108 protein-coding genes, 2 tRNA genes and 1 pseudogene (1 of these 111 cut by a window edge) are annotated in these 112,865 nt (G+C 62.6%); 37 read left to right on the top strand and 74 right to left on the bottom strand.

Annotated elements, in window-relative coordinates:
* The 9 genes from HMPREF2736_RS09175 to HMPREF2736_RS09135 all read right to left on the bottom strand — a co-directional run.
* A protein-coding gene (locus HMPREF2736_RS09175) for a glycosyltransferase family 4 protein (protein WP_070829452.1) crosses the window boundary here: on the bottom strand, window positions 1–335 show its 5' end (the start). Its footprint begins 1,021 nt before the window's first position; the window shows 335 of its 1,356 coding nt (coding positions 1–335); it begins with the start codon at window positions 333–335; its stop codon lies off the left edge, out of view.
* Between the two features lie 116 nt (window positions 336–451).
* Window positions 452–1,378, bottom strand: coding sequence for a Ppx/GppA phosphatase family protein (locus HMPREF2736_RS09170; protein WP_070829451.1), 927 nt, complete (start codon window positions 1,376–1,378; stop codon window positions 452–454).
* Window positions 1,375–1,932: a DUF501 domain-containing protein gene (locus tag HMPREF2736_RS09165; RefSeq protein ID WP_070829450.1), complete on the bottom strand. Its 558-nt coding sequence runs from the start codon at window positions 1,930–1,932 to the stop codon at window positions 1,375–1,377. Before HMPREF2736_RS09165 ends, HMPREF2736_RS09170 begins: the two co-directional genes overlap by 4 nt.
* 162 nt (window positions 1,933–2,094) lie before the next feature.
* Window positions 2,095–2,724 carry a septum formation initiator family protein gene (locus HMPREF2736_RS09160; RefSeq protein WP_070829449.1) on the bottom strand — a complete coding sequence of 210 codons (630 nt, stop codon included), beginning with the start codon at window positions 2,722–2,724 and terminating at the stop codon, window positions 2,095–2,097.
* 259 nt (window positions 2,725–2,983) lie between these two features.
* Window positions 2,984–3,820, bottom strand: coding sequence for a type IV toxin-antitoxin system AbiEi family antitoxin domain-containing protein (locus tag HMPREF2736_RS09155; RefSeq protein ID WP_070829448.1), 837 nt, complete (start codon window positions 3,818–3,820; stop codon window positions 2,984–2,986).
* 607 nt (window positions 3,821–4,427) lie between these two features.
* Window positions 4,428–4,958: a hypothetical protein gene (locus tag HMPREF2736_RS09150; RefSeq protein ID WP_070829447.1), complete on the bottom strand. Its 531-nt coding sequence runs from the start codon at window positions 4,956–4,958 to the stop codon at window positions 4,428–4,430.
* Window positions 4,955–5,740, bottom strand: a complete 786-nt coding sequence (locus tag HMPREF2736_RS09145; protein WP_141761626.1) for a hypothetical protein — start codon at window positions 5,738–5,740, stop codon at window positions 4,955–4,957. The genes HMPREF2736_RS09150 and HMPREF2736_RS09145 overlap by 4 nt, the downstream gene beginning before the upstream one ends.
* A 200-nt stretch (window positions 5,741–5,940) precedes the next feature.
* Window positions 5,941–7,218: a phosphopyruvate hydratase gene (gene eno / locus HMPREF2736_RS09140; protein WP_070829445.1), complete on the bottom strand. Its 1,278-nt coding sequence runs from the start codon at window positions 7,216–7,218 to the stop codon at window positions 5,941–5,943.
* 75 nt (window positions 7,219–7,293) lie between these two features.
* Window positions 7,294–8,097 (bottom strand): lytic transglycosylase domain-containing protein, encoded by an 804-nt coding sequence (locus tag HMPREF2736_RS09135; RefSeq protein ID WP_070829444.1) that lies wholly within the window; start codon window positions 8,095–8,097, stop codon window positions 7,294–7,296.
* A gap of 147 nt (window positions 8,098–8,244) precedes the next feature.
* Here HMPREF2736_RS09135 and HMPREF2736_RS09130 point away from each other — a divergent pair, with 147 nt between their 5' ends.
* Entirely contained in the window at window positions 8,245–8,667 is a 423-nt protein-coding gene (locus tag HMPREF2736_RS09130; RefSeq protein ID WP_070829443.1) for a hypothetical protein, read from the top strand.
* Here the strand turns inward: HMPREF2736_RS09130 and HMPREF2736_RS09125 are convergent.
* Window positions 8,657–9,253 carry a MazG nucleotide pyrophosphohydrolase domain-containing protein gene (locus tag HMPREF2736_RS09125; RefSeq protein ID WP_070829442.1) on the bottom strand — a complete coding sequence of 199 codons (597 nt, stop codon included), beginning with the start codon at window positions 9,251–9,253 and terminating at the stop codon, window positions 8,657–8,659. The two genes, HMPREF2736_RS09130 and HMPREF2736_RS09125, sit on opposite strands and share 11 nt — an antisense overlap.
* Before the next feature lie 33 nt (window positions 9,254–9,286).
* Here HMPREF2736_RS09125 and HMPREF2736_RS09120 point away from each other — a divergent pair, with 33 nt between their 5' ends.
* Window positions 9,287–9,949 carry an 8-oxoguanine DNA glycosylase OGG fold protein gene (locus HMPREF2736_RS09120; RefSeq protein WP_070829470.1) on the top strand — a complete coding sequence of 221 codons (663 nt, stop codon included), beginning with the start codon at window positions 9,287–9,289 and terminating at the stop codon, window positions 9,947–9,949.
* A 159-nt stretch (window positions 9,950–10,108) separates the two neighbouring features.
* Here the strand turns inward: HMPREF2736_RS09120 and HMPREF2736_RS09115 are convergent, their stop codons facing one another.
* The 4 genes from HMPREF2736_RS09115 to dnaG all read right to left on the bottom strand — a co-directional run bounded on the left by HMPREF2736_RS09115 (window position 10,109) and on the right by dnaG (window position 17,440).
* Window positions 10,109–12,067, bottom strand: a complete 1,959-nt coding sequence (locus HMPREF2736_RS09115) for an ATP-dependent nuclease (protein ID WP_070829441.1) — start codon at window positions 12,065–12,067, stop codon at window positions 10,109–10,111.
* A 1,097-nt stretch (window positions 12,068–13,164) separates the two neighbouring features.
* Window positions 13,165–13,650, bottom strand: coding sequence for a DUF4411 family protein (locus HMPREF2736_RS09110; protein WP_070829440.1), 486 nt, complete (start codon window positions 13,648–13,650; stop codon window positions 13,165–13,167).
* Between the two features lie 3 nt (window positions 13,651–13,653).
* On the bottom strand, window positions 13,654–14,802 hold the full coding sequence (locus HMPREF2736_RS09105; protein ID WP_070829439.1) for an ImmA/IrrE family metallo-endopeptidase: 1,149 nt from the start codon (window positions 14,800–14,802) through the stop codon (window positions 13,654–13,656).
* Between the two features lie 652 nt (window positions 14,803–15,454).
* Window positions 15,455–17,440, bottom strand: coding sequence for a DNA primase (gene dnaG / locus HMPREF2736_RS09100; RefSeq protein WP_070829438.1), 1,986 nt, complete (start codon window positions 17,438–17,440; stop codon window positions 15,455–15,457).
* 35 nt (window positions 17,441–17,475) lie between these two features.
* On the opposite strand from dnaG, the gene HMPREF2736_RS09095 reads away from it, so the two are divergent.
* The 6 genes from HMPREF2736_RS09095 (at window position 17,476) to HMPREF2736_RS09070 (ending at window position 22,813) form a co-directional block, all read left to right on the top strand.
* A complete protein-coding gene (locus tag HMPREF2736_RS09095; RefSeq protein WP_070829437.1) occupies window positions 17,476–17,892 on the top strand; it encodes a guanyl-specific ribonuclease in 417 nt (138 codons plus the stop codon).
* Entirely contained in the window at window positions 17,892–18,140 is a 249-nt protein-coding gene (locus HMPREF2736_RS09090; RefSeq protein ID WP_070453521.1) for a hypothetical protein, read from the top strand. The genes HMPREF2736_RS09095 and HMPREF2736_RS09090 overlap by 1 nt, the downstream gene beginning before the upstream one ends.
* Window positions 18,141–18,257: 117 nt before the next feature.
* Window positions 18,258–19,130, top strand: coding sequence for a hypothetical protein (locus tag HMPREF2736_RS09085; RefSeq protein WP_141750613.1), 873 nt, complete (start codon window positions 18,258–18,260; stop codon window positions 19,128–19,130).
* A gap of 764 nt (window positions 19,131–19,894) precedes the next feature.
* Window positions 19,895–21,619: a carbon starvation CstA family protein gene (locus HMPREF2736_RS09080; protein WP_070829436.1), complete on the top strand. Its 1,725-nt coding sequence runs from the start codon at window positions 19,895–19,897 to the stop codon at window positions 21,617–21,619.
* The gene (locus HMPREF2736_RS09075) at window positions 21,603–21,860 is read left to right on the top strand and encodes a cory-CC-star protein (RefSeq protein WP_070421363.1); all 258 of its coding nucleotides are present in this window, start codon (window positions 21,603–21,605) and stop codon (window positions 21,858–21,860) included. The genes HMPREF2736_RS09080 and HMPREF2736_RS09075 overlap by 17 nt, the downstream gene beginning before the upstream one ends.
* Window positions 21,851–22,813, top strand: coding sequence for an ArsA family ATPase (locus HMPREF2736_RS09070; protein ID WP_070829435.1), 963 nt, complete (start codon window positions 21,851–21,853; stop codon window positions 22,811–22,813). The genes HMPREF2736_RS09075 and HMPREF2736_RS09070 overlap by 10 nt, the downstream gene beginning before the upstream one ends.
* Before the next feature lie 244 nt (window positions 22,814–23,057).
* On the opposite strand, the gene HMPREF2736_RS09065 is transcribed toward HMPREF2736_RS09070, so the two are convergent.
* Window positions 23,058–24,380: a deoxyguanosinetriphosphate triphosphohydrolase gene (locus HMPREF2736_RS09065; RefSeq protein WP_070829434.1), complete on the bottom strand. Its 1,323-nt coding sequence runs from the start codon at window positions 24,378–24,380 to the stop codon at window positions 23,058–23,060.
* A gap of 19 nt (window positions 24,381–24,399) precedes the next feature.
* Here HMPREF2736_RS09065 and HMPREF2736_RS09060 point away from each other — a divergent pair, with 19 nt between their 5' ends.
* Window positions 24,400–26,397, top strand: coding sequence for a TPM domain-containing protein (locus HMPREF2736_RS09060; protein ID WP_070829433.1), 1,998 nt, complete (start codon window positions 24,400–24,402; stop codon window positions 26,395–26,397).
* A 45-nt stretch (window positions 26,398–26,442) separates the two neighbouring features.
* Here HMPREF2736_RS09060 and HMPREF2736_RS09055 read toward each other — a convergent pair whose 3' ends face one another.
* Genes HMPREF2736_RS09055 through HMPREF2736_RS09045 form a run of 3 tightly spaced genes read right to left on the bottom strand, consistent with a single transcriptional unit; the run spans window position 26,443 to window position 28,768 of the window.
* Complete coding sequence (locus HMPREF2736_RS09055; protein ID WP_070829432.1) at window positions 26,443–26,883, bottom strand: hypothetical protein; 441 nt, start codon at window positions 26,881–26,883, stop codon at window positions 26,443–26,445.
* Window positions 26,880–27,386, bottom strand: a complete 507-nt coding sequence (locus tag HMPREF2736_RS09050; protein WP_070613970.1) for a hypothetical protein — start codon at window positions 27,384–27,386, stop codon at window positions 26,880–26,882. The genes HMPREF2736_RS09055 and HMPREF2736_RS09050 overlap by 4 nt, the downstream gene beginning before the upstream one ends.
* Window positions 27,386–28,768, bottom strand: coding sequence for a glycine--tRNA ligase (locus tag HMPREF2736_RS09045; RefSeq protein ID WP_070421399.1), 1,383 nt, complete (start codon window positions 28,766–28,768; stop codon window positions 27,386–27,388). The genes HMPREF2736_RS09050 and HMPREF2736_RS09045 overlap by 1 nt, the downstream gene beginning before the upstream one ends.
* Window positions 28,769–28,932: 164 nt before the next feature.
* On the opposite strand from HMPREF2736_RS09045, the gene HMPREF2736_RS09040 reads away from it, so the two are divergent.
* Both HMPREF2736_RS09040 and HMPREF2736_RS09035 read left to right on the top strand, forming a co-directional pair.
* Window positions 28,933–29,286: an ArsR/SmtB family transcription factor gene (locus HMPREF2736_RS09040; RefSeq protein WP_070453541.1), complete on the top strand. Its 354-nt coding sequence runs from the start codon at window positions 28,933–28,935 to the stop codon at window positions 29,284–29,286.
* 125 nt (window positions 29,287–29,411) lie between these two features.
* The gene (locus HMPREF2736_RS09035; protein WP_246822131.1) at window positions 29,412–29,792 is read left to right on the top strand and encodes a Fur family transcriptional regulator; all 381 of its coding nucleotides are present in this window, start codon (window positions 29,412–29,414) and stop codon (window positions 29,790–29,792) included.
* Here the strand turns inward: HMPREF2736_RS09035 and HMPREF2736_RS09030 are convergent.
* From HMPREF2736_RS09030 to era, 3 genes are read right to left on the bottom strand one after another with little or no spacing between them, the layout of a single operon-like run.
* Window positions 29,789–30,514: an isoprenyl transferase gene (locus tag HMPREF2736_RS09030; RefSeq protein ID WP_070569577.1), complete on the bottom strand. Its 726-nt coding sequence runs from the start codon at window positions 30,512–30,514 to the stop codon at window positions 29,789–29,791. The genes HMPREF2736_RS09035 and HMPREF2736_RS09030 overlap by 4 nt on opposite strands.
* Before the next feature lie 9 nt (window positions 30,515–30,523).
* Window positions 30,524–31,240, bottom strand: coding sequence for a DNA repair protein RecO (gene recO / locus HMPREF2736_RS09025; protein ID WP_070829430.1), 717 nt, complete (start codon window positions 31,238–31,240; stop codon window positions 30,524–30,526).
* Window positions 31,230–32,192, bottom strand: coding sequence for a GTPase Era (gene era / locus HMPREF2736_RS09020; RefSeq protein WP_210399455.1), 963 nt, complete (start codon window positions 32,190–32,192; stop codon window positions 31,230–31,232). Before era ends, recO begins: the two co-directional genes overlap by 11 nt.
* A 107-nt stretch (window positions 32,193–32,299) precedes the next feature.
* Between era and HMPREF2736_RS09015 the strand changes: the two genes are divergently transcribed.
* Window positions 32,300–33,337, top strand: a complete 1,038-nt coding sequence (locus tag HMPREF2736_RS09015) for an HNH endonuclease signature motif containing protein (protein ID WP_141761625.1) — start codon at window positions 32,300–32,302, stop codon at window positions 33,335–33,337.
* Between the two features lie 72 nt (window positions 33,338–33,409).
* On the opposite strand, the gene pdxY is transcribed toward HMPREF2736_RS09015, so the two are convergent.
* The 11 genes from pdxY to HMPREF2736_RS08960 all read right to left on the bottom strand — a co-directional run bounded on the left by pdxY (window position 33,410) and on the right by HMPREF2736_RS08960 (window position 44,868).
* Window positions 33,410–34,261: a pyridoxal kinase PdxY gene (gene pdxY, locus HMPREF2736_RS09010; protein ID WP_070613979.1), complete on the bottom strand. Its 852-nt coding sequence runs from the start codon at window positions 34,259–34,261 to the stop codon at window positions 33,410–33,412.
* A 9-nt stretch (window positions 34,262–34,270) separates the two neighbouring features.
* On the bottom strand, window positions 34,271–35,335 hold the full coding sequence (locus tag HMPREF2736_RS09005) for a 2,3-butanediol dehydrogenase (RefSeq protein ID WP_070829427.1): 1,065 nt from the start codon (window positions 35,333–35,335) through the stop codon (window positions 34,271–34,273).
* Between the two features lie 30 nt (window positions 35,336–35,365).
* On the bottom strand, window positions 35,366–36,679 hold the full coding sequence (locus HMPREF2736_RS09000; protein ID WP_070453566.1) for a hemolysin family protein: 1,314 nt from the start codon (window positions 36,677–36,679) through the stop codon (window positions 35,366–35,368).
* On the bottom strand, window positions 36,676–37,242 hold the full coding sequence (ybeY, locus tag HMPREF2736_RS08995; RefSeq protein ID WP_070484913.1) for an rRNA maturation RNase YbeY: 567 nt from the start codon (window positions 37,240–37,242) through the stop codon (window positions 36,676–36,678). The genes HMPREF2736_RS09000 and ybeY overlap by 4 nt, the downstream gene beginning before the upstream one ends.
* Window positions 37,239–38,261, bottom strand: coding sequence for a PhoH family protein (locus HMPREF2736_RS08990; RefSeq protein WP_070829426.1), 1,023 nt, complete (start codon window positions 38,259–38,261; stop codon window positions 37,239–37,241). The genes ybeY and HMPREF2736_RS08990 overlap by 4 nt, the downstream gene beginning before the upstream one ends.
* 11 nt (window positions 38,262–38,272) lie before the next feature.
* On the bottom strand, window positions 38,273–38,968 hold the full coding sequence (locus HMPREF2736_RS08985) for a 16S rRNA (uracil(1498)-N(3))-methyltransferase (protein ID WP_070829425.1): 696 nt from the start codon (window positions 38,966–38,968) through the stop codon (window positions 38,273–38,275).
* A complete protein-coding gene (dnaJ, locus tag HMPREF2736_RS08980) occupies window positions 38,965–40,098 on the bottom strand; it encodes a molecular chaperone DnaJ (protein ID WP_070829424.1) in 1,134 nt (377 codons plus the stop codon). Before dnaJ ends, HMPREF2736_RS08985 begins: the two co-directional genes overlap by 4 nt.
* 10 nt (window positions 40,099–40,108) lie before the next feature.
* Window positions 40,109–41,125: a heat-inducible transcriptional repressor HrcA gene (gene hrcA / locus HMPREF2736_RS08975; protein ID WP_070829469.1), complete on the bottom strand. Its 1,017-nt coding sequence runs from the start codon at window positions 41,123–41,125 to the stop codon at window positions 40,109–40,111.
* Window positions 41,126–41,132: 7 nt separating this feature from the next.
* Window positions 41,133–42,251 (bottom strand): radical SAM family heme chaperone HemW, encoded by a 1,119-nt coding sequence (hemW, locus tag HMPREF2736_RS08970; RefSeq protein WP_210399456.1) that lies wholly within the window; start codon window positions 42,249–42,251, stop codon window positions 41,133–41,135.
* 24 nt (window positions 42,252–42,275) lie between these two features.
* Window positions 42,276–42,944, bottom strand: a complete 669-nt coding sequence (locus HMPREF2736_RS08965; protein ID WP_070829423.1) for a hypothetical protein — start codon at window positions 42,942–42,944, stop codon at window positions 42,276–42,278.
* 85 nt (window positions 42,945–43,029) lie between these two features.
* A complete protein-coding gene (locus tag HMPREF2736_RS08960; RefSeq protein WP_083323044.1) occupies window positions 43,030–44,868 on the bottom strand; it encodes an AMP-dependent synthetase/ligase in 1,839 nt (612 codons plus the stop codon).
* On the opposite strand from HMPREF2736_RS08960, the gene malQ reads away from it, so the two are divergent.
* Entirely contained in the window at window positions 44,867–46,999 is a 2,133-nt protein-coding gene (gene malQ, locus HMPREF2736_RS08955) for a 4-alpha-glucanotransferase (protein ID WP_371326418.1), read from the top strand. The genes HMPREF2736_RS08960 and malQ overlap by 2 nt on opposite strands.
* Here the strand turns inward: malQ and HMPREF2736_RS08950 are convergent.
* Genes HMPREF2736_RS08950 through HMPREF2736_RS08935 form a run of 4 tightly spaced genes read right to left on the bottom strand, consistent with a single transcriptional unit; the run spans window position 46,996 to window position 50,842 of the window.
* Entirely contained in the window at window positions 46,996–47,268 is a 273-nt protein-coding gene (locus tag HMPREF2736_RS08950) for a hypothetical protein (protein ID WP_070421342.1), read from the bottom strand. The two genes, malQ and HMPREF2736_RS08950, sit on opposite strands and share 4 nt — an antisense overlap.
* Entirely contained in the window at window positions 47,269–48,285 is a 1,017-nt protein-coding gene (locus HMPREF2736_RS08945) for a trypsin-like serine protease (protein WP_070829421.1), read from the bottom strand. It abuts the gene before it with no gap.
* Between the two features lie 30 nt (window positions 48,286–48,315).
* On the bottom strand, window positions 48,316–50,277 hold the full coding sequence (locus tag HMPREF2736_RS08940) for a M3 family metallopeptidase (protein ID WP_070829420.1): 1,962 nt from the start codon (window positions 50,275–50,277) through the stop codon (window positions 48,316–48,318).
* 10 nt (window positions 50,278–50,287) lie between these two features.
* A complete protein-coding gene (locus tag HMPREF2736_RS08935) occupies window positions 50,288–50,842 on the bottom strand; it encodes a hypothetical protein (RefSeq protein WP_070613993.1) in 555 nt (184 codons plus the stop codon).
* Window positions 50,843–50,914: 72 nt separating this feature from the next.
* Here HMPREF2736_RS08935 and HMPREF2736_RS08930 point away from each other — a divergent pair, with 72 nt between their 5' ends.
* Entirely contained in the window at window positions 50,915–52,807 is a 1,893-nt protein-coding gene (locus HMPREF2736_RS08930) for an ABC transporter ATP-binding protein (RefSeq protein ID WP_070829419.1), read from the top strand.
* Here the strand turns inward: HMPREF2736_RS08930 and HMPREF2736_RS08925 are convergent.
* Both HMPREF2736_RS08925 and HMPREF2736_RS12025 read right to left on the bottom strand, forming a co-directional pair.
* Window positions 52,804–53,199, bottom strand: a complete 396-nt coding sequence (locus HMPREF2736_RS08925; protein ID WP_353887091.1) for a type II toxin-antitoxin system VapC family toxin — start codon at window positions 53,197–53,199, stop codon at window positions 52,804–52,806. The two genes, HMPREF2736_RS08930 and HMPREF2736_RS08925, sit on opposite strands and share 4 nt — an antisense overlap.
* On the bottom strand, window positions 53,192–53,446 hold the full coding sequence (locus tag HMPREF2736_RS12025) for a type II toxin-antitoxin system Phd/YefM family antitoxin (protein ID WP_083323043.1): 255 nt from the start codon (window positions 53,444–53,446) through the stop codon (window positions 53,192–53,194). Before HMPREF2736_RS12025 ends, HMPREF2736_RS08925 begins: the two co-directional genes overlap by 8 nt.
* Before the next feature lie 73 nt (window positions 53,447–53,519).
* On the opposite strand from HMPREF2736_RS12025, the gene HMPREF2736_RS08920 reads away from it, so the two are divergent.
* From HMPREF2736_RS08920 to HMPREF2736_RS08875, 10 genes are all read left to right on the top strand, one after another.
* Window positions 53,520–54,641: a MalY/PatB family protein gene (locus HMPREF2736_RS08920; protein ID WP_070829418.1), complete on the top strand. Its 1,122-nt coding sequence runs from the start codon at window positions 53,520–53,522 to the stop codon at window positions 54,639–54,641.
* A gap of 87 nt (window positions 54,642–54,728) precedes the next feature.
* Window positions 54,729–56,159: a branched-chain amino acid transport system II carrier protein gene (gene brnQ, locus HMPREF2736_RS08915; protein ID WP_070829417.1), complete on the top strand. Its 1,431-nt coding sequence runs from the start codon at window positions 54,729–54,731 to the stop codon at window positions 56,157–56,159.
* A 58-nt stretch (window positions 56,160–56,217) separates the two neighbouring features.
* The gene (locus tag HMPREF2736_RS08910; protein WP_070829416.1) at window positions 56,218–57,204 is read left to right on the top strand and encodes an LLM class flavin-dependent oxidoreductase; all 987 of its coding nucleotides are present in this window, start codon (window positions 56,218–56,220) and stop codon (window positions 57,202–57,204) included.
* Between the two features lie 69 nt (window positions 57,205–57,273).
* On the top strand, window positions 57,274–58,053 hold the full coding sequence (locus HMPREF2736_RS08905; protein ID WP_070829415.1) for a GntR family transcriptional regulator: 780 nt from the start codon (window positions 57,274–57,276) through the stop codon (window positions 58,051–58,053).
* A 9-nt stretch (window positions 58,054–58,062) separates the two neighbouring features.
* Window positions 58,063–59,484 (top strand): ABC transporter substrate-binding protein, encoded by a 1,422-nt coding sequence (locus HMPREF2736_RS08900; RefSeq protein WP_083323042.1) that lies wholly within the window; start codon window positions 58,063–58,065, stop codon window positions 59,482–59,484.
* Complete coding sequence (locus HMPREF2736_RS08895) at window positions 59,481–60,404, top strand: ABC transporter permease (RefSeq protein ID WP_070829414.1); 924 nt, start codon at window positions 59,481–59,483, stop codon at window positions 60,402–60,404. The genes HMPREF2736_RS08900 and HMPREF2736_RS08895 overlap by 4 nt, the downstream gene beginning before the upstream one ends.
* Window positions 60,401–61,180, top strand: a complete 780-nt coding sequence (locus tag HMPREF2736_RS08890) for an ABC transporter permease (RefSeq protein WP_070829413.1) — start codon at window positions 60,401–60,403, stop codon at window positions 61,178–61,180. Before HMPREF2736_RS08895 ends, HMPREF2736_RS08890 begins: the two co-directional genes overlap by 4 nt.
* On the top strand, window positions 61,167–62,498 hold the full coding sequence (locus HMPREF2736_RS08885; protein WP_070829412.1) for an ATP-binding cassette domain-containing protein: 1,332 nt from the start codon (window positions 61,167–61,169) through the stop codon (window positions 62,496–62,498). The genes HMPREF2736_RS08890 and HMPREF2736_RS08885 overlap by 14 nt, the downstream gene beginning before the upstream one ends.
* 6 nt (window positions 62,499–62,504) lie before the next feature.
* Entirely contained in the window at window positions 62,505–63,410 is a 906-nt protein-coding gene (locus tag HMPREF2736_RS08880; RefSeq protein WP_070829411.1) for a ribokinase, read from the top strand.
* Window positions 63,411–63,431: 21 nt separating this feature from the next.
* Window positions 63,432–65,360 carry a BCCT family transporter gene (locus HMPREF2736_RS08875; RefSeq protein ID WP_083323054.1) on the top strand — a complete coding sequence of 643 codons (1,929 nt, stop codon included), beginning with the start codon at window positions 63,432–63,434 and terminating at the stop codon, window positions 65,358–65,360.
* Here HMPREF2736_RS08875 and HMPREF2736_RS08870 read toward each other — a convergent pair whose 3' ends face one another.
* Window positions 65,361–66,539: an alpha/beta fold hydrolase gene (locus HMPREF2736_RS08870; protein WP_246822130.1), complete on the bottom strand. Its 1,179-nt coding sequence runs from the start codon at window positions 66,537–66,539 to the stop codon at window positions 65,361–65,363. It lies immediately after the preceding gene.
* Between the two features lie 58 nt (window positions 66,540–66,597).
* Here HMPREF2736_RS08870 and HMPREF2736_RS08865 point away from each other — a divergent pair, with 58 nt between their 5' ends.
* Window positions 66,598–67,554 carry a hypothetical protein gene (locus HMPREF2736_RS08865; protein ID WP_141761192.1) on the top strand — a complete coding sequence of 319 codons (957 nt, stop codon included), beginning with the start codon at window positions 66,598–66,600 and terminating at the stop codon, window positions 67,552–67,554.
* Window positions 67,555–67,654: 100 nt separating this feature from the next.
* On the opposite strand, the gene lepA is transcribed toward HMPREF2736_RS08865, so the two are convergent.
* On the bottom strand, window positions 67,655–69,511 hold the full coding sequence (lepA, locus tag HMPREF2736_RS08860) for a translation elongation factor 4 (protein WP_070829408.1): 1,857 nt from the start codon (window positions 69,509–69,511) through the stop codon (window positions 67,655–67,657).
* A gap of 44 nt (window positions 69,512–69,555) precedes the next feature.
* Here lepA and HMPREF2736_RS08855 point away from each other — a divergent pair, with 44 nt between their 5' ends.
* From HMPREF2736_RS08855 to HMPREF2736_RS08840, 4 genes are all read left to right on the top strand, one after another.
* On the top strand, window positions 69,556–70,431 hold the full coding sequence (locus HMPREF2736_RS08855) for a CPBP family intramembrane glutamic endopeptidase (RefSeq protein WP_083279297.1): 876 nt from the start codon (window positions 69,556–69,558) through the stop codon (window positions 70,429–70,431).
* Between the two features lie 33 nt (window positions 70,432–70,464).
* On the top strand, window positions 70,465–70,959 hold the full coding sequence (locus tag HMPREF2736_RS08850; protein ID WP_070453629.1) for a type II toxin-antitoxin system PemK/MazF family toxin: 495 nt from the start codon (window positions 70,465–70,467) through the stop codon (window positions 70,957–70,959).
* A 194-nt stretch (window positions 70,960–71,153) separates the two neighbouring features.
* Window positions 71,154–71,417: a 30S ribosomal protein S20 gene (gene rpsT / locus HMPREF2736_RS08845; protein WP_070421324.1), complete on the top strand. Its 264-nt coding sequence runs from the start codon at window positions 71,154–71,156 to the stop codon at window positions 71,415–71,417.
* Window positions 71,418–71,513: 96 nt separating this feature from the next.
* Window positions 71,514–72,539, top strand: a complete 1,026-nt coding sequence (locus HMPREF2736_RS08840; protein WP_101733395.1) for a CE1 family esterase — start codon at window positions 71,514–71,516, stop codon at window positions 72,537–72,539.
* Between the two features lie 23 nt (window positions 72,540–72,562).
* Here HMPREF2736_RS08840 and HMPREF2736_RS08835 read toward each other — a convergent pair whose 3' ends face one another.
* From HMPREF2736_RS08835 to HMPREF2736_RS08780, 12 genes are all read right to left on the bottom strand, one after another.
* On the bottom strand, window positions 72,563–73,207 hold the full coding sequence (locus HMPREF2736_RS08835) for a LysE family translocator (protein ID WP_070421323.1): 645 nt from the start codon (window positions 73,205–73,207) through the stop codon (window positions 72,563–72,565).
* Window positions 73,204–74,139, bottom strand: a complete 936-nt coding sequence (gene holA, locus HMPREF2736_RS08830) for a DNA polymerase III subunit delta (RefSeq protein ID WP_070614020.1) — start codon at window positions 74,137–74,139, stop codon at window positions 73,204–73,206. The genes HMPREF2736_RS08835 and holA overlap by 4 nt, the downstream gene beginning before the upstream one ends.
* A gap of 1 nt (window position 74,140) precedes the next feature.
* The gene (locus HMPREF2736_RS08825) at window positions 74,141–75,778 is read right to left on the bottom strand and encodes a ComEC/Rec2 family competence protein (RefSeq protein ID WP_070829407.1); all 1,638 of its coding nucleotides are present in this window, start codon (window positions 75,776–75,778) and stop codon (window positions 74,141–74,143) included.
* 17 nt (window positions 75,779–75,795) lie between these two features.
* Complete coding sequence (locus tag HMPREF2736_RS08820; RefSeq protein WP_070453729.1) at window positions 75,796–76,461, bottom strand: ComEA family DNA-binding protein; 666 nt, start codon at window positions 76,459–76,461, stop codon at window positions 75,796–75,798.
* A gap of 91 nt (window positions 76,462–76,552) precedes the next feature.
* Window positions 76,553–77,350, bottom strand: coding sequence for a DegV family protein (locus HMPREF2736_RS08815; protein ID WP_070421319.1), 798 nt, complete (start codon window positions 77,348–77,350; stop codon window positions 76,553–76,555).
* The gene (locus tag HMPREF2736_RS08810) at window positions 77,350–77,982 is read right to left on the bottom strand and encodes a histidine phosphatase family protein (RefSeq protein WP_070829406.1); all 633 of its coding nucleotides are present in this window, start codon (window positions 77,980–77,982) and stop codon (window positions 77,350–77,352) included. Before HMPREF2736_RS08810 ends, HMPREF2736_RS08815 begins: the two co-directional genes overlap by 1 nt.
* Before the next feature lie 5 nt (window positions 77,983–77,987).
* A complete protein-coding gene (gene rsfS, locus HMPREF2736_RS08805; protein WP_070614028.1) occupies window positions 77,988–78,461 on the bottom strand; it encodes a ribosome silencing factor in 474 nt (157 codons plus the stop codon).
* An 86-nt stretch (window positions 78,462–78,547) separates the two neighbouring features.
* Entirely contained in the window at window positions 78,548–79,171 is a 624-nt protein-coding gene (gene nadD, locus HMPREF2736_RS08800; RefSeq protein ID WP_070421316.1) for a nicotinate-nucleotide adenylyltransferase, read from the bottom strand.
* Between the two features lie 7 nt (window positions 79,172–79,178).
* Window positions 79,179–79,553: a hypothetical protein gene (locus HMPREF2736_RS08795; RefSeq protein ID WP_070829405.1), complete on the bottom strand. Its 375-nt coding sequence runs from the start codon at window positions 79,551–79,553 to the stop codon at window positions 79,179–79,181.
* Window positions 79,553–80,491 (bottom strand): cutinase family protein, encoded by a 939-nt coding sequence (locus HMPREF2736_RS08790; protein ID WP_083279295.1) that lies wholly within the window; start codon window positions 80,489–80,491, stop codon window positions 79,553–79,555. Before HMPREF2736_RS08790 ends, HMPREF2736_RS08795 begins: the two co-directional genes overlap by 1 nt.
* A gap of 9 nt (window positions 80,492–80,500) precedes the next feature.
* Window positions 80,501–81,787 carry a glutamate-5-semialdehyde dehydrogenase gene (locus tag HMPREF2736_RS08785; RefSeq protein WP_070829404.1) on the bottom strand — a complete coding sequence of 429 codons (1,287 nt, stop codon included), beginning with the start codon at window positions 81,785–81,787 and terminating at the stop codon, window positions 80,501–80,503.
* Between the two features lie 28 nt (window positions 81,788–81,815).
* Window positions 81,816–82,736, bottom strand: a complete 921-nt coding sequence (locus tag HMPREF2736_RS08780) for a D-isomer specific 2-hydroxyacid dehydrogenase family protein (RefSeq protein ID WP_070829403.1) — start codon at window positions 82,734–82,736, stop codon at window positions 81,816–81,818.
* Window positions 82,737–82,919: 183 nt separating this feature from the next.
* Here HMPREF2736_RS08780 and HMPREF2736_RS08775 point away from each other — a divergent pair, with 183 nt between their 5' ends.
* On the top strand, window positions 82,920–83,408 hold the full coding sequence (locus HMPREF2736_RS08775; protein ID WP_070772070.1) for a helix-turn-helix domain-containing protein: 489 nt from the start codon (window positions 82,920–82,922) through the stop codon (window positions 83,406–83,408).
* A 3-nt stretch (window positions 83,409–83,411) separates the two neighbouring features.
* Here HMPREF2736_RS08775 and proB read toward each other — a convergent pair whose 3' ends face one another.
* From proB to ndk, 7 genes are all read right to left on the bottom strand, one after another.
* Window positions 83,412–84,527: a glutamate 5-kinase gene (proB, locus tag HMPREF2736_RS08770; protein WP_070829402.1), complete on the bottom strand. Its 1,116-nt coding sequence runs from the start codon at window positions 84,525–84,527 to the stop codon at window positions 83,412–83,414.
* 2 nt (window positions 84,528–84,529) lie between these two features.
* Window positions 84,530–86,035 carry a GTPase ObgE gene (gene obgE / locus HMPREF2736_RS08765; RefSeq protein WP_070453657.1) on the bottom strand — a complete coding sequence of 502 codons (1,506 nt, stop codon included), beginning with the start codon at window positions 86,033–86,035 and terminating at the stop codon, window positions 84,530–84,532.
* A gap of 97 nt (window positions 86,036–86,132) precedes the next feature.
* Window positions 86,133–86,462 carry a 50S ribosomal protein L27 gene (gene rpmA, locus HMPREF2736_RS08760; RefSeq protein ID WP_070421309.1) on the bottom strand — a complete coding sequence of 110 codons (330 nt, stop codon included), beginning with the start codon at window positions 86,460–86,462 and terminating at the stop codon, window positions 86,133–86,135.
* A 21-nt stretch (window positions 86,463–86,483) separates the two neighbouring features.
* Complete coding sequence (gene rplU / locus HMPREF2736_RS08755) at window positions 86,484–86,789, bottom strand: 50S ribosomal protein L21 (protein ID WP_070421308.1); 306 nt, start codon at window positions 86,787–86,789, stop codon at window positions 86,484–86,486.
* A gap of 169 nt (window positions 86,790–86,958) precedes the next feature.
* Window positions 86,959–89,766, bottom strand: a complete 2,808-nt coding sequence (locus HMPREF2736_RS08750; protein WP_083323040.1) for a translation initiation factor IF-2 N-terminal domain-containing protein — start codon at window positions 89,764–89,766, stop codon at window positions 86,959–86,961.
* A 182-nt stretch (window positions 89,767–89,948) separates the two neighbouring features.
* The gene (locus HMPREF2736_RS08745; RefSeq protein WP_070421307.1) at window positions 89,949–90,515 is read right to left on the bottom strand and encodes a TetR/AcrR family transcriptional regulator; all 567 of its coding nucleotides are present in this window, start codon (window positions 90,513–90,515) and stop codon (window positions 89,949–89,951) included.
* A 144-nt stretch (window positions 90,516–90,659) separates the two neighbouring features.
* Complete coding sequence (ndk, locus tag HMPREF2736_RS08740; RefSeq protein WP_070421306.1) at window positions 90,660–91,070, bottom strand: nucleoside-diphosphate kinase; 411 nt, start codon at window positions 91,068–91,070, stop codon at window positions 90,660–90,662.
* Window positions 91,071–91,134: 64 nt separating this feature from the next.
* Here ndk and HMPREF2736_RS08735 point away from each other — a divergent pair, with 64 nt between their 5' ends.
* Window positions 91,135–92,559 carry an AMP-binding protein gene (locus HMPREF2736_RS08735; RefSeq protein WP_070829401.1) on the top strand — a complete coding sequence of 475 codons (1,425 nt, stop codon included), beginning with the start codon at window positions 91,135–91,137 and terminating at the stop codon, window positions 92,557–92,559.
* Here the strand turns inward: HMPREF2736_RS08735 and HMPREF2736_RS08730 are convergent.
* The 6 genes from HMPREF2736_RS08730 to HMPREF2736_RS08705 all read right to left on the bottom strand — a co-directional run bounded on the left by HMPREF2736_RS08730 (window position 92,537) and on the right by HMPREF2736_RS08705 (window position 99,837).
* On the bottom strand, window positions 92,537–92,968 hold the full coding sequence (locus HMPREF2736_RS08730; RefSeq protein WP_070484884.1) for a DUF4233 domain-containing protein: 432 nt from the start codon (window positions 92,966–92,968) through the stop codon (window positions 92,537–92,539). The two genes, HMPREF2736_RS08735 and HMPREF2736_RS08730, sit on opposite strands and share 23 nt — an antisense overlap.
* Window positions 92,969–93,101: 133 nt before the next feature.
* On the bottom strand, window positions 93,102–93,947 hold the full coding sequence (locus HMPREF2736_RS08725; protein ID WP_070829400.1) for an ATP-grasp domain-containing protein: 846 nt from the start codon (window positions 93,945–93,947) through the stop codon (window positions 93,102–93,104).
* Complete coding sequence (locus HMPREF2736_RS08720) at window positions 93,944–94,519, bottom strand: hypothetical protein (RefSeq protein ID WP_070421301.1); 576 nt, start codon at window positions 94,517–94,519, stop codon at window positions 93,944–93,946. The genes HMPREF2736_RS08725 and HMPREF2736_RS08720 overlap by 4 nt, the downstream gene beginning before the upstream one ends.
* Window positions 94,516–96,141, bottom strand: coding sequence for a bifunctional folylpolyglutamate synthase/dihydrofolate synthase (locus tag HMPREF2736_RS08715; RefSeq protein WP_070829399.1), 1,626 nt, complete (start codon window positions 96,139–96,141; stop codon window positions 94,516–94,518). Before HMPREF2736_RS08715 ends, HMPREF2736_RS08720 begins: the two co-directional genes overlap by 4 nt.
* A complete protein-coding gene (locus HMPREF2736_RS08710) occupies window positions 96,141–98,843 on the bottom strand; it encodes a valine--tRNA ligase (protein ID WP_070829398.1) in 2,703 nt (900 codons plus the stop codon). Before HMPREF2736_RS08710 ends, HMPREF2736_RS08715 begins: the two co-directional genes overlap by 1 nt.
* Window positions 98,844–98,865: 22 nt before the next feature.
* The gene (locus tag HMPREF2736_RS08705) at window positions 98,866–99,837 is read right to left on the bottom strand and encodes a malate dehydrogenase (protein WP_070829397.1); all 972 of its coding nucleotides are present in this window, start codon (window positions 99,835–99,837) and stop codon (window positions 98,866–98,868) included.
* A gap of 160 nt (window positions 99,838–99,997) precedes the next feature.
* Between HMPREF2736_RS08705 and HMPREF2736_RS08700 the strand changes: the two genes are divergently transcribed.
* Window positions 99,998–100,723: a TetR/AcrR family transcriptional regulator gene (locus tag HMPREF2736_RS08700; protein WP_168167630.1), complete on the top strand. Its 726-nt coding sequence runs from the start codon at window positions 99,998–100,000 to the stop codon at window positions 100,721–100,723.
* An 11-nt stretch (window positions 100,724–100,734) separates the two neighbouring features.
* Here HMPREF2736_RS08700 and clpX read toward each other — a convergent pair whose 3' ends face one another.
* On the bottom strand, window positions 100,735–102,009 hold the full coding sequence (gene clpX / locus HMPREF2736_RS08695; RefSeq protein WP_070421296.1) for an ATP-dependent Clp protease ATP-binding subunit ClpX: 1,275 nt from the start codon (window positions 102,007–102,009) through the stop codon (window positions 100,735–100,737).
* A 207-nt stretch (window positions 102,010–102,216) separates the two neighbouring features.
* Here clpX and HMPREF2736_RS08690 point away from each other — a divergent pair, with 207 nt between their 5' ends.
* Entirely contained in the window at window positions 102,217–102,861 is a 645-nt protein-coding gene (locus HMPREF2736_RS08690) for a hypothetical protein (RefSeq protein ID WP_070421295.1), read from the top strand.
* A 70-nt stretch (window positions 102,862–102,931) separates the two neighbouring features.
* On the opposite strand, the gene HMPREF2736_RS08685 is transcribed toward HMPREF2736_RS08690, so the two are convergent.
* From HMPREF2736_RS08685 to HMPREF2736_RS08655, 8 genes and pseudogenes are all read right to left on the bottom strand, one after another.
* On the bottom strand, window positions 102,932–103,552 hold the full coding sequence (locus HMPREF2736_RS08685) for an ATP-dependent Clp protease proteolytic subunit (RefSeq protein ID WP_070421294.1): 621 nt from the start codon (window positions 103,550–103,552) through the stop codon (window positions 102,932–102,934).
* A gap of 30 nt (window positions 103,553–103,582) precedes the next feature.
* A complete protein-coding gene (locus HMPREF2736_RS08680; protein WP_070421293.1) occupies window positions 103,583–104,176 on the bottom strand; it encodes an ATP-dependent Clp protease proteolytic subunit in 594 nt (197 codons plus the stop codon).
* 186 nt (window positions 104,177–104,362) lie between these two features.
* Window positions 104,363–105,715 (bottom strand): trigger factor, encoded by a 1,353-nt coding sequence (tig, locus tag HMPREF2736_RS08675; protein WP_070614056.1) that lies wholly within the window; start codon window positions 105,713–105,715, stop codon window positions 104,363–104,365.
* A gap of 80 nt (window positions 105,716–105,795) precedes the next feature.
* A tRNA-Pro gene (locus HMPREF2736_RS08670) sits at window positions 105,796–105,869 on the bottom strand.
* A gap of 134 nt (window positions 105,870–106,003) precedes the next feature.
* Window positions 106,004–106,546, bottom strand: a complete 543-nt coding sequence (locus tag HMPREF2736_RS08665; protein WP_070829395.1) for an S-adenosylmethionine synthetase N-terminal domain-containing protein — start codon at window positions 106,544–106,546, stop codon at window positions 106,004–106,006.
* Between the two features lie 112 nt (window positions 106,547–106,658).
* Window positions 106,659–107,231 (bottom strand): annotated as a pseudogene (locus HMPREF2736_RS08660) (P27 family phage terminase small subunit).
* A 265-nt stretch (window positions 107,232–107,496) separates the two neighbouring features.
* The gene (locus tag HMPREF2736_RS12020) at window positions 107,497–108,264 is read right to left on the bottom strand and encodes an endonuclease/exonuclease/phosphatase family protein (protein WP_168167629.1); all 768 of its coding nucleotides are present in this window, start codon (window positions 108,262–108,264) and stop codon (window positions 107,497–107,499) included.
* 286 nt (window positions 108,265–108,550) lie between these two features.
* Window positions 108,551–108,625 (bottom strand) — tRNA-Gly (locus tag HMPREF2736_RS08655).
* An 89-nt stretch (window positions 108,626–108,714) separates the two neighbouring features.
* Here HMPREF2736_RS08655 and HMPREF2736_RS08650 point away from each other — a divergent pair.
* From HMPREF2736_RS08650 to HMPREF2736_RS08635, 4 genes are read left to right on the top strand one after another with little or no spacing between them, the layout of a single operon-like run.
* Window positions 108,715–109,509 (top strand): hypothetical protein, encoded by a 795-nt coding sequence (locus HMPREF2736_RS08650; protein ID WP_070772054.1) that lies wholly within the window; start codon window positions 108,715–108,717, stop codon window positions 109,507–109,509.
* Window positions 109,510–109,561: 52 nt separating this feature from the next.
* Window positions 109,562–110,338 (top strand): electron transfer flavoprotein subunit beta/FixA family protein, encoded by a 777-nt coding sequence (locus tag HMPREF2736_RS08645; protein WP_070484873.1) that lies wholly within the window; start codon window positions 109,562–109,564, stop codon window positions 110,336–110,338.
* Window positions 110,339–110,347: 9 nt separating this feature from the next.
* Window positions 110,348–111,280 (top strand): electron transfer flavoprotein subunit alpha/FixB family protein, encoded by a 933-nt coding sequence (locus tag HMPREF2736_RS08640; protein WP_070829394.1) that lies wholly within the window; start codon window positions 110,348–110,350, stop codon window positions 111,278–111,280.
* Complete coding sequence (locus HMPREF2736_RS08635) at window positions 111,280–112,719, top strand: cytochrome b/b6 domain-containing protein (protein ID WP_083323038.1); 1,440 nt, start codon at window positions 111,280–111,282, stop codon at window positions 112,717–112,719. The genes HMPREF2736_RS08640 and HMPREF2736_RS08635 overlap by 1 nt, the downstream gene beginning before the upstream one ends.
* Window positions 112,720–112,865: the final 146 nt, after the last annotated feature.

Genomic DNA, 112,865 nt, shown 5'->3' with positions numbered 1-112,865 from the left:
CGGAGCGTACGCAACATCGAGAGCGAGACAAACCCCTGGTTCGCTGCTTTTGCGGTGAGGCCCGAATCACCTGTGAGATAGGTAGTGCGGTAAATACGCTCACCTGCTGGACCCCACTCCACCGGGTGCATCCGCCGAATCCGAAGTGCCAGCCGTTTGCCAATAGAGGCAAATCGCTTAGACAGCGTCACCTCACGGTTGTAATGCGGCGGAGGAGCAACCACACTCACCGAATGTCCGTTTTCATGAAGTACCTGTGTAAGCCATGTCCAACGACGTTGTGGAACGCCGTTTTCGGGTGCCCAGTAATGGGATAAGACCAAGATACGGGCCAAAATGCTCTCCTCCTCTCACGGCACTCCCACAGGCTCAAGACCAATATCGGTGCTGAGGCAGCGTTGCCGACAGTTTAGTTCAATTCCGAAAAATGGCACATTGAGTGTCCGGTCATTCACAGACCGGTGACAATCCCGTCCAGTATGTCTTTCTCACTGATGACAATTCGGCTCGCGTCGGCTTCGTGTTCGAAGAAGTCAATCAGTTTTTCAACAACGGCCGAGCCTGCTGCAATGACGTCGGCACGCCCTGGGTGTACGACCGGATTGGTCCGGCGTTTCTCTGCAGTTTTGTTACGAAGGTCTTCTGTGACCTCGCGGATACAGTCGAAGGAAATCTCCGACATGTGGATCCGTTTCGGATCATAGGAATCGAGATTCTGAGCCAGTGCAGAAAGCGTCGTGAACGTACCGGCACATCCGACGAAGGTACGCGCCTGTGCGAACGGCACCACCTTCGCCGCTTCGGCAATTCGTTTAGCGATGTACTCGCGGGCATCAGCGGTTTCTTCTGCGGTGGGTGGATCCGACCTCATAAACCGCTCGGTGATGCGCACGCAACCCATCTGGGTGGACACAGCGTGAAGTTGGTCTGCGGTCTGCATGACAAATTCGGTCGATCCGCCGCCGAGGTCAATGACGCAGAACGGCCCGCGTTCCGGGTCAAGGTCTGCCGTGGCGCCAGCAAACGACAGCGCTGCTTCCTCCTGACCAGAGATCACTTCGGCTTCTGCGCCAGGCTGGATCTTGCCGAGGAGTTCTCGGGTCATGGCGAAGAAATCCTCGCGGTTGCTCGCGTCGCGCGTGGCAGAGGTGGCCACCATGCGCACGCGGGTGACGTTCTCGCGCTGCATCTCCTCGACATAGTCCGCGAGTGCTACGCGGGTGCGTTCGATGGCTTCTGGCGCGAACTTGCCGGTCTCGTCGACACCTTGGCCGAGGCGCACGATGGTGTTGCGGCGGCATACTTCGCCGGTTTCGGTGTCGTGGATAAGCAAGCGGATGGAGTTTGTGCCGCAGTCCACGGCGGCGACGCGGGTCACTCCAGATCCTCCCCTGCTTCAGCGAGAGTGATGCCGAGATCCTCAAGCGTCGGCCATTCCTCCGGGATCGCGGTGCCACGCAGATTGCCGTGATCTGCGGCGAGGGCGACAGCCTCGGTACCGAAGCGGACACGCTCGGGTCCTTCTGCGAGCGCGTAAGCGATGAGCACGTGGAGGCATTTCACTCGCTCCGGCATACCACCACCGGAAAAATCCGTGCCCAGATCTTCGATAGCGTTGCGCTCTGCGAGGAAGTGCTCGTGGGCGGCAAGGTAGTCGCGTCGCAAAGCATCGCCCTCAGCGGTATCAGCGTTGAGGCGGGCTTCCATCCACTTCATCACCTGCGCCACCTCGAGGCGTGACGCTTCGGCGGTGAGGCGTGGATCGGTGAGGTAGTAGAGGGTGGGGAACGGGGTGCCGTCGTCAAGTTTTGGCGCCGTTTTCACCACAGCCGGCTGATTGTCCGGAGTGGTGTAGGCAATCGCGAGGACACCGCGTGGGGTGCGGCCGAGTTGCTCGGCAACGATAGACAACTGTGCATCGGTTGGAGTCATGCCGCTATTGTTCCACGACCGCCGAACAAATTTTCCGTGCGATAGGGGTTCAGTGCGCTACAGTTGCGTTTAACGTGGCTAGCAGCCGCGAGGGAGTGCCTTCAATCGAGTCGTATCGCACTCCCAAACGGTTCCACACCAACCGTCGCTGCTAGCCACGTCTTACTGTTCAGCGGGCGCCTCGACGGCTGGTTGTTCTGCGTCTGCTGGGGCGTCGGGTTGTGGCGCTTCTTGCTCGGGCGACTCAACCTCTGGAGCCTCAGGGGCTTCGGACACCTCGGCTGCGGGCGCCTCTACTTCGGGGATGTCGCGGAGCGAATCCCACAGCACCTCGGACCACTCGCGGTCGTCCGGGATCTTGTCGGCAGCAGTGGTGATGTTGCCGGGAGCCGACATGCGCGGGTCGAGGATGCGCCAGACGGTCTCTCCTTCTTCCACCACACCGAGGCGCCGACGAGCCTCTTGGCGCATGAAGGCATCGTCTTCATACATGGCGATGTCGCTTTCAAGCGCCTGCTTGCGTGCCTCCAAGCGTTCGATGGACTCCTGGGCCCGCGCAATCTCGGCGCGGCCCTCGTAGTAGTTCCGTAGCGGCGCGGCAATGGCCAGCAGTACCAGCAGCACAACGCCGATGAGGATGGCCACGCTCGCCATATCCTGCTTCGGAAACACGCGCGCCCGCCTCGTGCGGGAGCGTTGTTTGCGCTCGCGGGCGCGCTCGGCACGCTCCGCGTCGCGGCTGGCGACGGGCACCGTGTGCGACTTGCGGGGACGTGGCGGGCGCTTCTTCATAGGTAATCAGTCTAGATGCGCTTGAGGATTTCGCGGACTGCGGCGCGGCCAGCGGAGCGGTCACGCGGTCGTCGATATGCTTGCTGCAGCGCTCGGGACGCGGCCTCGACGGTGAGGCTGGGGAGCATGATGAACTTCGCGCATCGGGATCCCACCGGGCTGCGGAGAGTTCTCCAGCAAGCGCTGGGTTGAGCACTTCCGATGCAAACGCAGTCGTCTGAGCGAAATCGTGGTACTTCACGGGTAGACCGTCTCGCTTTTACTTGTCGCCATTGCCCACCTGCCTTGCGATCTCTTGCATTTGCTTGCGAAGCGGCTCCATTTGTTCCTCGATTCGCGCGTTGATGGTCGCCAAGCTCTCCTCAAGACCCTTAAATACGCTCGGGTCAATTGATGCGCGTTCAACGGCGTGTCCAATGAGCGCGAGCCGATTGCGCCACTCCGCGCTGTCTTCCTTAGAGGACGCTTCAGCGCTTAGCTCGGCGACCAATTGTTTGCCGGACTTCGCCTCGTAGTAGCGGGCTGAAGGAGCGAGCTTGCTCGCGAGGTCGTCGATACGCACGCCCTCCTTCCGGAGAGTATCCGCGACAAGGTCTGCTAGGTACCCACGCTCAATCTTAGCCTCGGCCAAATCACCAACGGTGCGCGCGACACTGGTCACCGGCAACCCGTCTACTGACACGATGTCATCCTCAGGAAGATCACGACGAGTGCGGATGCGGACTCCTTGCTGCCGTGTTTGCTTCGTACCCTCCGTGGAGAAGGTCAGCTTCGGTGGGACGAGGCGGCCGATCCCGTGGATGAGAGCAGCCGACTCGTGCGAGACCACCACGGGCTGCTCGTCCTCCCAGCGCTCATCGATGAACTTCTTTGGCTCGAGAGATAACCACGCCGCACGAATCTCATCGTGGGGGCCACCCTGATGGGACGGCAGCAGGTAGACGCCATGCCGCGCTCGGTCAAGATCACCGCGCTCCACGAGGCGGGACAGCTGCAGGCGTTCAATCCCTTCCCGTCCCGCCTGGCCGGTGGTGACGATGCCCCACTGGTCCGAGGCGACCATCTCTAAGGTCGCTAACACGTCTGCACGCTTCACCGTCCCCTCCTTTTGCGTTTGTATCAGTGATTGCGGACGATTGTATCAACTAGAACGATACAATCGTCAGCCGATTGTGATATAAACGTAGATTCTGAAGATAAAGAAGTGGCCTCGCACCGAAGACGGGCGGGGCCGAAGCGATATCTGGCTCAAACACCACGCTCCTGCGGGATCCACTCATGGTTTTGAACAATTTGGTGCACAACTTCGGACCACGTTTGCCTGTTCTTCTCAGGAGCTTTTGGCCTCACCTCTGCGTGAGCTCTACGCAAATCCTCATCTTTCTCTTGATTCTCGTCAGCCTCGATAAAAATTACACCAACTCCAACTCCTGGAGTTGACCTAACCACGCCTACCGTAAAAGCGATAGCAGAATAAACATTTCGATCATAAAGCGTGGTTTCATTCCGGCCGATGTCATCGAGAATTGATTTCGCGTGTGTGGACAGTCCTTCATAAGCTTGTCGACGCAGCGCTCCGGGAGTTGGCACCCAACTTTCGCGTACAGGATCCCAAGTACACATCTCCTTGATTGGTTTTATCTTTCTGTATAACGTCTCCTCATTTGGAATGGCAACATCATTCCAGCACCACGACCCCACGGCTACCTCACCGGATAAACAGCCCGCCAGTTCGGGTTTACCTCGTTTACAAGAGCTGCCATCTCGAGGTTGATCCGTTTCGCATAGGTAATAATTTTCTGGCGTTCAGACTCGGCGGAAACTCGACTACCTGACTTTGTGACACCCCAGACATATTCGGGGCCGTTTTCCCCCACTTCAACCTCAAGCGTTTGCTTGCCAGCAGACCAGTGCAATAGTGCCAACTTCCCCTCTTCCGTAGCCATGATTGATGGAACAGGAGAATCTGGGGTAGAGACCATTTTCATAAACTTCATGACTTCCTGGAAGGTGAGGGCTGAGAGCCCACGCTCCGCACCAACTTTTCTAATCTCGCGGGTCGCGAATGTTTCCGAGCGCTCATCCTCCCTCCCCCAAAGGCGCTTTTCCCGATTCCCGCTTGATGTATTTATCACCAAAAAGATCTTTCCCCTGGGGGCTCTCCGATGTACAGAGCCTTTTTCAACGTCCCACAGAAAATCGCTTTTAAGGGGCAACTCAGGCAACGTGTTCATCGATCCCAATCCTCTCTCCAAGTGGGGTCAGTGTATCGATCGAAAAGAGACAATACTTTCGTATGAGCTTCATCGAACGAGTTCTCAACTGTTTCTTCACGCACCGCCCGCGACACTTCAAACCCCAAGCGAGGCTTCTGACCCGGCTCCGCGTCAACCATTACGGTGGATGTCATTGGAACGCTCTCGGAGGCAGACTGATGGATCCTTACCCCGAGGTAGTCATCAACGTGTTCCTTTCCGTCAACATACCCTCCCCATTGGGCCAATACGCCCGTAGATAAACGAACCGGGGATTCTTCGATACTGTTTAAATAAATGCAGTGAACTGCCTTCGGGAAGATGTCGCCACCCGAGTCGACCACGGATCTATTTAGAGTTTCAAATATTTCAAGAATCTGCGACCTCAACGAGTCAAAACCAGGATACGGGGCACCATCCCCCGTTTCCCGATTATGGAAATTCCAGCCTAGACAAATCTGGTTTGCCTGCACTTCAAGTACTGTCTGCGAGTCCGAGAGGATGGTACGTGGTATCGGCCAATCAGCACCCCCAGCTTCGTAGAAGACCTGATCCGCCCCGCTCGGCTCGGCAGAAACTTTCATGGGCTCGACGGGATAAGGCGCAACCTCTCTCCGGTCAGTAAATTCGGAGCTAATTTTGGTGAAGAACTGCTCTAGCTGCCACCCTTGGATTGGTAACAATGATTCGAAGTCGATCCCTAATCGCACCCAAACAACCGGCGGATTTTTGAATCGTAGACTGTGGCTTTGTGGCTCCATACCCATAGATCATAGTTGAACTAGCTTCGTTACTCCCCACAGATCTAGATATGGATAGCGAAACAGCCCTAAAAAATTGGGTCAGAGTATGCAGGACGGCTGTTCGATGTGCCCCTTCAAAGGAGGGGCCAAACATATCGCTCTGAGAGAAGCCCCGCACCGAAGACGGAGCGGGGCCGGCCGTAGCGGTGAGCTACTGCCTACTTCTTAAAGCGCGGGAAGGCGTCGCGGCCGGCGTACACGGCGGCGTCGCCAAGCACCTGCTCAATGCGCAGCAGCTGGTTGTACTTCGCCACACGCTCGGAACGAGCCGGGGCACCAGTCTTGATCTGGCCGCAGGACAGGGCGACGGCCAGGTCGGCGATGGTGGTGTCCTCGGTCTCGCCGGAACGGTGCGACATCATGGTGCGGAAACCGTTGCGGTGCGCCAGCTCGACAGCGTCGAAGGTCTCGGTGAGGGTACCGATCTGGTTCACCTTCACCAGCAGGGCGTTCGCGGCACCCTTCTCAATGCCCTCGGCGAGGCGCTTCGGGTTGGTGACAAAGAGGTCGTCGCCGACGATCTGGACCTTGTCGCCAAGCTTCTCGGTCAGGGCGACGTAGCCGTCCCAGTCATTCTCATCCAGCGGGTCCTCGATAGAGACGATCGGGTACTGCTCCACCAGATCCGCGTAGACCTGGATCATCTCCTCGGCGGAGTGCTGGCCGCCCTCGAAGTTGTAGGTGCCGTTTTCAAAGAATTCGGAGGAGGCGACATCGAGTGCGAGCGCGATGTCGCTACCAAGCTTGTAGCCCGCCTTCTCAATGGCCTCCACGATCAGGTCGAGGGCGGCCTTGGTGGATTCGACGGACGGGGCGAACCCGCCCTCGTCGCCAAGACCCGTGGACAGGCCCTTGGACTTAATCACGGACTTCAGCGCGTGGTAGACCTCAGTGCCCATACGCAGCGCCTCGGCGAAGGTCTCCGCGCCGATCGGGGCGATCATGAACTCCTGGACGTCCACGCCAGAGTCGGCGTGTGCGCCACCATTGAGGATGTTCATCATCGGCACCGGAAGGGTGTGCGCGTTCGGGCCGCCGATGTAGCGGAACAGCGGCAACTCGGCAGCCTCAGCGGCGGCCTTCGCCACAGCCATGGACACACCCAGCATAGCGTTCGCGCCCAAGTTCTTCTTGTTGTCGGTGCCGTCGAGCTCGATCATCGTGTTGTCGATCAGGCGCTGATCGTCCGCCTCAAACGCGATCAGGGCATCCGCGATGGTCTCATTGACGTTCTCAACAGCCTTGAGAACACCCTTGCCGTCGTAGCGGTCGTCGCCATCGCGAAGCTCGTGAGCCTCATGCTCACCCGTCGACGCACCCGACGGCACCGCAGCCTGGCCATGCGAGCCATCAGACAGCAGCGCTTCCACCTCCACGGTCGGGTTACCGCGCGAATCCAGAATCTCGCGAGCAAAGATGTGCATGATGTCAGCCATGAGTTCTCCTTAACGTGGATAGTGGCGTGGAAAATGACTTGGCGAAAAATTCCGTCCACAAGTCTAGCCGTTGCCCTACCGGTGGGCAGGCTGGTTCATGGCATAGTTGGCCGCCGCGTCGCGTACACGGGCGAAATAGTCGCTGGACTGGTTATACGCGTAGATAGCCTGGGTCCACCCCTCCTCGGTAGACAGGTCGCGGGGTGTGCCGCCGGAATTGCACAGGAGGTTCGCAGCACCTAAGGCGGCGTCGTCGATCTGCTGAGGGTTCGGAGTGCCGTCGCCGTTGGCGTCGCGACCAAAGCGCGCCCATGACTCCGGAATGAACTGCATCGGCCCGACTGCGCGGTCGAACTCCGTGTCGCCGTCCAGCTGACCGTGGTCGGTGTCCGGAACCTTGGCAAAGCCGTCCCCGTTGAGCTGCGGGCCGATGATGGGCGGTTGCGGGTAGCCGTTCTCGTCCAGTTTGGAGTAATCGAAGCGGCCGCCGTAGGTGCCGTGGCGGGTCTCCACCCAGCCGATGCCGGCGAGCGTGTTCCAGGTCAGGTTGCAGTGAGGCCAGGCTTCCTCGGCGATCAGCGCGGCGTTGGCGTAGGCTCGCACGGCCTGGCCGGACATGTTGGTGGCCTCGCCGATGCTTTGCGACCAGTCAAAGAGTTGGTCGGAGGTTCTGCCCGGCGCGTGGACGTTAATACGCGGGGGCGCCTCCGCGGCCGCAGGTGGGACCGTAAGCGGGGCTTTTTGCATGGGTTCGCGGGTGTCGAAGTTGAAGGCAGACAGCAGCCACGCGATAAGCGCGACGACAAGAATAACGGCCATGGCCGCGCCAAGAATGCCCACGCAGCCACAGCCGCGAGCAATGCGTCGCGGTGTGATCATGGGCGCAAAGTGTACCGGGCGCGGTTACCGCGCCGTGCGGGGGTTGGGCGATGCCGGAAGTAACAATTTTCCCACAAATCACAATAATCACAGCTGTAACAGTTATGATGCTTGACGACCTATCAAACTTCCCCGAAAGGACACCCCATGCGCCGCATCACCGCAGCACTCGCAGCAGGCCTCATCGCCGTCACCGGCTTCGCAGGCACCGCAACCCCCGCCGAGGCACAAACCCTCGAACTCGTCCGCCTGCTCAACGGCAACATCGCCAACACCAACTGCGACAGCCTCCGCACCGGCCTGACCGCCACCCGCATGGTGAACAAAGACACCACCCGCAGCCAGCTCGTCATCAACCTCAACACCGTCGTTGGCAACGACGCAGCCCTGCGCCTCGTCTCCGCAAGCACCGTCGGTGCGGTGGCGGACCGTGCGCTTGAGTGCGGCATCGTCAAGCCTGACCCGGTCACCCCACTCGACCAACTCTTCGCCGGCTCCTCCCAGATGTCCTCCAAGGCAGGCCTGCCGGACATCCGCACCCTCATCCCGGCACTGCCGGCTATTCGCTAGCCTTCCCCTCAACCCACAGACGGTCCTGCGTCACCTTATCCACAGGCCCGTCTGACCCGTCGAACAAATACGGCGCACGGCGGCGCATCTTATCGACGAACGCCCCCGCCACATCCCCAAACCCAAAGGCACCCCGCTCATCGGCAATCTCCGCATGGAACAACACCTGCAGGAGCACATCCGACAACTCGTTCTTGAGTTCCGCGTCGGGCGCCTTTGCGCGAATCGCATCCGCGACCTCACCAGCCTCCTCCGCCAAAAACGGCAGGAGGCTTTCGTGCGTCATCTCCTGCTCCCACTCACCCCGGCGACGCGCCTCACGCATCGTCTCCACAGCCTGCAACACAGGATCCTCGAGGGAAGGGACTTTGATCAGGGCGGTGGCGTCGTCGTCAAGCAAACGCTCCGCGAACCTGGGATCCGTAGTCACAATCCAACGCCCGTCGCCGTCTACGACATCCAACGCCCACCGCACTGACACCGGCACCTCCGGCGAAAACTCCACACGACCACGAATCTGGCCAGCGAGGTTGAGCGGGATCATGTCGGGCCAACGGGCATCCAGAAGCAACACGGTCGCAGTCATGAAGGGAAGTCTAAGGCCTCTATGATGGAGCGCATGACTCAGATCGCCGAAGCACTCGAAGCCATCAAACCCAGCGCCCAAGACGCACTGCAAGACTCCGTTACCTTCTCCCCCATCCGCTGGAAAACCGGCTGGCCCCACCACCTCCGCCGCGTCCCGCCCTTCCGCGACGACGCCACCGCCTCCATCACCCGCGCCGAAGTTTTCTCCTTCGCGTCGGATGTCCGCTCCTCCGACTTCGCGCGCGAGCAGATCATCGACTTCCTCGGCGCCTGCTTTGCCTACATCGCCGGCCAATCCAACCAGGTCATGCAAATGCAGGCGTTTCTGCGCAACAAGGGCAACGCTTCCAAGCTGCTCGGCGCGATCCGCAAGCTTGGCGGGCTGTCGCCTATCGACGCCTACGCCTCCCTGATCGCAACCGGCCTGGCACCGAAGTACGCGTCCGCCGTGGCGTACTTCCTGGCGGGTGAGCAGGACGCTGCTGGTGCTGCCGACGGTGCTGCTGCGCCGGCGATCATTTGCTCCAACCGCGCGCGCCTGGCCGGCCTGGCGAAGGACGCCGACTGGACCGCCGACGAATACAAGGAGTACCTCGACGCATTGACCGCTGCTCGGGACGCTTACGACTCTTCGCTGCCACTGGACGCGGTTGAGTGGGCGTTGCGGGAGTTTGCTCGTCGCGAGGCAAAGTAGCGCTGAGTATTTGGGGGCTGGGGCTCGCGGGGCTTTTACGGGGCTTCTACGGGGCTTGCCTGTCGGAGCCCACGCAGGGGGTATATATGCCGCCCGGCGAGCTTAGGGGCAAACCCGAACTCGCCGGGCTTTGGTATGGCGGCCGGTCTGATACGAAAGCTAACCCTGATCCGCTTGATGGCTATCCACCATCTGGTTCACAGCACGAACGATTCGCAGGAGCACCTCCGGTGCTGTAGACACGTCACATGCTTCTACGATGCGGGCGTGAATACCCGCCTTCTTTATCTGCCGCAGGTTCTTTCCTTTCACTATGTGGTTACTCTCTTCGACAAATTGGTCCCAGTTTTCCAATTCCGCCTCCAAATCATGCCGGAGGATCGCGCATCGATCACCGACATATTCACCGGAACCCCACACATACGACGCAATTTGAGAATCCCCAGTCGTCTTTGCCGCCGTAGAAACGAACTTTTCCACGCCATTCCTCCACGAATCAAGAATTTGGTCGCGCTTTTTCTCGAATTCTTGATTCGACCCGGTTTTGAGTTTCGCGCGTGCCTTCTGACCAGCAACCCCAACATCGCTATCGCCATCACGCACCACATAGCTCGGAACGCCATAGGAATTCAGGATTGAGAAAATCGTAAACAGCGTTTCTGAACCCTCAACATCAATCACGGAAATCCCCGACTCCGGGAGTGTCCTACCGGTTTCTGGGTCTTCCAAAAGTTCCAGAATTGCTTTATCGGTATCTCCTTCAACCAATACGCAGGCCCGTGAGAATAGCCCCTCAATTAGGGCCTTGGAGAAGTACTTGGACAGCTCACCGTCCTTATTTTTCTTCGAATAGTAATCATCCTCCTCTGCGCGAAGCACCGAGGAACCAGTATTTGAAGGCAAAACGCGATAAGTAAACGGCAAGAATGCGGGGTCAACAAAGTAGGGGCTGTGTGTCGCAAACACGAACTGAATACCCGTCGCCGAAGCTGCTCGACGAAAAGCAGATGCCATCATTCGCGCCTGCACGGGGTGCTGATAGACCTCGGGTTCCTCGACGAAAACGATCAAGTTGGGCGCGTAGCCTCCTGGTTCTGTCGAAAGTTCAGCAAGTGCTTGCAGGACAGCGAGGAGCGTTGCCCTCTGAACCCCATGACCGTGGTGCGGCAAGGGCCACTCTGCCCCAAAACGGGACAGTTTAGTTGTCGCGATTGGGTTCGCTTTCGGGGTCCAATCGTCTAATCCAATGTTGATGGACAGTTTTGCGCCTGGCAGGTAATCGCTTAGGTGGTTATTAATCTTTTCGCTTCGCGCCGAAAGTTCACTATCCGTTGAATCTTTCAACCGAGCTTGCAAATCATCAAGTACGTCCTTATGCTCCTCAGACCATTCCGCAATCGCCCCATCAGTAGCGTTCTTCACCACGGCACCAACGAGGAGCTCCATCGCAGACTTTCTATTTGACAGATCAAATTCGCTCGTCAGATCAGGTGCAGCAGGCACAAATACGAAACCTGCATCTTTCGCTAACTTCCCCGTACCGACTGCACCAAAGAAATCGGTCGCGTCCACTTCCTCCCTCGATTGAAGGAGATGCCTGTTGGCCGGATCCATCTCCCATTTATCCATTGCATGCTGGAGTTCTTTTTTATTTACACCTTGAACGTTTCCGCCTAGGAAGTTCGAAAAGTTCGGGTCCGATTCGATTAGCTCGGTTAACCCACTTCGAATTGTCCCGACGTTTGCATCGCGGAACTTCTCAAATCCAGGGAAAACTGTAGGGGAACCCCATAGCTTCGTCTTTTCCGAATCTGATCGCTGTGTACGCTGCAGGGTCATTTCCTCCCCCAACGCGTATTTCCCAAACGCCTGTCGGTCTCCTGCAGTCAGGGAATCAAATGTGACTTTTACGGAGATCTCGGTGGAACGTTCACCATTCGCTTGACAGAAGAAATCGTCAGCAGTCTTGAGATCACCGCTAAACAACCACGCAATTGCATGAAGAATCGAAGATTTTCCACCACCATTCGGTCCGATGAATGTGGTGAGCTTCCCAAACTCGCCCTTGAACTCACGAATCGCTTTGAAGTTTCTAATTTCAACACTCTTGATTTTCACAGGCGCTATTTAACCATTTTTAGATAATCTCCAGCTCGACGAACTACCAGCTCCTGAATGCTCAGTCTTAAGGTTCGCGTGCCGGCTGTTGCGAACGCGTATCTAGTAACACCGTGGTGACTATCCGGTAACACTTGAGCGGGCATCGAGTAACAGTCCGACGGCGGTCGGTCCTGTAGTCGCGCTGACGATTTAGCCTGCAAAACTTCGAACCTCGTTGCTTCCCATCGACGGATAACAAATGACTCCCTTTCCACGCCGAATCGGCCCAAAACAGCCCGCCAAAACGGACTACTTCTCAAACCGATCTGGATTGTCAGCATCAGTAGGGCCAAGTTGTGAGTGCTCTTCGAAATGTAGCCCACTGGCAGCACCATTGAAGCAAACCAACCCGAATCGGCGATCCTGCGGAAGACGGTCTCTACGGCAGCAGAAACGACTTGTTACTCGATCATCACCCGAGTGTTACTGGATACTCACCACGGTGTTACTAAATCCGTGGTCCTAACATGCGAGAGCGGGCAGCCAAGCGCGAACCAGAACCCTCCCTGTCTCCTATTTTGGTAGGGAGCGGTCTTGTCAGCGCTGGCTAGTTCTGGCTTAATGCGAGGGGCAGGGGTGTGAACCCCACTCAGATGTGAGAGGCCGAGCGCGAGAGGTGCGAGTAAACAACTGAGGCCGTTTTCGGGCGACGGCGAGAACCTCATATCTAGCCCCTCACAGCTGGCACGGTCAGATCTAGATCGGACCCCCTCACCTAGATCCACATCTCCTGCCCTCACCGTTTAGGTGATGGTGCCTCTGCCTGTGCGGCCGGTTGGCTCATTCTAGATGCGAGGGACCTCACCCAGTTGTGAAGGGCGGGTGTGAGGGGTCGAATAACCAGCCTGCCCCGTTTTGGCTGATGGCGCAGCCCTCACATCTAAGTCGGGGACACAACCTGCCCTTCACATTTGTCCGGGATCGGGGGGAGTTCCGGGGGTGTGACAGATCGTTCATTGGCGCGAACGACGACCTGGGGAAAGTGACAGATGTTACCCCCTGCTGGAGGTTTGATTTGTCGCAGAATCACGGCCCAGCGAGTTCGGGTTTGAGGCTTAGATCCGAATATCCAGGCGCCGAAGGAACTCGAGCGCACTGATACAGGGCACACCGAACTGTATAGCCACGTCAGGGATCTTTACCTTCTTTATGCTGTTCGGCGCCGACGCCTCATTAGTAACAATGGTCGCGCCGTAGCGATATGCCGACGCCACCAGCCAGGAGTCTGCCACATTGAAGAACTCCGTAGCGGCAGCGTCGCGGTATTTCGGTTGTCTGCCGAACTCCACCCATTCCACGACTTCCTGGTAACAATCGACCTCTTTTTGATCAGGGAAAATTATTTGATCTTGGCGGACATTCTTCTGATACCAGCCATACTCAGGAGCACCCCACGCAGCAAGCTCTTTATCAACCTCATCATGGAAGTGCACACCGTCGGAGAACAACGCAACCTCAAGTTTCTTCCAAAGCGTCGGAAACACAGTATCCGGGTAAAAACTGGCCAAGGTGCCTAGGAAGTTGGTGTCTACCAAATACATCAGCTACACCGCTTTCTGGCTTCGCACCTGGCGTGCATTGACCAGATTCGCGAACGACTCGCTTGAATTGGTTCCTAGGTACCGCGCAGCCTCCCGTTGCGATATCTGACCGTTCACCGCCGCCTGCGTAACCGTGTCAAAGAATCTCCCACCAACCCGGGAACGAACGAGTACGTGGTGCGGCGGCGCCCCCTCACCGGACTTCTCCACTCGCTCTCCAGTGTGCTTCACCAAAGGCAGTACGCGGCGTGCTTCCTCTTGATCAATGAGTCCCAATTCTTCGAGGCGCCAGAGCATGGCTTCCCTACTCAGACCGAAGCGACGGGCGAGTCGTTCGACTTGGTCTTTGGTCGGCATGGTGTCGTCGAAAAGCTTCTGCACTGCAGATGCCGGAGCAATGAGCGCGGACGCAAACTGGTTGCACCACCGCTCCAACTGCACGCCGTCCGTATGATCGGAGACACCCGGTTTTCCGAGCACAACGTGGCCAAGCTCATGTGCGAGGCTGAACAACTGCGCGGTTTTTGCATCCCGAGTGTTGATGAAGACGAGGCAGAAACCATCGTCTTCAATGGTGAATCCACGAAACTCATCGACGCTCAAACGACGCTTCGTTGAACTCTCCACGATCGAATTTCGAGCCACCAACACCCCTGCTTCTTCCATCGCCATCACCAAGGCGCGCACTTTATCCGACCCCGGAAATGGGGCTTCTGCGTCAAAACCGAGATGCTCGCGGATGGACAGCGCGACGTCTTGAGGGTGCTGAGCACTCGAAGCAGAAGCGAAAAAGACCGGAGCTTCGATCCCCTCATCCTTTGCGTAGTCCGAGTACCAAGCCAGACGCTGCTGCGACTTGAGAACAACCTCTTGGAGATCTGGACTCATCGACCCCAACGCAGAATTCCTGACGATCCGGAAATCTGCAACACCAGTGTCCTCTCCGGAAGGCTCCTTAAGCAGCAATCTCCCGAACGGAATCTTCGCCTGGTGAGCCAGCTTCTGCGCCTGACGCAGCGTGGGTTGTGCGTCCCCCTCTAACCAGGAATCGAATTTTGGAAAACGCTTGAGCAACTCATCATCATCCAAACCCGTACGACGAGCGGCCCACTGCAAAACGGAAGGCGTGACCGAAACACGCGGCGTGTTCATCGGCCCACCTCCTTTTCACTCTTTCTGCAAAAACCAAACTCTGCCCAAGACGATACTGCGTAGAGGTTCAGTATGTCACCAAGGGTTGACACGTGACCCAGTTTTAATGTGGCTGGTCGATACTGCCGTTGTACTGGGTGTTTAATGCGGCGCGATGAGTTCGGGTTTGCTCCTAAGCTCACTTTTCGGCCTATTGGTTGAGATACGATGTGCATTAATCGGGTTGGGACTCAAACAGATTGGTGCAGCAGCAATGAACCGTTTCACAGCGACCGTTGAGTACTCATCCGGCTGGTGGGTGGGGCAACTTGAAGAAGACGCTGGCGTCATAGTCCAGGCTCGATCTGTAGAGCAACTTAGAAATGAGTTCCGAGAAGACTCCGACTCTTCCCCGAGCTCACCGCACACCCCGCCACTGCACACATTGAGATTACAGTCGTTGGTGAAGCAGGCGGTGCTGGATCGACCTCCTAGTGGCGCTTCGGGGCGATGCAAAATGTTGCAGGGCCGGGAGCTGCGACCTGCGCGGAGTGTAAAAACCTGCCGGCGAAGGTGCGGGGTTTTACACAAACGAAATAAGTAAAGCGGGGCGTCGGCGGCGGTGCGGGTCGGGGGACAGACCAGCGGCCGACGCAACCGGCAGGGGTGGTGGCTAACGCCCGCGGAAGGCGCGGTCGTTGAGGTCCCTGCGGGCCTGCTCCAACGCAACCAAGTCGGAGAAGAGGGCGTTGTAGGCCTCTTCGTCGTCAGAGGGGCGCATGCGCTGCAGCTGCGCCTTGAGCTGGGCGATCTGCTCGCCGACGCGGGTTTCCTGCAGGCGGGAGAGGACGGAGTCGGCGTATTCGTCGAGGTCGTCGGCGTGGATGGGTTCGACGGCGAGTTCGGAAACAAAGTTGCGCCCGGAAAGGTCGCGCATCTCGCCGGCGACGGCAGCGATCCAGGAGGCACCGCCGTCGGGGGCGGAGTCGGTGGAGCTAGATCCCGCGGGCCCAGCGCCAGCAGCGCCCACGCCGCCAGCGCCCACACCGTCACCCGCGCTGGCGCAGCCGCCGGCGGCGGTGATGGCCTCACGGACCTGCTGGTAAGCATCGTTGGTGAAGGCGTCCGGGTTGATGCCGTCGAAATAGTTGCCGGCCTTCGACGGGTGCTGCAGGGCGATCTTCAAGGCTTCGCGCTGGGGCCACAGCATTGGGTCGTCGGGGCGCGGCGGGATCAGCAACTCCGCCTGGCGGCCGGAGGAGTCAGGACCTGCGGCGGCCTGCCGGGCGGCAAGGGAGACGCGCTGGCGCTTCTCCTTTTTCGGCTTCTTCGCCTCGGCGCGGACCTGTTCCAGGACTTCGTCGGGGTTGGGCCAACCGACCCAGCCGGCGAGACGCCGGGCGTATTCCTGTTGGAGAACTTTGTCGTCGATGGAGGCGACGACGGGGACGGTGCGTCGTAAAGCTTGGACGCGCCCCTCGGCGGAGTCGAGGGAGAAGTTCTTCAGCAGGGACTCGATGACAAACTCGTAGACGGGGATGCGGGAGGCGACGAGGTCTCGAAGCGCGCTGTCGCCCTTCTCCAGACGCAGGTCGCAAGGGTCCATGCCGTCCGGGGCGACGGCGACAAACGACTGGCCGCCGAACTCCGTGTCGGTGTTGTAGGCGCGCATCGCAGCCTTCTGGCCGGCCTCGTCGCCGTCGAAGGTGTAGATCAGTTCGCCGCGGAAGAAATTATCGTCGAGCATCAGGCGGCGGATCAGGCTCATGTGCTCGGAGCCGAACGCGGTACCGCAGGTGGCCACGGCGGTGGTCACGCCGGCGGCATGCATGGCCATGACATCGGTGTAGCCCTCCACCACCACCGTCTGGTGCTGGGTGGCAATGTTGCGCTTCGCCTTATCGATGCCAAAGAGCACCTTCGACTTGTGATACAGCATCGTGTCGGAGGTGTTCATGTACTTGCCCATGGGGTCGTCGTCGAAAAGTTTGCGCGCGCCGAAACCGATCGTGTTCGACGCAGCATCCTTAATCGGCCAAATCAGACGACGGCGAAACTTATCAATTGGCCCGCGCTTGCCCTGGGAGGAAATACCGGCGTCGATGAGTTCCTGGACCTCAAAACCCTTACGCAGCAGGTGCTTCGTCAGCGTGTCCCAACCGTCGGGGGCGTAACCGCACTCGAAATCCATGATCAACTCGCGCGAAAACCCACGGTTGAGCAGGAAATCGCGCGCGACCTTCGCCTCAGGCGTTTCCAACTGCTCGCGGTAAAACTCGTGCGCCGCCTTATTCGCTGCCAGCAGCCGCTGGCGCGTGCCCGGCTTCACATCACGCGCACCCGTAGAACCGCCCTGGTAATTAATGCGGTACCCAATCTGGTCCGCGACCGCCTCCACGGCCTCCGGAAAGGTCAACTGCTCCATCTCCATCAAGAACGAGAACACATCCCCGCCCTTGCCCGTAGAGAAGCAGTGGTAGTACCCGTGAGCAGGGCGAACGTGGAAACTCGGGGTCTTCTCGTCCTTGAACGGACTCAGGCCCTTCAGCGAGTCGTGCCCGGCAGGCTTCAACTGCACATACTCGCCCACAATCTCGTCGAGCGGTGCGCGCTGACGGATAGCCTCAATGTCACTATCCGGAATTCTGCCCCTTGCCATGGCGCTCATCGTAGCGTGTGCAACGATGTGGGCCTATGAAGCGCCCGATTGTCCTGCTGACCTGCCTCGCGTTGAGCAGTTGCGTATCGACGACCCCCTCACCCACCCCGGCACCAACCAGCGCCGTGTCGTCGAGCGCGACCTCCAGCGCGACAGCCTCGGGGCTGCCGGCGTGCGACTCGCTTCCCGACGAAGCCTGGGACACCGTCGACCTCATCGAAGCCGGCGGGCCCTTCCCCTACCCTGCCAACGACGACAAACGCTTCGGCAATTACGAACGCGTCCTCCCCCAGGAGTCCCGCAACTACTACCGCGAGTACACCGTGGACACGCCGGGGCTACGCCACCGCGGGGCGAGGCGCATCGTCACCGGCGGCGACGCTTCCGGCGTCGAGGCCTGGTACTACACCGACGACCACTACGAATCCTTCTGCGAAATGGAGGTCAACTGATGAACCCGATCTTTATCGCCAACCCCGTCCACACGCTTGAGGACCTCGCCCGCGGCATCCTCACCGCCGCCTACGGCCCCAAAGACGCCGCCGACCGTCCCGTGCCCACAAACCTCGACGCGCTCGCCGACCTCCTGCGGGAAACCCAAGTGAAACGGGTGGTGGTGGCTGTCTGGAGGGTGGAGGGGTCGTCGACAAGCAAAATGCGCGCAGTGTTTGAGGACGAAGGGGTCGAATTGGCAGCTTAGGGGCAAACCCGAACTCGGAAATGTCCACTATATTGTGCACGCGAGGGGTTCCCAACGCAGCCGCCAGGCGCGATACTGGCTTGCATGGGGTATGCAGAAATGGCTCACCTTCGGGGGTTGAGAGCAGATTTTGACGAGCAAGCCAACGCGCCCAGCGCGAACCCGCGCTATGTGACGCGGACAACCACCGTCGAGAAAGAATGGTGGCAATCGCTCCCACTGCGCGACCAAATGCTGGTCCGCGGTGCGGGAGTCTCGCGCGACAGTCGCAAAGCGATCCTCCTCGGTCGCTGGGCCGCAGTGCAACACGGCATGTGGATTGGGCCATTCACCGACTGGACCGTCGATGTCGCACTACCGTCCGGAAAACCGCCCGCCAAAAGCAAATGGCCCTATCTGACACGATTCCGCTCAGTGCCCGTGCGTGACGACGAAACCATCACCGCCCACAACATCCGCTACACCGACCGACTCCGTACCTACATCGACCTGTTCCGCTTCGGCACCATCACCGACCAACTCACGGCAACCGATTGGCTCCTGTCGCACTACTCACGCCGCACAGTGCACGATTACATCGACGGGTTCGAAGGTTGCCGGCCCGAGATTCTCAAACGGGCGCACAGAATGGTCGCTGGTGTGACACCGCTGCCCGAGTACCGTTACAGCCTCGCCCGCGCCGTCCTCTCCTCACACCGGATTGACTGTTACCCGGTGTTCCTAAAACCATGGGTCACATCCGGGCCTCTAATTGTCGACTGCGGCGGGATGCGCAACATCGCCATCATCATCGACGACGCCACCGGCTTCGATTCCGACTTCGGTTTCCCCGAAGACACACGCGCCTCCTGGACTTCGCACCACAACTTCCCGACAGTGCGCTGGGACTTCTCAGATCTGTTCTTCAGACCGGACCTTTTCATGAGGGAAGTAGGCCGGGCGCGTAATGCCGTCATATATAAGCACTCGCTGCCAAAGTGGGAGTGGTGAGGCGGTCGCCGGCTGTGTGAGCGCGTTGTGTGGGCGGTGTGTGAGCGCTGTTTGAGCGCGGTGAGGCGACCGCCCTGAGGGGTGAAAGGTGTCCGATTGGCAGCTTAGGGGCAAACCCGAACTCGGATGCGCGGCACGACCACAGTGGACCGCAGTGGAACGCAGTGAAGGCCGGTAGGAATCGCCGTCGGTGCGAGTTCGGGTTTGCCCCTAAGCTCAGTTTTCGCACATGTGCACCCCGGCGGGGGATGTGGCCCGGTGTGGACGCTCCGGGGTGGAGGGGTCGTCGACAAGCAAAATGCGCGCAGTGTTTGAGGATGAAGGGGTCACGCTGGTCGCGTAACCACGCACGCGTCATCTGACGGGTCGAGCCACTCCAACTCTTTGCAATCAACCCCCTCGGCTATAGCAGTCGCAGTTTCCTTCCATGCTGTGAACTCGGCTGCCAGCAGGCTGGGGTCTTCCGAAGTAATCGCTTCTCGAAGGTCACGCGCGCACGCCTCTCGGTCGTCCGGGAAAGCGAGACCATCCACGGAAACGCTCGAGTCATTCGTTCCACGCGATCAAACAAATGCCTTCGCCTTTCGATACAGCTAGAAAAGTTCTACTACGCAAACTTATGCGGTCATCGCGCGGAAGTCGAGGGGTATCAGACATCCCGCTCACGTAAAACAGCGCATAAAAACACCCCAAATGGAAACTTAAAAGTGTGCTGTGTGTCATAATTCGCAAACTGTGAACCACGACACGAATGGAGGACGCCCATGAGCTCGCTCATCCTAGTGCTCGTCGGCCTCGCGATGATGGCCGCCGGCTACCTGCTGTACTCGAAGTTCCTGGGCAAAAAGGTGTACCAACTCTCGGACGCCTACGCCACGCCCGCCCACACCATGGAAGACGGCGTGGACTACGTCCCCACCAACAAATACGTCCTGTGGGGCCACCACTTCACCTCCGTGGCGGGCGCAGCACCGATCATCGGCCCGGCCGTCGCTGTGATTTGGGGTTGGGTACCAGCGTTTCTGTGGGTGACGCTCGGCACGGTGTTCTTTGCGGGGATGCATGACATGGGGGCGCTGTGGGCGTCGCAACGCCACCGCGGACACTCCATTGGCACACTGTCCGGCCGCTACATCGGCGCGCGCGGACGCAACCTGTTCCTCATCGTGATCTTCCTGCTGCTGCTCATGGTCAACACGGCGTTCGCGGTGGTGATCTCTAACCTGCTGATCTCCACCCCAACCGCCGTCATCCCGACCTGGGGCGCGATCCTGGTGGCCCTGCTGATCGGCCAGGCGATCTACCGCTTCAACTGGAACCTGCCGCTGGTGTCGTTCGTGGGCGTCGCCGCGCTCTACGGCCTGATGATTCTCGGCGACCGCATGCCGCTCGCCCTGCCCGAAGTCATGCTGGGCATCCCGGATCGCGGCTGGTGGATCATCTTCCTGTTCCTCTACGCCTTCATCGCCTCGCTGCTGCCGGTGTGGGTGCTGCTGCAGCCGCGTGACTACATCAACGGCCTGCAACTGTTCGTCGGCCTGATCATTCTGTACGGCTCGTTCTTCATCGTCCGCCCGGAAGTTGTCGCCCCGACACTTCGCGACACCGTCCCCGACGGCACCCCCGGCATCTTCCCACTCCTGTTTGTCACCATCGCCTGCGGTGCGATCTCGGGCTTCCATGGCATTGTGTCCTCGGGTACGTCGTCGAAGCAGATCGATAAGGAAACCGACGTGCGCTTCGTCGGCTACTTCGGCGCCGTCGGCGAAGGCCTGCTCGCACTGGGCACCATCGTTGCGACGACCGCCGGATTCAACACCATCACGGATTGGGAAAACGTTTACAACGAATGGAACGCCGGCGGCGTGGACGCCTTCATCCAAGGCGGCGGCGCGCTGATGAACGAAGGCCTGGGCATTCCGCAGTCCCTGTCCGGAACAATCTTGGCGACGATGGCCGTCCTCTTCGCCGCTACCACCATGGACTCCGGTATCCGCCTGCAGCGCTTCGTCGTCACGGAAATCGGCGACCTGATGGGCTTCAAACTTTCCGGCCTTATCGCCACCATCATCGCGGTCGGCTGCGCACTCGGCCTGACGTTCTCCATGGGCATCGACGGCTCCGGCGGCATGCTCATCTGGCCACTGTTCGGCACCACCAACCAACTCATGGCGGGCCTGACCCTGTCCATCGTGGCGATCATGCTGACCAAACTGCGCCGCCCCTCCTGGCCGGTGCTCGTCCCGCTGGTGTTCGTCACCGTCATGTCCCTGTGGGCCGCGGTGCTGCAGGTGCGCACGTTCTACAACTCCGGCAACTGGCTGCTACTCGTCCTCGACGTGATCATCATCTGCTGCGCGATCTGGGTCATCGTCGAAGCGTTCACGGCCATCGCGAAGGCACGCCGCGAGCCCGCAGTGGTCTGGCGTGACGACGAAACCATGCCCGGCGAACACGCTGCCGATGCTGCCGATGCTCGAGCGCTTTAAAGCCTTCGCGGCCGGCCTGGACGAGTTCTACAAGGCACCTTATCGTCGAGAATTTGCCCGCGCCGCCCGCGAAGAAGACGACCTGTTTACGCTGCTCGTCGCCTCCGAAACGCTCGGCATCCCCAACCCCGCCTCCTTTTACACCCTCGAGCTCATGCCATTGCTTTACGACGAATTCCACGCCTGGCACACCCGCATGGGCATGTCCCACTCCCCCTTGGACGGCGTGCGATGCTGCTAGAAACCGCACCCGTGATGTTCTTCGGCGGCAAAGGCGGCGTGGGAAAAACCACCGTGTCGGCCGCCACCGCGGTGCGCCTCGCCGAAACTGGCCGGCGCGTGCTGCTGGTGTCCACCGACCCGGCGCACAACCTCGGCCACATCTGGTCGGTGTCGCTCTCCGACACGCCGACCGAACTCGAACCCGGCTTGAGCGTCGTCGAACTCGACCCCGCCACCACCACCGAACGCCACCTCGCCGAAGTCGAGCAGTCCATGCGGGCAATGATGCCGGAGCGCATGCACCCCGAAATCCGCCGCCACCTGGACCTGTCACGCAACTCCCCAGGCATGCACGAAGCGGCGATGCTGGAACGCGTGGCGGAACTTGTGGACACGCAAGGCGTCGACCACATCATTTTCGACACCGCCCCCTCCGGCCACACCTCCCGCCTGCTCGCCCTGCCCGAGTTGATGGCGGCATACACCGGCGGGCTGATGCAACGGCGCGAACAGTCCGACAAGTTCTCCCGCGCCCTGCGTGGCCTCGGCGGCGCGGACGAGGACCCGGTGCAGCGCCGCAACCAGCAGATCCGTACCACATTGTTGCGCCGCCGCCGCAAGTTTGAGCGCCTGCGCGACATCCTCACCGACCCGGCCGCCTGCACGTTCACCATCGTGCTCACCGCCGAGCGGCTCCCGGTACTCGAGAGCACCGAACTTTACGACGACCTCACCCACCACCACATCCGCGTCTCCGGCCTCGTCGTCAATCGCCGCAGCCCCGCCGGCACTGCTGGGGCTGGCGCTGGCTCGAGCGCTGGCGAGTTCTTGGCCGCCCGGCGCGCCGTGGAAGACGAAGCGCTTGCCCTTCTGGACGCGAAACTGCCCAACGTGCCGCGCGTGGAACTGCCGTGGCTGCCCGGGGAGATCGGCACCCGCGCCGCGCTCGCCGACATCGCCGCGCGCCTGTAGCCTCCCCGAGCCCCGCTCCGAGGAGTGGAAGGTGTCCGATTGGCAGCTTAGGGGCAAACCCGAACTCGCTTCGAAGCCCTTTTTCATCTGGCCAGCTGAGTTCGGGTTTGCTCCTAAGCTCACTTTTCGCCGTATTCCACCTCGGCGCGGTATAGGCTCACTCGCAATATCTGCGAGCGAGAGGAGCCCCAATGTGCCGTCCCGTCCACTGCACAACCTGCGGCAAGACGCAACGGCCGCGGGACTAGTAGAAGCCCTCGAAGGCGCTGGCTTTCTTCGCGGTGCGCTCGAGGCGAGACTCGGTCATGGAGGCGATTTGGTCGATGATCACGCGCTCGCGCTCGGCGTCGGTGTCGGCCGCTTCGAACCAGGCACGGAACATCGTGTCCAGGGTGCCCGGGGCGCCGGCGCGCAGGTACTCGTGGACGCGGTAGATGCGGTCGCGCTGGCGGTCCTGGCGCGCAAGATGGGCGGGCACGTCCATGACGTAGAGCACCGCAACGGTTTTCAGCAGGCGGACTTCGGCCTCGACGCCTGGCGGGACGATGAGGCGGCCGTGCTGGCGGCCCATCACGCCCGAGGCACCCGCAGCGCTCGCAGCGCCCGGGGCTGCAGCAGCGCCCGAGGCACCCGCAGTGCCAGCGCCCGCAGCGTTCCCCTCGAGGGTCGCCTTGGTCACGCCGCCGATGTAGCGCCCCACCAACTGCGACGTCAGCCCCTTCAGACCGACCCAGGAGGACAGAGTGTAGTCGAAGTCGGCGGCGGCTGCGATGGCGGGAAGGGCGCGGAGGCGGTCGGCGGCGTCGACGAGTGAGTCGGCGTCGCCACCAAAGGCGGCGGCGCCCTTCTCAGCGAGGGCGGCGAGTTCGACGAAGTCCCACAGCACCTGCAGGGAGACGCGCCCGGAGACAATGCCGTCTTCGACGTCGTGGACGGAGTAGGCGATGTCGTCGGAAAAGTCCATCACCTGCGCCTCCATCGGCGGCATGTTGTCTGTGTGGCCTTCGCGCGCCCACGCAAGCACCTCAGCATCCTCGTCGTAGGCGGAGTACTTGCGGTTCAGGGTGCCGTCGGGGTTGGTGCGGGTCACGGGGTATTTCACGGCGGCATCTAAGGAGGCGCGGGTGAGGTTGAGGCCGTAAGAGTGGTCGTCGATAAGCACTTTGGGCTCAAGGCGCGACAGGATGCGCAACGTCTGCGCATTGCCCTCGAAGCCGTCGGGCGCGACCTCGTTGAGCGCGACTTCGCCGTTGTGACCGTAGGGCGGGTGGCCGATGTCGTGGGTGAGGCCAGCCATCTCGCAAAGGTCGGGGTTTAAGCCGAGGCCCTCGCCGATGCCGCGCGAAATCTGGGCGACCTCCAGCGAGTGCGTCAGGCGCGTGCGCGGAGTGTCACCGTCGCGCGGGCCAACAACCTGGGTCTTGTCTGCTAATCGACGAAGCGCCGCCGAATGCAACACACGGGCCCGGTCACGCGCAAACGCACCCCGCGAATCCGGCGCGAGCTGCGCCCCCTTCGGACCCTCGGCGGTGCGGCGTTTCGTATCGTCGGCGTTATAGGCGTACACGAAGCGCTACCCTAGTCGCATGACTAGCCGTTACCTTCGCGTCCTCGCCGTCGGCGGCATGCTGTTTCTCGCAGCGCCCGCCTCAGGTTTTGCCGAAACGCCCGCGCTTGCGCAAGGCGTGGCCACGGAAACCACCGTCCAGCCAGGGCTTTTAACCAAGCCTGTGACCGACGACGCCGGCGTGCTCACCGACGGCGAGCGCGCCGAGATTGAACAGGCGATCCAGCAGGTCAGCCAGTCGCAAGGCAAATCGGTGCGTGTGGTGTTCCTGCGTACCTTTGGCGACATCAGCCCGTCCGACTGGGTCGACCAGGCCGTCGCCGCGAACGGTTCCAACACCGCCGTGCTGGTGATTTCCCCCGACGAGCGCGCCTACAACGTCGGCGGTGGCGAAGAATGGACCCAGGCCGAGATCGACCGGATGAACGACGCCGCCTACGCGCAGCTAAGCCAGCACAATTGGTCGCAGGCGGCGCTGAATGCGGTTGAGTCGGTGGGTGGATCGTCGTCAAGCAACGGTGACGGCGTGGGCTGGGTCGCAGGCGGCCTCGGTGTCGCGGCGCTCGCCGGCGGCGGCATGTACGCGGCAACACGCAAGGGCTCGCGCAAGCAGCAGGCGAAGCAGATCGCGTCTGCGAAGGCGCTCGACCCGGCGGATACCGATTCGCTCGGCCGCCTGCCCACCTCGACGCTGGAGGAGGTCGCACGCGACGCGCTCGTGTCCGCCGACGAGTCGATCACCCAGGGCAAGGAAGAGCTGAAACTGGCCACCTCCGAGTTCGGCGCCGAGCGTGTCCGCCCGTTCACCTCCGCCATGAACGAGGCCACCCGCACCCTGCAGCGCGCGTTTTCCACCCACCAAAAACTTTACGACGCCATCCCCGAAACCGAACCCGAAAAACGCGCCATGCTGGTCGACATCATCTCGTCGTCAGGCAAGGCTGAGCAGGCACTTCGCGACAAAACCGCCGAGTTCAACGACATGCGCGGCGTCCTCATGCGCGCCCCCGACGAAGTGGACAAGATCCTCGCCCGCACCGTGGACATCCGCGCGCGCCTCGAGCCCGCCCGCGCCACCCTTGCGCAACTGCGCGAGACACACGCGGCGGAGATGTTGTCGTCGATCGTGGACAACGTCGATGTTGCGCAGGCCTCCCTCGACGAAGCCGAGAAGGCACTTAACGACGCCCGCACCCTCGCCGCCCAGCCCGCCGGCCGCCAAGGCGCGCTGCTGGACACGCTTGCCGCCGCGTCGCACGCCGTGGAGGTCTCCGACACCAACCTCAACGCGATCGAACACGCCGAAGACAACATCCGGGCGGCGAAAACCAATTTGCCAGCGCTTATCGACGAAATCCGCACCGAACTCCGCGACATCGAAACCGTCAAGGGCGCCCGCGAGCAGGGCGCGCGTATCGACGTCGCCTCTTTGGACGCCGTCTCCGCCAAGGCCCAACACATGCTCGACGCAATGGGCACCCGCGCCGACACCGACCCGCTTGCCCTCTACGAGGAACTGGCGAATATGGACGCCGAAATCGACGACGCCCTCGACCGTGCCCGCGGCGTCGCCGGCGACCAAGCCCGCGCGCTGCAACTGTTCGACCAACAAATGCAGGTCTGCACCGCGCAGATCCAGCGCGCTGAGGACCTGATCCGCTCGCGTGGCCGCATCATCGGCTCGCACGCACGTACGTTGCTCGCCGAGGCTAAGCGCCAGCACGCCCAAGCGATCCAGCTGCGTGTGCGCGATACGCGTACAGCTATCGACGCCGCCCGCACCGCCACCGACACCGCACGCCGCGCCGAGCAGGCCGCTAACGACGACATCCGTCGCTACCAAGCGGCCCGCAACCGCGAAACCGCCGACTCCCTGGCCAGGGCGGTGCTGTGGGGCACGCTGCTCTCCGGTGGTGGAGGCGGCGGAGGTAGCTTCGGGGGAGGCGGCGGCTTTGGAGGTGGTGGCGGCGGGGGCTTCTCCGGCGGGCGCCCCTCCAACCGCGGCGGCACGTTCTAGGCCGCGCGACTGGGTTGGTCGCGCGGGTCTGGCGCTGTGCCGGCGCTAGATGCGGGTGCGGCGCGTCGGCGTGTCCACGAAGGTCAACGCCCACGTCATGAAGACAAGATCCTCCATAGGCAGGTCGGCCTCGGCCGCAGCGTCGACATCCGCTTTAATGTCGACGTGGAGGTCACCCGAAGCCTTGCCGCGGGTGATGGCGACGAGGATGCCTGCGGCGTCGCGGATCTCGCGGTGCAGGCCAGAACGGTTCAGGGTGTAGCGGCGCCCGTCGCAATCCGCGGTGTAGCGCGCCACCGTAAACCCAGCCTTGCGCAGAACATACTCCCCGCCCGTATCCGCATCGACGGCCTTAAACCGGCGCGCGCTCCCGGCGGTGATGCGCAGCACCGCGCTCGGGTGTGCCCCACCGACGGTGATGGTGTCGGCGGTGGCGGTGGCGCGGGTGCGGGAGTCGTCGAGAAGCGTGGCGCCCTGCCAAATCACAGCAACGCCACCACAACGATGAACAGCGACAAGAACACCAAAGTGCTGATCAGCGCGGTCGAATTGACCATCTTGCGGGCCTCAAGCACCTCGCGGGTCAACCACGCAAGGCCGGCAACCTGGGTGGGCGGCAGGTCGGTCTCGCCCTCGAACTCGAGGATCGCCTTGCGCACACCGTTATGGTCCTGGGTGAACTGGGCAACCTTCTCGCCGCTCGCATCCTCGACCACCCAGTTCTTGGAGGTCTCCGGGACGAACGCGTAGGCGTGGCCCTCGATGACCAGGTCGATGCGCTTCGCGCGCTTCAAACTGTTCGACGTGCGCACGATCTCCTCGCCGCGGCGCGTCGCCACCGCACCCGATTCGGGGTGCGACACCAACTGCCACTCGTCGCCGCCCACAACGGCGTGGTCGTGCGAGAACACACCCAACACCTCGGGTCCGGCCTCCGCGAGCAACTTCGGCGCGTCGCGGTCCGTGCGATCCCAGCTGACGTAGTGCATTAGCAGCCGATCAGGCGGGCGGCCAGGTAGGCCTCCAGCTCGTCGAGAGGCACGCGCTCCTGCTCCATCGTGTCGCGCTCGCGAACGGTCACAGCGTTGTCCTCGAGGGTGTCAAAGTCGTAGGTCACGCAGAACGGGGTGCCGGTCTCGTCCTGACGACGGTAACGACGACCAATCGCACCCGACGTGTCAAAGTCCACGTTCCAGTACTGGCGCAGCTTGGTGGCCAGCTCCTCGGCGGGGCCGGCGAGTTCCGGCTTCTTCGACAGTGGCAGCACGGCAACCTTCACCGGCGCGAGGCGACGGTCCAGGCGCAGCACGACGCGGGTGTCGGTGCCGCCCTTGGCGTTGGGTGCTTCTTCTTCATCGTAGGCGTCGATAAGAAATGCCATCATGGCGCGGCCCAGGCCAGCGGCCGGCTCGATGCAGTACGGGATCCAACGCTCCTCGTTCTGCTGGTCGTAGTACGACAGGTCCTCGCCGGACGCCTCGGAGTGGGTCTTCAGGTCATAGTCCGTACGGTTGGCCACACCCTCGAGTTCGCCCCACTTGGAGCCGGTGAAGCCGAACGCGTACTCGATGTCCACGGTGCGCTTGGAGTAGTGCGACAGCTTCTCCTGCGGGTGCTCGTACAGGCGCAGGTTCTCCGGGTTGATGCCCAAGTCGACGTACCAGTTGAAGCGGTTTTCAATCCAGTACTCGTGCCACGTCTCGTCCTCGCCTGGCTTGACGAAGAATTCCATCTCCATTTGCTCGAACTCGCGGGTGCGGAAGATGAAGTTGCCCGGGGTGATTTCGTTGCGGAACGACTTACCAATGTTGGCGATGCCGAACGGCGGCTTGAGGCGCGCGGACGTCATCACGTTTTTGAAGTTAACGAAGATGCCCTGCGCGGTCTCCGGGCGCAGGTAGTGCAGGCCTTCCTTGTCGTCGACGGGGCCGAGGTAGGTCTTCATCAGGCCGGAGAATTCCTTCGGCTCGGTCCAGTTGCCAGGCTGGCCGGTCTCCGGGTCGTTGATGTCGGCGAGCCCGTTTGCTGGCGGGTGGCCGTGCTTCTCCTCGTACGCTTCGATCAGGTGGTCGGCGCGGTAGCGCTTGTTGGTGTAGAGCGACTCGACGAGCGGGTCGGTGAACACCTCGACGTGGCCGGAGGCCTCCCACACGCGGGTGGGCAGAATGATGGAGGTGTCGACGCCGACGGTGTCGGGGCGGGAGGTCACCATGTGCTTCCACCACTGGCGCTTGAGATTTTCTTTCAGCTCGACGCCGAGTGGGCCGTAGTCCCACGCGGAGCGTGTTCCGCCGTAAATCTCACCTGCGGGGTACACCAAACCACGGCGTTTGCAGAGGTTGACGACGGTTTCGATCTTGGATGCGGGCATCACAATCTCCTGCGTGTAATACGGTTGCCAAAATACGTCGATCAGTCTAGCCGTTTCACTTTGCGACGACACAGACGACCCTTTGGACATAAGTCCCACCTTTACGCCTGCTTCGAGTAAACTGTGTGACAACTGTGTAGGACTGTCGTCGAAAGGGGCCGCCCATGCGTGACGACCTTCGCTTTTCGCCGGAGGAGTTAGACCACACTGCCGCACTGATCCGAGTGCTGGATTCGGAGATGCGTCTTCGGATTTTGCTGCTGCTGCACGATTCACAGCGCGCGGTCCATGAGTTGGTGGGGATTTTGGGGAAGTCGCAGCCGCTGGTGTCGCAGCATTTGCGGGTGCTTCGCGACGAAGGCCTAGTCGCCGCCAAACGCTGCGGCCGCGAAGTCGCCTACGAACTTGCCAACCCCACCGTGATCCGGATTATCCACGCGCTCGTAGACCATGCCTGCGAGTTCTACGCGCCGGCCGCTGACACAACCCGGCGCACGTCGGTGCCGGGCCAGGACTAGCCCGAATCAGCACTAGGCAAGATCCGGCTAGGCCTCGTCCCAGTCGAGCGCCATCCCGGCTAAGCTGGCCCGGTATGAAACACCGCCCACACAGCACGCGACCCGTCCCGAAGCTTGGCCCGAGGATGACTAAGCAGCGCGCGGCGGTCGTCGATACGCTGCGCGGCTTAGACAAATTCGCCTCCGCACAGACCATCCACGAGATCCTCACCGACAACGGCGAATCCGTGGGGCTGACCACTGTCTACCGCACCCTGCAATCACTCGCGGAGGTCGACGCGGTGGACGTGCTGTACTCCCCCGAGGGCGAAACGCTCTACCGCGACTGCCTCGCCGACCACCACCACCATCACCTACTGTGCTCCAAATGCGGCCGCAGCGAGGAAATCGAAGGCGGCCCGGTGGAAAAATGGGCCGAGGTGATGGCGAAGCACTACGGCTACGAACTCGTCGGCCACGACGCCGAAATCTACGGCGTGTGCCGCGACTGCCAGGCCAAACGCTAGCTATCGAACTTATCTACCGCGCCGCCAAAGCGCCGGTCGCGCTTCGCGTACTCCAGCACCGCATCCCACAAGTCCTGCTTCGTAAAATCCGGGAACAACACGTCCTGGTACACCATCTCCGCGTAGGCCGACTGCCACAGCAGGAAGTTTGAGGTGCGCTGCTCCCCCGACGGGCGCAAGAACAGGTCCACGTCCGGCATGTCGGCGCGATACAGGTAGCGCTGGATGGTTTTTTCGTCGACGTGGCGCACGTTGTCGTCGATAAGCGCCTGCACTGCGTCGGTGAGCTCGGCGCGACCGCCATAATTCACGCACATCGCAAGGGTGAGCCCCGTGTTGTGCTTCGTGAGCTCCTCAGCGACCTCAAGCTCCTCAATCACGCTGCCCCACAGCTTCGGGCGGCGCCCACACCACACCACGCGCACGTTCTTCTCATGCAACTCGTCACGCTGGCGGCGCAACACGTCGCGGGTGAAGTTCATCAAAAAATGCACCTCGGAAGGGCTGCGCTTCCAATTCTCCGTAGAAAACGCGTAGGCGGACAGCCACTCCACCCCACCAAGTTCGATGCAGGCGTCGACGGCGTCCATGAGCTTTTCCTCGCCCACCTTGTGCCCCTCCGTGCGCTTCAAGCCCCGTTGCTGCGCCCAACGGCCGTTGCCGTCCATCACCAGTGCGATGTGTTTCGGGATGAACTTCTTGTCAATCTTCGGTGCGCCCATGGGCGTTAATTATGCCTGCTCCATGATCTTCAGACTCTTCAGCCCGGCCTCAAGGTTGTGCTGCACGTGCGCCACGGTCGCGCGGTGAATCTGCGCAACGCGTATCGACGACACCCCGTACCCACCCCGCAACAACCACATATCGTGCAACGTCTCCGGATCCACGTCCATGGATCCGGTGGGCCGGCAGTTGTTGCACACCGCCCCGCCGACGGTGGCGTTGAACGCCTTGTGTGGGCCCGGGGCCTGGCAGTTCGCGCAGTTAAACAGGCTTAAACCCCAGCCGGCGTGCTCGGTGGCCTTGAGCACGAACGTGTCGAGCACCAGCGTCGGGTGCTGGTCGGTCTGCAGGTTGGTCAGCGCCTCCTGCACGAGCGCGAACAGTTCCGGGTCCCCCTGGTCGTAGGAAAGCTTCTCGGCGACCTCCATGACGGCGCAGGCGGCGGCGTAGCGGTCGAAGTCGTCGATAATGCGGGCGCCGTAGTAGGTGACGGTGTCTGCGCCGGTGATCGTCGATAAGCCTCTGCCCGGATACACCTGCACATCCACATCCACGAACGGCTGCAGGCGCGAGCCGAAGCGGCTTTTCACCTTGCGCACGCCCTTCGCCACCCCGCGCACCAGGCCGTGGTTGCGGGTCAGCAGGACGATGACACGATCCCCCTCACCGAAATCGTAAGTGCGCACCACAAAGGCGCGATCGCGCCACGACGGCCTAGAAGCCAAGTCGGCCCAACGCCTTCGGATCCTGCTGCCAGTTCTTCAGGATTTTCACGCGCACGTCCAAGTAGATGTTCTGGCCAACCAGGTCGATGATCTGCTTGCGCGCACGGTGCACAATGCCGCTTAAGCGCCGCCCGTCCGGGCCTTCGATGATGCGCTTTTGGCCCGGGCGCTCCAGGTAGAGCACCGCGTAGATCATGGTGCGCTCCGGGTTGTTCGGGTCCGGGTACATTTCGTCGATTTGTACGGCGACGGAGTGCGGGAGCTCGTCGCGAAGACCGCGCAGCGCCTCCTCACGGATCAACTCGGCGATACGCGTCTCCACATCCTCATCCGTGGTGTGGCCCTCCGGGTAAAAACGCGGACCTTCCGGCAGATGCTCGATCAGGATGTCCAACAGCGTGTCCGTCTGCACACCCGCGGTTGCGGAGACCGGCACAACCTCACAGTCAGGCCCGAGCAGGTCGTGCAGCTCGAGCAGGCGCTCGCCGACAGTGTCCTTACCGGTCTTGTCCAGTTTGGTCACGATGCCCACGATCGGCGTGTTCGGCTTCGTTTTGCGGATCTCGTCGAGGATGAAGCGATCACCGGGTCCGATCTTCTCGTCCGCCGGCACGGTAAAGCCGATCACGTCGACGTCCGCGAAGGTGTCCTTCACCACGTCGTTGAGCCGCTCGCCCAGCAGCGTGCGCGGGCGGTGAATCCCCGGCGTGTCCACCACAATGACCTGCGCACCGTCACGGTTGATCACGCCGCGGATCGGGTGGCGCGTGGTTTCCGGCTGGTCGGCCATGATGGCGATCTTCTCCCCCACCAGCGCGTTGGTCAGCGTGGATTTGCCGGTGTTCGGCCGCCCGACGAAGCTGACAAAGCCCGACTTGAACCCTTCCGGCGTGTTTGTGAAACCGCCGTGAGCGATCGCGTCTTCTGGCAGGTTGTCCGGGAAATCAATCATGGTGCGCATCCTACCGTTGTGGATAACTTTTTCGGTGGTGTGGGAGTTATCCACAGATTTTTTGTGGGGTCTTGTGGGGGTTGCGGTGGGTTTCTAGCGTCGGGTGCATGGATTTTTTGGAGTTTTGTCAAGCGGGCGTGGGGATGCTCGCCGGGTTCTCGCGGGAGGCCGCAGTTGCCGCTGGCTTATCGACGACACGAGCGCGCGACCTCGCCCGCGTCTTCGACACGTACTATGGCCCGACCAAGTTCACCCGCAAGCAGGCTGATGCGCTGGAGTTGGCGGAGGGGTTGCCGATCGACCAGTTGGTGCTCATCGAGAAGAAGTTGGTTGCGGTGGCGTCGGCTGCTGAGCGGTGGCGCATCCGGTTGGATCTGGTGCGGCATCGTGGTTCGTTTCGCTCGCTGTCGAAGCGCATCAGCAGGCTTATCGACGCCCCCGTGACCGCCCCCAAACCCTCCTGCCGGTTCACCCGCTCGCGTGAGGGCATGCGTACCATGACGCTGACGTACAACGAGCGCGATCTGGCCGACTTGGAGCACACGCTGCGTTCCATGATCGATGAGGATCGGCCGGCTGCGGAGCAGATGGCCGGCTCACTGTTCCGCCTGTTGCGCGAGGGCGGCGGGGTGCCGCGCGCGGCGCTGCGGCCGATGATTTTGGTGCCGATCCAGGCCTACACCCGCATCATGGACGGCTGCGGCGACGACGTCGAACTTGTACTTACCGACGGCACCACGATGACCGGCGCCGAGTTTCTCACCCGTGAGTTCGGCGACGTGCTCGAGGTGGCCGCCTTCCACCCGCAGAAAGGTGCGGTGAACCTGTACCGGACGCAGCGGCTGGCGAATGGGAAGCAGCGGACGATGTCGAAGTTGATGTCGCCAAGGTGTGCCTTTCCCGACTGCCGACATTCCGCTGAAACCACCCAAACCCACCACATGCACGCCTGGAAACACGGCGGGATGACCAACATGAACAACCTGGCGCAACTGTGCGCCTACCACAACGGGGTCAACGACGACGACCGGTGGCGGGCGATCCGTGGGCACATCGACAACCCGAACGGGCGCATCTGCTGGATCGCACCCAACGGGACCGAAGTACCCACCGTCACCGGCGCGATGGAGCTGCTGTTCGACTAATCGATTCACCCGGCCCCGAAAACGCGAAAAACCCGCCCGGGTGAGCGGGTGACGCGGTGTGCCTGAAACCGGTTAGAGGGCTTCGACCTCGAACTGGAGTTGCGGGTTGGCGTAAAACTCCTGGGCCTCGACGAGCTGGAGTTCGTTGGTCTCGGCCTCGAAGGTGAGGCGCAGCATGTCGTAGACCGAGGAGGCGGTCTTTGCCAACGCGTCCTTTGCGTCGTGGCTGCGCACGTAGTGACCGGTGAACAGCGCTGCGGTGACGTCACCGGAGCCGTTGCGCTTAAACGGCAGGCGCGGGGTGCGCACGATCCACTTACCGTTGTCGTCCACGGCGATCATCTCGATCGCATCCTCGGGCGTTTCGGGGCGCTCCACCGAAGTCACCAGCACGGTCGACGGGCCCATCTCACGGGCCGCGTCCACGGCGGCGAGGGTGGAGTCGAGGTCGGTGACGTCGCGCTCGGTGAGGTAGCCCAACTCGAACTGGTTCGGCGTAATGATGTCCGCCGCCGGCACGATCGTCGAGCGGAACAGCGGCGGGATCGTATCCGCCACGAAGCAGCCCGACTTCGCCGAACCCATCACCGGATCGCACGCATAGAGCGCATCCGGGTTTTCAGCCTTGATGTCGCGCACGGTGCTGACGATCACGTCGGCGATTTCCGGGGAGGCCTGGTAGCCGGTGAGGATGGCGTCGATAAGCGGGAACGCATTGCGGTCGCGGATGCCCTTGAGCACCGCCGCAACGTCGGCGGCCGGAATGATCGGCCCCTCCCACGCACCATAACCCGTGTGATTGGAGTAGTTCACCGTGTACACCGGCCACACCTCGTGGCCGATGCGCTGCAAAGGAAAGACCGCCGCCGAGTTGCCAACATGGCCAAACGCGACGGCGGACTGGATCGAGAGAATATTGCTCATAGGAGCATTTTAGAGCTCCGGCGACACCAGAATCTTCACTGCGGTCTCGTTGCGGTTAATCAGGGTGTCAAAGCCCTCGTCGACGACACCGTCGAAGCCGATCTTGCCGGTGATGAACGGCTTCAGATCAATCTTGCCGGACTCCACCAACTTGATGGTCTGCGGGTGATCGTGGGCGTAGCCGATGATGCCGCGGATGGTCAGTTCCTTCATCACCAGTGCGTGGATGTCCAGCTCGGCCTTCTTCGACCAGATGGACTCGACGACCAGGGTGCCCTTGAGCTTCAGGCAGTCGATCAGCTGGTCGAGCACGACGTTGACGGAGGTGCACTCGAATGCGACGTCGACACCCTTGCCGTCGGTGATCTTGTCAACCTCTGCCTTGAGGTCGGTTGCGCTCGGGTCGATCGCGTAGTCTGCGACACCTGCGTCGAGCGCCTTCTGGCGACGCAGCTCGGAGAGCTCGGAGACGATGACGGTCAGGCCGTATGCCTTCGCCACAGCTGCGGTGAGCACACCGATCGGGCCGGCGCCACCAATGAGGGCGACGTCGCCTTCCTTCGCCTCAGACGCAACGAATGCGTGGTGGGCGACGGACAGCGGCTCGATGAGCGCAGCCTCGTCGAGCGGAACATCGTTGGAAATCGGGTGAACCCAGCGACGCTGCACAGCGATCTTCTCGGAGAGGCCGCCGCCGCCACCTGCGAGGCCGATGAAGTTCACGTCCGGGTGGAGGTTGTACGGGCCCGGCTCCTTCGGGTCGACGTCGTCCGGCAGGACGTACGGCTCGACGACAACGTGCTGGCCGACCTCGAGGTCGTCGACACCCTCGCCGAGGGCTGCGACAACACCGGAGAACTCGTGGCCGAGGGTGACCGGCGGCTCCTCACCAGTGATCGGGTGCGGATGGCCAGGCTTCGGGCAGAAGATCGGGCCTTCTAGGTACTCGTGCAGGTCAGTGCCGCAGATGCCGCACCAGGCGACGTCGATGAGCACCTCTCCCTTGCCTGCAACCGGGGCGTCGATTTCCTCGACGCGGATGTCCTTCTGGCCGTAGTAGCGAACTGCTCGCATGGTGGAACTCCTTTCGGTTGGTTACAGGTGCTACGATACCCCGTTTTCGGGTTCCTCGCCGACCGCAACCAGCACGGTGCGGGTCTTGATGCGTCCGCGTCGGTCGCGGCCGCCTTCTGCGGTGTAGCGGATGCCGTCGCGAAGAATGGAGGCGCCGGGAAGGGGCACGCGGCCGAGTTCGTACGACAGCAGGCCGGCGACGGTGTCCACATTGTCGACGACCTCCTCCGAGTACTCCAGCGTGTAGTCGAGGTGGTCGGCGAGGTAGTGCACGAGGTCGTCGAGAGGCAGGCGCGCTTGGACGCGGAAGACGCGCTCGTCGATTTCTTCGATGGGGGCTTCCTCGTCTTCGTCGTATTCGTCGGTGATTTCGCCGACGATTTCTTCAAGCAGGTCTTCCATGGTGAGCAGGCCTGCGACGTTGCCGAACTCGTCGATAACCACCGCGATGTGGGTGTTCTGCTGCTGCATCGCGCGCAACAGCAGGTCGAGCGGCTTGGAGTCCGGGATGAACATCGGTTGGCGCATCAACTCGGTCAGTGGCGTGTTCGGGTCGACGGGCGCGCCGCGGTCGGTGAACATGTCTTTGAGGTAGGCGACGCCGATGATTTCGTCGACGTTTTCGCCGATGACGGGCACGCGGGAGTGGCCGGAGCGCACCATGAGTGCGGTGGCTTGGCGGGCGAGTTTTTCGCCTTCGATCCACACCATTTCGGGTCGCGGCACCATGACTTGGCGGGCGGTGGTGGAGGCGAGGTCGAAGATGTTTTGGATCATGCGGCCTTCGGTGGTTTCCACCACGCCTTTTTCTTGGGCAACTTCGACCATTTCGCGCAGTTCGATTTCGGTGGCGTATGGCCCGTTGCGGAAGTCTTCGCCTGGGTGGAACAGGTTGCCGATCCAGATGAGCAGTTTCGCCACCGGCCCGAGCACGGTGTGGAAGATGTGCAGGCCTTGGGCGGCTTTGAGCGAGATGGTGTACGGGTTGCGTTTGCCGGCGGTGCGTGCGAACACGCCGATGATGGAAAATTGCAGCAGCGTCACGACGATTACCGCCACCGCAATCGCCCACGCATCTGACGCGATGACGTCCATGGCCAGCATCGCCGCTGAGACTGCCGCCATGACATCTAAGACGGTGCGCAGCAGCACGAGGGTGTTGATGTGATTCGCGCGATTATCGACGACGCGCAGCAACGCATCTGCACCCGGCGTCTCATCCTTGACCATGCCTTCCACGCGGGCACGCGAGATGGGTGCCAGGGCGGATTCGACGGAGCCGAGCAGGCCGGAGAGCAGTAGCGCAACGACGGTGATCGTTGCGAAGGTGATGGTCAGTGTCACTCGGCGCCCTTCATCAGCTTGTCTAGCTCGTCGCGGTCAGCCGCGGACGGGAAGGCGTGCGGGCCGGTCGGCTTCGGCTGGTATGCCACCCCGCGGCGGGCCAGGTCGTCGTACCAGTCGGCGAGGATCTCGTTTTGCAGCGCGAACATTTCCCGCTCGTCTTTCGGCTCGATGTGGTCGTAGCCGAGCAGGTGCAGCACGCCGTGGACGGTGAGCAGCGCCATTTCGTGGGCGAGGTCGTGGCCGGCCATCTCTGCCTGTTTGCGGTCGTAGGCCGGGCACAGGATGATGTCGCCGAGCATCGCAGGCCCCGGCATGTCCGCGTCGGGCCGTCCCCCACCCGGGGTGAGTTCGTCCATGGGGAAGCTCATCACGTCGGTGGGGCCTTCGAGGTCCATCCAGCGGACGTGGAGGTCGGCCATGGTGGCTTCGTCGACAAGCGTGATTGTTGCTTCGGTGTCGGGGTGGACGTCCATGGTGCGTAGAGCGTAGGAGGCGACGTCGATAAGCATTTGCTCGTTGACTTCCGCCTCGCCGGACTCGTTTAAGACTTCAATGCTCACTGCGCTGCCTCCGCTTCGCGCTCTGCTTCAATCTTCTGCTGCCGCTTTTCGTAGCGCAGCGCGTTCTGGGCATCGTGGTGGTCGTAGGCGGCCACGATGCGGGAAATCAGGTGGTGGCGCACAACGTCGTCGGCGCGCATCTCCTGGAAGGAAATGTCGGGGATGTCGCTCAGGATGCGACGCGCCACGCGCAGGCCCGAGACGGTGCCGCGCGGCAGGTCCACCTGGGACGTATCGCCCGTAACCACCATCTTTGAACCAAACCCGAGGCGGGTGAGGAACATCTTCATCTGCGCCCCGGTGGTGTTCTGGGCCTCGTCGAGGATGACAAACGCGTCCGACAGGGTGCGCCCGCGCATGTAGGCCAGGGGCGCGACCTCGATGATGCCGGCTTCGATGAGTTTCGGGATGGCCTCTGAGTCCATCATGTCGCGCAGCGAGTCGTACAGCGGGCGCAGGTACGGGTCGATCTTGTCGGAAAGCGTACCGGGCAAAAAGCCGAGTTTCTCGCCGGCTTCCACGGCGGGGCGCGTCAGGATGATGCGTTTGACCTGCTTGTTCTGCAGCGCCTGCACCGCCTTCGCCACCGCAAGGTACGTCTTGCCGGAGCCGGCAGGCCCGATACCGAAGGTGATCGTGTTCTCGTCGATCGCATCCACATAGCGGCGCTGACCGGCAGTCTTCGGGCGGATAACCTTGCCGCGCCGCGCAATGATCTCCTCGCCGAGGATGTCCGCGACCGAGCCGGGGGCTTCCATCTCCATGAGTTTCACCGCCTCCACGACGGTGTCAGGGCGAAGCGGCACCCCGCGTCGCGCCATGGACTCCAGCTCCTCCACCACGCGCAGCGCGTGCGCCACGTGGGCGGCCGTGCCGCGCACCGACAAGGTGGTGCCGCGGGCGTGGAAACTCACGTCCAGATAGCGGTCCAGCAGTTGGAGGTTGTTGTCGTTGATGCCGAGAACGGATTGTGCGTACGCCGAGTCGAGTTCGACCTTGCGCGTCACCATTTCTTCCATGTGCGTTTACCCTACCAGCGGTTTGTCAGCGCGCCGATCGCGCTGAGCGCCGCGAACGCGGCCGTTGCGGTGCGCAGGACTTCGGGGCCGAGTTTCACGGCGTCCGCGCCGAGCAGTTCGAGTTCGTCTTGCCCGATGCCGCCTTCGGGGCCAACGATAAGCCAGATGTCCTCGCCGAAGTCCACCTCACGCAGCGGCACGGTCGCATCCTCGTGGAGCACCAATGCGCCAGCCGGCAGCATTTCCGACAACTGGTTCGTGGTCACCGGCTCGTGGATCTGCGGCACCCACGCGCGGCGCGCCTGCTTCGCGCTCGCCAGCGCTTGCGAGCGCCACTTCTCCACCTGCTTCGCCTGCTTGTTCGCCGGCCAGCGCGCAATCGTGCGGTGCGAAATCCACGGCACGATTCGATCCGCCCCGCCCTGCACGGCGAGGTCGACGGCGAGTTCGGCGCGCTCGCTTTTCGGGATCGCCTGCACGACCGTCACGCGCGGCGTGGGGCGCTCCACGAACTCATGCCTATCGACGACCCCCTCAACCCTTGAGGCATCCACCCGCGTGACGGTGACTTCGGCCTGGTTGCCGGCGCCGTCGAAAAGCATGATGCGCTCCCCCGGCTGGATGCGCTTGACGTGGGCGTGTTTTGCCTCGGGGCCTTCGATGATGCCGGAGGTGGGGTCGTCGCTAAGAAAATAGGGCAGGCTCATCGGCGGAAACGATCACGCATCCGGGAGAAGAAACCATCGCCGTGCTCGCCGCCCTCGGAGTGGACTTTGGGGTCCTCCGGGTGGCCGGCGCGCAGGTCCTCGAGCGCGGCGCGCTCCTCGTTGGACAGTGCAGTAGGCACGGTGACCTCGATATGGGCGATCATGTCGCCGGCGCCCTCCTGGCGCAGGCGCGGCATACCCTCGCCGGAAAGCACGACGCGGTCGTCCGGCTGGGTGCCGGCGGGGACCTCGATGCGGGTCTCGTCGCCAGTGAGGTTCTCCACGGTGAGCTCGGTGCCCAGCGCCGCGTCATACATGGGCACAGTCAGGCGCAGGTGCAAGTCGTTGTTGTCGCGCACGAACACCGGGTGCGGCTCGACGTGCACCTCGACGTAGAGGTCGCCGGCGGGACCGCCGCCGTGGCCGACCTCGCCCTGGTCCGCCATGCGGATGCGCATGCCGTTGTTAATGCCGGCCGGGATGTTGACCACCAGGTCGCGGGAAGCACGCACGCGACCATCGCCAGCACACTGGGCGCACGGGTCGGTGATCACTTCGCCGAAACCGTGGCACTTGGGGCACTCGCGGGTGGTCATCACATTGCCCAGGAAAGACTGCTGCATCTCCTGGACCGCACCCTGGCCCTGGCATACGTCACAGGTAACCGGCTTAGCCCCTGACTTGGAGCCGGAGCCGTGGCACTTGTCGCACAGCACCGCGGTATCCACGGTGACGTCCTGCTTCACGCCCGTGAACGCCTCCGCGAGCGTGATCGAGGTGCGCAGCAGCGCGTCGTTGCCCGGCTGCACGCGCGAGCGCGGCTGGCGAGCACCACCACCGCCGCCGAAGAACGCCTCGAAGATATCGCCGAGGCCACCGCCGCCAAAACCGGCGCCGCCCATGCCGCCGCCGGCCTCCATCGGGTCGCCGCCACGGTCCACGATGGAACGCTTCTGCGGATCCAGCAGCACCTCTTGCGCTGCTGCGATCTCCGCGAACTTCTCGGCGGCCTCCTCGGACGGGTTCACGTCCGGGTGGTATTTGCGTGCGAGCTTGCGGTACGCCCGCTTAATTTCCTGCTCGGTGGCGTCCTTGTCCACGCCGAGGATGCCATAGTAATCGCGAGCCATATCTTCCCTTCTATTCACCCCGCAGTGTGCGGCTGATGTAACGAGCCACGGTGGCAACCTTCTGCATGGTACCGGGGTAGTCCATGTGGGTTGGACCGACTACCCCGAGGCCGCCGAGTGCTGCATCGCCTGCCCCGTACGCTGTTGTAACAATTGAGGCGCTGGATAATTCCTCGTCTTCGTTTTCGCGGCCGATGCGCACGGAGACACGTTCGAGTTCTTGGGCGCCGGCGAGCAGTTTCAGTACGACAACTTGCTGCTCGAGGGCGTCGATGACGTCCTGGAGGCCGCCGGAGGGCACGAGCAGGTTTGAGGAGCCTGCGATGATGAGGCGGTCGGGGGCGGCGTCGACAAGTGTGGTGATGAGCACTTCGGCGGCGCGCGTGGTGGGTTCGGTCAGGTGCGGCGGTGCGCTGACGGCCACGCGTGCGAGCGAGGCGGAGGCGTCGCGCATGTTCTTGCCCACAAGTGCGTCGTTGAGGATGTCGCGCAGGATGCGCACGCCGTCGTCGCCAATTGGCGCGGCGAGATCAACGTTGCGTTGGTCAACGCGGCCGGCGTCGGTGATCAGCACGAGCAGCAGGCGCGTTGGTGTGAGTTCGACAACCTCACAGTGCTTCACGCGCGAGGCGGACAGGTTCGGCAGTTGCACCACTGCGGCTTGGTGGGTCAGTTGAGAGAGCAGTTGCACGGAGCGGCGTAGCACGTCTTCGAGGTCCACCCCGTCTTCGAGGAAGTCCAAAATCGCGTGGCGCTCGGCGGCGGACAGTGGTTTGACGTCGTGGAGCGCATCCACGAACTTGCGGTAGCCGGCCTCGGTGGGGATGCGCCCGGACGAGGCGTGCGTCTGCGAGATGTAGCCCTGCTGCTCGAGCACCGCCATGTCGTTGCGGATCGTGGCCGACGACACCCCCATGTTGTGCCGTTCCACCAGCGCTTTGGAGCCGACGGGTTCTTGGCTGGCGATGTAGTCCGCCACGATCGCCCGCAGCACCTTTTGGCGCCGCTCGTCTGCTGCGCTCATGATCGCCTCCTTACTCGGCTGCCAGGATATCGGTGATGATGCCGTCTGCAAGCAGTCTGCCGGTATCAGTCACGCGCAAGCGCTCTCCCCGCTCTAGGAGCCCCGCGCGCACATGCTTATCGACGACCCCACGCGCCCGATCCCCAACCCACCCGGCCGGAATCCCCTCACGCAGGCGAAGCCCGAGCATGATCGCCTCCATGTGGGCTTCGTCTGCGGTGATGGTTTCGGTGTCCTGGATGGGCAGGGTGTCGTCGTGAAGCAACTGTGCGTAGCGCTCGGGTCGCTTGACGTTAAAGAAGCGCTCGCCGTCGACGAAGCTGTGCGCGCCGGGGCCTGCGCCCCACCAATTCTGGTTGTGCCAGTAGATGAGGTTGTGGCGACACTCGCCGCCGGGTTTGGCCCAGTTGGAGACCTCGTACCAGTCGTATCCGTTGCCCTCCAGCGTTGCGGCGATGATCTCGTAGCGGTCCGCGTAGACGTCCTCTTGCGGTGCGGGCAGTTCGCCGCGGCGGATCTTGCGGGCCATGGCGGTGCCATCTTCCACGATGAGCGAATACGCGCTGACGTGGTCGACGCCGGTTGCAAGGATGGCATCCAGGGTGCGGCGCACATCATCGTCGGTTTCGGTGGGCGTGCCGTAGATCATGTCCAGGTTCACGTGCTCGAACCCGGCCGAAAGTGCCTCGCGGGCGGCGGCGACGGCGCGGCCCGGGGTGTGCTGGCGGTCTAGGACTTTCAACACCGGCGTGGAGGCGGACTGCATGCCAAGCGAGACGCGGGTAAACCCGGCATCCAGCAGGCCCGCGAAGTAGTCGGGGCTGGTGGATTCAGGGTTGGACTCGGTGGTGATCTCCGCGCCCGCCGCGATACCGAAGGTGTTGCGGATGACGCCCAGGATGCGGCCCAGCCCGTCCGCGCCGAGCAGGCTCGGGGTGCCGCCGCCGATGAACACGGTCTGGGCTTCCGGCAGGCCCCGGGCAGCCGCGAGTTCGAGTTCACGCTCGAGGGCGTCGAGGTACTGCGCGTGCGAGGAATCCACCTCGGTGGGCGTGTACGTGTTGAAGTCGCAGTAGCCACAGCGCGTCGCACAAAACGGCACGTGGATGTACACGCCGAAGGAATCCATCACGGAACCCACCACGGATCCCACCTAAGCCCCGCGCAGAGAACGCTTCGCCGCCACCTTCGCCACAATGCGGTCGATGCGGGCGCGCTCCTCCAAAAACTCCGGCGGGTTGGATCCGCGCATCGTGCGCACGAACGCCGGGTGGTCCAAGCAGACGGTTTCAACCCAACCGATCACGGCTTCCTCGACGATCTCGCCGACCCGCGCGTACAGGTGCGGAAGTGACACCACGCCGAGTTCGCGGGCGACCATGTCAGTCTGCTCGAGGGTGAAGGAGACGATCTCCTCCAAGTGCTGCACCACCAGTTCGGTGCGGCCAACGAGCGCGTCGTGCATCGTCTGCACCGAGAACGGCGCTTTCAGTGGGAAGAGGTCTTTGAGGCCGGCGGCGTCGAGAAGTTCAGGCTGCGGGATGCGCTCCTCTGGACGCACCCCCACCGACAGGTAGCCGGCGGCGCGGCCCGAGGTGAGCGCTTGGCGCAGGCCGATTAACTCGGCGACGATGCGGCGTGCGTCCTGGCGGGCGTCGTCGACAATCTCCTCGAACTCTGCCAGGCAATCTTCAGTGAGCTCACCGTCATAGTCCGCAATCGACTCGGCGACGTGCTCGATGTACTCCGCAACCTCGTCGCCGATGTTGTAAATCTCCTGGGTAAGTTCACGGTGACGCAGCACGGCTGCAGTTTTGTGCACGGCGTGAACCCCCTTAAAACGAACTGTGGAAGTGACAAACTGGGATGCTATGCCACACCGTGAGCCGATGAGGGTAGGCGCGCCGTTAACGCTGATACAGCTTGTCGATGTCCTCCTGGAAACGCTGGAACACCACATTGCGCTTCACCTTCATCGTCGGCGTCATCTCGTCGTGCTGCTCCGACAAGTCGCGGTCGAGGATGCGGAACTTCTTAATCGCCTCCGCACGCGAGACGGTGGCGTTTGCCATGTTCACCGCGTCTTGCACCTCGGCGCGCAACGCTGGGTCCTGCGCCAGGTCCGACACCTTCTTGTTCGCTGGAATGTTGTGGTTCGCCTTCCAACGCTTCAGTTCCTCCTCGTCGAGAGTGACCAGCACGCCGACGAACGGTTTACCGTCGCCGACCACCAACGCGTTAGAGATCAGCGGGTGCTGGCGGATGATCTCCTCCATCGGTCCCGGGGAGATGTTCTTGCCGCCGGCGGTGACGATGAGGTCCTTCTTGCGGCCGGTGATGGACACGAAGCCGTCTTCGTCGACCTCGCCAAGATCGCCGGTGTTGAACCAGCCGTCCGTGAGCGCTTCCTCGGTCGCGGCCGGGTTGCGCCAGTACTTGGAGAACACGCCGGGGCCTTTAAATTCGATCTCGCCGTCGTCGTTAATCCGCACCGAATAGCCGTTGACAGGGCGCCCGACGGTGCCGATCTTGTTGCTGTGCGCGTTGTTCACACACGCCGCAGCGCACGTTTCGGTCAGCCCGTAGCCCTCGTAGATCGGCACACCCATGCCGCGGAAGAAGTGCGACAGGTCCGAGCTCATCGCCGACCCGCCGGTGATGCCGTACCAGACGGAACCACCCATGGCCTCCTTGATCTTGGCGTAGACCAGTTTGTCGTAGAGCTTCACCTTCGCCTTTTGCACGCGCGACGGGCCGTCCGGCGTATCCAGCGCCTTGGAGTACTCAATCGCGGCCTTTTCGGCCTCCAAGAAGACACGTTTGCCAATCGCGGAGCCATCCGCGGCCTTGTTGTACGCACCCTCGCGCACCTTTTCAAACACGCGCGGCACGCCAATGACCAGGTTGGGACGTGCGCGCTGCAGCTCCACGGTCAACGTCGAAGTATCCGACCAGTGCGACTGGGTCGCGCCCGAGATCGTCCACGCCAGCGCCACCGCGCGCGCCAGCACGTGCGCCAACGGCAAAAACGTCACCATGCGCTGGCCCGGGAAGGACACGGAGCCGATCTCGTTTTCCAGCAGCGCCCACGCCTGGTACGCCCAGTTGCCGTGAGTGATCTCCACACCTTTGGGGCGACCGGTGGTGCCGGAGGTATACACGATGGATCCGAGGTCGGGGTGGCGGGTGGCGGCAACGCGGTCGTCGATAAGCGACTGCTCCACCTCGCGGCCCTCAAACTTGATCTGCTCCACGGCGGCCGAGTTGAACTCGTAGATGCGCTGCAACTGCGAGGTCGAGTCGGCCATGCGCGGGGTGCCGTCCTCGCCGAGGAGGAACGGGCTCATGAGCATCGTGTGGTCGCGCGTTTCCGTGAACGCGATTTTCGCGCCGGAGTCCTCGAGGATCCACTGGATTTGGTGCATCGAGGACGACGGGTAGATTGGCACGGATGCGGCGCCGGCGGCCCAGATGGCGAAGTCGAGCAGCGCCCACTCGTAGCGCGTGCTGGACAGGATGGCCACGCGGTCGCCGGGCTCGATACCTGCGGCAATCAGCCCCTTGGCCACGTCGTAGACTTCTTGCAGGAACTCCCCTGCCGTGACCGAGATCCATTCGTAGTTGCGGGGCCGCGAGAACAGCACGAGGTGCGGGTGTGTCTCGCACGTCTCGATGAGCCGGTTCAGACACGTGTCGGTGTCTTTGAGGGTGAATCCAAGTTCCGTCGTGTGAGAAGTCGATGGCATGGTGCCCAACATTACCGACGTTTTGGCAGAATGCGGAAGCGTGACCAACGTGGAACTGCTGCACGCCCTCGCCGAGTCCTATGGCTTTGGCACCTCCTATCGCGCGACTGACGGCCGGATGGTGTCGCCGCCGCCGGAGTCGTTTGTGGCGTTGTTGCGGGCATTGGGGCTTTCGCTTGACGACGACCCCACCGACGAGGAACTCCACTTCCACCTCGATGCCCGGCGCGAACACTGGGCGACGCGCCCGTTGCCACCGACGGTGGTGGCCACGGAGGGACACGAGCAGCACTTCAACGTGCACGTGCACGACGGGCATCCGGCGCACTGTTGGATCCGGATGGAGGATGGTTCCTCGCGGGATTGTTACCAGGATGAGAATTGGGCGCCGCCGTTTACGGCTTCAGATGGTGTGGTGTGGGGCGAGGCGACGTTTCATACGCCTGGGGATCTGCCGCCGGGCTGGCACGAGCTGCACTTGGAGTCGGACAATTTTGATGCGGTATGCACGTTGCTCGTGGTGCCCGATTGCTTGTCGACGAACTCACGCGTCGTCCAGCACCCCGTCTGGGGCGTGATGGCGCAGTTGTATTCGGTGCGCTCGGCTGCCTCGTGGGGGTTGGGCGATTTTGGGGATCTGGCGTTGCTCGCGGAGACGGTCGCCGCGCAGGGGGCCGATTATTTGCTGATCAATCCGGTGCACGCCGCCCAGCCGGTGCCGCCGGTGGAGGATTCGCCATATTTGCCCACCTCGCGCCGGTTTATCAACCCGCTCTACATCGCGGTGGAGCAGGTGCCGGAGTTCGAGCTGGTGGACGACAATCTTCGTGCGGCGATCGCCGAGTTGGCCGCGCCGCTGAAGGACCTGAACACTTCGCCAGCGCCGCTGGATCGCAACCGTGTGTTCGCCGCGAAGTTGGCGGCGCTGCGCGAGCTGTTCTGGGCCTCGCAGGCCGATGCCGCGCGCACCCACGACTTTGAGCTGTTCTGTCTGGACGAGGGCGAGGGCCTGCGCGAGTTTGCCACCTGGTGTGCTGCGCAGGCAGCCGAGTCGGAGCACGAAGGTGCCCCGAAGCACGCTGGCGGCGACATCGAGGACCTCGTGCAGTTCTATATGTGGCTGCAGTTCATCGCCGACGAGCAACTGCGCCTGGCCCAGGAGCGTGCGAAGGCGGCCGGGATGTCGATCGGCATCATGACGGACCTTGCGGTGGGCATCCACCCTGGCGGCGCGGACGCGGCAACACTGCGCGAGGTGTTGGTGTCCGATGCGTCGGTGGGAGCTCCCCCGGACCAGTACTCGCAAAAAGGCCAGGACTGGTCGCAGCCGCCGTGGAACCCGCAGCAGCTCGCCGAGGCCGGCTACGGGCCGTGGCGCGACCTGCTGCGCACAGCGCTGCGCCACAGTGGCGGCATCCGCGTCGACCACGTGCTCGGACTGTTCCGCCTGTTTTGGGTGCCACGCGCTGGCACACCCGCTGGCGGGGTGTACATGAACTACGACTTTGAGGCCATGGTGGGCACCCTCGTGTTGGAGGCGCAGCGCGCCGGGGCAGTCGTCGTCGGCGAGGACTTAGGCACGTTCGAGCCGTGGGTGCAGGACTTCCTTCGCGACAAGGGCATTTTGGGCACCTCGGTGCTGTGGTTCGAATCCATCCCGCCGGGCGTGCCGCGCCCCTCGCAGCAGTACCGCCACCTGGCGCTTACGGCTGTGGGCACACACGACCTGCCGCCCACCGCTGGCTACCTCAGGGGTGCACACAACGAATTGCGCCATGAGCTTGGGCTTGTCGACGACCCCGTGGAGCACCTCAACGCCACCGACCGCATCTGGATCGACCAGGTGCTTGGCCTCGCGCGGGAGGAAGGTGCGCTTACCGGCGACGACGAAAAGGCACTGATCACGGGACTGATTCGCTTCGTCGCCTCCACCCCATCGGCGATGACGTGTACGAACCTGGTGGACATGGTTGGCGACGAGCGCATTCAAAACCAGCCCGGCACCAACGGCGAGCAGTACACCAACTGGCGCATGCCGCTTTGCGACGCCACCGGCACCCCCGTGCTCATCGAACACCTACCGGAGATGGAGTTGTTTAAGGCGGTGGCGGAGGCGTCGATACGCACCTAAAGCGCGCCGATCACCGCAGCAACAATGACAAGAGCGATGAGCACCCACATTGCTTGGGTCACCCGCGACTGCGGGTACTTACGCTGCGGCTTGGGCAGCTGTTGATCCTGCTTGCGCAGCTCTTCAGGGTTGGCCATGGTGCCCAAGCCTAGACCGAGCCGGTCGACGACCCAAAGCAGCACATAGGACACCGCCGCGCACGCCGGCAGCGCCAGCACCACAATCAGCGGCACCTGCAACCACGGGCTCAACCCCATTAACCAGCCCATTTAGACCGCTTTCAACGCCATCATCACGATCGGGCTCACCGCGGCAACAACCACCAAAATGCCGATAATGATCCCGATAACTTGCGACGCCGACGGGCCCGACGGCGCCTGCTCCACCGCCTTCTGCCTTGGTGCCACCGTCGGCACACTCGTCGGCGTCGCGGCACCAGACTCAAACGTCGCCTGCGCAGGCGTCCTTCGCGGCACCAAGGTCGGCGTCAACGTGATCGTGCCACCCGGCGGGTTGGTGATCGTCGTGGAGTAGCGCAGCGAATACTGGTACTCCAAAAAGTCGTCGACCTGCTCCTCCCCGTACACCGGGCCACTGTCGAGCGAACTGGCGCGCTGGAACCCAATCAACTGATGGTTATCCTCGCCCGCGACATAGTTCGCGCCCGAGATCACCCCCACCAGGCCGCGGCCCGGGATGTACACCGGCCCACCGGAGTCACCTGGCACCGGCATCTTCGGCGCGTCGAAGTACGTGGTGTTTTCAACCGTGCCGACGAACTTGCCGCACGTCGAGGCATCCGAGCGCCCATGGGTGGAGTATCCGCGGAAGCAGATCGTGTCGGTGCTGCTGATCTTTTCCACCGGCACGACCGTCCCGCCATACGGGTTGCCGCTGACGCGGACGTCTTCGAACCAGTAGATCACCGCCCAGTCGTTGGCGGACGTCTTCGGCGAATACGCCCGCGCGGGGAAGATCAACCCTGCGGGCTCGTCGATTTGTTTGCCGGCGCTATCTGCAAGGTAGACCAGCGCGCCCTGGGGGAAGTACTGCTCGTTTTGCACCACGCAGTGGGCGGCGGTGTAACTGCGGCGGTGCTCGACGTCGTTGAAGCCAAGCGTGCAGGCGGTGAGGCGGTTAGAGCCTAAATTATCGACGAAAATCCGCCCACCCTGCGCCGCATTCAACGCAGGCGAAGCAGGCGCGACTGCAGGAACCACCGACGCCGCAAGCGTCGTGGCAACCACCGCAGCCGCGCACCAATGCTTCACACTGCCGCGGGACATGCCGCCAGCGTAGCGCAGGCCGTTAACCGGCTATGCCGATACGTCGGAGCCCGCCAGGCCGCGACGCTCCAGCAGCGGACGCGTGTCCTTGTCGCGGCCACGGAACGCACGGTAGGCCTCGGCGTAGTCGCGCGAGGACCCCTTGGACAGGATGGTCTCGCGGAACTTCGCGCCGGTGTCGCGGTTGATGCCTTCCTGTTCGACCAACTGGTAGCCGTCGGCATCAAGTGCTTCTGCCCACAGGTAGGAGTAGTAGCCCGCCGAGTAGCCGCCGGCGAAGATGTGGTTGAACCAGGTGGAGCGGTAGCGCGGCTCGAGCCCGTCGATGTCCAGGCCAACCTCGCGCAGGGCTTCTTCCTCGAAGGTTTGGATGTCGGACGGGGTGTCCTCGGTGATCGAGTGCCACGCCAGGTCGATCGCGCTGGCCGCGAGGTACTCGGCGGTGAGGAAGCCCTGGCCGAACTGACGCGAGGCCTTCAGTGCGGCGAGTTGCTCGTCGGAAATGACCTCGCCGGTGTCCACGTGGCGCGCGTAGTTGCGGGCGATCTCCGGGGCGAACGCGTAGTTCTCGTTGATTTGGGAGGGGAACTCCACCCAGTCGCGCGGCACGTTGGTGCCGGAGTTCGACGGGTAGCGCACGTCCGACAGCAGGCCGTGCAGAGCATGGCCGAACTCGTGGAACAGGGTGGTCACTTCGTCGATAGTGAGCAGGTTCGAGGTGATCGACATGACGTTGACCACCACCGGTTTCGTGCCCGCCAGGTGCGACTGGTCCACAAAGGAGCTCATCCAGGCGCCGCCGCGTTTCGACGAACGCGCGTTGTAGTCCGTCAGCAACAACCCAATGCCAGTGCCGTCTTCTTCATTCACCTCCCAGACGTCCACATCGTCGCGGTAACCGTTGAGGTCCTCGCGCTTTTCCACCGTGATGCCGTAGAGGAGGTTGGCGGCGTAGAACACGCCGTCGGTAAGCACCTGCTCGAGCGGGAAGTACTTGCGGATCTCCGCCTCGTCGATGCCCAGTTCCTGCTCGCGACGCTTCGCCTGCCAGTAGGGCCAGTCCGCGCCGTCGAGGTCTTCACCGGCGAGTTCGGAGGCGAGCTTGCGCTCTGCCTCGGCGTTCGCGGCGGCGGCAGGCGCCAGGTCCGCGATCAGTTGGCGGGCGGCGGCCGCGTTGCCTGCGGTCTCCTCGGCGATGACGTAGTCGGCGTGCGAATCAAAGCCGAGTAGCTTCGCGCGCTCGAGGCGCAGCTTCACCGACTCGGCGACGATGTCGGCGTTGGTGTCGCGGCCGCGGGCGCGGGAGGCGTCGAAAAGTTTGTGGCGCGCGCCCGAGTTTTCGAGTTCGGCCTGCAGGGACTGGGTGGTCGGCAGTTCGATCGGCACGACGAAGCGCTCGCCGTCCTGGTAGGCCTCGATCTGTGCCTCGGATAGGCCCGCAAGTTCCTCGCGGGTCAGTTCCACGGCGAGTTTCTTCGTATCTGCCAGCAGGTTGCGGCCGAAAAGTTCGGAGAGTTCCGACAGGCGCTGGTTGATCTCCTGCAGGCGCGTCTTGCCGGCCGCATCCAGGTCGGCGCCGCGGCGTGCAAACCGGCGCTTGAGTTCGTCGTGAAGCCGCTGCGATTCCTCATCCTCCGGCGTCGTGACCTGCTGGATGCGGGAGTAGAGCTCGCTGTTTTGGTAGATCGAGTCCACGTGCGCGGACAACTTCGGCACTATCCGGTCGGCGACGGCGTCGAACTCGTCGGTGGAATCGGTGCCCTGCAGGTTGAAGAACCACGCCATGACACGGTCCAGGTCCGCACCGGCGAGCTCGAAGGCCTCGACGGTGTTCTCCCAGGTTGGGGTGTCTTGGGTGGTGATGTCCGCGATTTCCTGCGCGTGGTTGACCAACGCCTGTTCAAAGGCGGGTTCCACGTGCTCAAGCCGGATTGCGGCGAAGTCCGGCAGGTTGTAGGGCAACGTCGATGGCGCAAGCAAAGGATTTGTCATGCGCGACAGTCTAATAGCTCAAATTGCCCTTGAATGTGACGTTGCCAACAGTGAACTCGGCGTCCCATAGGTTGCCCTGCGCGACCTCGAAGGGGAACTTCGCGTTCGTGGTGGCACCCGGGCCGAGCGGCATATCGATGCCGACGACATCCACCTGGGCCTTCTCCGCATTGGAGATGTAGGAGGCGTCGGTGTAGGAGGAGCCGTCGGTGCTGTAGCGCAGTTCCGGCTTCAGGGCGTCGACAGGCAGTGGCGCGTCGGACGTGTTGGTCACCGCGATAACGACCACGGTGCCCACGCCTGTCGACGACGTCCCCTGCCACTTGTACGACAACTCCATCGCCGGATCCTTGACGGACTTGCCGGTGAGCTCGTCGGTGACCTTCGGGTCGGTTTCCTCAACGTTGAAGGTGGGCTTGTCGTTGACCTTCGATTCGACGGATTCTTCGAGGTTCTGGCTGGTTTCGTCGCCAATCGGGTCTTCTTGTTGGTCCACGCAAGCTGCCAGCGGCATGGTCGTGGCCAGGATGACGGCGGCAAGCCGGGTGCTCGTGCGGATGGACATGTGCGCCTCGTTTTCTGTCGCGTAACTAGTGCTTCGCTGCACACAATACCGCGCAGGTACCCTGTGGAAATTATGCAGTCTTTGATGCGCGTCGTTCGCAGTGCTTCCGCGTTGTGGCCGTTTTATATCGCGGTTGTGGTGGTGTCGTCGATAGTCGCGGGGCTTGGGCTTATCTCCCCGTTCCTCATTCGGGAGGCAACCGACACGATCATTGCGGCGCTTGGCGACGAGCCCGTGCCCAACGCAACCCGCACCGTCGTCTGGCTCGCCATCGCGCTGTTTGTCGCAGAGGCGTCCGCTTCCATGCTGCACAACGTGTCCGGATACCTGGGCGATGTGATGGTGGCGCGCATCCGCCAGATTCTGTCTACGCGCTACTTTGCCAAGTTGCTCGCACTACCGCAGCGTTACTACGACAACCAGGTCACCGGCACGATCATCGCGCGGCTGGACCGCTCGATTGCGAACGTCACGCAGTTCATCCAATCCTTTACCAATAATTTCCTGCCGATGCTGCTGCAGGTCGTGGCCATTTTGGGCATCACGGCCTACTACTACTGGCCGCTGACGGTGCTGCTGGCGCTGCTGTTCCCGCTGTATACGTGGCTGACGGCGTTGACGTCGAAACGCTGGCAGGTTTTCGAGCAGGAAAAGAACGCCAATATCGACGAGGGCAACGGGCGTTTCGCCGAGGTCGTTGGCCAGGTGAAGGTGACCAAGTCCTACGGTGCCGAGGTGCGCGAGTTAGAAAAGTTCGGCCGCCACTACACCAACACGGTGGACATCACACGGCCGCAGTCGCGCTGGTGGCACTCCATGGATACCGCGCGCGGCGTGGCCATGAACCTGATCTTTTTGGGGATTTACCTGATCCTGTTCACGCGCACGCTCGATGGGCATTTCACGGTTGGTGAGATGGTCATGCTCATCCAGATGGTGACCATGGCGCGCCAGCCGGTGACCATGATGAGCTGGATCGTCGATTCCGCGCAGCGCGCCATCGCCGGCTCGCGCGACTACTTCAAGGTGATGGACGAGCCGGTCGAGCCGACCGCGAACCGCCAGCTGGTCGCTGCGACGGAGGCTTCGGGCATGCCGACGCTCGATGCGACGCAGCAGACACCGCTGAGGGTGCGCGAACCGGTCGTCGCATTCGACAACGTCACCTTTGAGTACATGCCGGGTGAGCCGGTGCTGCACGATGTGACGTTTACCGCCCGTGAGGGCGAGAAGATCGCGCTGGTTGGCGAGTCCGGCGGCGGCAAGTCCACGATTGTGAACCTGCTGCTTGGCCTCTACCCCATCACCCACGGCAGGCTTGAGGTGTGCGGCGAGGAGATCTCGCACCTGGACGTGGAGAAGCTGCGCGCCACCACGGGTGTGGTGTTCCAGGAGGCTGCGCTGTTTTCCGGCTCGGTGTTTGAAAACATCGCCTACGGCAAGCCGGACGCGACGATGGAAGAGGTCGTTGCCGTGGCCAAGCGTGCGAACGCGCACGACTTCATCATGAAGTTCACCGATGGTTATGACACGATCATCGGCGAGCGCGGCCTGCGCCTATCCGGTGGTCAGCGCCAGCGTGTGGCGGTGGCGCGCGCGATGCTCAAGGACGCCCCGCTGTTGATCCTCGACGAGGCCACCTCCGCCCTGGACACCAAAGCCGAGCGCGCCGTCCAAGCGGGCCTGGATGAACTTATGCGGGATCGCACGACGATCATGATCGCGCACCGCTTATCGACGATCGCCGGCGTGGACACCATCATCACCCTGCGCGACGGACGTATCGACGAGATCGGCTCGCCGGCAGATCTGGCTGTCTCTGGCGGTATTTATTCAGAGCTGTTGCGCCTGACGGCATCCTCTTCTGCTGCAGATAGGAAGCGGTTGAAGGCATTTGGCTTCGCCGCCGACGGGGGCGATGACGACGAGTACGACGAAGATGAAGACGAGGGCGCAACGGACTAAACCGAAATCACGTTCAAAAGTTCTTCAAGACCTCTAAAGTCCTGCGGATTCCTCGTATACAAATCAAGCCCTTCCGCCACAGCAGTGCTTGCGATCAAGAGATCAAACGCACGCCCTCGTGGCTTTCGCCCGGCACGGATCACTGCCCCATATACAAGGGCATAGGCTTGTGCTGCACGATCGTCGAACGGAATACACTCAACTAGTTCAGCGATTGCACGGGCCTGATTTGATCGGCGGGCACGCTCCAAAGGATCCTGCGCTGCAACAGGGCCGACAGCCAGCTCAGCGAAAGCGATAGACGAGATTGTCCACTGCTCTGGCAGTAGATTTGGATCTATTTCATCGAGATCGAGGAGCACCGATGTATCCAACAAGCCTCTGCTAGTCACGCGGATCAATTCGTTGGTCTACATACTCGTCAATATCGGCCCGGAACTTTTCAAAATCGACTTTCGGAAGCCGCCTGACCGTTGCTAACAAGTCTTCTTTTCGAGCGAATCGTGGCTTTCGTAATGGTCGCAATTCACCCACCGGTTGCGAGTTGCTCGTAATCACAAATGTCTCCCCCTCATCGAGCGCTCGCATGATACGCCCGCTTTCATTTCGCAGCTCTCGCTGGCTGATTGTCTCCGTCATGCACCGACCGTAGCACCACGCGCTACGGCATAAAAGGGTCCGCGAAAGAAAAAATCCCACTACCGTAGGGCGCATGCAATTTCCCAGCCTTGAAACCCTGCAAGCCCGCGGCACGCGTAAGTGGACGCAGTTCGACGCTGACGTGCTGCCGTTGTTCATCGCGGAAAGCGACTTCCCCACCGCCCCGGCGGTAAAGGATGCGATTGCGGATGCGGTGGAGCGCGAGATGTTCGGCTACACCCCGGCGCCACATGCGCACCATTTGGGTGAAGCGGTGGCTGGGTTCTACGAGCACCGCTACGGCTGGCGCCCGGACGCAGCAAAGATCTTTCCGGTTGCGGATGTGGTGCGCGGTGTGATGCTGGCGATCAAGTACTTCACCGAGGGTGATGTGATTGTGCCGGTACCGGCGTATTTCCCCTTCCTGGAAGTGGCTCAGGTTGCGGGCCGCAAGCGTGTGGATGTCTCCAGCGCAGGCGGGCTCGACCTGGATGAGGTGGACGCGGCGTTTGCCAACGGTGCGGGCAGCATCATCGTGACCAACCCGTTCAACCCGGGCGGCTACATCTTTACCGCTGATGAGTTGGATGCCGTCTGCGAGGTCGCGCGCAAGCATGGCGCGCGGGTGATTGTCGACGAAATCCACGCGCCACTCGTCTTCGACGGCGCCCACGTCTGCGCCGCAGCAAACAACCCGGACGTGTGCATCACGGTGACGGCAACGTCGAAGGCATGGAACGTGGCGGGCTTAAAGTGCGCGCAAATGATCTTTACCAACGACGAGGACGTTCGTACGTGGAACGCGATGTCGGGGGTAGCCAAAGACGGTGTGGGCACCCTCGGCATTGTGGCCGCGGAGGCCTGCTACACGCATGGTCGTGAGTTCCTCGACGAAGAGATAGAGCAGCTGCGGGCCAACCGCGACTGGCTGGTGGAGCACCTCCCCAAGGCCGTGCCGGGTATTGCAATTGAGGTGCCGCAGGCGACCTATTTGATGTTCCTGGACTTCTCAAAGACCAAGCTTGTGGATGAAAAACCGGCGGCGTGGCTTCGTCGTCACGCAAAAGTTGCGATGAATGAGGGCGTGGACTTTGGCCCTGGCGGAGAGCACCGTGCGAGGATGAACTTTGCCACCTCCCCGGAGATTCTCCAAGAGGCTGTCAAGCGGATCGGGGACGCAATCAACACCATCTAACGTCCCACCTATTGGAACTTAGTTCCCATCTAGCGGGCGTGTGGTCTATGCTAAGGCAACTGCACACTAGCTAGAGAGGTTCTCCCAATGGGTTCCACAGCGATTTCACGGGCAGACGGCCAGTCAACGAATGGACGCTCCACCAGCGCCATCATCGTGACTGCGCTCGCCCTGTTCTCAATGTTCTTCGGCGCGGGAAACCTCATCTTCCCGCCAATGCTGGCCGTCCAGGCCGGTGACAACTTCTGGCCGGCACTCATCGGCTTTCTCCTCACCGCATCGCTGCTGCCGGTGCTCGCCGTGATCGCGATTGCACTGTCCGGCTCGAACCTGCGCGACCTTGCACAGCGCGCCGGCACCGCCTTCGGCGTGGTCTTCCCGGTCCTGGCATACCTTTCCATCGGCGCGTTCTACGCACTGCCACGTACCGGTGCCGTGTCGTTTGAAACCGCGATCACTCCGCTGTTCGGCTTTGACTCGCTGGTTGCCTCGGGCATCTTCAACGTCGTGTTCTTCGGCATCGCCCTGGCGCTGTCTTGGAACCCGACCACCATCATGGAGAAACTGGGCAAGTTCCTCACCCCGGCGCTGCTCGTACTGCTGATCGTCATGATCTCCGTGTCCGCATTCCGCTGGAGCACCGAGCCGGCCACCCCGCAGGAGCCGTACGACAACGGCCCGCTGACCTCCGGCCTGCTCGAGGGGTACCTGACCATGGACTCCATTGCCGCACTGGCGTTTTCCATCGTGGTGATTTCCACCCTGCGTGGCCGCGGCTTCAAGGAAGGCGCCCCGCTGGTCAGCGGCACCATCTATGCAGGTGTTGGCGCCGGTGCCATGCTTGCGCTGGTGTACGTCGGTCTTGGCGTCATTGGCCGTGTCATGCCGGGCGCATCCAACTTTGACAACGGCGCAGGCTTGCTCGCTGAAGCCTCCAACCTGACCATGGGTGGTGCTGGACAGGCAGTGTTCTCCGCCATCGTGCTGCTCGCCTGCCTGACTACTGCTGTCGGCCTGATCACCGCGACCGCCGAGTACTTCTCGGAGCAGTTCCCGGGTTCCTACCACGTGTGGGCTGTCATCTTCGCTGTCGCTTCCATGATCATGGCAACCCAGGGCCTGGACTTCGTTATGGCGATCGCTGCCCCGGTGATCGGCTTCCTGTACCCGCCGGCGATTACCCTGATTGCCCTGACGCTCATCGAGCCGGCCTTCCGTGCACGTACCCGCTTCAGCTGGGCGTTCTTCGTCCCGCTGTGGGTCGCCGTGGTCTGGTCCGCGATCGAGACCTTCATCTCGCTGGACTGGGCAGCCGATGCGCTGCGCCCGATTGTGCAGTGGGCCCCGTTGGCCGCTGAGGGCCTGGGCTGGGTTGTTCCGGTAGTTGTGGCCTTCATCATCGGTTTGATCGTGGACCTAGCCAAGCCGAAGCCTGCGATGATCCCGGGCACCATGGAGTCCATCGAAGGCGAAGACCTCTCCGCCGAAGGTGACGCTGCACCGGTGCTGCAGTCGTAGTCGCACCTGGCTCTCCTGCGAGGCCCCATTGTTCGCAAAACGCGTACGGTGGGGCCTTATGCGTACGCCACTTTCTCTGATCGATTTTTGCACCCGCTACCCCGACGAGTCCGTCGGCGAGGCGATGAAGCGCTCCGTTACTTTCGCGCAAAAGGCGGAAGGGTTGGGCTACGACCGGATTTGGTACGCGGAGCACCACAACATGTCGAGCATTGTGTCGTCGTCACCCGCAGTGCTCATTAGCCACATCGGCGCGAAGACCGAGCGCATTCGCCTCGGTTCGGGTGGGGTGATGTTGCCGAACCACTCCCCGTACGTCATTGCGGAGCAGTTCGGCATGCTCGAGGAGCTCTACCCCGGCCGCATCGACCTTGGTTTGGGGCGCGCGCCCGGTACTGATCAGCAGACGTTGGGCCGCGCTTTGCGACGAGACCCTGCCGCCGCCGAGCGCTTCCCCGACGATGTTCTCGAGCTACAGGCCTGGCTGTCCAACGAGTCCCCACTGCCGGGCGTGACGGCGATGCCCGGGTTTAACACGAACGTACCGCTGATCATTCTGGGTTCGTCCATGTTCGGCGCATCCCTGGCCGCGAAGCTGGGCCTGCCGTACGCGTTCGCCTCTCACTTCGCGCCGCAGCACTTGGAGCAGGCCACCACCTACTACAAGGAGAATTACCAGCCGTCGGAGCGCCACCCCGAGCCGTACTGCATCGCCGCGGTCAACGTCACGGCTGCCGATTCCGAGCAGGAGGCCGTGGAGGAAACCCGTATCGTGCACCGCAACCGGGTTCGCGCGTTCATGGGGCGGCGCGGAACGATGCTTTCGGACGACCAACTTGACGCCGTGGTCAATTCCCACCAGGGCCGCCAGATCACGGACATGCTGCGCTACACGGCGAAGGGCACCGGCGAGCAGGTTGCGGAATACCTCGAGGCCTTCCAAAAACTGGCCAATGCGGACGAGTTGATGATTTCGCTGCAGTCCGGAAGCCACGATGCAACCCTGCGCAACATGGAAATTTTGGCCGGTTCCTGGGGAAAGTAAAATTCTGGTGAACAGTGGTCTAGGATTTGGCTATACAAATCCGCTTCGACCACGAAAGAACTGACCCTCATGGCTCAATTGCCCACCGGTCCACTACGCCGCCCGCAGCAGCACGAAGAGATCGCCGATTATCTTCGCGACGAGATCTTCGCAGGTCATATCCCTGCGGGTGAGTCACTGCCGAGTGAGGTCGAACTGTGCGAGCAGTTCAACACCTCCCGCGGACCGGTGCGTCAAGCGGTAGCGACGTTGCGCGCGGAGGGCCTGCTCTCCTCGGGCCGTGGGCGTCGCTCCCTGGTGCTGTCGAATACCCGCACTGAGACGTTCGAGGAGATCCTGTCCACCACCTCGTGGCTGTACCGCATGGGTAAGAACCCGGGCGAGGTGGTGAACCGCCGCGGCATCATCGAGGCGGACGAAGACGTCGCCGACAAGATGCACATCGCGCCTGGCACGGACGTCTACGTCCTCGACCGTGTACGCAGCGCCGACGACGAGCCGCTGGTGGCCGAAGTGATGTACTTCGACGCTTCGCTGACTGATGTGATTGAGACGGTGGACACCTCCGAGGATTCCATCCACCGCGAACTCATTCGCGCGGGTGCGGACTTTAACAACCTGTCGCGTTCCTTCACGGTGGAGCGCGCCGACGCGAAGCTGGCCCAGCAGCTCGGCATCGAAGAAGACGACCCGGTTGTTGTGGTGGCGCTGAAGGCGCTGACACACAACGGTGACGTGCTCGAATACGCCGTGCACATCTTCCGCGCGGACAAAGTGTCCTTCGGATTGAACAATGTTCGGGGGCACTCGTCCCCCCTGTGGTTCCAGGTGGAATCCGACATCCACTAATCTCACAGCATGCTTTCAAGGACGCTGGTCGCAGCCACCGTCTCCCTGTCACTTACGTTGGCTGCTTGCACCAATTCCGAGGCCCGCGATGAGGTGGTGGTTGCGGCTTCCGCAGCACCTGCTGGCTTGGACTTCACCACCGTTGGCGGCGCTGCTGCACCCCAGGCTCTCGTGGGCAATGTGTACGAGACGCTGGTGCGTATCGACGACAACGGCCAGCCCATCCCCCACCTCGCCTCCTCGTGGGACCTCGACGGCGACACATTCATCTTCCACCTACGCGACGACGTGACGTTCTCCAACGGCAAAGCGTTTACCGCCGAGGACGCCGCGTTCTCAATCGATTACGTGCAAAACGAGTGGACGAATGGGTTGAAGGCCCAGATGGCTCCGGTCGTCGATACGCACGTGCTCGACGAGCACACCTTGGCCGTCACCATCGAGGGTGACGCGGACGCGTGGCTGTGGTCCATGGCAACGCTGACCGGCGCGATGATGACCCCGGCGAGCATCGAGCGCCTGGCCACCGACCCGCTGGGAACCGGCCCATACACAGTGCAGCGCTTCGACATCGGCGAGAAGATCGTCTTCGAGGCACGCGAGGACTACTGGGACGGCTCCGTCGAGCGCAACGCCGTGATGCGTTACTTCGACGACCCGGTCTCCGCCGTCAACGCGCTGCGCGTGGGTGACGCGGACGTGGTGTGGGCGATGCAAGCCCCGCAATTGATCGAGACGCTGCCCGAGGACATCCGGGTGGAAGTGGGCACCACCAACGGCGAAGTGCTACTGAGCATGAACAACCAACGCGCCCCCTTCGACGACCCCGACATCCGCCGCGCGGTGGCGTACGCGATCGACCGCGACGCGATCAACGAGGTGGTCTACAACGGGCTGGCCACCGACACCGGCGGCGCCCCCGTCCCACCGACCGACCCGTGGTTCACCGGGCACAACTACTACCCCTTCGACCCCGACAAGGCCCGCGAACTGCTCGCCGGGCGCACCCCGGAGGTCACCATCACGGTGCCCAACCTGCCGTACGCGCAGACCGCATCCGAGCTGCTCTTCTCGCAACTTCGCGACGTCGGCTTCAACATCAAACTGGAAACCGTCGAGTTCCCCGCCGTGTGGCTCAGCCAAGTGCACAAGGGCCACGACTACCAGTCCTCACTCATCGCCCACGTGGAGCCGCGCGACGCCGCCCAACTGTTCGGCAACCCGGACTACTACCTGGGCTACGACTCGCCTCAGGCTCAGCAACACTTCGCGGACGGCGACATCAAAGCCGCCATCGACCAAGTCATGGCCGACACGGCGTCGCTGACCCTGGTCAACGCGCCCAATATCGTGCTCTACGCCCCAGGCGTGAGTGGGCCCAACCCCAACGTGGTCACTGACTCGCTACGGCTGAACGAGGTGAAGAAATGATCCGCACCATCAGCAAACACCTGCTGCGCTTTGTGCTGCTGCTCGTCGCCGCCAGCCTGATCATCTTCACGCTGCTGCGCGCAGTACCCGGCGACCCGGCACGCATCGCGCTCGGCGTGGCGGCAACCGAAGCAGACATCGCAGAGCTCAACACCCGCCTCGGGCTCGACCGCCCGTTGCCAGCGCAGTACTTCGACTGGATTTCAGGGCTGATCACCGGCGACTTTGGTGTGTCGTTGTCCTCGGGCAAGGAAATCACCGAGTCCGTCATAGAGCGCGCCGGGGTGTCACTCACGCTGACGTTGCTGGCCATGGCGGTGTCGCTGCTCGTTGCGGTGCCGGCTGGTGTGTACATCGCGGGTCGACGCCGCTCCGTGGGCTCGGCGGTGGTCAGTGGACTGTCGCAGGTGGGCATTATCGTCCCGTCGTTTCTTGTCGGTATTGCGCTGGTGGCGTTGTTCTCCGTGCGACTGGGCTGGTTGCCTGCCAATGGGTGGGGAACGCCTGCGCACGTGGTGCTGCCGGTGGCGGCGCTTTCGCTTGTGCAGGCGTCGATTCTGACCCGCTACATTGCGGCGTCGGTGCGTGAAGAGTTGGGTAAGGATTATGTGCGTACGGGACGGGCGCAGGGGTCGTCGATACGCGCAGTGCTCTACTCGTCTGCCCTGCGCAACGCGGCACTGCCGGTGATCACGGTCGTGGGCGTGCAACTGGCGTCTTTGGTCGTTGGCGCGGTGGTCATCGAGCGCGTGTTCACGATCCCGGGGTTGGGCACAATGCTTCTCGACGCCGTAGGCAACCGCGACCTCACCACCGTTCAAACTGTGATGATGCTGGTCGTGGCCTTCACGCTGGTGGTCAACCTCATTGTGGATCTGACTTACACGGTGGTCGACCCGCGGATTCGGAGGCAAGCATGACAACACAACGCAAAATCGGCGGGCTGATCGTCCTGGCCGTCGCGGCAGTTGCGCTGCTGTCGCTGGTGTGGACGCCGTTCGACCCGCTACAGGCCGACGTTCAGAACCGACTCCAGGGCACTTCGGCAGCGCACTGGATGGGCACCGACCAGTTCGGCCGCGACATCACCTCACGCGTCATGGACGGTGCGCGCCTGACCTTAACGGTGGCCATCGGCGCAGTTGGGCTTTCCGCGTTGGTCGGCGTGCCGCTGGGCATCTGGGCCGGCATGCGCCGCGGTGCGGCCCGATTCGTCATGGCCGGCGCCGACCTTCTGCTCGCCTTCCCCGCACTGCTGTTGGCCATCGTGTTCACCGCCGTGTTCGGTGCGTCGATCTGGATCGTCGTGCTAGCCATCGGCATCGCCGGCATCCCGGGATTCGTCCGCGTCGCCCGCGCCGGCACGCTGCAGGTGATGCAAAACGACTACATTTTGGCCGCGCGCATTGCCAAGGTGTCGGGCCCTGTGATCGCGTGGCGCCACGTCCTGCCGAATATCTGGCCGATCGTGCTCACACAGGTCTCCGTCGCCGTAGCTCTCGCCATTCTCGCCGAGGCTGGCCTGTCCTTCCTCGGCCTCGGCTCCCCCGCACCCTACGCGTCGTGGGGCCGCATGCTGCAGGCCTCGCAGCCGTTCTTGGCCACCTCCCCGCACCTCGCACTGTGGCCGGGCCTGGCCATCGCAGTGACCGTGCTGGGATTTAACCTGCTCGGAGGCACCAATGATCGACGTTAAGCACCTCAGCATCGACGGCATCCTCCACGACATCACCTTCCACATCGCCCCCGGCGAACGCGTGGGCATCATCGGTGAATCCGGCTCCGGCAAGTCCGTCACCGCCTTAAGCATCATGGGGTTGAGTGATCTGCCCGCGACCGGATCCATCACCGTCAACGGCACAGAGATGGTGGGCACCCGCGACCGCGTGCGCCGCCGAGTGCGCGGCAACACCGTCGCCATGGTGTTCCAAGAACCCATGACCGCACTCGACCCGCTGAAGAAGATCGGCCGGATCGTCTCACGCGACCTGCTCCAGGACGTTGGCGTGGACCGCCCCGACGCCTACCCACACGAACTCTCCGGCGGCCAGCGCCAGCGTGTGCTCATCGCGCTCGCGCTATCCCAGAACCCGGACGTGCTCATTTGCGACGAGCCCACCACCGCCCTCGACGCCATCGTCCAGTCCGACATCCTCGACCTGCTCGACCGCCTTGTCCGCGAGCGTGGCATGGGCCTGCTGTTCATCTCCCACGACCTGGCCGTGGTGCGCCGCATGACCGACCGGGTGCTGGTGTTTAAGGACGGGCGCATCGTCGCTGGCGACTCCGACTACGCCAAAGCACTCGCCGCCGCAGCCGAGCCCGGCGCGCCCGCTGCCCCTGTCACGCTCGGCGAGCCGGTCGTCGAACTGGATGGTGTCTCGCTGCAGCGCGGCGCCACCATGGCGGTGGACAACGTCACCCTCACCGTCCGCGAGGGCGAGCGCCTGGCCATCGTGGGCGGCTCAGGCTCCGGCAAGACGTCGCTGCTCCACCTGATTGCGGGGCTGCGCCAGGCCACCTCCGGCACCGTGACGGTCACAGGGGACGTGCAGATGGTGTTCCAGGACCCGTACTCCTCCCTTGACCCACGTATGGAGGTTGGGGCGTCGATTCGTGAGGTAGGCGTCGATAAGCAACGCTCCGACGAAATGCTCAAGCGCGTCGGCCTTGCCGGCGCCGGCCACCGCAAGCCCGCGCAATTCTCCGGCGGGCAGCGCCAACGCATCTCTATTGCGCGCGCCGCAGCCCCTCGACCGAGCATTTTGCTTGCCGACGAACCCGTGTCCGCCCTCGACGCCACCATCCAGGACCAAGTGCTTGACCTGCTTCGCGACACCATAGGCGCCAACACCCTCATCTTCGTCACCCATGACTTAAACGTCGCGCGTGAACTCTGCCCCACCGTCGCCGTGATGCAGTCAGGGCGCATCGTCGAGCAGGGGCCAACCGAGGAGATCTGGGCCAACCCACAGCACCCCTACACCCGAGAACTGCTCGCCGCCGTACTATAGGCACCCATGAGTGCCGCAAAAATCTGCGTGGTCGGTTCCATCAACGCCGACCTCACCGTCAACGTCGAACGACACCCCACCCCAGGCGAAACGCTACTCGGCTCCGGCGGAGGCATCACCGCCGGCGGCAAGGGCGCGAACCAAGCCTGCGCCGCCGCACGCCTCGGCGCCCCCGTCGCACTGGTCGGCGCGGTAGGCACCGACTCGAACGCCATCCCGGCAACTGCACTGCTGCGCGAGGCGGGCGTCGACCTCACCCACGTCGAAGAAGTCACTGAGGTCACCGGTCTTGCCGTGATCACCGTCGCAGCCAACGGCGAAAACACCGTCCAGGTCGTCCCCGGCGCCAACGCACTGGTCGACGCCGACTTTGTCTCCCGCCACGCCGAACCCGTCGAAGCCGCCGAAGTTGTCCTGCTGCAAGGCGAAATCCCGGCCGACGGCTTCGCCCGCGCCGTCGAACTCGCACGCGGACGGGTGGTGATCAACCTCGCCCCCGTCGTCGACGTACCGCGCGAGGCCCTGCTCGCCGCCGACCCACTGATGGCCAACGAGCACGAAGCAGGCCTGATCCTCGACCAGCTTGGCTACGACTCCACCGGCACCCCCGAGGACCTCGCACGCCGCCTGAAGGACGCGGGCTTCGCCTCCGTCGTGCTCACCCTCGGCGCGGCAGGCGCGCTCGTGGTTGAAGGCGACGCGCTGACCCACATCCCCTCCCCACAAGTCGAGGCCGTAGACACCGTCGGTGCCGGCGACTCCTTCGCAGGTGCGTTCTGTGCCCGCATCATCGAGGGCGACACGCTCGTCGAGGCCTCCACCTATGCGTGCCGCGTCGGCGCGTTCTCCGTCACCCGCCCCGGGGCACAACCGTCCTACCCGACCGCCGCCGACACCCTGCCTGGAGCGTAAACCCAAATGAGCCCTCAGATGATGCCGCGACGGTCGTCGTCGACAAGCAATAAACGCCCCATGCGCGTCCAACGCACACAAGGCGTCTACCCCGACGACATGCACCCCGGCCTCGTCCCGGGCATCAGCGTCGAAGAATCACGCCACAACTTCAGCCTGGACAAAGTCGTTTTCGGCGTGACCGCCGCAGCCATCCTTGCCTTCATCATCTGGGGCGTGACCTCCCCAGAACAGGTCGGCTCGAGCGCGTCAAGCGCACTGTCATGGGGCCTTCGCAACTTCGGCTGGCTCTTCAACATCGTGCTCGTCGCCTGCGTCATCATCATGGCAGTGCTGGCGTTCTCTCGCTTCGGCAACATCACACTGGGCAAAGACGACGAAGAACCCGAATACTCGTTCTTCTCCTGGGTCGCCATGATGTTCGCTGCAGGCATCGGCGTAGGCATCTTCTTCTTCGGCCCCTCCGAACCACTGACCATGTACCTCGACCCGCCACCGCTGACCGTCGAGGCCGAAACCGAAGAAGCACTGCACCAAGCAATCGCCCAAGCCAACTTCCACTGGGGCCTCTCCCCGTGGGCGCTCTACGCACTGGTCGGCGGCGCCATGGCCTACTCCTGCTACCGCCGCGGACGACCCACGCTTATGTCGTCGCTGTTTACCCCGGTGTTCAAGCGCTCAGGCCCTTTCGGCACCATCATCGACATCCTGGCGATCGTGGCCACCCTGTTCGGCACCGCGGCCACGCTGGGTATTTCTACCCTGCAGATCGGCGACGGGATCGCCATCATGCGCAGCGGCGACTCCGCCCCCATGGGCGTGCTGCTGACCGTCATGGGCGTGCTCACCATCGGCTTTGTTATCTCCGCCGTCTCTGGTGTGGGCAAAGGCATCCGCATCCTGTCGAATATCAACATCTCGTTGACGTCGGCGGCCATCCTGTTCATCTTCGCCACCGGGCCAACCCTGCTGCTGGTCAACCTGCTGCCGTCAGGCACCCTGGTCTACGCCGACCGCTTCTTCGACATGGCGTCGCGCTCACTGTCCTGGGGTGAAGACACCCTCGACTTCCAGTCCGCCTGGACTGCCTTCTACTGGGCGTGGTGGATCGCCTGGGGGCCGTTCGTCGGCATGTTCATCGCACGAATCTCCCGCGGACGCACCCTGCGCCAATTCGCCGTGGTGACCACCCTCGTCCCCACTGCCGTGCTCATCTGCGCGTTCACCATCTTCGGCGGCACCGCTATCACCTTCTCCCGCGAAGGGCGCGAAGGCTTCGACGGCACCGCCACCCCGCAGCAAGTGCTCTTCAACATGTTCGGCGAAATGCCGCTGGCGGAGATCACCCCGTACATCCTCATCGGCATCCTCGCGGTGTTCTTCATCACCTCCGCAGACTCCGCCTCCACGATCATGGGCTCCATGTCGTCCAAGGGCGACCCCGAGCCGAACAAACTCGTGGTGGTCTTCTGGGGACTGGCCATGATGGGCATCGCTGTGGTCATGCTGCTCTCCGGCGGCGAAGACGCCCTGTCCGGCCTACAATCCCTGACCATCCTATCCGCAATGCCGTTCTCGGTGGTCATCCTGCTGCTGATGTACTCGTTTATCAAGGACCTCTCCACCGACCCCATCGCCATCCGCAATTCCTACGCCCGCAACGCGGTGAAGTCCGCCGTCATCCGAGGCATCGAAGAATACGGCGACGACTTTGAAATCGTGGTCGAGCCCTCCGCAGCAGGCGAAGGCGCAGGTGCCGAGTTCGATTCCACGTCCGACGAATACACCGACTGGTATCGACGCACCGACGAAGAAGGCACCCCCGTCGGCTACGACTACGAAACCGGCGAATGGTCCGACGGCTACCAGGCCGAAGACGAAGACAGCACGAACACCGACAGCGGCACCGCCACCGGCACCGGCACCGCCGCCGAAGACAACCGCGGCTAGCTACTTCCCCGCCATGTCCAGCAGGCGGCCGAGCACCGCCTTGCCGTGGCGGCGCAGCCCGTCGTGCTGGAACTGGTCCGTCTCAAACACCTTCGCACCGATGACATCCGCGGTAGCCAGCGACAGCTCGCGCGGCACATAGATGTCGTCGGTGTACACCGCCGCGTATGCGTCGTGGCCCGAACCGAGCCCGGCGTAGAGGTTGTCCCAGTCGTCCTTTACTGCCAGCGCCTCTGCTGCAGCCTTGAACGGGCGCAGCTCCGGGTCCTCGTCGAATTGGAACGGGAAGATGTGCTCGCCGGTGAGGTAAAACTCTTCGTCGTCAGGGCTAGCGTCCGGCGCAAACCCTGCAAGTTCGCGAGAGACCCGCTCCGCCGCCCAGTTCGTCGCCCCCGGCACCGTGCCGCCGTAGATCGACTCGTGCACCGCCGCATACAGAGGGCCTTTGGCGAAACTCACGCGCTCCCCCACCGACGCCAAAAAGTCCGTGCGCAGCCTGCCGTTCGGGTGAAACGGCGCCTCAAACAACTGCGCCAGCGACGCGAACCCGTCCTCGCGCCCCAACTCAATACCGAGGGTGCGCAGGCGCCGCGCGCTCAGCCGCTCGCCGGTAGGCAGCAGTTCCTCCTCCGCCTCCAGGTGGCGACACACCTCGCGGATCGTCCGCTCAGCCTCCGGGTACTGCTCGTTGAACTGCAGGTGGCGGCGCTTGAGCTTGGCAAAGGTCGCACGGTAGACGCTCTCTACGCCCTCGCTTATCGACGGCAACCCGCCCGTAAACAACGCCCTCCCCACACTCTCCGGGTGCACGGCCAAATAATGCGTCAGGCAGAACCCGCCAAAGGATTGGCCCAGCACATCCCACTGTTTCAGCCCCATCTCCTCACGCAAGGCTTCCGCATCGGCGATGATGTCGCTGGCGCGAAGCTGGGTGAGCACGGTGTCGTCGATAAGCGACGGCGTCGCCGAATCAATCCTGGTCGAGCGCCCCGTCCCCCGCTGGTCCAACATGACCACCTGGTAGCCACGCTCGAGCGCAGTCTCCACCCACTCAAACCGCTCACGCGGCGCCGGAAACCCCGGCCCACCCTGCAGGAACAACAACGCCGGAGCATCCGCCTCGCCGAAGATGCGGGCGAAAACGGAAAAGCCGCCACGGTTCAACACAATTTCACGCATACGGTGATTGTAGGAACCGGGGCGAGGCTTTCCACGTCAAATAGTTATGTACGACGGAATGAACATCGAATTCCCGCCAACCATCGTCAATGCGTCCCAGATGGAACGCGGACAAAACTACCTGCCTGTTAGCAAACAACGCTTCATCCACGAGCGCCACAGCCTGGAACAATGGGCAGTCCAACTCGCGGCACGACACCACCCACACAACCAGAAATACGACGTGCCCGCAGCCGTGCGCGCCGTCGTCCACGCGTACGAACGCCCAGGCAGCGTGGTGTGCGGATTCTCCGCGCTCGCTCTCTACGGATTGCCGTATCTCGTTGAAGGCGCAGACACTACTCTGCGAGCACCCACACCCCAAAAACTCACCGCTTCCGCTATACGTCCCTCCGTCGCACGACTCCACGCCCCACACACAGAAACATGGACCCTCACCCACCGCGGTGTGCCCATCCGCGTTTCTCGACCATTACGTGCAACCGTGCAGGCTCTGCAACAAATTCGACGAGGCGAACACTCGTGGCAGACAGAGCCAATCCCCGGTGTGAGCCCAGAAATGGTCAAGGCTGTACAACTTGTCGACTGCGCCCGTCGACACCTCGGACTACAGGCGGAAGACATTCGCGCCAGCGCCCTTCGGCAAATCAATCAACGGTGGCTGTCTCGGGTGCTCGATCTGTCCCGTTCAACTGCCGATTCGCCGAAAGAAACCGAACTGCGGTTGCTCCTCCAGCCAGTGGTTCGCAACTACGGCCACACGCTCGTAGAGCAGTATCCGCTGACAGTGGGCGGCAAAGCCATTACGACCTTTGATTTTGCCATCCCCGAACTCAAGATCGGGATCATGTTCGACGGCCGACACCACTGGGAGTACGACCAACGACAGTTAGATACGTCCATCAACCTGACATCGATGCTTCATGGTTGGACGGTTCCCCGGGCGGGGTCGAAAACCATGCAGCAATGCGTCGAGGTCGTGGAGAAAACGATCCGGCAGGCGCGTCGGCGCTAGCGCGATGCAAGATGTTACAAGGCCCACGGTAGCGACCTGGGCAAAGTGTAAAACCACGCAGGCGGTACTGCGTGGTTTTACATCAAACTAGGGCGCCGAACTACTCCTCGTCGGTGGACAGCGCCGCCACGAATGCCTCCTGCGGCACGGTGACCGAACCGATGGACTTCATGCGCTTCTTACCGGCCTTCTGCTTCTCCAGCAGCTTGCGCTTACGGGAAATGTCGCCGCCGTAGCACTTCGACAGCACGTCCTTACGCAGGGCACGGATGTTTTCGCGGGCGATGATCTTCGAACCGATCGCCGCCTGGACGGGTACTTCGAACTGCTGGCGTGGGATGAGCTCTTTGAGCTTCTTGGTCATCTTGTTGCCGTACCACTGGGCAGAGTCCTTGTGCACGATGGCGGAGAACGCATCCACGGGTTCGCCTTGGAGCAGGATGTCCACCTTGACCAGGTCGGCCTGCTGCTCGCCGGCTTCTTCGTAGTTGAGCGATGCGTAGCCCTTGGTGCGGGACTTCAGCATGTCGAAGAAGTCGAAGATGATCTCGCCGAGCGGCATGAGGTAGCGCAACTCCACGCGGTCCTCGGAGAGGTACTCCATGTTCTTCATCTGGCCGCGCTTGGACTGGCACAGTTCCATGGTGGAGCCGACGAACTCCTGGGGCACGATGATCGTCATGTTCACGATCGGCTCGTACACCTCGGGGATTTTGCCGCCGGGCCAGTCGGACGGGTTGTGCACCATCTGCTCGGTGCCGTCTTCGGCGATCACGCGGTAGGTGACCGACGGCGCGGTGGAGATCAGGTCCAGGTCGAATTCGCGCTCGAGGCGGGTGCGGGTGATCTCCATGTGCAGCAGGCCCAGAAAGCCGCAGCGGAAACCGAAGCCGAGGGCGACGGAGGTCTCGGGCTCCCAGGTGAGGGAGGCGTCGTTAAGCTGCAGCTTCTCTAGCGATTCGCGCAGGGCCGGGAAGTCTTCCTGGGAGACTGGGAACAGGCCCGAGTACACCATCGGCTTCACTTCCTCGAAGCCTTCCAACGGCTCCGAAGCGCCCTTGGAAGCCCAGGTGACGGTGTCACCGACGCGGGTCTCGCGCACGTCCTTCACGCCGGTGATCACGTAGCCGACCTCGCCCGGGCCAAGCCCCTTGGTCTTCTTCATCGTGGGTGAGACCACGCCGATTTCTAGGATCTCGAGCGTGGTGCCGGTGTTCATCATCTGCACCTTCTGGTTCGGCTCGAGGCGGCCGTCCATCATGCGCACATAGGTGACAACGCCGCGGTAGGTGTCGTAGACGGAGTCGAAAATCAGGGCGCGGGCCGGCGCCTCTGCGCCGTGCTCGGACTCCGGAGCCGGGATCAGCTCAACGACGCGGTCGAGCAGTTCCGGCACGCCCTCGCCCGTCTTGCCGGACACGCGCAGCACGTCTTCCGGTTCGCAGCCGATGATGTTGGCGATCTCGAGTGCGTACTTTTCCGGGTCGGCTGCCGGCAGGTCGATCTTGTTCAGGACCGGGATGATTTCCAGGTCGTTGTCGATGGCCATGTAGAGATTGGCCAGGGTTTGGGCTTCGATGCCTTGGGCTGCGTCGACAAGCAAAATTGCGCCCTCGCACGCGTCGAGGGAGCGGGCAACCTCGTAGGAAAAGTCCACGTGGCCTGGGGTGTCGATCATCTGCAACACCATCTCTTCACCCGCGTGCGCGCCGGTCTTGGGCACCCATGGGAGGCGAACGTTTTGGGCCTTGATGGTGATGCCGCGTTCGCGCTCGATGTCCATGCTGTCGAGGTACTGGTCGCGCATCTCACGCTCGTCCACCACGTTGGACAGCTGCAAAATGCGGTCTGCCAGCGTGGACTTACCATGGTCGATGTGGGCGATAATGCAGAAGTTACGGATGCGGGCGGGGTCCGTGAACGTATTTTCCGCGAAGTTCGTCGATTTGGCAGCCATAATTGCTTCATCTTACGTGTCGCGCGACGCGCTAACGTGTGGGCATGCCAACTGAGTTTCACAGAGCTGGTTTAACGCACCGTTTGCGCAAGCCTGCGTGGTGGCGTCCGCTCGTCGAGTTCGTGGTGCTTGCTGTGTGCATCGCAGCGTTCACGATGGCGATGGCGGTGCCGATCGGCCTTGCCGCTGGGTTCTACGGGCTGGGCGATCTTTTCGACGAAACCTCCTCCGACCCGCTTGCCTCCCTGGTGCAGGTGCTTTTTATTGCTGCCTGGTTGCCTGCGCCGTTTATCGCCGCGCGGGTACTCGGCCGCAAACCTGGTGCGCTCTCCAGCATCGAGGGGCACTTCCGCTGGGGCGTTGCTGGGCGCGCGTTCGTGGTGGTCGGCGCGATCTATGGGGCGCAGGTGCTTCTCGACGCCCTCCTGTTCGGGACCGGCGACCTTTCGCTGAGTCCTCGCGAATGGATGCTGCTCGCCGCCTTTGTGGTTGTCGTCCCGCTGCAGGCCGCGGCCGAGGAGTACGTCTTCCGCGCGAGCCTGCCGCAGATCCTCGGCCAGTGGATCTCACCTGGCTGGATTTGCTACGGGCTGCCCGCCGCCGTGTTCGTGGCGTTGCACTTGTACAACTGGATCGGCCTGCTCGACATCGCCATTTTCGCCCTGTGCGTCGCACTGCTGACCTGGCACACCCGCGGTGTGGAGGCGGCCGTAGTTTTGCACGCGGTGTCCAACACGATTGTGTTTTCCTACGGCACGCTGGGATTGACTGATCCAGGCGAAACAGAAATCACCCTGCCTCAAACGGCCGTCTCCGCGTTGCTCACCATCGGAACGACCGCGCTACTCATGTGGGTGCTGCGCAACGTAGGGAAACATTCGCAGCAAAAAGTGGTTGTTCCATCCCCCGCGAAGGCTTAGAGTGGCCAGTGACCATAAACCGGAGGTGAAACCGTGGCGTTTGAGCGCTTTAAGCGAAAGAGGAAACCCGTCCTCGACCACGGTTTTACGCTGCTTGGTGATCGACTGACATCCCAGATCCAGCAACGCCGTGGTCGTGCCCCGCAAGTCTCGGTGCGCCCCACCGACTCCGTGTGTCGCAGCATCTACTATGCCCCGGACATGGACGGCACCGCCGAACCAGGCGAGGTTGTTTGGGTCACCGTCCCTTCACATCCGCCGCGGCAGCGCTCGATCCTGATCGTGGGCCGCGAGCGCCACGACGTGTTGGGGTTGCTGATCTCCCCCGAGCGGGAACACGAAAACGATGAGCGGTGGTTTGAAATCGGGCCGGGCGATTGGGAATCCTCCGGCCAGCCATGCTGGGTGCGTTTGGATAAGACCCTGGTCGTGCCGGAATCAGACGTGGAACGTCGCGGCACCACCGTCCCGCCACGCCGCTTCCAGCGGGTGGCCAACACGCTGCGCGAACGCTTCAACTGGTCGTAACTCCAACAGTTTGGTTTGTGCAGTTCACACTGTTATTCTTTCGGGGTTGTTCGCATCCGGCGCTCAATAGGGTGTGCGGTGCTACGCGGACAGGACCTTGGGTTCGCGTTTGATACCCAAAGCACTGCACGCAATGCCCTGCCAGATGCCGCGACATGTACATGTTCGATTGAGAAACCAAGAGGTATTTCACGATGGCAAACATCAAGCAGCAGAAGAAGCGCGTTCTCACCAACGAGAAGCGTCGTCAGCGCAACAAGTCCTTCCGTTCCGCTACCCGCACGGAGATCCGTAAGTTCCGTGAGGCTGTGGAGTCCGGCGACAAGGCTGCCGCTGAGGCACAGCTGCGCGTTGCTTCCCGCAAGCTGGATAAGGCTGTGACCAAGGGCGTCTTCCACCGCAACTCTGCGGCGAACAAGAAGTCCAACATGGCTCGCGCCCTGAACAAGATGGACTAATTGCCGTTGTTCACAGGTTGATCCCGCCCAGGTTTATTCGGGGCGGGATTTACTTGTTTCTAACGCCGCGTGCGGCCCGACAAAAGAGGAACTTCCGTGAAAATTAAAAAGCGTGCGGTTGCGGCCGCGCTGACGTTTAGCCTGATGGCATCCCCTGCAATCGCTCCAGAGGCGAAGGCTGCAGACCCGTCCGTTTCGGCATCCGTGGATGCAGCTGAGCTCGTTTCGGCATTGTCGAAACTCCTTCCGATGAATAACCCTCAGGTCAAGCAGGCGCTTGGCGTGTTGACGTTGATCATCGCCGGTATTTTGGTTGCGGTGCCGATGGCGGAAGCGGGGTCGTCGATACGCAATGGCGCCGTGGGCGACAAGGCTCCGGGCAAGCACACGCGCCGCATCGTGGTGGATGGCACCTCGCGCTCCTACGATGTGGTCCTGCCGTCGAACTACTCCGAGGGCGTCGCCTACCCGGTGATTCTTGGTTTTGGTGGCTGGCAGCACACCGCGAGCCAGACGCGTGACTACCAGAAGTTCGAGACCGCAATCGACAACACGATTGTGATCTACGCACAGGGTGTTGACAACGCGTGGGCTGGCGCGCCGTATGCCCGCACGTCGCTGAATGAGGACATCGCCTACACGCGCGCCATTATCGACGACGCCGCGACCCAGTACGGCGCCGACCCGAACCGTGTCGTCGCAGCCGGCCTGTCCAACGGCGGCGGATTTGCGGCCGCACTTGCCTGCCACGCCCCCGACACCGTCAAGGCGGTCGCCTCCGTCGCTGGTGCGTTTTACAACCCGACCGTGACCGGCTGCACCTCCGGCGCGGTGCCGACGCTGATCATGCACGGCACCAACGACAACGTTGTGGGATACAACGGCGGTATCCGGCACGGTGCGTTCTACGAGTCGGTGGATAGCGTCATGCGCACCATGGCCTCGAAGAACAAGTGCTTGGGCACGACCACCCGTTCGCGCTCCGACAACGTGACCACGTTTGAGGCGCAGGGCTGCGACGCGGCCACGCGCGTGGAGCGCATCGAGGGTGGCATCCACACCTGGTTCACCGACCCGAGCGCAACCGCCCACACGGTGCGCTTCCTCCTGCCCTACCTGTAAACGGCGAGCCGTTTACAGGGCGGTTAGAGCGCCAGCGCCCCGCGCACGATCAAGGTCAGGCCGACGATAACGAAGAACGCGCCTGCACCGATGTCGATGTAGGGGCCGGCGCTCAGGAACTTCCGCCGCACCCGCTGGGTAGAGATCACCTGGACGAAGACGGCGAACAGGACGAAGGAGCTCAGCCACAGCGCAAACGTCACGATGAGGGCGGTGCTCAGGCTGGGGCTGGGCGGCAGCAGTGGGGCGATCATGGCGGACAGCGCGATGACGATCTTGGGGTTGGCGAGGTTCGTTGCTAAGCCACGCATGTATGCAGAGCGCACCGTGCCGAGCCGCTGCTCCGCCTCTTCGAGGGTCATTGGTGGGTTGTGCCGATCCGCGAGACCACCACGAACGTTGCTCGCACCCATCGCGATCAGCACTGCACCACCCACCAGTTGGACGTAGGTCAGCGCGTCTGGGAACGCGTTGAGCAGCGCCGCAGCGCCAAAGACGGTGAGCGCGCACCACATGAGCACGCCAGTTTGGATGCCGATGGCGGTTGCCCACCCGTGGCGGCGCGAGCGCGTCGCTGTGCGGGTAATCAGCACCACGTCGGGACCTGGCGCGGCGGCACCGATGACGTTGAGGCCGATGATGACGGCGAGATCTCCCGGCGCGATCATACAAGCTCCGCGATGCGTCGCACGGCGTTTTCCAGGGCGAACTCGGCGTCGCCGCCTTGGCCTTTCACCTCTGCGTCGAGGTCAGCCACGATGATCACCGCTTCGGACACCGCTCGGCCAGACCAGTGGCGCGCCACCTGCATGGTTTTCTTGGCCACGTACGGGTGCATGCCTACGGTGCGTGCGATCTGGTCGGGGTTGCCGCGCACGCCGTAAAGTTTCGCGATGTCGCCGACTTTGTGGGCGAGCGCTGCGGCGATGGTGGCCGGTTTGACGCCCAGTTGAAGCGCCCGGCGCGTCGATGCGAGTGCGCGGTCGGCGCGGCCGGCGACCATTTGGTCGGCGATGTCAAAGCCTGCGACCTCCGCGACGCCAACGTAGTATTCGCGCACTGCGGCGACGGTGATTTCCCCGTCGGTGTCGGCGACAAGCTGGCTAACGGCGGAGGCAAGTTCGCGCAGGTCTGAGCCGACGGATTCCAAGAGTGCAGCAACCACATCGGGGGTAGGGCGCACGCCGTGGGAGCGGAACTCTTCGGTGACCCAGGTGCGCCGTTGGCCGTCGTTAAGCGGATTGGCCTCGTGCACATCGGCGAGTTTTTTGAACTTGGGCACCAGCGATTTCTGCCGCCCACCACCGGTGTGCTGGATGATGATCACGATGCCGGGTGCAGGATCCACGCACGCTTTCAGCAGTACCTCGGTGGGTTCTTTGCCTGCGAGTTCTGCGTGTTTGACCAGTACGACGCGGTCCTCGGCGAACAGTGACGGGCTGGTTGCCATGGCAATTTCGCCTTCGGTGACGTCGCCTGCGCGCAGTGTGGTCACTTCGATGCCGTCGCCAGCGTCGGCAATGATCTTTTTTGTGGCACGCTCGGCGAGGAATTCGTCTTCGCCTAAGACAAGGTGCACGGGGTTGAGCATGACGACCATCTTAAAACTCTCGCCGCGGCAGCACTTGGGTGCCATCCGGGTAGATGGCAACGTTGCCGTCGCGGTTGGGAAAGATCACGGGGATGCCCTGGTCAGTGACCACGGGTCTTCGGTGGGGGCGGCCCTTTTCGAGCACGACAACAAGCTGCGTGCCCGGTGGAATGGGCAGGGCATCTTCTTGCTTTTCGACGACATGAGCACGCAACCTGCCCACATCCACCGGCGTGCCCGCCGGCGCCTGCGACAGGACCACACCGAACCCGCACACAAGCGCCGCCGCCAGAGTGGTCTTCGGGTATCCGGCAAACAGGCCCGCGAGGAACCATCCGTAGACAACCACGACAACGATGGGTGCCGTCTCTACCGTGGCACCGGGAAACCGTGCACCGTTCTCTGCGACCACACGCACCCAATAGGCCATGGGTTCCACCACCCACAGCACAGGTGCAGCCAACCCGCCGTGGATGAGGCTGAGCAACACCGCTGCAAGGCCGAGCACGGTCACCGGCCCGGTCACCGGTGCGACGATGACGTTTGCCACCACAGAGACTAAAGAAGCCCGGCCGGCCATCATGGCGACAATCGGCATCGTCGCTACGTCGGCGGCAACCGCAACGCCAAGTGCACGCACGAGAATGTCGGGCCAGCCCGTGGCAGCAAGGACGCGGTACAACAGCGGAAACAGCGCGACGATGCCCGCGGTCGCCGCTACCGAGAGCGCGAACCCGTAATGCACCGCCAGGTCTGAATCCACCAGCACTAGGCCGATCACCGATAAACACAGCGCGTGGATCGGCTCGGACTGGCGTGACGCCAACACTGCAGTCAACCCCACCAACCCAGACACGGAAGCGCGCAGCACGCTCGGCTCGGGTCCGACCAGCGAGGCATAGAGCAACAGCGCCGCAGCCGACGCCACGATACGGCCCCGCAGCCCCAAGCCCACTGCCGCTGCGGCAATCGCTGCGAACGTGGTCACGATTGCCACGTTCGCACCAGAGACTGCTGACAGGTGCGAGAGGCCAGTATCGATGTAATCCTGCTGTTCCTGGCTGGTTTGCAACGAGACGTCCCCGAGCACCATGCCAGGGATCAGCCCTTGGGCGGACTCCCCGACGGTGGCCTGGACAACGCTGGCAAACGTTTCCCGGGTGTGCTGCGCAAACGCAGCCAACCCCTGCGGCGGGGCGACCACCTCAACTGCCCCGTTGACCGCGATCGGGTTGATCCCGGCCATCTCCGATTCCTTCACCACGCCGCGCACAACCACCTGGGCGCCGGACACGGCAGTGTCCGGCACTTCATCGACAAACACGGGCGTCAGCGTCGGGTTGCCATCTACCTGCACGCGGACGATGAACCCGCCGGTGCTCGTCTGCTTCGGCGCGCCCGATACCCGGCCCACGAACTGACCCGCGGGCTCCCACGCGCGTGCGATGTGCAGTCGCACCCCGGTGGTCACGACGGCGGCCGCACCCATCCCTGCAATGAACACCGCCTGCCCGTAGGCGCGCAGCACCACAGCACCGATAACGGCCACCAGCACCACAACCACCGCGATGCCCACTCCGAGGGTGATCGCCACCGCAGCCGCTGCCCACACCACCAGCGCCGCCGGGACAAGCCTGATCTCCCCCACTTACCCCACGCCCCCGTCTATAAGCCGACCTGGTCGCGCATTGCCGCAAGTTTCGCCGGTCCAATTCCTTTCACGTCCGTCAACGCATCTACCGACGCAAACGGCCCGTTTGCCTCACGGTGCGCCACGATCGCGGCTGCGGTTGACGGGCCGACTCCGGTAATCGTCGTCAATTCCTGCACCGATGCGGAGTTGATCGACACCACCCCACCCGCCGAAGCGGCAGCGCCACCAGCGCCAGCACCGCCACCGGAATCCGTGGCGGCCGGTGGGGCGTGTTGGGAGCGGACGTGGATCTGTTGGCCGTCGACAAGCAATTGCGCATGATTGATCGAGATCAAGTCAGCATCCGGCAATGGCCGGGCCGTCTGCAGCGCATCCGCGACCCGTGCACCCTGGTTCAACGTGATCAGACCCGGGTTTTCCACCTCACCAACAACAGAGACCACCACGGTGCCTGTGACCTCGGTGGGAGAGGCGACCTGTTCCCACGCAACGCCCTCATCATCCACGGGGCCGGATCGGGTCACCGCCCATCCGCCGACGGCGAGCAGCACAGCGCCGGCGGCGGCCGCAGCTTGTTTCACAGGGATGCGCACCCGCGGCTCTGGGTAGCGCACCGTCAGGAGGTCTTCTTCCCCGGTGGGCCGGGTGAGCTCCTTGAGTCGTTCAGTGGCGTTCACACCAAAAACGCTATAAACCCCCGGCGCACTCGCCAAGGGGTCGGAAAAAATCTGTGGATAACCCGCCATCTACGGGCGACGAAAACAACAGTTATCCACAATTACGAGATGAGAACACCACCGACAGGCCGATTGCCCCTTCGCCGGTGTGCATCGCGATCACCTTCACCAGCGGCTCGACCATGACCCGTGAGCCTTCCGGAAGTGTTTCGCGCAGCAGATCCGCGAGTTGCTCGGCGGCGTCCGGCGCGTCCGCGTGCTGCACTGCGGCGAAAACGGGCTCGTCGCACGCGCGCTCTTCTACCAACTCGGTGAGTTTGGCAAACGCCTTCGACTGTGTGCGAGTCTTGCCCGCGAGTTCGAGCTTGCCTTCCCTGATGTGCAGGATCGGCTTGTTTGCCAGCAGCGCAGCCGAGAGCATCGCGGTGCCGGCAGGCAGGCGGCCGGACTTGCGCAAATCGTCGAGTTGGTGCAGGTACAACCACGTTTCGGAGCGCGCAATGGTGGACTTCGCCATCGCTTCGCACTCGTCTAACGTGCCGCCTTCCGCCGCAACAGTCGCGGCTGCCATCGCTGCGGCACCGATCGCCATGCCCGCAGAGTGCGTCTCCACGACACGGACCGTGCCTGGGAACACCGCAGACGCGGCCACCGCAGCCGACCAGGTGGACGAGAACGTCTTGGCAAGGTGGAGGGCGATCACGCCGTCGTCGCCACCACGCTCGAGCTGGCGGGCATAACAGGCGGCGAGTTCTAGCGACGACAACCCGGACGAGGACTCCCCTTCTGCGCCCTCGACGCGGTGCAGGTCAACGACGCAGATGTCGAGTTCCTCCACGACCTCCTGCGGCAACCCCGCGGAGGAATCCACCACGACGCGAACACCCATTAGTTACGGCCTCGGTTCCAGGCTTCGATGTACCACTGGGTCCTGGTGTCGTCGTCAATGCGCGGCATTGCCACCAACCGCGACGTGTTCGCGTTACCGAGCCCCTTGAACAGCGGATACTGGGACACCTCCAAACCGAGCAGCGTCGCGGTCAGCGCGGCGATGGTGCCTCCGTGCGCCACGAGCAGGACAGCAGCATTGTCCCATTCATCATGGTCACGCATGAGTTCCATGACCACTTCGCGGGAACGTTGCGCAACGTCGATGCGGCTTTCGCCCTCTGGCGGCGCCCAGGTGGGGTCGGTGCGCCACAACGCACGAGCCCCGTCGTGGGCGGTGTCCACTTCCTCGTGCGTCTTGCCTTGCCACTGGCCAAGGTGGGTTTCGCGCAGACGCTTATCGACGACTACCTCAAGGCCCAAATCTGCCGCCACCACATCAGCCGTATCCTTCGCACGGATGAGGTCAGATGACACGATCTTGTTAATACCCAAGTGCCGTAGGTCCTCTGCCGCAGCGTGCGCCTGGGCGCGTCCGCGCTCGGACAGTTCAGTATCCAGCTGGCCCTGCATGCGGCGAGTTGCGTTATAGAGCGTCTCGCCGTGACGCAGCAAAATCAGTCGGCGCTGCATGGGTCTTAGTACTCGTCGTCCGCGGCTTCGGGTCCCTCACCTGCCAGAGGAAGGTCCTCGATGGTCTGGGCTTTGCGCAGGTCGGCTTCGTCGCCAAACGCTGCGGGACGCTCGTACGGTTCGAGCCCCTCGACCTCAATGGCCGGGCAGTCTGCGTACAGGCGGTCCAGGCCGTAGAACTCGCGCTCGGCTTCGCGCTGGATATGGACCACGAAGTTGCCGTAGTCAAGCAACACCCAGCGGTTTTCGCGGTTGCCCTCACGGCGCTTCGGCTCAACACCCACGTCGGTCAGGTCGCCTTCGACCTCTTCAACAATGGCGGCAACCTGGCGTTCGTTATCTGCAGAGACGATGACGAACACGTCGGTGATCGCCATGACGTTAGACACGTCGATAACAGCGATATTGGTGCCGAGCTTCTCGTCGGCGGCCTTCGCGGCTACCTTGGCGCGGTCAATGGAGATCTGCGGGGCAGTCAAGTGGCAATCCTTATTCAGGTCATGGACAAATCAACTGGGCCATTGTCCCACGTATGACCGCAACATTTCCAGTTCAGGGGTCGCGCCTAGGGTGCGTAGAGCGAATTCTTCGCGATGTACTGCACCACACCGTCCGGCACCAGGTACCAAACCGGGCGCCCATTGGAGGCGCGCTCGCGGCAATCGGTCGAAGAAATCGCCATGGCGGGGATCTCCACGAGGTGCACGCGTTCCTGGATATCCGCAGGCAGCATGTCTTCGCGCAACTCGTAGCCGGGGCGCGTCACGCCGACGAATTCGGCGAGTTCAAACATTTCTTCCCAGTCGTGCCAGGACATGATCGACGCCAACGCGTCCGCCCCCGTGATAAAGAACAGGGCCTCGTCCGGGAACTGCTTTCGTAGGTCCCGCAGGGTGTCAATCGTGTAGGTGGGTCCCCCACGGTCGATATCCACCCGTGAAACGGAGAAGCGCGGGTTGGACGCGGTGGCCACCACGGTCATCAGATAGCGGTCTTCCGCCGGACTGATGTGCCGGTCGGCCTTCTGCCACGGCTGGCCGGTGGGTACGAAGATGACCTCGTCGAGGTTGAAGCGATCCGCCACCTCACTCGCGGCAACGAGGTGGCCGTGGTGGATCGGGTCGAACGTGCCACCCATCACCCCGATGCGCCGGGCGTTGTCCAGAGATGCCGCGTAGTGCTCAGCCATTGGGTGTTTACCTCAGTCCTGGCAGTGGCTGGATGTTAATCGACTCAATAAACAGCAAAGACATGCCGATGACGCCTGCGACCAGCGCGCCGAGAATACCCAGCACCGTGCCGATAATCACCGGACGATTCGACTCGTCAGCCCACTTTGCCTTGTTGGAGCTGCCCGGCTGGGACACGGTCTCCGTGACACAGATCTGCTCGCCCTTGCTGTTGGTCACCGGGACGGGGTTGCCGCCCACCTCATCAACTTTCCACTGGCACGTTTCCTTGACGGTTTTCGTTTCCTCGGTCTTGCGCACAAACTCTGCGGCCGAGGCAACAGTAGGCGTCGCGCCAGCCAACAACGCGGCAGCGACAGTAGCGGAAATGATGCGGTTCATTAGCGGTAGCGTACCTGATCAACAAATCGGCCGAAAGCATCCGAGACTTGGTTGTCCCAGCGCGATGGCCAACGGAAGTAACGCGCGTGGTTACCACCAGTTGGCTGGGATGCCTGCAGCGTCTGAATGGACAGGTCACACACGGAGTCCTGCGGCAAGCAGTAGTTCACGCGGTTCGGGGTCGCCCCTGCGGTCTTGGTGTTAAACGGCAAGAAGCCAAGCATGCCTCCGGCACCACCTGCTGGCACGCCGACGGTGGACCAATCCCCCGCCGCCGTGTTCGGGTTGCCAAAGTAGACCACACCCGCCAACTGGCCACGGCGTGCCAGTTCGCGCTCGTGCTCAAGCAGAATCATCGCGCCTTGCGAGTAGCCGGACAGGATGTACTTCGGGCGGCAACCACTGCGATGCTCGTAGTCATTGACCATCTGCATCACACCGGTGCGTCCGATCTGGACCGAATCCACGAACTCTGTGGCTACTCGCCTTGCCATCATCCACACCGGGTTGGCGTACTGCAGCGCAAGAGCCAGTGCCTGCAGGATGGTGCTTGGTACGGCAACCGACGGTACGTCGTATTCGGGGAACGTCGCCGGGTAGTAGCGCGGCTCCAGGCCGATGACCTCGACGTCCTTCATCAGCGAGTTACCGCCGTGGGTGGCTGCGTAGCGACGCTCCGCATGCTGCAGGAACGCACGAATCGTCTCACCCTCCCAACCGTTGGAGGTCCACGGCGCAGCCCACGAATACTTCGTGCGGTAAATCTGCGTGTTCTGGCCCGAGCCGCGGGCAGCGATGACGGCGACCGCCGGACAGCGCGTCTGCGCGTCTGCTTCGGGGGTCGGTGCGACGGGGCTCAACGTTGCGGTCACAGCCGTCGCAATAGCCGTGGCAAACAGCGCAAACTTGGCGCGAATGGAGGTCCGGGATTTTAGCACGCCGATAGACTAGCGCACCTGGCCATTACCTTCCAGAATCCACTTCGTGGTGGTCAGCTCCGGTAACGCCATGGGTCCGCGTGCGTGAAGCTTCTGTGTAGAGATGCCGATCTCTGCACCCATGCCGTATTGCTCCCCATCCGTGAATGCGGTCGAGGCGTTGAGGACGACGGCGGCGGAGTCGACGGCGGCAGCAAATCGTCGCAAAGCATCTGCGTCTTGGGCTGCGATCGCATCCGTGTGGCCGCTGGAGTAACGCGCGATGTGCGTGGTCGCACCATCGACGCCGTCAACGATGGCGCTTGCGATGTCCATGCTGAGGTATTCCTCGGCGAAGTCCTCCTCCGTTGCGGGTTCTACGGTGGCACCGAACGCAGCATGCTTATCGACGTCACCATGCACCACCACACCAGCCTCCTGCAGCGTCGCGATGATGGTGTGTTTGTCGGTCTCGGACAGGTGGGCGTCGATAAGCACCGTCTCTGTCGCGTTGCACACGCTGACCCGGCGCGTCTTGCCGTTGAGCAGCATCGCGATCGCCTTGTCCAGATCTGCGGACGCGTCGATGTAGAAGTGACAGTTGCCAGTGCCGGTCTCGATGGTGGGCACGATCGCGCCGGTCACCACCGCGTTGATCAAACGTGCGCTGCCGCGCGGGATGACCACGTCCACCAGCCCGCGGGCGGTGATGAGATCCTGGACAGAATCGTGGCTCTCGCACGGCAGGAGCTGCACCGCCTCACGCGGCAGGTCGTTGCCTGCGAGGACGTCCTGCAGCACTGCGACGAGCGCCTCGTTGGAGTGGCGTGCCGTCTTGGAGCCACGAAGCAGGGCCACGTTGCCCGACTTCAGCGCCAGACCGAACGCATCGACGGTGACGTTCGGGCGTGCCTCGTAAACCATGCCCATCACGCCGAGCGGGACGCGCACCTTCTTCATCTGAATCCCGTTGGGCAGCGTACGTCCGGTAAGCACCTCGCCCACCGGATCCTGCAGGCCCGCAACCTGGCGCAGCCCCCCGGCAATGCCGTCGATGCGTTCCTCGTCGAGCGCCAGCCGGTCCAACACCGACTCCGCCAGCCCGTTCGCGCGACCCTCTTCGATGTCGCGCGCGTTGGCTTGAAGGATTTCACCTGCGCGCTCGGCCAGTGCCTCCGCTGCCGCCAACAGCACCGCATCCTTCGCCGGTGTCGGCAGCGCCGCAATCGTCGGGGCGACTTCTTTGGCACGCTGTGCTTTCTGCAGTACCTCGTCGCGTTCGGCTTGGCGTTGCTGATCAGTCTGTTGGGCAGTCATGCGGCAATCGTAGCCCGCAGACTTCGTGCTAGTACCCCGCCTCGACATCGACCTCGGTTGCCATTGTCTCCCCCGCTTCGAAGAGGCCCCAGTTCTTCAACGCCAGCGCCCCGATGCGGCGTTCCATGTACCGCGGGATATTCGCGGTGTGCGGCGTGATCACACAGTTATCCAGGTCCCACAGCTTGTGGTCCGCCGGCAGCGGCTCCGGCTCCGTCACGTCAAGACCAGCGCCACGGAGCTTGCCGTTGACCAGTGCGTCGGTGAGCGCCTCCGTATCAATCAGCGGACCGCGCCCAACATTGACGACGACCGCCGTGTCCTTCATCTGCTCAATCCGCTGCGCATTCACCATGTGGCGGGTTTCCTCTGTCAACGGGGTGAGCAGCACAAAGTAATCGTGATCGGCCCAGACCTCGTCGGCATCCTTCATGGCAACGGTCCGGTCCGCACCGTCCACCGGGTTGCCCGAGCGGTTCACGGCGGTGATCTCCATACCGAACGGCTCCAAGAAGCGGATCAGGGTTTTACCGATGCCACCAGCACCAATCAGGGCGAGCTTCTTGTTATCGAAGAGGTACTCCTTCTCCTTAAACAGCTGTGCGTTGTTCCACTCGCGATCCACGGCCTTCATACGGTGCTCCACGGCAAGCAGGAGGGCGAGGGTGGATTCGGCCACGGTGTCGTCGTAAAGCCCACCCGCATTAGCAAAGCGCACACCGTTGGCCGCATGTTCAGCCAGGATGCCAGCCTCCAGCAAACCCTCGATGCCGGCGTACTGGATCTGCACGACCTTCACGCTGTCGGGCAGCTCATCTGGGAAATCCTTCGGACCGCCGCCGAACAGTACCAAGTCCGGGTTGTCCTCGAGGGCAACGTACTGGTGCCCCTGCGCCTCCAGCGCGGCGATGGGCTCGTCTTTGGGCTTGGGCAAATACGTGAACTTCATGCCTGCCCAGAGTACGGAAAATCTCCGCGGAGAGCTCCAATGGAAGCAGCACATGTGCAGTGAAAATTGTAGGTAGCTGGAAGACAACAAACTCCCCTGACATTTCCATCAGAAAGCAGTCAACTAAACTTTCAAAATCCTGTACGGTTTTTCATGCCCCCGCCCGCGCTAGAAGGCTTGCCAATGACATCTCCGCTCTCCCCCGCTCTCGTGATCTACTTGATGGACCAGGGACACCGCCAAGTAGATATTGCCCGCGAGTACGGCGTTTCCCGTCAATACATCCACCACCTTGCGAAACAAGGTGGCTACAATCCTCCGACCACAATCGTTCAAGAGAACTTGCCTTGGGACGTCGACCCCGCTTTCGCAAGGAATTCAACCTTTATTGCTTTCCGACTCATTGGCCACAATATGGTCGCGCCCGGAAAGCTGACTGAAGAGTCTCGTGAACGTGCCAACGGACTCTTAAAACGTCTTCGTCAATTCGATGTGGTCGTCGATTACGATCCGTCATATCCACCTGTCATTGGCCTGACCAGCCTGCCAGGTTTCGCCTACCTGCCACGCACTGCAGAAGACGAGAATTTCGTAATGAAGATCAAACCCGGAACCCGCGTCACCCCGCTGGGCGACAAGATCTGGCGGATGCCTGACGAGCCGATTATCTAACCCCTACAACCTGGACGCGTAGTTGCTCAGATAGTCCGCGTGGACGACTGGGCGACGCTGCTGTTCGGGCAACTCGTCGGAGTGGCGACCCAGCATCCCGGCAAGTTCGGCGGCGTCGTACGCCACTTCCCCGCGGCCGATAGCTTCCGAATCCGGCCCGAGGATCTCCACGATGTCGCCCGCGTGGAACTCACCCTCGATCCCGGTGATCCCCACCGCGAGCAGGCTCGTGCCGCCACGGGTCACGGCCTCGACCGCGCCCTCGTCCAGGCGCAGCACTCCCTCCGCGTCTGCTGCATAGAGCGCCCAGAACTTCCACGCCGAAAGTTTCCGGCCCGGGCGCGTATGGAACACGGTGCCCACCTGGCCGTGGTCGAGCGCGGCGTCGATGTTCTCCGTTGCAGTGAGCAGCACCGGCACGCCGCCACGTGCAGCCAGGCGAGCCGCCGACACCTTCGCGGCCATGCCGCCAGTGCCGAAAACGCCACCGTCGCCGGCTTGGACGGCTTCGAGGTCCTTGCCGGTTCGGACTTCGTCGATACGCACTGCCCCGGGTTCGGCCGGATTGCGGTCGTAGAGCGCATCCACGTCGGAGAGCAACACCAGCGCGTCCGCGGCGATCAGCGTAGCGACGATCGCCGACAACCGGTCGTTATCACCAAAGCGCATCTCAGAGGTGGCCACCGTGTCGTTTTCGTTGACGATCGGCACCGCACCCATCTGACGCAGCCGCTCGAGTGTGCGCTGCGCGTTGCGGGCGCGCTCACGCGAACCTGCATCGGACTGGGTGAGCAACACCTGGCCAGTCGTCCGGCCATAGCGGGCGAAGGAGGCACCCCACACCTGAGCCAGGTGGATCTGGCCAACCGAGGCTGCGGCCTGCTTCGTCGCGAGGTCTCGCGGGCGCGTCTTCAACCCGAGCGGGACCATGCCGGCTGCGATTGCACCGGAGGACACGACAACCACGTCGGTACCGCGGGCGATGCGTGCTTCGATGGCGTCGACGATGCGGTCGATTTTTGCTGGGGATACCTGCCCGGTGTCGTCGACAAGCGAACTGGTGCCCAGCTTCACCACAATGCGACGTGCGGACGCGATCTGGCTGCGAAGATCCGACATCCCTATCCCTGCCAGCGCTCGCGATCGGCCTCTTCGCCGGTGCCGTAGTCGTACTCGTCGATCAGGCCACGACGAGCCTGCGATGCACGCTTGCGCTCCGCCGAGGACACACGGTCGGTGCCACCAAGACGCGCGTCCTGGCCACGGCCGGCAAGGGTCGGGTCGCCACCGATCGATGGCTCCCAGTCGAAGGAGATCTCACCAATCGTGACCGTATCGCCCTCTTCCGCGCCGAGCTTGCGCAGCATTTCCTCCACGCCAGCTTTGTTCAGACGGTCAGAGAGGTAGCCGATGGCCTCGTCGTTTTCAAAGTCGGTCTGGCGGATCCAACGCTCAGCCTTCTCACCGGTAACCAGCCAACCCTCCGGGTACATCGGGTCGCGGGTGACCTCGATGCCGCCACGGTTGGAACGACCCACGGCGCGCGGACGGATCACCTCAGCCTCAGCGGTGCGCTCCGGCTTCGGGCGAGCCTTGCGGGCCTTCTTGACGATCTCCCACATCGCCCACTTCAGCTCATCAAGACCTTCGCGGGTGGCGGTCGAAATCATGTAAATCGGCCAGCCGAACTTCTCCTCGATGTCGTCCTTGAGGAACTCCGCGAGCTCCTTGGCCTCCGGCACGTCCATCTTGTTCAGCACCACAATGCGGGGACGCTCGCGCAGATCGCCCAGGCCGGTGTCCATATCCAACGCCTCGGCGTAGGTATCCAATTCGTGCTCCAGCGCCTCGATGTCAGAGATCGGGTCGCGCCCCGGCTCCATCGTGGCCACATCCACGATGTGGGCCAGCACGGCGGTGCGCTCGATGTGACGCAGGAAGTCCAGACCAAGCCCCTTGCCCTGGCTTGCCCCCGGGATCAGCCCGGGCACATCGGCAATGGTGAACGTGTCATGGCCAACGTTGACCACACCCAGGTTCGGCGCGAGCGTGGTGAAGGGGTAGTCCGCAATTTTCGGCTTTGCCGCGGAGAGCACTGCAATTAACGACGACTTCCCCGCCGACGGGAAACCCACCAGGCCCACATCAGCCATGGACTTCAGTTCCAGGATCAGGTCCAGCGCTTGGCCCGGTTCACCCTTGAGCGCGAAGCCCGGTGCCTTGCGCTTGGCGGTAGCCAGCGCAGCATTGCCCAGCCCACCGAAACCGCCTTCTGCGGCGATGAAGCGGGTTCCAGGCACGGTGAGGTCTGCGAGCACCTCGCCCTCTTCGCTGCGCACAACGGTGCCGACCGGCACCTCGAGCACGAGATCCTCGCCGCGTGCACCGTTGCGCCAGTCGCCCGCGCCGTTGCCACCACGCTTCGCCTTCACATGCGGGCGGTATTGGAAGTCCAGCAGAGTGTGGACCTGGGTGGAAACCTCAAGGATGATGTCGCCACCGTGGCCGCCGTTGCCACCGTCCGGTCCGCCGAGGGGTTTGAACTTTTCGCGGTGGACGGACACACAGCCGTGGCCACCATCGCCGGCTTGGAGGTGCAGGGTGGCACGGTCAACGAATTGAGCCATGGTTGTTTTCCGCCTTTCTGTAACACGGACGATGATATGCAAAAAGCGCCGCAAGCCCGAATGCACGGGACCTGCGGCGCCGAAGCGTTACACGCGCTTACGCGGTTGCGGTGTTTTCCTCAACAACGCCTGCTGCCTCAGCCTGCTCGAGGACCTCGGAAGCAACACCCTGGCCGTCAGCCGGGATGATGTTGACAATGCGACGCTTGCGCTTGATGCCGAACTGCACGGAGCCGGAGGCCAGTGCGAACAGCGTGTCGTCGCCACCACGGCCGACGTTGTCGCCCGGGTGGAACTTGGTGCCGCGCTGGCGGACGATGATCTCGCCGGCCTTGACCTGCTGGCCACCGAAGCGCTTCACACCGAGGCGCTTCGACTCAGAGTCACGACCGTTCGAGGAGCTGGATGCACCCTTCTTGGTTGCCATAGTTCAATCTCTCCTAGTTGGTTACTTGATGCCAGTGATCTTGACGGTGGTCAGCGGCTGGCGGTGACCCTGACGGACCTTGTAGCCGGTCTTGTTCTTGTACTTCAGAATCTTGACCTTCTTGCCCTTGCCCTGCTCAACGATCTCCGCAGAGACCTTTGCCTTGGACAGAGCGTCGGCACCGGAGGTGACGTTTGCGCCATCAACGAGAAGGACCGGGGTGAGTTCGACCTTGTCGCCTGCTTCACCCTCAAGCTTCTCGACCTTGACGAGGTCGCCTTCGGCAACCTTGTACTGCTTGCCGCCGGTCTTGACGATCGCGTACATAGAGGGTTACCCCTTATCTCTACTCGCCCAACCTCGGCATGCAACGAGGTCGGAATGGAACAACTTAAGCGTTTTAGGGCCTAACGTGGCCAGCCGTGCCCGCATGCAAAGGCAACGAGGCGGCACGCCCCAAAACAGCGACTGCCAAAGACTACACCGCCCCTACGCGTTACTCCAAACCGCGCCCGCCACCACGTCGGGTAGCACGGCGGCGGCCACGTCGTGCAGCAGGCGCTTGTCGACGAGTCTCCTTCTTCACCGGCTTGTCCTCCGGATCCGCTGCGACGTGCTGACGCACCGGCGCAGAGGTTGCCGACTTGCGGACAACACGACGGCGACCACGACGGTTCGTCTTCGTCGTCACCTGCGCGGTTGCCCCTGCTTCTGCGCTCCTCGATTTACGAGACGCACTGCGCTTCGGGGTCTTTTCTTCCTGCTGTACCTGCTGTTCCTGCTGCGCTTGCGACTCCTGCTCGAAGTCTTCCCGGCGCGGCCTGTGATCGGATCGGGAGTTGCCGCGCGTGCGACGCTTGCGGCGCGGCGAGGCCTCGAACTCCTCAACCGCTTCCTCGTACGTCTGGGTCGGCTTCTCTGGCTGCGCCGGCTTGTCGGACCGCTCGCCGCGCTCCGGGGTGGTGTCGCTGTCACGCTGCTCACCACGCTGCGGGGCGTCGGAGCGGCCGCGGCCACGGCTGCCGCCACGGCGCCCGCGACGGCGGGTCTGGCGCGGCTTCTCTTCGCCAGCCGACTCTTCAGTCGGCTCCTCAGCGGAGCCGTTTGCGGATTTGTCGGAGGAGAAGATGGAGTCGAGCAGTTCGTCCATGTGGTCGTCGTCAAGCGGCTGCTTCTGCTGCGGCTTGCGCTGAGGCTGCTTCGACTCGCGTGACTTGCGAGCAGGGCGCTCGGGCTTCCTCTCCTCGGCCTCGACGGGGTCCTCAGTGAGCACAACACCGCGGCCATCACAGCACTCGCACGGCTTGGAGAACGTCTCCAACAGGCCGGTGCCCAGGCGTTTGCGAGTCAACTGCACCAGGCCCAGCGAGGTCACCTCAGAGACCTGGTGGCGGGTGCGGTCGCGGCCCAGCGCCTCGTTGAGACGGCGCAGCACGAGGTCCTGGTTTTCCGGCAGGATCATGTCGATGAAGTCGATGATGATCATGCCGCCAATGTCACGCAGACGAATCTGACGCACGATCTCCTCAGCCGCCTCGAGGTTGTTCGAGGTGACCGTCTCCTCCAGCGAGCCACCAGAGCCGGTGAACTTGCCGGTGTTGACGTCGATCACCGTCATCGCCTCAGTGCGGTCAATGACCAACGTGCCGCCCGACGGCAGCCACACGGTGCGCGACAGTGCCTTGGAGATCTGTTCGTCGACACGGTATTCCTCGAACGCGTCCTTGCCCTCGTGGGCACCCCGGTCGAACTTCTCCAACCGATCCAGCAGATCCGGCGCAACCGACTGCACGTACGCGTGCACGGTGTTCCAGGGCTTCCGGCCATCCACAATCAGGGAGGTGAAGTCCTCGTTGAACAGGTCGCGCACAACCTTGACCAGCAGGTTCGGCTCTTCGTAGAGGGTCACCGGCTTGGCACCCTTGGAGTTTTTCTCCTCCTCGGCACGTTTTTGGATCGAGGTCCACTGGTTGTGGAGACGGTTCACGTCCGCAGCAATCGCTTCCTCGCTGACGCCCTCTGCGGCGGTGCGGATGATGGCACCGCCCTTGCCCGGCACCACGTCCGCAAGGATCTGCTTGAGGCGCTTGCGCTCCGGGGTAGGCAACTTGCGGGAGATACCTGCGCTGCGCCCACCCGGGACGTAGACGAGGTAGCGGCCCGCGAGCGAAATCTGGGTACTCAACCGTGCACCCTTGTGCCCGATCGGATCCTTAGTCACCTGCACCAGTACTTGGTCGCCGGACTTCAGCGCATGCTCGATGCGGCGCGAACGCCCACCGAGGCCGGCAGACTTCCAATCCACCTCGCTGGCGTAGAGCACACCGTTGCGGCCCTGCCCGATGTCGATGAAGGCAGCTTCCATACTCGGCAGCACGTTTTGCACACGCCCCAGGTAGATGTTGCCAATCATCGAGGCCTGCGCATCGGAGGTGACAAAGTGCTCGACGAGCATGCCGTCTTCAAGCACACCAACCTGCGTGATCCGCCCCTGCCCGTCGTGGCGCTCCCGTTCACGCACGACCATGTGGCGCTCGACCGATTCGCGGCGCGCCAAGAACTCCGCCTGGCTCACAATGCGGGAGCGCTTGCGGTGTTCCTCGCGGCGCTCCGAGCGACGACGGCGCTGCGCCTCCAGACGAGACGACCCCTTGATCGCCACAGGCTCGTCGATCTCGCTGTGCGTATCGACGACACCCTCACCCGAATCCTCTACCTGGCCATCTTCGAGTGGCTCGTCTACCTGCTGCTTCTGTGAGGCGGTGTCCTCGGCCGGCTTCGCCTTGCGGGTGGCGCGGCGGCGTTCCGAACGCGTCGGTGCCTTAAACAGCGGCGCGTGAGTAGCGGGGATGCGATCCTCTTCCGGATCCTCCTGCGGCGCCGGGGTGATCTCGGGCTCGATATCGGTGAGCGGTTCCTCGGCCGGTTCCTCCGCTGGTTCTTCGGCAGGCTCCTCGGCCGGTTCTTCAGCCGTCTGCAGTTCCGCCTCGACCTTTTCTTCGATCTGGTGGATCTCGTTTTCCACGTCCTTGCGCACGCGGTTACGGATCTTCTCATCCGCCTCTTTATCGCGCTCAGGGTCGGATGTGGTGCTGGCACCTGCCGCCAAGGCGTCGAGAAGCATGTCTGCTTCCGCCTTGGTCAGCGTGGACTGCGCAACCTTCACCAGACCTAAGTCTGCGAGTGCGACAACCAAGTCCTTCGATGGGACATCAAGCATTTTCGCCAGGTTGAACACCCTGGTCTTTTCCGACAGCGCCGAGCGGTCAAAATCGGCGAAACGGTTTGATTTATTTTTAGCCAAAGCGGCACGCTCCAGTGTTCCTGCCGTGGCCAACCGTCATGTCCGGGCGCCGGCAAGACTACCGAGCAGCCGCGCGGAACATCGTGTGCCACGGGTATGCAAAAGTTTCTCAGCTCCGAGTCATCCTTGCTCGTCGCCTGAGACTCATTCTTGCACAACTTTCGTGCCACAGATACGCGACGCTACTGCTCGGCGACACGCAGGAGATCAATCACCGCAGAAACCGGGGCGTCGCGGTGGTTTTCGGTCACCGCAGCACCGACGGCTACCTGGACAACACGGGTGGAGTTCAGACCGTCCACACCATGCTGTTCCATCATTTTGGTGACCATGCCCTTGAGCTCCTCAAGACCAGCGGAGGAAAACGCCTGCACTTCGCCCGGCTCGCGTTCGGAATCGACGAAAGCGTAGACCGTCTGGCGTACGCGCTCTGCTTGTGCGCACGAGATGACATTGACAACCGCTTCAGCGAACTGCACAGGGTCCTTCAGGTCGACGCTGCCACCCATGATCTCGTGGAACACCTTACGGCGGGACTCAAAAAGCTGATCCAGGCATGTGACCACGAGCTTTTCGCGCGTGGAATAGTAGTAACCGATCGACCCGACCGGCACTTTTGCTTCGGCGGCCACCTGCCGGTGGGTCACGCCGCGGAGCCCCTCGTTGAGCAGCAATTCAGTTGCTGCGTGAAGAATTGCTGCGCGCTTTTCAATCGCGCGCGCCTGCTCGGACCGTGATGACGTTGCCATCTACCCTCCATCGCATCGTGTAGACATGCGATTTCTTTAAATCCAATAAAAGCCGTAGAAAATCATAGAGTTTCGTTTCGTGGAAACGAAAACGGCACCTGCGCCCCTCACACGGGGCACGGTGCCGGGAAGCGGACTTACCGCTTAGAGGTTCGGGAACCAGATAGCGATCTCGCGCTCAGCGGACTCCGGAGAGTCAGAGCCGTGCACGACGTTCTCACCAACGGTCAGGGCGAAGTCGCCACGAATGGTGCCCGGGGTTGCCTTGGACACCGGGTCGGTGCCGCCAGCGAGCTGACGCCACGCCTCGATGGCGCGCTCGCCCTCGACGATGCCAGCCACCAGCGGAGCGGAGGTGATGAAGTCGACCAGATCGCCGAAGAACGGCTTGTCCTTGTGCTCTGCGTAGTGCTTCTCAGCGGTCTCGCGGTCAGCGGTGCGCAGGTCGAGCTCGACGAGCTTCAGGCCCTTGCGCTCGATGCGGGAAATGATTTCGCCGACGTGGCCGTTTGCCACGCCGTCCGGCTTGATCAGGATCAGAGTACGTTCAGTCATGGCTCGCAATCTTACCCAACCCGACACGTGTTGCACGTCTTGGCTATGCCGTAGTCTTGCCCCCATGTGTCACCGCAGCCCACTTCCGGATATTGATCTACCGGGGACAACCCTGTTCGCGTCTGTCTTTGCGGCGGATGAAGAGGCGCTGCCGGATACCCCCGCAATTACGGAGATCGACACTGGCCGCACAGTCACGTACCCGCAGTTGCGTGCGTTGGCGCTCGGCACTGCGGCCTCGCTCGCCGCGCGCGGCGTGGGCCCGGGCAGCGTCGTCGAGCTGCGCATGCCGAACTCCATCAACTTCGCCGCGGGCCTCCTCGGCGTATCCGCGACTGGCGCACGTGTGTGCGTCATTGGGCATTCGCTTATCGACGACGAAGCGAACCACCTCGCAACCCTCGCCCACACCACCGACCGCGTCACCACCGAGGACATCCGCCCCGGCGAGTTCGAACCCGTCGGAAGCGCTGACGACGTTGCGGTGATTCCGTTTTCCTCCGGCACCACAGGCCTGCCGAAAGGCGTGGAGTTAACCCACGTCGCGATCACCGCCAACGCCACCCAGTTCAACGCAGCACTGGCTGCAAGCGGCATCGGCCAGGGCGGTGGTGTGATCGCCCCCCTGCCCTTTTCACACATCTATGGGCTAAACACACTGCTGTTGTCGTCGCTGACCGCACGCCGACACGTCACCACCGCGGCCCGCTTCAACCTTGCAGAGTTCACCGCTGCCCACCGCGGCCGCGCAATCGATGTGTCCTACATCGCTCCCCCGCTTGCACTCGCGTTGTCCAACCACCCCACCCCTGAAGATTTCGCCACCACCCGTTTTTTGGTGTGCGGCGCGGCATCGCTGGATACGAACCTGGCGCGCAAAGTCGAGCGCCACATCGGCGTTGAAATCCTCCAAGGCTACGGCACGACCGAATCCGCACCCGTGACCCACGTCGGCATCTCCGGCAAGTCCGATCCGGGCACGATCGGGTTCGCCATCCCCAACACCGAGTTCCGCCTCAGCCAGGACAACGAACTCCTCGTGCGCGGGCCTCAACTCATGCGTGGCTACTTGGACAACCCGGCTGCCACCGCAAACGCCATCCGGGACGGTTGGCTGCACACCGGCGACATCGCCCGGATCAACGAGGATGAAACGGTCACCATCATCGACCGCGCCAAGGACGTGTTCAAGTACCACGGGTTCCAAATCGCCCCCGCAGAACTCGAAGCGCTCCTGCTTACCCACCCCGATATCGACGACGTCGCCGTGACAGGCCACCGCCGAACGGTGGACGGGGTGGTTGAGGAGGTGCCACGTGCGTTCGTCGTCACGCAACAAGCGCTGAGCGACAACGCCATCATGGCTTGGGTCGCCGAGCGCGTCACCCCCTACAAAAAGGTGCGAATGGTCACCTTCGTCGATGCGATCCCCCGAAGCGCAGCAGGCAAAATCCTGCGGCGCGAACTTACGTCCCCAGGTGCTGAGTAACCAGGTAACCGTGACGCATGCGCTGAATCATCTCCGAGCGCATTTGAATGATGAAGTACCACACGATGCCGAAGATCACGCCCACAGCGGTCACCGACCAGTGGATGAAGAAACCAAAAATCAGCGGGACCTGCAACGCCAAATCGATCCACAGAGCACCGGGCTTGCGCTGAAACGCAGCCATCACCACATGCGCCAGCCCAATGACGGTGATGTAGACCCAGTTAAACGTGGTCCAGTGCTCACCCTCATCCACCTTGAGGATCACCGTGAGAATGAGCAGCACCGTGATCGCTTCCATGATCAACGTGCCGGAAAGAACACCGCTGAGCCCCGCCATCGGATCCTTCACGGGAGCCTTACCAGGCCCAAGCGGACCCATTTCCTGCTGCGTCTTCTTTCTCGCCATGGTGGTTATCGTAGCCAGACCTAGCTGGCATCCATAACCTGCGCCCGGCGCGGTGCCGCCGCAAGGGAGACAATGAACGGCAACGCGGGACTCGTCGATACGCTCGCGCGGCCAGACGCCCCTGTCCTTTCGGTCAAAGCTGCTCCAGATATTCAACGACTGCTGCTGCGACGTCGATTCCGGTGGTCTGCGTCAGCGACGCAAACTGCGCGTTCGAGTTCACCTCGCCGACCAGGGGTTCTTGCGCGTCAAGGAAGTCCACCGACCCGATATCCAGGCCAAGCGCTGTCATCGCGGCGCGCGCAACGTCGACGTATTCGGCCGGGGGATCCCAGGCTTCCGCACGCCCACCACCTGTGATGTTGGCGCGGAAATCTCCACCTTGGCCAAAGCGCCGCATCGCTGCGACGGGAGTGTCGCCCACCATGTAGATCCGCGCGTCGCGGCCGTGCGAGCCGGCAACATACTCCTCCACAATCACCGGTGAGGGGTACGCGTCTCGCAGCACGTCGATGAGCTCGTCACGACTCTTCACAAGGAACACACCGCTGCCCCACGATCCGACGGCATGTTTCGCCACCGCCGGGAACCCCAGGGAGTGTTCGACGGCGGCGAGAAACTCGCTGCAGGCCCATTCCTCCGCCTCGAGGTTGCGGTACACCAGCGGCGCGGTGATCGTTTTCGGATGCGCGATCCCCGCCCGAGTCAGCGCCGCATGCGTGTACGCCTTGTTGTCGCACAGCGCAATGCTTTGCGACGAATTCACGCACCTGACCCCAAACGCCTCCAACTGCGCAACCGCGGCGACATCCTTATCCATAATGAAGGCCACCTCGGGAAGGGCGTCCAAATGAGTGACGGCGTAGTCGGTGGTGACACGCTCAATCTGGCCACGTGATGCCTCGATGATCCGGTCGAACTGCCACTCAAACTTGTCCCAGTGCAGCCATCGGTTGGTCACCAGCCAGGTCGGTTTCACGCCAATTCCTCCGCAAAGCGCTGCACGATGCGCGTCAACGCAGCCAGCATGTGTTCGCGCGGCCCCTCGTCGAGCGCAGCACTGTTCATCTCCACTTGCACGTATGGGATGTTGGTACGCGCCGCGACGTCGGAGGAGACGCGGTGAAGCCCCATTGCGGGAAAGATTTCGTCGACAAGCACGGGCACACCGCACGCGTTGAACTCGGCGACCACAATGTCGCGCACCCGCCAATCATCGTGGATGTTGCGCCCGCGACCGGTGCCCAGGATCACCTGATCGGGCCGGTCCGGGTTCATCTGGTGCAAGTCGATGCCCGCAACGATCCCGCGCTGCTCGACCTCGCGCACCGCGACGTCCCGGAACGGACTGTGCTCGTCCGAGTTCGGATCCGCCTTATCCGCGTCGGTCTTGATCAACGCTGTAGCACCTGCGTGCTCGTGGAGTTGCTCCGCGAGCCAACGGGTCGCGGGCTCCGCAAGCTTGATCTTGCCGTCGCGCTGCTGCTCCACGGCGTGTGGCGCCGTAACAATCACAGGCGCCGTGCCAGGCAACAGCAGGTGCGCGGTCACTGTACACCCCGCGACGAACGCAGGTAGGTGCGCGCCTGACCTGCGGTGGCAAAGGAGCCGGTGATGAGCACACCGACGCCTTCGGGGCCTTCCTCCTCGGCCAACTCGATGGCGAGTTCGATCGCCGAGGGCAGGTTGTCGTCGACACGCACACGCTCATCGCCGAAGATCTCGTAGGCGATCTCCGCCAACTCGTAAGCGTCCATCGCGCGCGGGTCGGTGTTCTGGGTGATCACTACATCCGCGAGCACCGGCTCGAGCGCTGCCAGCATCGCGCGAGCATCCTTGTCCGCGAAGATGGACACCACGCCGATAACGGACTGGTAGTTGAAGTCGCGCTGCATCGCCTCGGCAAGCGTGGCCGCGCCGTGGGGGTTGTGGGCGGCGTCGATGAGCACCACCGGATCACCCAGCACTCGCTCCACGCGCGCAGGCACCTTCACCTCCGCGAAGCCCTGGCGCACCGAATCCATATCCAACGGGTGCTCGCGGGACACGCCGAAGAAGCTCTCCACCGCAGCCAGCGCCACCGAAGCGTTCTCTGCCTGGTGTGCGCCGGAAAGCGGCAAGAAGATGTCGTCGTAGACTCCGCCAAGGCCCTGCAGCGACAGTTGCTGGCCGCCGACGGCGACGGAGGAGTCGTCGATAGTAAAATCGCGGCCCTGTCGCGCCACCGCAGCGCCGGTTTCCACCGCGCGCTCCAGGATGACCTGCATCGCCTCCGGCTCCTGCTCAGCAACGATGGCGATGTTTTCCGCCGGTCCGTAGCCGTCGCGCTCACGCGCCTTGATGATGCCGGCCTTGTGCGCGGCGATCTCCTCAATCGTCTCGCCGAGGAAACGCTGGTGGTCGATACCGATCGGGGTGATGACGGACACGTCCGCCTCCACCACGTTCGTCGCATCCCAGGTGCCGCCCATGCCGACCTCGACGATCGCAACATCCACGGGTGCGTCCGCAAACGCCGCGTACGCAATGCCGACAAGCAGCTCGAAACGGCTCATCTCCGCCTCGCCGCGCTCGCGGAAGTGCGCGTCCACCATGTCCACGTACGGCTCAATGTCGCGCCAGACATCCACGAAACGGGTCTGGGAAATTTCCTCCCCGTCGATGAGGATGCACTCGGTGACACGCTCCAACTCAGGCGAGGTGAACAACCCCGTGCGACGGTTCAGCGCGCGAAGGATCGACTCCGCCATACGCGCCGTCGACGTCTTGCCGTTCGTGCCCGCCACGTGAATGACGTTGAAGGACTGCTGGGGCGTGCCCAGCAGATCCATCAGCATCGCAATGCGATCCAGCGACGGGTTCGGGTCGTTCGCCGCCGCACGCGCATCCAACTTGGCAACCACCGTGTCAAAGTCCGGGTGGTCCCCCTCCGGCGCCAAGCTGGGCGCGGGCTCGTCGCTGTCCGCATCGGCGGCATCCGCGCCACTTTCGGCCGACATGTCGGCCAGGTTGAGCGTGATGCCGTGATCGGTCATCTCCAGGTGGCCGAAGTCGGTGTCACGGCCGGATTCGAGGTCGGCGATGTCGATGCCCTCGAGGGCGTCGTCGCCAAGCTGTGCTCGAAGTGCCTCGTACGCTGCCCGCGCTTCCGGGTCGAACGACTTATCCGCCATTACTTCAGCGCCTCAAGACGAGCCGTGACGCGCTCAAACTCTTCCTGTGCGACCTTCTGACGCGCCTTGATCTTCTCGACGACCTGCGCCGGCGCATTAGCCAAGAACTGCTCATTGGCGAGCTGCCCGCCAGTGGTGTCGAGCTCCTTCTGCGCCGCCGCAAGCTCCTTTTCCAGGCGCTTGCGCTCCGCAGCGACATCGACGGTGTCGGAAGTATCCAACGCGACGTCCAGGTTGACCTTGCTCAGGCGCATCTCAATGCTTGCCGAGGCCTCAAAGTCATCCTCCGGCGCCGTCACCTTCGCAATCTGGCGCACCATTGCCTCCTGGCCAACCAGATCAGCCGAAGCGAAGTCCAGGCGAGCCGGCACCTTCTGCGACGGCTTCACACCCTGATCAGAGCGGAAGCGACGCAGCTCGGTGATGAGCTTGATCGAATCTTCGATGCGACGGCGAGCGTCCTCATCGGTCGCGGCACCACCGTTGGTGTCGTCTGCAGTCGGCCACGGAGCGATGGTGACAGTCTCGCCGCCGGTGAGCGCCTTCCACAGCACCTCGGTGATAAACGGCATCGTCGGGTGCAGCAGGCGCAGCACAACATCGATCACACGGCCGAGGACCACCTTGGTGTTCTCACCCTGCTCGCTCTCGCCGTCCCGCGGGATCTGGGTCTTGGCGATCTCCAGGTACCAGTCACACAGCTCATCCCACGCGAAGTGGTAGAGCGCCTCGTTAGCCTTGGCAAACTGGTAATCGTCCAGGTAAGCGTCCACCTTGGCGCGGACTTCCTCGGCGCGATCCAGGATCCAACGGTCGGCGTCGGTCAGCGCCTCGCGTGCAGGCAACGCGTCCACGCGCGCGCCGTTCATGAGCGCGAACTTGGTGGCGTTAAACAGCTTGGTGGCAAAGTTACGGGCGGCGGTGGCGTGGTCGTCGCCAATCGGCAGGTCCACACCCGGGTTCGCACCGCAGGCCAGGGCGAAGCGCAGCGCATCTGCACCGTACTGCTCCACCCAATCCATCGGGTCGATGCCGTTGCCCAAGGACTTCGACATCTTGCGGCCCTTCTCGTCGCGCACCAGGCCGTGCAGGTACAGGTGCTCGAACGGGATCTGCGGGCGGCCATCCTTACCCTCCCCCAGGATCTCCGGGGTGGTCGAGCCTGCAAAGGTGCCGAACATCATCATGCGGGCAACCCAGAAGAACAAGATGTCGTAGGCGGTGACCAACACGGTAGTTGGGAAGAACTTCTCCAGATCCGGGGTCTTGTCCGGCCAACCCATCGTGGAAAACGGCCACAGCGCCGACGAGAACCAGGTATCCAACACGTCCGGATCCTGCTCGTAGCCTGCCGGCGGCTCTTCGTCCGGGCCGACGCAAACCACGTCACGCTCGCCGTTGTCGTCCTCCGGGCCGTACCAGATCGGGATGCGGTGGCCCCACCACAACTGGCGCGAAATGGTCCAGTCGTGCATGTTGTCCACCCAGTCGAAGTAGCGCTTCTCCATCGACTCCGGGTGAATCTTCGTGTCGCCTTCGCGCACGGCGTCGCCGGACATCTTGGCCAGCTCATCGACCTTGACAAACCACTGCAGGGACAGGCGCGGCTCGATCGGCTCACCGGAGCGTTCCGAGTGGCCCACAGAGTGGACGTACGGGCGCACTTCCTTGACAATGCGGCCCTGCTCAGCCAGTGCCTCGCGCACAGCCACACGGGCTTCTTCGCGGCTCATGCCGTCAAACTTGGTGCCGGTATCGGTGATGCGGCCCTTTTCGTCCATGACGATCGGCATCTCGAGATCGTGGCGCAGGCCCATCTCGTAGTCGTTCGGGTCGTGCGCCGGGGTGATCTTCACTGCACCGGTGCCCAGTTCCATGTCTACGTAGTCGTCGGCAATGACCTTGATCTGCATGCCTTCGCGCAGCGGGTGTTCGAAGACCTCGCCGATGAGGTGGGAGTAGCGCTCGTCGTCAGGATGGACGGCGATAGCGACGTCACCCAGCATCGTCTCCACACGGGTGGTGGCGACGATCAGGTGCGGCTCGTCGTCGTCAAGCGAGCCGTAGCGGATAGAGACGAACTCGCCCTCGACATCCTTGTACACGACCTCAATGTCGGACACAGCAGTCTCCAGCACCGGCGACCAATTGACCAGGCGGTAATCGCGGTAGACCAGGCCGCGGTCGTAGAGCTGCTTAAAGATGGTCTGGACGGCGCGCGACAGGCCCTCGTCCAGCGTGAAGCGCTCGCGGGACCAGTCGACGGAATCGCCGATCGCACGCATCTGCGAGGTGATCGTGCCGCCGTACTGCTCCTTCCACTCCCACACCCGGTCAATGAACTCTTCGCGGCCGTAGTCGTAGCGGTCCTTGCCTTCTTCGGCCTTGAGCTTCGCCTCAACCTTGGTCTGGGTAGCAATGCCTGCGTGGTCCATGCCCGGCAGCCACAGCACCTCGTAGCCTTGCATGCGCTTGCGGCGCACCAGGGAATCCATCAGCGTGTGGTCAAGAGCATGGCCCATGTGCAGCTGACCCGTCACGTTCGGCGGCGGCAGCACGATGGAGTACGCAGACTTGTCAGAGTGGGCGTCGGCAGTGAAATAGCCTGCCTTGACCCAGCCTTCGTAGAGGTCGCGTTCGTGGTCGCTGGGCTCCCACGACTTCGGCAGCGCGTCAGTGCGGTTCAGATTTTTGTCAGTCACGCGACCTATCTTAACGAGCTCCCTAGAACAGCTTGTCGGCGATCGCCGCCTCGTCCTTCAGGGCGGTGATGTTGGCGCTGATACGCGCCCGCTGATCGTCGCTGAGCTCCAGCTTTTCGACGACCTCCCACGCACCGTTTTCACCCGTCACCGGGAAGCCGAACACAAGCCCTTCGTCCACGCCGTACTGGCCCGTCGACGGCAACGCAGCCGTCGTCCACTTGCCAGCCGTGCCCTGTACCCAGTCGCGCATGTGATCCACCGACGCCGACGCTGCAGACGCCGCCGAGGACTTACCGCGCACCTCGATAATCTCCGCGCCACGCTTGGCCACACGCGGGATGAACTCGTCGGTGTACCAGGCGCGATCCACCTCAACCGGGTTGCCGTCCACCGTGGCGTAGGTGATGTCCGGGAACTGCGTATCCGAGTGATTGCCCCACACTGTCAGGCGCTCAATGGCGCTCGAGGCCACCCCGAGCTGCTGCGAGAGCATCGACAGCGCACGGTTGTGGTCCAAACGCATCAGCGCGTTGAAGCGATCCGCTGGCACATCCGGCGCCGCCTTGTTCGCAATGTAGGCATTCGTGTTCGCCGGGTTGCCGACCACCAGCACGCGGACGTCATCCGCAGCACCGTTGTTGATCGCCTGCCCCTGTCCGATGAAAATCTTGCCGTTTGCAGCCAGCATGTCCGCGCGCGACTCGCCCTTGCCGCGCGGCTTCGCCCCCACCAGGAACGCCGCCTGCGCACCGTCGAATGCCTTGTTTGCGTCGTCGGTCACCGTGATCTTGTTCAGAAGCGGCAGCGCCGAGTCGTTGAGCTCCATTGCCGTGCCCTCAGCCGCACGCACCGCCTCCGGGATCTCCAGCAGCGTCAGGTTCACCGGACGATCGGGGCCGAAGACGTCGCCTGCTGCCACGCGCCACAGCAACGAGTACGCAATGTTGCCTGCTGCGCCGGTAACAACGACGTTTGCGGGGGTCTGGGACATGATGAGGCCTCCTCTTTCTGTTTCTGTTTCCCCTTCAACCTACCCCCACAGGGGGCAACATTGGCCGGTACTGCGCCACTGATCTGCCAAGTGGTGCACGATGAGAGGAAGCAAAGAAGCGTATCGACGACCCCACCACACCGAAAGGGAGCCCACGGACATGGCCGACACCGCCGCACCCGAGACTGCCACCTCCCCTTCCCCCGGTGCTGTCGTCGATGCCGCGATTGTCGCGTTTGCCCACAACGGTTACGACGACGTCAAACTCAACGCGCTTGCACGCACCACGGGCATGAGCAAGCGCATGATCCACTACCACTTTGGTAACAAGCGCGGCTTGTACCTCGCAGCGCTCAAGGTGGCAAGTGCTCGCATCACCCCGCCTCAGGACATCGCCACCCGCTCCTACGCCGCCCCCGTCGAGGGGATGCGCCGCTACATCGACGCCCTCTACCACGCGTTTTTGGACCACCCCGACGGTGTGCGCCTCGTCCTGCGTGAAAACCTCGACCCCGTCGCCGCCGAAGAAGACGCCGCAGCGCTTGTCAGCGAGAACGAAGTACTCCTCCACGTTGAACGTCTGTTGCTCGGAGGCCAAGACGCGGGAGCATTCCGCCCCGGTATCTCCGCTGTCGATCTGCTCACGCTGGTCGCATCGCTGTGTTTCTTCCGCGTGGGCAACAGCCTGACCGCACTGAGCGTCAGCGACGTGGACTTTGCAAGCCGCCGCAACGTCGACGGCATGCGCCGCATGGTCATCGACACCGTGCTGACGTTCCTCACGTCCAACATCCCCTACTCCGGCTACGAGTCCTACCTCGAACCCACCCCCACTGCGGAAGAAGAAACCGCCGACGTCTACAGCGACGACGGCGGCCTAATCTAAGCAGAACTGCGTTACGCGGAGCGCTGCTTTTCTTCCTCGATGAACTTCGGCTCGCCCTCCCCGCGAGCGGCTGCCTCATCCAGCACAACCTCAGCGACGCCGTCACGATCCGGCAACTCGTACATCACCGGAACGAGCAGTTCCTCCATGATCGCACGCAGGCCACGAGCACCGGTCTTGCGCTCCGCCGCCTTGTCCGCGATCACACCGAGCGCCTCGTCGGTCACCGTCAACTCCGCGCCGTCCATCGCGAACAGGCGCTTGTACTGCTTCACCAACGAGTTCTTCGGCTCCGTAAGCACGCGCTTCATCGAGTCGCGATCCAGATCATCGACGTGCGCGATGATCGGCAAACGGCCAATGAACTCGGGGATCAGGCCGAACTTCACCAGATCGCCCGGCTGCACCTGCGCCATCATGTTCGCCTCGTCGCGCTCCGACTTCGAATCGATCTCCGCCCCGAAGCCGATGCCCTTCTTGCCCACGCGCTCCGCGATCACCTTGTCCAGGCCAGCGAACGCGCCGGCCACGATGAACAGGATGTTCGACGTGTCCACCTGGATGAACTCCTGGTTCGGGTGCTTACGTCCACCCTGTGGTGGCACGGACGCAACCGTGCCCTCCAGGATCTTCAGCAGCGCCTGCTGCACACCCTCACCCGAAACGTCGCGGGTAATCGACGGGTTTTCGGACTTGCGGGAAATCTTGTCCACCTCGTCGACGTAAATGATGCCGTGCTGCGCACGATTCACATCGAAGTCTGCCGCCTGCAGTAACTTCAGCAGAATGTTCTCCACGTCCTCGCCGACATAGCCAGCCTCGGTCAGGCTGGTGGCATCCGCGATCGCAAACGGCACATTCAACATGCGCGCCAGCGTCTGCGCGAGATAGGTCTTGCCAGAACCCGTCGGGCCAAGCAGCAAGATGTTGGACTTGGAAATCTCCACTTCCTCGTCCTTCGCACGGGCCGAAAGGTTCGACTCCTCCGCCTTAATGCGCTTGTAGTGGTTGTACACAGCCACAGCAAGCGTGCGCTTGGCCGCATCCTGGCCGATCACATACTCGTCCAGAAACGCAGTGATCTCCGAAGGGCGCGGCAAACGCTCTCCTGATTCCTCCTGGCGTTCTGCGCCGGCGAGCTCCTCTTCGATGATCTCGTTGCACAGCTCGATGCATTCGTCGCAAATGTAGACGCCTCCGCCCGCAATCAGTTTGCGGACCTGCTGCTGGCTTTTGCCGCAGAAAGAGCACTTCAGAAGGCTAGCGCTGTCATGCGTAGTGGCCATATGCGCGTATCTACTCCCGTTCCCTCGCCGAAATCTTCCCCAAGTCTAGTGGGTGCTGAACCCCACACCCTACAACGCACGACGACACATCCCTGTTCCCGTCCCACGCACCCAAAACGCGGTGGGACTAAACTAAGCGCATTGTCCTCGGAACGATCAGCTAGCCTAGACACATTCTTTGATGTGTCTGAAAGGAAATCCGTACCCGTGAAACGCAGCCGCGCACTTGCCACCATCGCCGCAGCGCTCATCGCCGTCCCGGCGCTCTCCGCCTGCGGCGGCTCGGACGACGAGGCACGCATTGCTGAACCGGTGCTGGATTTCCCCCAAACCAGCACAACAGCCACCCCAACCCCGACGACCACCACCTCCGAGGAAGACGACGAGACCACAACCTCCTCGTCCACAACCACGAAGAGCTCCTCGAGCTCCTCGTCGAAGACGTCCACCACGACGAAGTCGTCCACCAAGTCCAGCAGCAGTCGCCGCAGCTCGAGCGGATCCGGCAACTCCGGCGGTTCCGCACGCGAGCCAGAGGTCGCTCCCGCACCGGACGAGCCGGGGGCAGCCTGCGCATGGCCCGCACAAGGCTCGCAGGGCGCCAGCGACGAATACAGCACCTTCTGCGACCGTGAATGGGCCCGCACCGTCACACCAGACGGTCAGGACTACTACTGGGTCGCACGGGGCAACGGTTGGGCGTCTGTAGACCCACAAAACACCGCAGACGGCGTGTGCTGGTCGCGCGGCGATTTCGAGGGCGCACCAGAAGCCATCCGTAACGCAGTGAAGTTCTGCGACGACGCAGCGCCGACCTCCGCCGACGTCGTGGAAACCCCAACCGAACAGTAGGTGGTTGTGGTGCGACGCCGGTGAGGGTGTCGTCGTAAAGCTAAAAAGCGCCCTTACGGGCGCCTTTCTTTTAGCCGTTGAGCTTGCGGTAGTCGAAGACCTGGTCGATGATCCCGTACTCCACAGCTTCCTCAGCGGTGAGGATCTTGTCGCGGTCGGTATCAATACGAACCTGCTCTGGCGTACGGCCCGTGTGGTGCGACAGCGTGTTCTCCATGAGACGACGCATACGGTCGATCTCAGCCGCCTGGATCTCCAGGTCCGACACCTGACCCTGGGTGCCCTGGGTAGCCGGCTGGTGGATCAGCACACGCGAGTTCGGCAGCGCCGCACGCTTACCCGGCGCACCGGCAGCCAGGATGACTGCGGCGGCGGATGCAGCCTGGCCGAGGCACACCGTCTGCACGTCGGGGCGGACGTACTGCATCGTGTCGTAAATCGCCATCAACGCGGTAAACGAACCACCCGGGGAGTTGATGTACATCGTGATGTCACGGTCCGGATCCTGGGACTCCAGGACCAGCAGCTGGGCCATGATGTCGTTCGCCGACGTGTCATCAACCTGGGTGCCAAGGAACACAATGCGCTCCTCGAACAGCTTGCCGTACGGATCAATCTGCTTCGTGCCAAAGCTGGTCTCCTCCAGGAACTGCGGCAGCACGTAGCGGGAGCTGGGCATTTGGAAAGTCATAGTAAAAGTCTCCTCTTCTCGTTGCTTGCCTTAGTCGCCAATCGCGTGCTCGCCAGCCATGGCGGCATTCTCGATGACGTGGTCCACGATGCCGTATTCCTTGGCCTCCATCGCGGTAAACCAACGGTCACGGTCCGAATCCTTCGTGATCTGTTCGAAGGTCTGGCCGGTGTGCTCTGCGATAAGTTCAGCCATCTCACGCTTCGTCGCGGCAAACTGCTCAGCCTGGATCGCAATATCAGCAGCAGTGCCGCCAACACCTGCGGAAGGCTGGTGCATCATGATGCGAGCGTGCGGCAGCGCGTAACGCTTGCCCTTCGTGCCGCCAGACAGCAGGAACTGGCCCATGGAAGCAGCCAGACCCATGCCGTAGGTAGCGATGTCGCACGGGGAGTACTTCATCGTGTCGTAAATCGCCATACCTGCGGTCACCGAACCGCCCGGCGAGTTGATGTAAAGACTGATGTCGCGCGTCGGATCCTCAGCCGACAGCAGCAGAATCTGGGCGCAAAGCTTGTTGGCAATCTCATCATCCACCTGCTGACCCAGGAAAATAATGCGCTCCCGCAGGAGGCGCTCGTACACCGAGTCTCCCAGGTTCATACCTTGAGTCGGGGAAGTCATAACAGATGCTCCTTCGCTAGTTCGTCGTGTAACGCCACCACCCTACTCGCGCACGGGAGGTAGCTAAACCTTGTTCGCTACCGGCGTACGGGCAACTCTTATCGACGACCCCACGCCCCCAAACAAAAAGCGGCCCGAAGCGAAAGTTCGCTCCCGGCCGCCCAAAAACCCTTGGTTTAGAGGGGGTTACTGCTCCTCAGCAGCCTCGTCCTCTTCCTCGATCTCACCGAAGTAATCGTTCGGGTCAACCTTGTTGCCAGCCTCATCCTTCACCGAGGTGCGAGAGATAGCGGCGGCGAGGGCCTTGCCGCGACGCACGTCGGAGAACAGGTTCGCGATCTGGCCGGACTGCTGCAGCTGAGCCACGAACTGGTTCGGGTCCATGCCGTAGGACTGTGCGGTGAACAGGATGTGGTCGGTGAGCTCCTGCTGGGAAACCTCCGGCTGCTCTTCCTCTGCGACAGCGTCGAGGAACAGCTGGGTGCGCACGGACTCTTCAGCCTGCTTGCGGGACTCCTTGTCAAACTCTTCGCGGGTCGTGCCCTGAGCCTCAAGCAGCTGCGCCAGTGCGTTCTCGTCGTGAGCCATCTGGCCGAGCAGCTGGTGGAGCTGGTTGTGCACCTGCTCGTCGACGATCGACTCCGGCAGCGCGAACTCAACCTGGGCGAGGGCAGCCTTGAGGACCTCATCGCGAATGTCAGCAGCCTGCTTCGCCTTCGCGTTCTCCTCAACCTGCTCGCGGGTGGACTCACGCAGCTCGTCGACGGTGTCGAACTCGGACGCCATCTGGACGAACTCGTCGTCAAGATCCGGAAGCTTGCGCTCCTTGGTCTGCTGGACGTGGACCTTGACGGTCGCCTTCTTGCCCTTGTTCTCGCCGTACTGGATCTCGGTTTCGAACTCGTTGTCCTCGCCGGTCTTCATGCCGCGCAGAGCGGTGTCCAGACCCTTCATCAGGTCGTCGGCGCCGACGCGGTAGGTCAGGCCCTCAGCGGAAGCGTCGTCGAGCTTCTCGCCGTCAATGGAAGCCTCAAGGTCGATGACCGCAAAGTCGTCGGTCTTCATCTTGCGCTTGGTGTCCTTGAGCTCACCGAAACGCTCGCGCAGGGAGTCGAGCTCGGCGTCAACAGCCTCGTCGTCAACCTTGAGCTCCGGAACAGTGACCTCAATCTTGGAGAAGTCCGGCACCTCAATCTCCGGACGAACGTCGATCTCAGCGGTGAACTCGACAACGTCGTTGTCCTCGATCTTGGTGACCTCAATCTCCGGCTGGCCCAGCGGGTTCAGGTCGTTCTCTGCCAGAGCCTGCTCGTAGCGGGTCGGCAGCATGTCGTTGACAACCTGCTCCAGGATCGGACCGCGGCCGAAACGAGCGTCGATCAGCTGGCGCGGAGCCTTGCCTCGACGGAAGCCCGGAATGTTGACCTGCTGGGAGATCGCCTTGTATGCCTGGTCGATCTCCTGGCCAAGCTCGTCGAACGGCACGCTGACGTTGAGCTTAACGCGGGTGTCGCTGAGCTTTTCGACGTTAGTCTTCACGGGTTTCTCCTGTACTTGTTTCCATCAACGAGTTTCAGTGCTTATAAGTGGCGGGCCCGTACAAAACGGGCCCGCCTTTGTCGGGGCGACAGGATTTGAACCTGCGACCCCCTGCTCCCAAAGCAGGTGCGCTACCAAACTGCGCCACGCCCCGTAGGCGGCAAAACCGCCACGGTATGAACCGAATCAGTAACCACTCAAGCGGTTCAGGTTGATCATTGTAGCGGGCGTTTATTCCAGGGTCACATCGGGGCATAAGAAAACCGGTTCTGCATGCAGAACCGGTGTTTACCCTGGACTACAGGTGGTCACGGTGGATACAAAGGCTGGGGTGATGATGAGGGTCGTGACCTGGCGGCGAAGCTCTTCCAAATCCGTGTCCTTGGTGTGTTGGATCGAGACGACGACTGCTTCCACGTCGGTGGCGTGGCCGTCATCGTCGTAACGCAAGGAGACTTGGGATTTGCCGTCCGAGCCGATACCCCGGATCACCCCATCCACCCGTGCGGTATCCAGGCGCTTGCAGATGTCGTGCGCGATCACGAGTAGCAGGGGAAGGCGCTCGCGGGTCTCGGCGGTGCCGTAGCCGTAGACGGTGCCCTGGTCGCCAGCACCGGTGAGCACGAACGCAGATTCATTCCCGTCGCGGGCTTCGAGGGAGGTGCTAACGCCTGCGGCGATGATGCGGCCCTTGGTCGCGATGACCTCCACCGCGCACCGCGCCGCCGGGTCAGTGACGAGCAGGTCGTCGAGGATGGTGTCGGCGATGAGGTCGCAGAGCTTGTCCGGGTGACCAATACAGGTCGACTCACCGGTACGAACAGTGGGCATCGGGTGCACTCCAATCAACTGGGAAGTGGATAGGGGCAAGAAATGCCCACCCCGGCATTCACCGGGATGGGCAACAACAAAAGGACGAGTGAAGCGCAGCAGGTCTGTGGGGTTAGCGGGATTTGAGCAGGCACTCCATCAACTCATCCGCAGGGCTGGCTCCTGCGTACTCACGGGTGCTGGTGGCGCAGACAATTTCGTAGATCTCGTACCAGTACACATTCGCCTGCTTAGAAAAGCTCTGGCTCATAGCGACGAACGGGGACGCGATCGTAGCCCCCGTGGTTGGGTGCGTACCGAGCAGGCCGAACTTGGTAATCGCCTCCTCGCACTGGATGTAGCGGGCGAACGCCTGGGCGTAGGCCTCAATCAATCTTCGGGATACGAAGGATGCAACACCGCGTGCGTCGAGCCAGGCCCAGGTTTCCCGGTAGAGCTCCCCAGCCAGCAGCGGCTGACCATCACGCTGTGTCGCGGACAGATAGGCGGAAGGTTCGGGCATAGTTTCCCGTCGAGTACAGCGCCTTCACCCATGTCCACACCGTCCAGGCCGAAAGGGTCCCAGTCGACGGGTTCGAGCAGCCTGGAGGCGGGTTTGCCGGCTTCGAGCTTGTCCTTGAGGGGATCGGGTTTTCGCGCCGGCGCGGACGCGTCTGCCGCCGCGGTTGGTACCGTCCTTGGCCACGAGTCCACCTCCTTCCTGGGTTTAATAGGTCAATCCGGGGTTTGATTCGGGATTTTTGCGCGCGGAGGGCCTAGCCCGCCAGCCCATGGCCTAGGCGCTAGAGATTTCATGCCCCCTACAGGCCTGTAAACCCCGCAGAGCGTCGAAAGGAAGAAAAACTACTCTCAAACTTCCACCGGGAATCTAAGGCTCTCAGAATCGCTTAAAGCGCGTTTTATGATGCGAAAATGATTAGAGGCATCAACTCTAAGCAGTGCTCAAACACTCATTGAACAGCTACTTGAGTTTTGTAAGCGAGGTGATCGGAGTAACCAATCTGCTGCACTTGACAGGAGTGGGCTGTTATTCCTTGTGTTACGAAGATATGGTCGATGGGTGATCTTAAAAGGTTGGGCGCACCAGCTGGCCACGTACCAGTGGGGGTGGTTGAACAGAGCTCTTGCGAATCAATAAGCCTGCCTCTAGTGGCAAGAGGTCCGTGGCGAAGAGTGGCGTTAAAGTCGCCCGCGATTATGAGCGGTTTTTGTATCGAGCTCCCAAACTCAACGACACGATTGATGTCATCTCGCCACTGATTCATAAGTCTAGGCAACGGTGGTGCTGTATGTAGCCCTAGAATCACAGGAAGCCGAGCATCCTCAAACTCGATGGCAACTGTTCCGAATGATGTTACCGGGCCTCGTGTAAAGTGCGCTGCTCCAAGCCTTTTATGTACTACGACTGACGTGGGGGCGATTTGCCCTGTATAAGTGTTCGGAAGACCATCATTACGAGTTTCAAAGAGCTGGCCGTCATAGTTTGACGTTTCTATCGCTTCACGAAGCTCATAGCCGGATGTTTCGGGCAAAACGATGATGTCGGGATCCCATGTACTGACAAGTTGTTGGAAATCGCTGGTGGCCAGCATTGATCCCGTATTAAACGTAACGACCGTCAGGTTCCTCTCTGCAACAGTGGAATGTTGTTGGTCGCTGACCTGATGTGGGATACCATTCGGTGCGAACAAAAATCCTGCTCCCGCGACAATCCACACTAAACAAGAAGTTAGGGCAAGTCTTGGCCATCGCCTCCACCAACCGACACCGGTAGCACATCCGCCAAGGAGTAGTATCACCAGCCCCAGTGCTTGCGGGAAGGCTAACACCTGAGCGAAGGGAAAGTAGACGCTCAACGATCTGGCAACCCCAAACTGTGGGAATAGCCCCACAATACAGGAAAAGCAGCCCAACACAATCCCGCAAACAAACATAGCCTTGCACCAGAGTAATCGCTTAGAACCACTCTGGTGCAAGGCTTCCCAATTGTCGCGACTCATGACATGGAGGGAATGACGGGAATCGAACCCGCGTCTTCAGCTTGGAAGGCTGAGGTATTAGCCACTATACGACATTCCCATGCGTAGAAACGCTGCCTTAACGGCTGCCCGGAACTTTAGCGCAGGTTCACCCGTTGAACCAAACAACAACGAATTTTAGGAGGAGCCATGCTCGGTCTGTTGCTCATCGTCTTTGCTATTGGTGCGTTGATCATGCTGCCCACGATGGGTGGTGGCGGTCGTCGTCAAGTGCAATCGCGCCAGCAGGCACAGATTTCTTTCGACGACGCCTACGCCGATGCCAAGCGATGGACCGACCGCCTCGGTTCCCAGGTGCTGAACCTCTCCGGCAACGACGCCGCCTCCACCCAGGCCATGGCCGACGCCTCCGAGCGTTTCAACGCAGCTAGCGCAGGTCTTGCCGACGCCCGCACGCCCAAGCAGGCCATGCTCGCCCGCGAATCCGCACTCGAGGGCCTGCACTACGTCAACGCCGCGCGCGAAATCATGGGGCTTCCCGCCGGGCCTGCGCTGCCCGAGCTTGAAGGCCAGCGCCAGGCAGGCCGCGTGACCGAACAGCGCAGCGTGCGCCAAGAAGACGGCACCGTTGTTACCGCATCGCCGGTAGCCACCGAGGCCACCCCGCATTACTACCCCGGCGGAGCCGTCGCAGGCCGCCCCGTTCCTGCTGGCTGGTACTCCACCGCCTGGTGGGCCCCAGCGATGATGACCGGCATGTGGGCTGCGTCGTCGATGATGTTCTACTCCACCATGTTCGCCGGCATGTCCGGCGCAGCAGCACCCGAAGCGTTCGAGGCTGGCGGTCTCGGCGACGCTGCTGGCGCCGAGGGCATGGGCGACATGGGAGATATGGGTGACATGGGTGACATGGGCGGCGGCGATTTCGGCGGAGACATGGGTGACTTCGGCGGCGGCTTCGACTTCGGAGGATTCGACTTTTAGGCGTGCGCTAGACTGCGCACGATTGCCTACCCCCTACCTATAAGGAGTAGCCGTGCGCATTGCCGTGCTGCTGAAAGAGGTGCCGGACACCTACAGCGACCGCGAAATGAACCTGGAGACTGGTCTGACCGACCGCTCCGGCGACGTTGTTGCCGACGAAGTTGGCGAACGCGCCGTCGAAGCAGCGCTACGCATCGCGGAAGCACTTGACGACGACACCGTGGTCGAAATCCTCAGCGTCGGCCCCGAAACGTCTGCCGATTCGATCCGCCGCGGCATCGCCATGGGCGCCACCGAGGCCTACATCGTTTCCGACGACGCCCTGACCGGCGCCGACGCCACCCTCACCGCCGAGGTGCTTGCAGCGTTGATTCGCAAGAACGGTTACGACCTCGTCGTTACGGGCAACATGTCCTCCGACGGTGGCACCGGCGTCATCGCCCCCATGATCGCCGAACACCTGAACTGGCCCGTACTGACCAACCTGACGGAACTGACCGTCGACGGCACAAACGTCACCGCCACCCAGGCCTCCGACGGGGCGGTCGTCGAACTGCGCGCCGACCTCCCAGCCGTCGTCGCTGTTGCCGACGAGTTCGCCGACCCCCGCTACCCCAACTTCAAGGGACTCATGGCGGCGAAGAAGAAGGAGCTCAACACACTCACACTCGCCGACCTGGACATCGACGCGGAAGATTTCACCCACCCGCGCGCCATCATGGTCGCCATTGACAAGCGCCCGGCCCGCGAACGCGGCGAAATCATCGACGCCAACTCCACCGCCGCCGCGAAACTCGTCGACTTCCTCGAATCCAAAAACCTCATTTAAGGAGCACCCATGACTGAAATTCTCGTTGTCCCGGACCGCTCCCACGACGGCAGCCTCGACCCCCACGCCGCCGAACTCATCGGCGCGGCCTCCGAAATCGGCACCCCCATCGTTCTTATCGACGACCGCACCCACGCCGACGCCCTCAGCACCCTCGGCGCGGCCACGGTGCTGGTTTCCGACGCCCCACTTGTCGACGCCACCACCACCGCCCTCACCACCCTCAACCCCGCCGCCGTGTTGTTTTCCCACACCGTGCGCGGGCGCGAAACCGCCGGCCGTGTAGCCGTGCGCGCCGACAAGGCGTTGTTGACCGACGCGGTGGCGGTTCGTCGAGACGCGGAAGGCATCGTCACCGACCACCAGAACTTCGGCGGCGCCTACACCGCGACTGCCGCTGCCACCCACTCCGCACCGATCATCACCGTGCGCCCCGGTGCTGTGGAAACCCGCGCCGCTGCCGTCGCAACGCCTGAGGTGCGCGACCTCAACGTCGAAACCTCCGGCGCACGCACCGCCGAGGTCGTCTCCGTCACGCCGGTCGAGCGCACCTCCACCCGCCCCGACCTGCTCACCGCAGACAAGGTCGTTGCCGGTGGCGTCTCGCTCGGCGACGCCGACATGTTCGAAGAACTCGTCGGCGGGCTTGCGGATGCCCTCGGCGCCGCCGTCGGCGCCACCCGCTCCGCCGTCGACGAAGACCAAGTCGCCTACGAAGCCCAAATCGGCCAAACCGGCGTACTGGTCAGCCCGAAGCTCTACATCGGCATCGGCATCTCCGGCGCTGTCCAACACCTGGTGGGCATGCAAACCGCCGACACCATCGTCGCCATCAACAATGACGAGGATGCCCCCATCTTCGACATCGCTGACTTCGGCATCATCGGCGACCTCTTCGACGTCGTCCCACAGATCATCTCCGAGATCGAGGCTCGTAAGTAATGCCCCAACTCCGACGCGGCCTGCCCCGTGTTCCCGGCGGCGAACCATGGCCCCCGCTAATCGACGACCCCACCACCCCGACCACCTGCGCACCCGCTGAGCCTGTCGCGGCGCCTGCCACTGTGTCTGCTTCCTCGCCGACCACCGGTTTGCGCCAGGGCCTACCTCGTACCCCGGGTGGTGAACCCTGGCCACCGGCCACCGCCGTCGCTGCCTTCGCAGGCGCTGCGGGCGCTGCTGCGGCTCCGTCCACAGCGACACCGAGCGAGCCTGGCGCTGCTGCGACTAGCACGGCTGACGCAGCTGATCAGGCCACAGCTCCAGCTGCAACCCCCGCAAACACCGTCGAAGTTCCCCTGCGCCGTGGTCTCCCCCGCGTCGCAGGCGGCGAAGCCTGGCCACCCGCCGGTACTGTCCACGTGCCCGCACCAGCCGAGCCCGAAGCCGCACCAGCTCCAGCACCGACGGCTGCACCAGCGGCCGCAACAACCGCCGACGCCACGCCAACGCCCGAGCCCGATTCGGCTCCGGCAGCACCGGCAGCCGCAGCGCCGGCGCCGGTGGAGGTACCGGCGGGGCGTGGGGTCGTCGATAAGCGATGGCTCATTCCAGCCCTCGTACTGGTCATCGCAGCATTCCTCGGCGCACGCTGGTTCATCGGCACCGACACCGGCGCCGACTTCGTCGCACGTTACGACGGAATGCAGCCACTGCCCGACAACGCCCCCGTCGGCTTCCCCGCCTGGCTCAACTGGGCCCACTTCTTCAACATGTTCCTGATGGCGCTCATCGTCAAGACTGGTCTCGACGTGCGCAGAGAGAAGCGGCCGGCGGGCTACTGGACGTCGAAACGCAACGGCAAAAAGATCTCACTGACCCAATGGCTGCACCAAACCCTTGACATCGCATGGGTCGCACTCGGCGTAGTGTTCTACATCCTACTGTTTGCCACCGGCCAATGGGTCCGCATCGTGCCAACCAGCATCGACGTCATCCCCAACGCCATCTCCGCAGGACTGCAATACCTCGCACTCGACTGGCCCGACGAACACGGCTGGGTCCACTACAACGCGCTGCAAGAACTCGCGTACTTCACCACCGTATTCATTGCCTCCCCACTCGCGATCGCATCCGGCTTCCGCATGAGCTCCATGTGGCCGAAAACGTGGAACGGGGTGCCCGTCGCGTGGGCACGCGCCGTGCACTTCCCCACCATGATCTACTTCCTCATCTTCATGGTCATCCACGTCTTCCTCGTTGCGACGACCGGCCTACGCGCCAACCTCAACGCCATGTTCGCCGCCCAAGACTCCACCTCCTGGACCGGCACCCTCGTGTTCCTCGGCGCCGTAGCCGTCACCGCGCTCGGATGGTTCCTCGCCCGCGGATCCTTCGCCGCACCGCTCGCGAAACTGACCGGCAAAGTGACCAAACGCTAAAAGTCAAGACCCAGCAAAATCTGTGGATAACTTTCCGGCATGAGTCGGTGGGTTATCCACAGATTTTTTGTTGGGTCTTGTCGGTTGTTAGGCGGTTGCTTAGCGTTCATGCCATGGCATTTGTAGACCTTCTCGGCTTCCGGCTT

This window comes from Corynebacterium sp. HMSC036E10, assembly GCF_001836265.1.
In the GTDB taxonomy this organism is placed as follows: Bacteria; Actinomycetota; Actinomycetes; order Mycobacteriales; family Mycobacteriaceae; genus Corynebacterium; species Corynebacterium coyleae.
This window is presented reverse-complemented; position numbering and strand designations above follow the sequence as displayed.

What these genes read in the sequence shown, in the direction of transcription:
- HMPREF2736_RS09165 (WP_070829450.1), bottom strand. Translation starts at nt 1,932, where the DNA reads ATGACTCCAACCGATGCACAGTTGTCTATCGTTGCCGAGCAACTCGGC.
- HMPREF2736_RS09160 (WP_070829449.1), bottom strand. Translation starts at nt 2,724, where the DNA reads ATGAAGAAGCGCCCGCCACGTCCCCGCAAGTCGCACACGGTGCCCGTC.
- HMPREF2736_RS09150 (WP_070829447.1), bottom strand. Translation starts at nt 4,958, where the DNA reads ATGAACACGTTGCCTGAGTTGCCCCTTAAAAGCGATTTTCTGTGGGAC.
- HMPREF2736_RS09145 (WP_141761626.1), bottom strand. Translation starts at nt 5,740, where the DNA reads ATGGAGCCACAAAGCCACAGTCTACGATTCAAAAATCCGCCGGTTGTT.
- eno (WP_070829445.1), bottom strand. Translation starts at nt 7,218, where the DNA reads ATGGCTGACATCATGCACATCTTTGCTCGCGAGATTCTGGATTCGCGC.
- HMPREF2736_RS09135 (WP_070829444.1), bottom strand. Translation starts at nt 8,097, where the DNA reads ATGATCACACCGCGACGCATTGCTCGCGGCTGTGGCTGCGTGGGCATT.
- HMPREF2736_RS09130 (WP_070829443.1), top strand. Translation starts at nt 8,245, where the DNA reads ATGCGCCGCATCACCGCAGCACTCGCAGCAGGCCTCATCGCCGTCACC.
- HMPREF2736_RS09125 (WP_070829442.1), bottom strand. Translation starts at nt 9,253, where the DNA reads ATGACTGCGACCGTGTTGCTTCTGGATGCCCGTTGGCCCGACATGATC.
- HMPREF2736_RS09120 (WP_070829470.1), top strand. Translation starts at nt 9,287, where the DNA reads ATGACTCAGATCGCCGAAGCACTCGAAGCCATCAAACCCAGCGCCCAA.
- HMPREF2736_RS09110 (WP_070829440.1), bottom strand. Translation starts at nt 13,650, where the DNA reads ATGTATTTGGTAGACACCAACTTCCTAGGCACCTTGGCCAGTTTTTAC.
- HMPREF2736_RS09105 (WP_070829439.1), bottom strand. Translation starts at nt 14,802, where the DNA reads ATGAACACGCCGCGTGTTTCGGTCACGCCTTCCGTTTTGCAGTGGGCC.
- dnaG (WP_070829438.1), bottom strand. Translation starts at nt 17,440, where the DNA reads ATGGCAAGGGGCAGAATTCCGGATAGTGACATTGAGGCTATCCGTCAG.
- HMPREF2736_RS09095 (WP_070829437.1), top strand. Translation starts at nt 17,476, where the DNA reads ATGAAGCGCCCGATTGTCCTGCTGACCTGCCTCGCGTTGAGCAGTTGC.
- HMPREF2736_RS09090 (WP_070453521.1), top strand. Translation starts at nt 17,892, where the DNA reads ATGAACCCGATCTTTATCGCCAACCCCGTCCACACGCTTGAGGACCTC.
- HMPREF2736_RS09080 (WP_070829436.1), top strand. Translation starts at nt 19,895, where the DNA reads ATGAGCTCGCTCATCCTAGTGCTCGTCGGCCTCGCGATGATGGCCGCC.
- HMPREF2736_RS09075 (WP_070421363.1), top strand. Translation starts at nt 21,603, where the DNA reads ATGCTCGAGCGCTTTAAAGCCTTCGCGGCCGGCCTGGACGAGTTCTAC.
- HMPREF2736_RS09070 (WP_070829435.1), top strand. Translation starts at nt 21,851, where the DNA reads ATGCTGCTAGAAACCGCACCCGTGATGTTCTTCGGCGGCAAAGGCGGC.
- HMPREF2736_RS09060 (WP_070829433.1), top strand. Translation starts at nt 24,400, where the DNA reads ATGACTAGCCGTTACCTTCGCGTCCTCGCCGTCGGCGGCATGCTGTTT.
- HMPREF2736_RS09050 (WP_070613970.1), bottom strand. Translation starts at nt 27,386, where the DNA reads ATGCACTACGTCAGCTGGGATCGCACGGACCGCGACGCGCCGAAGTTG.
- HMPREF2736_RS09045 (WP_070421399.1), bottom strand. Translation starts at nt 28,768, where the DNA reads ATGCCCGCATCCAAGATCGAAACCGTCGTCAACCTCTGCAAACGCCGT.
- HMPREF2736_RS09040 (WP_070453541.1), top strand. Translation starts at nt 28,933, where the DNA reads ATGCGTGACGACCTTCGCTTTTCGCCGGAGGAGTTAGACCACACTGCC.
- HMPREF2736_RS09035 (WP_246822131.1), top strand. Translation starts at nt 29,412, where the DNA reads ATGACTAAGCAGCGCGCGGCGGTCGTCGATACGCTGCGCGGCTTAGAC.
- HMPREF2736_RS09030 (WP_070569577.1), bottom strand. Translation starts at nt 30,514, where the DNA reads ATGGGCGCACCGAAGATTGACAAGAAGTTCATCCCGAAACACATCGCA.
- era (WP_210399455.1), bottom strand. Translation starts at nt 32,192, where the DNA reads ATGATTGATTTCCCGGACAACCTGCCAGAAGACGCGATCGCTCACGGC.
- HMPREF2736_RS09015 (WP_141761625.1), top strand. Translation starts at nt 32,300, where the DNA reads ATGGATTTTTTGGAGTTTTGTCAAGCGGGCGTGGGGATGCTCGCCGGG.
- pdxY (WP_070613979.1), bottom strand. Translation starts at nt 34,261, where the DNA reads ATGAGCAATATTCTCTCGATCCAGTCCGCCGTCGCGTTTGGCCATGTT.
- HMPREF2736_RS09005 (WP_070829427.1), bottom strand. Translation starts at nt 35,335, where the DNA reads ATGCGAGCAGTTCGCTACTACGGCCAGAAGGACATCCGCGTCGAGGAA.
- HMPREF2736_RS08990 (WP_070829426.1), bottom strand. Translation starts at nt 38,261, where the DNA reads ATGGAAGAAATGGTGACGCGCAAGGTCGAACTCGACTCGGCGTACGCA.
- HMPREF2736_RS08985 (WP_070829425.1), bottom strand. Translation starts at nt 38,968, where the DNA reads ATGAGCCTGCCCTATTTTCTTAGCGACGACCCCACCTCCGGCATCATC.
- dnaJ (WP_070829424.1), bottom strand. Translation starts at nt 40,098, where the DNA reads ATGGCTCGCGATTACTATGGCATCCTCGGCGTGGACAAGGACGCCACC.
- hemW (WP_210399456.1), bottom strand. Translation starts at nt 42,251, where the DNA reads ATGGATTCCTTCGGCGTGTACATCCACGTGCCGTTTTGTGCGACGCGC.
- malQ (WP_371326418.1), top strand. Translation starts at nt 44,867, where the DNA reads ATGGTGCCCAACATTACCGACGTTTTGGCAGAATGCGGAAGCGTGACC.
- HMPREF2736_RS08960 (WP_083323044.1), bottom strand. Translation starts at nt 44,868, where the DNA reads ATGCCATCGACTTCTCACACGACGGAACTTGGATTCACCCTCAAAGAC.
- HMPREF2736_RS08950 (WP_070421342.1), bottom strand. Translation starts at nt 47,268, where the DNA reads ATGGGCTGGTTAATGGGGTTGAGCCCGTGGTTGCAGGTGCCGCTGATT.
- HMPREF2736_RS08945 (WP_070829421.1), bottom strand. Translation starts at nt 48,285, where the DNA reads ATGTCCCGCGGCAGTGTGAAGCATTGGTGCGCGGCTGCGGTGGTTGCC.
- HMPREF2736_RS08940 (WP_070829420.1), bottom strand. Translation starts at nt 50,277, where the DNA reads ATGACAAATCCTTTGCTTGCGCCATCGACGTTGCCCTACAACCTGCCG.
- HMPREF2736_RS08935 (WP_070613993.1), bottom strand. Translation starts at nt 50,842, where the DNA reads ATGTCCATCCGCACGAGCACCCGGCTTGCCGCCGTCATCCTGGCCACG.
- HMPREF2736_RS08930 (WP_070829419.1), top strand. Translation starts at nt 50,915, where the DNA reads ATGCAGTCTTTGATGCGCGTCGTTCGCAGTGCTTCCGCGTTGTGGCCG.
- HMPREF2736_RS12025 (WP_083323043.1), bottom strand. Translation starts at nt 53,446, where the DNA reads ATGACGGAGACAATCAGCCAGCGAGAGCTGCGAAATGAAAGCGGGCGT.
- HMPREF2736_RS08920 (WP_070829418.1), top strand. Translation starts at nt 53,520, where the DNA reads ATGCAATTTCCCAGCCTTGAAACCCTGCAAGCCCGCGGCACGCGTAAG.
- brnQ (WP_070829417.1), top strand. Translation starts at nt 54,729, where the DNA reads ATGGGTTCCACAGCGATTTCACGGGCAGACGGCCAGTCAACGAATGGA.
- HMPREF2736_RS08910 (WP_070829416.1), top strand. Translation starts at nt 56,218, where the DNA reads ATGCGTACGCCACTTTCTCTGATCGATTTTTGCACCCGCTACCCCGAC.
- HMPREF2736_RS08905 (WP_070829415.1), top strand. Translation starts at nt 57,274, where the DNA reads ATGGCTCAATTGCCCACCGGTCCACTACGCCGCCCGCAGCAGCACGAA.
- HMPREF2736_RS08900 (WP_083323042.1), top strand. Translation starts at nt 58,063, where the DNA reads ATGCTTTCAAGGACGCTGGTCGCAGCCACCGTCTCCCTGTCACTTACG.
- HMPREF2736_RS08895 (WP_070829414.1), top strand. Translation starts at nt 59,481, where the DNA reads ATGATCCGCACCATCAGCAAACACCTGCTGCGCTTTGTGCTGCTGCTC.
- HMPREF2736_RS08890 (WP_070829413.1), top strand. Translation starts at nt 60,401, where the DNA reads ATGACAACACAACGCAAAATCGGCGGGCTGATCGTCCTGGCCGTCGCG.
- HMPREF2736_RS08885 (WP_070829412.1), top strand. Translation starts at nt 61,167, where the DNA reads ATGATCGACGTTAAGCACCTCAGCATCGACGGCATCCTCCACGACATC.
- HMPREF2736_RS08880 (WP_070829411.1), top strand. Translation starts at nt 62,505, where the DNA reads ATGAGTGCCGCAAAAATCTGCGTGGTCGGTTCCATCAACGCCGACCTC.
- HMPREF2736_RS08875 (WP_083323054.1), top strand. Translation starts at nt 63,432, where the DNA reads ATGCCGCGACGGTCGTCGTCGACAAGCAATAAACGCCCCATGCGCGTC.
- HMPREF2736_RS08870 (WP_246822130.1), bottom strand. Translation starts at nt 66,539, where the DNA reads ATGCGTGAAATTGTGTTGAACCGTGGCGGCTTTTCCGTTTTCGCCCGC.
- HMPREF2736_RS08865 (WP_141761192.1), top strand. Translation starts at nt 66,598, where the DNA reads ATGAACATCGAATTCCCGCCAACCATCGTCAATGCGTCCCAGATGGAA.
- lepA (WP_070829408.1), bottom strand. Translation starts at nt 69,511, where the DNA reads ATGGCTGCCAAATCGACGAACTTCGCGGAAAATACGTTCACGGACCCC.
- HMPREF2736_RS08855 (WP_083279297.1), top strand. Translation starts at nt 69,556, where the DNA reads ATGCCAACTGAGTTTCACAGAGCTGGTTTAACGCACCGTTTGCGCAAG.
- rpsT (WP_070421324.1), top strand. Translation starts at nt 71,154, where the DNA reads ATGGCAAACATCAAGCAGCAGAAGAAGCGCGTTCTCACCAACGAGAAG.
- HMPREF2736_RS08835 (WP_070421323.1), bottom strand. Translation starts at nt 73,207, where the DNA reads ATGATCGCGCCGGGAGATCTCGCCGTCATCATCGGCCTCAACGTCATC.
- holA (WP_070614020.1), bottom strand. Translation starts at nt 74,139, where the DNA reads ATGGTCGTCATGCTCAACCCCGTGCACCTTGTCTTAGGCGAAGACGAA.
- HMPREF2736_RS08815 (WP_070421319.1), bottom strand. Translation starts at nt 77,350, where the DNA reads ATGGGTGTTCGCGTCGTGGTGGATTCCTCCGCGGGGTTGCCGCAGGAG.
- HMPREF2736_RS08810 (WP_070829406.1), bottom strand. Translation starts at nt 77,982, where the DNA reads ATGCAGCGCCGACTGATTTTGCTGCGTCACGGCGAGACGCTCTATAAC.
- nadD (WP_070421316.1), bottom strand. Translation starts at nt 79,171, where the DNA reads ATGGCTGAGCACTACGCGGCATCTCTGGACAACGCCCGGCGCATCGGG.
- HMPREF2736_RS08795 (WP_070829405.1), bottom strand. Translation starts at nt 79,553, where the DNA reads ATGAACCGCATCATTTCCGCTACTGTCGCTGCCGCGTTGTTGGCTGGC.
- HMPREF2736_RS08785 (WP_070829404.1), bottom strand. Translation starts at nt 81,787, where the DNA reads ATGACTGCCCAACAGACTGATCAGCAACGCCAAGCCGAACGCGACGAG.
- HMPREF2736_RS08780 (WP_070829403.1), bottom strand. Translation starts at nt 82,736, where the DNA reads ATGAAGTTCACGTATTTGCCCAAGCCCAAAGACGAGCCCATCGCCGCG.
- HMPREF2736_RS08775 (WP_070772070.1), top strand. Translation starts at nt 82,920, where the DNA reads ATGACATCTCCGCTCTCCCCCGCTCTCGTGATCTACTTGATGGACCAG.
- proB (WP_070829402.1), bottom strand. Translation starts at nt 84,527, where the DNA reads ATGTCGGATCTTCGCAGCCAGATCGCGTCCGCACGTCGCATTGTGGTG.
- obgE (WP_070453657.1), bottom strand. Translation starts at nt 86,035, where the DNA reads ATGGCTCAATTCGTTGACCGTGCCACCCTGCACCTCCAAGCCGGCGAT.
- rpmA (WP_070421309.1), bottom strand. Translation starts at nt 86,462, where the DNA reads ATGGCAACCAAGAAGGGTGCATCCAGCTCCTCGAACGGTCGTGACTCT.
- rplU (WP_070421308.1), bottom strand. Translation starts at nt 86,789, where the DNA reads ATGTACGCGATCGTCAAGACCGGCGGCAAGCAGTACAAGGTTGCCGAA.
- HMPREF2736_RS08745 (WP_070421307.1), bottom strand. Translation starts at nt 90,515, where the DNA reads ATGGCAACGTCATCACGGTCCGAGCAGGCGCGCGCGATTGAAAAGCGC.
- ndk (WP_070421306.1), bottom strand. Translation starts at nt 91,070, where the DNA reads ATGACTGAACGTACTCTGATCCTGATCAAGCCGGACGGCGTGGCAAAC.
- HMPREF2736_RS08735 (WP_070829401.1), top strand. Translation starts at nt 91,135, where the DNA reads ATGTGTCACCGCAGCCCACTTCCGGATATTGATCTACCGGGGACAACC.
- HMPREF2736_RS08730 (WP_070484884.1), bottom strand. Translation starts at nt 92,968, where the DNA reads ATGGCGAGAAAGAAGACGCAGCAGGAAATGGGTCCGCTTGGGCCTGGT.
- HMPREF2736_RS08715 (WP_070829399.1), bottom strand. Translation starts at nt 96,141, where the DNA reads ATGGCGGATAAGTCGTTCGACCCGGAAGCGCGGGCAGCGTACGAGGCA.
- HMPREF2736_RS08705 (WP_070829397.1), bottom strand. Translation starts at nt 99,837, where the DNA reads ATGTCCCAGACCCCCGCAAACGTCGTTGTTACCGGCGCAGCAGGCAAC.
- HMPREF2736_RS08700 (WP_168167630.1), top strand. Translation starts at nt 99,998, where the DNA reads ATGGCCGACACCGCCGCACCCGAGACTGCCACCTCCCCTTCCCCCGGT.
- clpX (WP_070421296.1), bottom strand. Translation starts at nt 102,009, where the DNA reads ATGGCCACTACGCATGACAGCGCTAGCCTTCTGAAGTGCTCTTTCTGC.
- HMPREF2736_RS08685 (WP_070421294.1), bottom strand. Translation starts at nt 103,552, where the DNA reads ATGACTTTCCAAATGCCCAGCTCCCGCTACGTGCTGCCGCAGTTCCTG.
- HMPREF2736_RS08680 (WP_070421293.1), bottom strand. Translation starts at nt 104,176, where the DNA reads ATGACTTCCCCGACTCAAGGTATGAACCTGGGAGACTCGGTGTACGAG.
- HMPREF2736_RS08665 (WP_070829395.1), bottom strand. Translation starts at nt 106,546, where the DNA reads ATGCCCACTGTTCGTACCGGTGAGTCGACCTGTATTGGTCACCCGGAC.
- HMPREF2736_RS08650 (WP_070772054.1), top strand. Translation starts at nt 108,715, where the DNA reads ATGCTCGGTCTGTTGCTCATCGTCTTTGCTATTGGTGCGTTGATCATG.
- HMPREF2736_RS08640 (WP_070829394.1), top strand. Translation starts at nt 110,348, where the DNA reads ATGACTGAAATTCTCGTTGTCCCGGACCGCTCCCACGACGGCAGCCTC.
- HMPREF2736_RS08635 (WP_083323038.1), top strand. Translation starts at nt 111,280, where the DNA reads ATGCCCCAACTCCGACGCGGCCTGCCCCGTGTTCCCGGCGGCGAACCA.